Here is a 115,343-nt window from a genome sequence, read left to right as displayed (position 1 = left end):
AAGTGCACTGCACCTGCGTCTTCGGCATCCCACTCCAGTTCCGGCGGCACCGATTGTTCGGCAATGAATACCGAATCGCGTATGCGCCGGATATCGGCGTTGTTCTTCTGCCATTGGGCGACAGCTACAGTGACTTTATTCATCGGCAAATCCCAGGCTTCCTTGTTTTACGAGTTCGCAAAGCAAATTGCGCCCCTCGTCATCGGCCAACCATTGGCCAAGGTTTTCGCTGTGCAACGCATCGGCGGCACAGATCAGTTTGAGCAGGTCACGCAGGCTGCCCGGTAGCAGACGGCTCTGGCCACTGGCAAACAGTAGCAGATCGTCATCGACTTCAGACCAGGCCAGCCTTGCGCTCGGGTTACGAATCAGCACCGCGCCCTGCTCGAGGCTGTCGAGCAGGTCCTGTTCTTCCAGCTCAGGGCCGGTCACCAGTTCCGGGTAGCGCGGCTCGGTCATGAACTGGCCGAACCAGGTCAGCAGCAGGCGTTCGTCACTCATGTGCTCGGCCAGCAGCGTTTTCAGGCGATCGAGCGCGTCATGCTGGATCTGATGAGGGTCGCTGACCGGCTGGGCGTCAGCATCGGTATAGCGCTCTTCATCCGGGATGAACTGGCTGAGGAAGTCGGTGAAGTGAGTCAGGACTTCGGCAGCGCTTGGCGCCCGGAAACCGACCGAGTAGGTCAGGCAGTCGTCGACGGCGACGCCGCAGTGCGCTAGACGTGGCGGCAGATAAAGCATGTCGCCCGGTTCCAGCGTCCACTCTTCGGTCTTCTCGAATTCGGCAAGGATGCGCAGGTCGGCATGCTGCAGCAGCGGGCTTTCCGCATCGCACATCTGGCCGATCTGCCAGTGCCGTTTGCCATGTCCCTGCAGCAGGAACACATCATAGTTGTCGAAATGCGGGCCGACGCTGCCGCCAGGGGCTGCGTAGCTGATCATCACGTCGTCAATCCGCCAGCTGGGCAGAAAACGGAAGTTTTCCAGCAGCTCACTGACCTCCGGAACGAATTGGTCCACGGCCTGGACCAGCAGCGTCCAGTCGCGCTCGGGCAGCTTGCTGAACTCGTCTTCAGCGAACGGGCCACGACGCAGCTCCCATGGACGCTCGCCGTTTTCGATGACCAGGCGCGACTCCACTTCTTCTTCCAGGGCGAGGCCGGCAAGCTCGTCCGCGTCGATCGGGCTTTGAAAGTCCGGCAGAGCCTGGCGGATCAGCAGCGGTTTTTTCTGCCAGTAGTCACGCAGGAAAACGCGAGCACTGATGCCGCCCAGAAGTTGCAGAGGAATATCAGGATTCATGTGTAAGCCCTTGAAATGAAAACGCCCGGCACAGCCGGGCGTGTGCAATTTTTTTGCGTGTCAGATGCGCTTGGCCTGAGCGGCTGCGTTACCGATGTAATTGGCCGGCGTGAGCTTCTTGAGCTCGGCCTTGGCTTCGGCAGGCATGTCCAGGCCGTCGATGAAAGTCTGCAACGCTTCAGGACCGATGCCCTTGCCGCGTGTCAGTTCTTTCAGTTTTTCGTACGGGTTTTCGATGTTGTAACGACGCATGACAGTCTGAATCGGCTCTGCCAGAACTTCCCAGCATGCGTCCAGATCGGCGGCAATGCGCTGTTCGTTCAGTTCCAGCTTGCTGATGCCCTTGAGGCTGGCTTCGTAGGCAATGACGCTGTGGGCAAAGCCGACGCCCAGATTGCGCAGCACGGTGGAGTCGGTCAGGTCACGCTGCCAGCGAGACACAGGCAACTTGCTCGCCAGGTGCTGGAACAGTGCGTTGGCGATGCCCAGATTGCCTTCGGAGTTTTCGAAGTCAATCGGGTTGACCTTGTGCGGCATGGTCGAGGAGCCGATTTCGCCAGCGATGGTGCGCTGCTTGAAATAGCCCAGCGAGATGTAGCCCCAGATGTCGCGGTCGAAGTCGATCAGGATGGTGTTGAAGCGCGCAATAGCATCGAACAGCTCGGCAATGTAGTCGTGCGGTTCGATCTGCGTGGTGTAGGGGTTGAAGCCCAGGCCCAGCTCGTCTTCGATGAAGGCGCGCGCGTTGGCTTCCCAGTCGATGTCTGCGTAGGCAGAGAGGTGGGCGTTGTAGTTGCCGACTGCGCCGTTGATCTTGCCGAGCAACGGGACTGCCGCGATCTGGCTGATCTGACGCTCGAGGCGGTAGACGACGTTGGCCAGTTCCTTGCCCAGTGTGGTCGGGGAGGCGGGCTGGCCGTGGGTGCGGGACAGCATCGGCACGTCTGCGAAGCGAATCGCCAGCTCGCGTATAGCGTCGGCGATCTGACGCATCAGCGGCAGCACGACAGTGTCGCGGCCCTCGCGCAGCATCAATGCGTGAGACAGGTTGTTGATGTCTTCGCTGGTGCAGGCGAAGTGGATGAACTCGCTGACCTTTTCCAGCTCTGGCAATTTGGCAGCCTGCTCCTTGAGCAGATACTCCACAGCCTTCACGTCATGATTGGTGGTGCGCTCGATTTCCTTGACTCGCTCGGCATGCTCCACGGAGAAGTCTTCGGCCAGGGTATCCAGGATGGCGTTGGCTTGCGCGGAGAAGGCCGGGACCTCGGTGATCTGCGGGTGAGCCGCAAGACGCTGGAGCCAGCGAACTTCAACCATCACGCGGAAACGGATCAGGCCGTATTCGCTGAAAATAGGGCGCAAGGCCTGGGTTTTGCCGGCGTAGCGGCCATCAACAGGGGAAACCGCAGTGAGCGAAGAAAGCTGCATGGGATGCTCTCGGACAGTCGGGCGACGAAAAGGGCGCATATCATACATGAAAAGTCAGTCGGACCGGAGTCCGCCGACCAGCGTAGACAGCGTCGTGCCAGGGGTGGTGAAGGTCATTGGAGCGCGGCGGGTCAGCCGTGCAGCAATGGATAAAGTTCTTTCAACAACTTGCGGCGGCTGAACACCAGTTGCCAGCGATGACCGCCAACTTGCCGCCACAGGCGGGCAGAGCGAATACCGGCCAGCAGAATGCCGCGAATCTTCGAGGCATTATTCGGCTGCTGCAGATTACGCATGTCGCCTTGTACCTGAATGCGCTGGCGCAAGGTGCTCAGGGTGTCCTGATACAGCGCGCCGGTCGCGGCAATCACGTTCTCGTGGGCGATGCCAAAATGCTCGACCTGTGACTGAATCACCGGAATGCGTTTGCCGATCACTTCAAGCAGGTCATCGCGCTTGGCCAGCTGACGCTCGAGGCCGAGCATCGACAGGGCGTAGCGCAACGGCTCGCGTTGCAAGGTTGCCGGGTCGCGCTCCAGGGCGCTGGCCATGGCGCGATAGCCTTCGTGCAGGTTGAGATCGTCGCCGCCGTAGACGTCCAGCGTATCCTTGGGATCGACCACCAGCAGGCTGCCGAGCATGCAGCCCAGGGCCGCTTCGCTGATCTGACCGGTCTTGGCGATCCGGTCGACGAGCACGGCGGCCTGGAATACACCGCCCAGAGCGATCAGTTGTTCCTGAGTCGGGCTCATCAACGCTTGTCCTTGCTGGTCCAGGGTTCGGCAATTTCGATCACGCCGCCGCCCAGACAGATTTCGCCGTCGTAGAACACCACAGACTGGCCGGGAGTGACGGCGCGTTGCGGGTCATCGAATGTGGCGCGATAACCGTCGGCGGTTTTTTCCAGCGTGCATGGCTGGTCGCCCTGACGATAACGGACCTTCGCGGTGAGCCTGCGCGGGCTGCTCAGATCGATCGGGTTGACCCAATAGATTTCCGAAGAGACCAGCGCACGGGAAAACAGCCAGGGGTGATCGTTACCCTGACCGACAATCAGTTCGTTGTTGTCCAGGTCCTTGACCAGCACGTACCACGGATCATCGCTGGCATCCTTGAGACCGCCGATGCCCAGACCCTGGCGCTGGCCGATGGTGTGGTACATCAGGCCGCTGTGACGACCGATGACTTCACCTTCGGTGGTCTTGATTTCGCCGGGCTGGGCGGGCAGGTACTGGCGCAGAAAATCAGTGAAGCGGCGTTCGCCAATGAAGCAGATTCCGGTGGAATCCTTCTTCTTGGCAGTGGCCAGGCCGTGCTTTTCGGCAATGGCGCGCACTTCCGGTTTTTCCAGCTCGCCAACCGGGAACAGGGTGCGGGCAATCTGCTCGCCGCCAACGGCGTGCAGGAAGTAGCTCTGATCCTTGTTCGGGTCCAGGCCCTTGAGCAGCTCGGTACGTCCATCGATATCACGGCGGCGTACGTAATGGCCTGTAGCAATAAGGTCGGCGCCGAGCATCAGTGCGTAGTCGAGAAACGCCTTGAACTTGATTTCGCGGTTACACAGGATGTCCGGGTTCGGCGTGCGCCCGGCCTTGTACTCTTCAAGGAAGTGCTCGAAGACGTTGTCCCAGTACTCGGCCGCGAAGTTGGCCGTGTGCAGCTTGATGCCGATCTTGTCGCACACGGCCTGGGCATCTGCCAGGTCTTCGCGGGCGGTGCAGTATTCCGTTCCGTCGTCTTCTTCCCAGTTCTTCATGAACAAGCCTTCCACCTGATAACCCTGCTCCATGAGCAGTACGGCGGAAACGGAAGAGTCCACGCCGCCGGACATGCCGACTATGACGCGCTTCATTTCTGAGTTCGAGGGGGCTGGATCACGCATGGGGATTCAACGGCTGACCTGTAAAAGGACGCGATTCTATCAGGCTGAGGGCGTCGAGTCTCACGCCTTGTCGCGCAGCAGGTCGAGACTGAAATGTTCACCATCGAGGTAGTCGTCCAGGCAGCGCAATACCAGCTCGCTGCGCCAGCGCTCCTGCTGGGCTACCAGTTCATCGCGAGTCAGCCAGACTGCGCCGACGATGCCTTCATCGAGTTGATATTCCGGATGGTGGCGCAGGGCCTTGGCGGCAAAGCAGATTCGCTGGTAGGTCACGCCATTGCTCGGTGCGGTGTACAGGTAGATGCCCACCACGCTAGTCAATTCGACGTCCCAGCCGGTTTCTTCCAGGGTTTCACGCACTGCAGCGCGTTGCAGGCTCTCGTTCGGGTCGAGGTGCCCGGCGGGTTGGTTGAGTACGGCGCGTCCGCCTTTGATTTCTTCGACGAACAGAAAGCGGCCTTGATCTTCGACGATGGTGGCGACGGTAACGTGGGCTTGCCAAGTCATGATAATGGTCTCTTTGCTGGGGATTGAGTCAGCCGTAACAGCTTATTGTTGCTCGAACTGCAGATCATGCCTCAGGGCGCTGACGCAGAAGTCCACAAAGGCTCGCACTTTGGATGAGCGACGACGGCCCTCCAGGTAAACAACGTGAACCGGTTCCGGGATTATTTCGAACGTCTCCAGAACACACTTGAGCCTGCCTTCCTGCAGGTGCTCGCGTATCTGATAGTACGGCACCTGGGTCAGTCCCCAGCCCTGTAACGCTGCGCTGATCGCCGCCTGATAAGACGTCAGACTGAGTCTTGAGGCGACGTCTACTGAATAATTCTTGTCATCGATCCGGAAAAGCCAGTGGGGCGAGCGTTCGGCGGTGGTGGTTGAAACTGTGGAATGCTGTCGCAAATCGTCGGGATGCTGCGGGGCTCCATGCTTTTCGAGGTAGGCAGGGGAGGCGCAAACCATGCGCCGCACGCTACCTGTCGGGATTGCGGTAAGAGACGAATCGGGCAGGGTGCCGATCCTGACCGCCACGTCGACGCCCTCATCGAGCATGGACACTACCCTGTCGACCAGAATGGCACGGATGTCCACGGCCGGAAACCGCTCGAGAAAGCTCGTCATTACGGGCACGACATGCAGCGCGCCGAACATCTGAGGTGCGGTGACCGTCAGCAGGCCGCCTGGCAACGCATGCAAGCCGCCTGCCGCGCTTTCAGCCTCATCAAGGTCGGCAAGCAATCGACGGCAATCAGCGGCGAAGCGCTGGCCCGCCTCGGTGAGCCGCATATTGCGAGTGGTGCGCACCACCAGAAGGATGCCCAGGCGGCTCTCCAGGCTCGCGACAGCCCGGGTTACCGTAGCGGTCGACAGGCCAAAGTGGCGGGCCACCCCGGCAAAACTGGTTTGCTCGGCAAGTGCGGCAAAAAGCGTCATTTCCTGAATACGGTCCATAGGCTGCCTGCTTGCCACGAGAGATGCGAAATCGTATCAGCATTTCAGATTTTGAAATGGTGAATTGATTTTTGCGGTGATTCTGCATTTTAGGAGCAATGATTAGGATGGCTGCACATTCATCCAGCCCGGTCAGACTTCTATGAAAAATTTCGGTTCAGCCGACGCTGAAAATGCCGCATCCGGTGTCAGTCGGCGCAAGGTTTTACAGGTGTCAGCGTTAGGCGCTGCTTCTGCTCTCGGGGCGTCGTTGGTGAGCGCTGCTTCTGCAAGCAATAAACCTCTATCCAGGGAAAATGCAATGAACATTGATGACGCCTTCCGCGTGACGTTTCACACTCAGCAGGTAGGAGACGTCAATGTGTTCTATCGCGAAGTCGGAGCCAAGGACGCCCCGGTGCTTCTGTTGCTTCATGGTTTTCCGAGTTCCAGCCACATGTTTCGCGACCTGATGCCCTTGCTGGCGAGTCAGTACCGCCTGATCGCTCCCGACCTGCCTGGATTCGGTAATACCAAGGCTCCACCGCGCGGGCAGTTCGATTACACATTCGAAAACCTTTACAAGGTGATCGAGCGCTTCACCGAGGCGCTGGGCCTGAAGAAATACGCGTTATACCTATTCGACTATGGCGCACCGACAGGTTTGCGGCTCGCAGCGGCGAACCCGGAGAAGGTTACTGCAATCATCAGTCAGAACGGCAACGCCTACCTGGAAGGATTCAGCGATCAATGGGGCCCGTGGCAAGCCTATTGGCGCGAGCCTTCGGCAGCCAATCGCGAAGCCTGTCGCGCCTCGTTGTCACCGCAAGTCATCCGGGACTGGCAATACGGTACGGGAGCCAATCCTGAAAAACTTTCTCCCGATGGCTACAACCTCGACATTATGTATATGGCGCGGCCGGGCGCAGAGGAGATCCAGCTTGACCTGATTCTTGACTACCGCAGTAACGTAGCGGCTTACCCCTCGTTTCAGGAATACTTGCGCAAATATCAGCCTCCCTTGCTGGCGGTCTGGGGCAAGCACGATCCTGCGTTCATACCGCCTGGCGCGCATGCTTATCGCAAGGACGTCCCGGCTGCTGAAGTGCATCTGCTGGATGCAGGGCACTTTGCATTGGAAACACACGCGCCTGAGGTCGCCGAATACATTCGCGACTTTCTTTCGCGCACACTGAAAAGCTGAAGGGATAAATGGTGTGCTTGAGCGAGCATCTCCCTGGCGCCTGGGTTTACACAGGCGGCTGAAATTTTTCATGGATAAAAAAAATCCCCGACAACAGGCCGGGGATTTTTTTGTGAGGCGGTGCATTTTTTATGCACCGCCTCGGATTGCCTCTTACAGCGCGGCGATGGCCGCGTTGAGCGTGGCGCTCGGGCGCATGGCCTTGCTGGTGACTTCCGGGTTAGGGAAGTAGTAGCCGCCAATATCCACCGGCTTGCCCTGAACGGCGTTCAGCTCGGCAACGATTTTTTCTTCGTTGTCGGTCAGGGTTTTGGCCAGAGGTGCGAACTGCGCCTTGAGGTCTGCATCGTCGTTCTGAGCAGCCAGTGCCTGAGCCCAGAACAGGGTCAGGTAGAAGTGGCTGCCGCGGTTGTCGATACCGCCTACCTTGCGCGAAGGCGACTTGTTGCGGTCCAGGAACTCGCCAGTGGCCTGGTCTAGGGTCTTGGACAGAACCAACGCTTTCGGATTGTTGTAGGCATGGCCCAGATGCTCGAGGGACGCTGCCAGCGCGAGGAATTCGCCCAGCGAATCCCAGCGCAGGAAGTTTTCCTCGACGAACTGCTGCACGTGTTTCGGAGCCGAACCACCCGCGCCGGTTTCGAACAGACCGCCGCCGTTCATCAGCGGAACGATCGACAGCATCTTCGCGCTGGTGCCCAGTTCCATGATCGGGAACAGGTCAGTCAGGTAGTCGCGCAGAACGTTGCCGGTCACCGAAATGGTGTCCTTGCCTGCGCGCGTGCGTTCCAGGGTCAGCTTCATCGCGTCGACAGGTGACAGGATCTGGATATCCAGGCCCGACGTGTCATGGTCGCCCAGGTACTTGCGCACTTTCTCGATCATCACGCTGTCGTGGGCGCGGGACGAGTCCAGCCAGAAGATAGCCGGGGTGTTGCTGGCGCGGGCACGGTTGACGGCCAGTTTCACCCAATCCTGGATCGGTGCGTCCTTGGCCTGGCACATGCGCCAGATATCGCCGGCTTCGACGTTCTGTTCCATCAGCAGGTTGCCCTGGCTGTCGGTTACGCGAACCACGCCGTTGGTCTGAATGTGGAACGTCTTGTCGTGGGAGCCATACTCTTCGGCCTTCTGAGCCATCAGACCGACGTTCGGTACGCTGCCCATGGTGGTCGGGTCGAATGCGCCATTTTTCTTGCAGTCTTCGATGACTGCCTGATAGATGGTGGCGTAGCAGCGATCCGGAATGACCGCCTTGGCATCGTGCAACTGACCGTCTGTGCCCCACATCTTGCCGGAGTCACGAATCATTGCCGGCATCGAGGCGTCGACGATGACGTCGCTCGGCACGTGCAGGTTGGTGATGCCCTTGTCGGAATTGACCATCGCCAGCTGTGGACGAACGGCGTAGACCGCTTCGATGTCAGCCTTGATTTCTGCCTGCTTGTCAGCGGGCAGGGCAGTGATGCGTTCGTACAGGTCGCCGATGCCGTTGTTCAGGCTGAAGCCGATCTGCTTGAGCGTATCGGCGTGCTTGGTCAGCGCGTCCTTGTAGAACTCGTCGACGATCTGGCCAAACATGATCGGATCGGAGATCTTCATCATGGTGGCTTTCAAGTGCACCGAAAACAGAACGCCCTGCTTGCGAGCGTCTTCGATTTCGGCAGCAATGAAACTGCGCAGGGCCTTGGCGCTCATGACCGAGCAGTCGACGACTTCGCCCGCCTTGACGGAGGTTTTTTCCTTCAGGACGGTGGTGGTGCCGTCCTGGGCGACGAGTTCGATCTTGACGGTGTTATCGGCTGCGATCTCGGCAGCTTTTTCGCTGCCGTAGAAGTCGCCGTTGCTCATGTGTGCAACGTGAGCCTTGGAGTCAGCTGACCAGGCGCCCATCTTGTGCGGGTGCTTGCGCGCGTAGTTCTTGACCGACAGCGGGGCGCGGCGATCGGAGTTGCCTTCGCGCAGAACAGGGTTCACGGCGCTGCCCTTGGTCTTGTCGTAGCGTGCGCGGGTTTCTTTTTCCGCGTCAGTGGTAGGGTTTTCAGGGTAGTCAGGAATGTTGTAGCCCTGATTCTGAAGCTCCTTGATGGTCGCCTTCAATTGCGGGACCGAGGCGCTGATGTTAGGCAGCTTGATGATGTTGGCCTCTGGCGTAGTGGCCAGTTTGCCCAGCTCGGCGAGATGATCCGGCACTTTTTTGTCGGCAAGCAATTCTGGGAAGCTGGAAAGAACACGGCCCGCCAGAGAAATGTCGCGTGTTTCCACGTCGATATCGGAAGTTGCCGTGAACGCTTCGATAATAGGCAGCAGGGAGTAGGTGGCGAGGGCCGGAGCTTCGTCGGTGAAGGTGTAGATGATCTTCGAGCGGTTGGACATTCGTATTAACTCTCTTTTGCTGAGCATGCACAAAATCTCGATACGCGCATTCTAAGCGCGCTTGCCCACGGTTCGGCCATGAGCCAGGTCGAGGTTTATTCGCGGTGATGTTGGGTGCATCAGTCGAGCGTCAAGCTGTCGGGTCAGGTAGCAGCCCGACGCATAAGGAAGGCCGAGGGTCAGAATTCGGACGGGTCGGCCTTGATGACTCTGCGGTCACGGCGCGAGTATATCAAACCATTGGCACCAAGCATTAATGCTATGCGAGCTATCGAAAAATGAATATCCGCCGTTGGTCGAACGCGCAGTCCTCCAGGCAGCTTTCTGGAATGGTTGGCATGTGGGGCCTGGCGCGCCTTGATGCGGGGGAGGGGGCAGATGGTGAGGGCGGATTTTCGTTGTTCAGGACGGCTTGGGGTAGACGAACGGAACGTCCTGGATTGGAGTCTGGGTATCCGCGGTGCAATAACCGCTAATTCGACACCCTGTGGAGCGTGACGGATATAAAGCAGACCAATGTCCCTGTCTTTTTACGTGTCCGGCAAAGCTCATTGCATGTTTCTATTGATTCGGCTGGCTCTGATGGCTGCCGCTATAGATCTAATCACTTTTTCAACATGAGTATCAGGCGTCCGCGTGAGCGTGGTCCTGCTGGTGCAGCGGATGTGTTTCTTTTGCCGGATCCAGCTTTTTATCTTCCAAGCCTTTGATTTTTACCGCATGAAGCCCTTTTGGACCTTGCGCGACTTCAAATCTGACTTTCTGGCCAGCCTTTAGAGTTTTGTAACCGTCCATTTCGATGGCCGAGAAATGAGCGAACAGATCCTCGTCATTGCCTTCAGCGTTTATGAATCCAAACCCTTTTGCATTGTTGAACCACTTGACTTTTCCTTCAATCATTACCATCTCCCTCTGCAAAGGACTCCGTCAGGAGTATCATCCACTTCAATCCGCTGCTCACCCAAAAAATTTTGGTTGACTGCGCGGACCCTTTTTACCCAATGTGGGCTCTATTGTTTGTAACACCGTTTAGCTGATAGTCAAGGTCATGTGGCAGTGCATTTAAAAACCGCCCAGACTGCGACTAAATTGCTCAATCCGCCCTCAAACGAACATTTCTTTCCATGCATGCATTCAGCAAGATTCGACTAACATTCAATCAGGATGATCCGCAGTCGCACGAGGACGACTCGGCGGGCATTGCGGTGCAGGACGCCAAGCCGGCCCTGCAGGCGCCACCGATGTACAAGGTGGTTTTATTCAACGATGACTACACCCCGATGGATTTCGTCGTAGAAGTACTCGAGGTGTTTTTTAACCTGAATCGTGAGCTGGCCACCAAAGTCATGCTGGCCGTCCATACAGAGGGACGGGCAGTCTGCGGATTGTTTACCCGCGACATCGCCGAGACCAAGGCAATGCAGGTCAATCAATACGCCAGGGAGAGCCAGCATCCGCTACTCTGTGAGATCGAGAAGGACGGTTAAACGCCGACCACTTGGGTATGAGGTGAAGCTATGTTAAACCGTGAGCTCGAAGTCACCCTCAATCTTGCCTTCAAGGAGGCACGTTCGAAGCGTCATGAGTTCATGACGGTCGAGCATCTCCTGCTGGCTCTATTGGATAATGAGGCTGCAGCCACTGTCCTGCGTGCCTGCGGCGCAAACCTCGATAAACTCAAGCATGATCTGCAGGAGTTCATCGACTCCACCACTCCGCTGATCCCCGTTCATGACGAGGACCGCGAGACACAACCGACGCTCGGGTTCCAGCGCGTGCTGCAACGGGCAGTCTTCCACGTGCAGAGCTCAGGCAAGCGCGAAGTGACCGGCGCCAACGTGCTGGTCGCGATTTTCAGTGAGCAGGAAAGCCAGGCCGTATTTCTGCTCAAACAGCAGAGCGTGGCCCGGATCGATGTCGTCAACTACATCGCCCACGGTATCTCCAAGGTGCCAGGGCACGGCGAACACTCTTCTGAAGGTGAACAGGATATGCAGGACGACGAGGGCGGTGAAGCATCTTCCTCAGGCAATCCTCTGGATGCCTATGCCAGCAATCTGAACGAGTTGGCACGTCAGGGGCGCATCGATCCACTGGTCGGCCGCGAAAGCGAAGTCGAGCGGGTGGCACAGATTCTGGCTCGTCGTCGCAAGAACAACCCTTTGCTGGTCGGTGAAGCGGGTGTCGGTAAAACGGCCATCGCTGAAGGTCTGGCCAAGCGCATCGTCGACAATCAGGTACCTGACCTGCTTGCCAATAGCGTCGTCTACTCGCTCGACCTGGGTGCGTTGCTGGCCGGGACGAAATACCGCGGCGATTTCGAGAAGCGCTTCAAGGCGTTGCTCAACGAACTGCGCAAGCGTCCTCAGGCGATCCTGTTCATTGACGAAATCCACACGATCATCGGTGCTGGCGCAGCTTCCGGCGGGGTAATGGATGCTTCCAATCTGCTCAAGCCGTTGCTGTCTTCCGGCGAGATCCGTTGCATCGGTTCGACCACCTTTCAGGAGTTTCGCGGGATTTTCGAGAAGGATCGTGCCCTGGCGCGTCGCTTCCAGAAAGTCGATGTGTCTGAGCCTTCGGTCGAGGACACCATCGGTATCCTGCGTGGCCTGAAAAGCCGTTTCGAGCAGCATCACAGCATCGAATACAGCGACGAAGCCCTGCGCGCTGCCGCAGAGCTTGCATCGCGCTACATCAACGACCGTCATATGCCTGACAAGGCCATTGACGTGATTGATGCAGCGGGTGCCTACCAGCGTCTGCAGCCGGTCGAAAAGCGCGCTAAACGTATCGATGTGCCCGAGGTTGAAGACATCGTTGCCAAGATCGCGCGTATTCCGCCAAAACACGTCAATAGCTCCGACAAGGAACTGCTGCGTAACCTGGAGCGCGATCTCAAGCTCACGGTGTTCGGGCAGGATGCGGCCATTGACTCGTTGTCGACGGCGATCAAGCTGTCTCGTGCAGGCCTCAAGTCGCCTGACAAACCGGTCGGTTCGTTCCTGTTCGCCGGTCCTACGGGCGTCGGCAAGACCGAGGCGGCTCGTCAGCTGGCCAAGGCTTTGGGCGTCGAGTTGATCCGTTTCGACATGTCCGAGTACATGGAACGGCATACCGTTTCCCGTCTGATCGGTGCGCCTCCGGGCTACGTCGGTTTCGACCAGGGCGGTCTGCTGACCGAGGCCATTACCCGCCAGCCGCATTGCGTGCTGTTGCTCGATGAAATCGAAAAGGCACACCCGGAAGTCTTCAATCTGCTCCTGCAGGTGATGGACCACGGTACGCTGACCGACAACAACGGGCGCAAGGCGGATTTCCGCAATGTGATCGTGATCATGACTACCAACGCCGGGGCCGAGTCTGCTGCGCGCGCTTCGATCGGTTTCACGCATCAGGACCACTCGTCTGACGCGATGGAAGTGATCAAGAAGAGCTTCACGCCGGAGTTCCGCAACCGTCTGGATACCATCATTCAGTTTGGTCGCCTCAGCCACGAAGTCATCAAGAGCGTGGTCGACAAGTTCCTCACCGAACTTCAGGCCCAACTGGAAGACAAGCGCGTACTGCTCGAAGTGTCCGAGGCGGCGAGAAGCTGGCTGGCGCAGGGTGGTTACGATGCGGCGATGGGTGCCAGACCGATGGCTCGCCTGATTCAGGACAAGATCAAACGGCCTCTCGCCGAAGAGATCCTGTTCGGCGAACTGTCAGAGCATGGCGGCGTGGTGCACATCGATATCAAGGATGGCGAGATCACCTTCGATTTCGAAACCACGGCAGAAATGGCCTGATAGCCGAAGCCTCGCCCCGCATCATTGATGGATGCGGGGCAGGCCGAGGACATCGACTGTAAAAAACAGGCATACAAAAACGCCCGGCTTATGCCGGGCGTTTTCGTTAATGCCTGTTTAGCGAGCGCGGTAGGTGATGCGCCCTTTGCTCAGGTCATAGGGCGTCAGCTCTACGCGCACTTTGTCACCGGTCAGAATACGGATGTAATTCTTGCGCATCTTGCCGGAGATATGCGCGGTTACGACGTGCCCGTTTTCCAACTCCACGCGAAACATGGTGTTGGGCAGGGTGTCGACGACAGTGCCTTCCATTTCGAAGCTGTCTTCTTTCGACATGCAGTAAAGCCCTCGGTATACAAATGAGTGGCCCGGTGCAAGTGGCGCCAGGCAAAAGCGGCGTGCATTGTGCCCGAAAAAACCAGTTTAAGCCAAGGGGTTCAATACAGAGTGACCCATCTTTGATTGGTGAGCAGCTCGATGGGGCGATATTGGGTCTTGTAATTCATCTTTTTGCAGTTCTTGATCCAGTAGCCGAGGTACACCGCCTGCAGTTGCAGCCTGGCAGCTTCGGCGATCTGCCACAAAATCGCGTAACGGCCCAGACTGCGGCGTTCTTCATCGGGTTCGTAGAACGTATAGACCGCTGAAAGCCCGTTGGGCAGCAGGTCGGTGACGGCAACTGCCAACAGGCGTTGATCGACACGAAATTCGTAAAAGCGCGAAAAGGGCAGGTCGCGGACCAGAAAGGTCGAAAATTGCTCGCGACTTGGCGGGAACATGTCGCCGTCAGCGTGCCGTTGTTCAATATAACGCTGATAAAGATCGAAATATTCTTGAGTGAACACTGGTTTGGCGCTTTGCACCTGAATGTCGGCATTGCGTTTCAGAATGCGTTTTTGCTGGCGGTCGGGGACGAAGAGGCTCACCGGAATGCGTGCGGGCACACAGGCGCTGCAGTTCTTGCAGTGCGGGCGATAGAGGTGATCACCGCTGCGGCGAAAACCCATGTCCGACAGGTCGGCATAGACCTGTACATCCATCGGCTGGCTGGGGTCCAGAAACAGGGTCGTCGCCTGCTCTTCGGGCAGGTAACTGCACGTGTGCGGTTGAGTGGCATAAAACTTCAGCCTCGCCAGCTCTGTCATGGTCGTCGCCTAATGGTGAATCCTTACCCATGAGTGTATGCCAGCCTGTCAAACTCGCCTAGCTGACCAGTCGGCGTCGGTCGGCTGGTCCAGATGGCGGGACAGGTAATCGGCGAAAGTCTGCCGAGGAATGGCGCGCGCGCCGAAGCTGTGCAGATGTTGAGTGGGCATCTGGCAATCGATCAACACAAATCCCCAGTCAGTCAAATGCTCTACCAGCGTGGCAAAGCCGACTTTCGAGGCGTTGTCTGCCCGGCTGAACATCGACTCGCCGAAAAACAGCTGGCCCATTGCCAGGCCGTACAGCCCGCCGACCAGTTCATCCTGATCCCAGACCTCGACGCTGTGCACGTGGCCACGGCGGTGCAACTCAACGTAGGCCGCCTGCATCGAGCCGGTTATCCAGGTTTCGTTGGCGTAGCTGCGAGGCGCAGCGCAGGCCTTGATCACGCTGGCAAAATCCTGATCGAAGGTGACCCGATAGCGCGACTGGCGCAGAACCTTGCCGAGGCTTCGCGAGACATGGAGTTCTTCAGGAAACAGCACGGTGCGCGGATCGGGAGACCACCAGAGAATCGGCTGACCGTCCTGAAACCAGGGAAAGCAGCCATGTCGATAAGCGCTGATCAGGCGATCGGCCGACAAGTCTCCGCCTGCGGCAAGTAGACCGTTGGGTTCACGGAGGGCTTTTTCCAGTGGGGGAAAATCGAGGCTGTTGCGGGTCAACCAGGTCAGCATGGCATCACAACTTTGCGGAAGGGGAGGGCGCACCTGTCTGTGTGTGCAACTCTGTGCGACAGGCGTGGTCACAAGCGGTTGTCATTATGGCGCGTACCTTGTGCATGCGGTAGGGCGTGAGCCTCGCAACGGTCGCGTGGCCGCTCAAGTTGCAGACCGTTGACAGAAACACGCCATAAGCCTTTGTCACAAAACGCAATGCATGCTCAAATTGAACATCGTCAGTGAAGGTGAAAGCGTGTTCCGTCTTGCGGAACCGTCTGAAGTGGATCTGGTGTGTTTTCGTACAGACTCAAGTGGCTGTAAAACCGTACAATGCCTGTTTTGGGCGTTATCATTCAAGCGTCTGTCGACAGGCTTTCCCGCTGTCTGCACTCCCTGTCCATGCGGGAGCAGTCAGTGCCGTCCGACAGCCGTTTCTGGTCAATCAACGAGATGTTCGCGCTATTGCGCAGGAAATAAAGCGTTTTGAAGAAATCCACCCCAGCACCCAGCGCTGTCCCGCTTTGGCGACAGCAATTGCACTACCGGCTCAAGGAAGGGGCCCTGATCGCCTTTGGCGCACTGTGCCTGTATCTGATGATGGCCTTGCTGACCTACGATCAGAGCGATCCCGGCTGGAGCCACACCAGCAGCAATGCGGCACAGGTGCAGAATGCCGCAGGGCGTGCAGGTGCTTTCTGTGCCGATATTCTGTTCATGATTCTGGGCTATTTCGCCTACATCTTCCCGCTGTTGCTGGCGATCAAGGCCTGGCAGGTCTTTCGCCATCGCCATGAGCCATGGCAATGGAGCGGCTGGCTGTTTTCCTGGCGCCTGATCGGTCTGGTGTTCCTGATCCTGGCGGGCGCTGCGCTGGCGCATATCCATTTCCATTTCTCGGCCGGCTTCCCAGGCTCGGCAGGCGGTGTGCTGGGCGAAGTGCTCGGCGATCTGGCCAAGAAAGCGCTGAATATTCAAGGCAGCACGTTACTGTTCATTGCCCTTTTTCTGTTCGGACTGACCGTGTTCACCGACCTGTCCTGGTTCAAGGTGATGGATGTCACCGGCAAGATCACCCTCGACCTGTTCGAACTGTTTCAAGGCGCTGCGAACCGCTGGTGGACTGCCCGCGCCGAGCGCAAGCAGATGGTTGCGCAGTTGCGTGAGGTGGACATGCGCGTCAACGATGTAGTGGCGCCTGTGGCTCCCGATCGTCGCGAGCAGGCCAAGGCCAGAGAGCGCCTGGTTGAGCGTGAAGCGTCGTTGAGCAAACACATGACCGAGCGCGAAAAGCACGTGCCAGCGGTCATCGCGCCAGCGCCTTCAAAGCCTGTAGAGCCCAGCAAGCGCGTCATGAAGGAAAAGCAGGCCCCGCTGTTCGTGGACAGTGCAGTGGAAGGCACGCTTCCGCCGATTTCCATCCTCGACCCGGCAGAGAAGAAGCAGCTCAACTATTCCCCAGAGTCTCTGGCGGCCGTCGGTCATTTGCTGGAAATCAAGCTCAAGGAATTCGGTGTGGAGGTCTCGGTAGACTCCATCCACCCCGGTCCGGTCATTACCCGCTACGAGATCCAGCCCGCCGCCGGCGTCAAGGTTAGCCGCATTTCCAACCTCGCCAAGGACCTTGCGCGCTCGCTCGCCGTGACCAGCGTTCGTGTAGTCGAGGTGATTCCGGGCAAGACCACCGTCGGTATCGAGATCCCCAACGAAGATCGCCAGATTGTGCGCTTCTCCGAGGTGTTGTCGACTCCCGAATACGATAACGCCAAGTCGCCTGTCACCTTGGCCCTGGGCCACGACATCGGCGGCAAGCCGGTGATTACCGATCTGGCCAAGATGCCCCACCTGCTGGTGGCCGGTACGACCGGTTCCGGTAAATCGGTGGGTGTGAACGCCATGATCCTTTCGATCCTGTTCAAGTCCGGCCCGGAAGACGCCAAGCTGATCATGATCGACCCGAAGATGCTGGAACTGTCCATCTACGAAGGTATTCCGCACCTGTTGTGTCCGGTGGTCACCGACATGAAGGACGCCGCCAACGCCCTGCGCTGGAGCGTTGCCGAGATGGAGCGTCGCTACAAGCTGATGGCGAAGATGGGTGTACGTAACCTGTCCGGCTTCAACCAGAAGGTCAAGGATGCCCAGGACGCGGGCGAGCCGCTTGCCGATCCGCTGTACAAGCGCGAAAGCATTCATGACGAAGCGCCGCTGCTGAGCAAGCTGCCGACCATCGTGGTGGTGGTGGACGAGTTCGCCGACATGATGATGATCGTCGGCAAGAAGGTCGAAGAGCTGATCGCGCGTATCGCCCAGAAAGCGCGTGCTGCGGGTATCCACCTGATTCTCGCGACCCAGCGTCCGTCGGTGGATGTGATCACCGGTCTGATCAAGGCCAACATTCCGACGCGTATGGCATTCCAGGTATCGAGCAAGATCGATTCGCGGACCATCATCGACCAGGGTGGCGCCGAACAACTGTTGGGTCACGGCGACATGCTGTACATGCCGCCAGGCACCAGCCTGCCGATTCGTGTGCATGGCGCGTTCGTTTCCGACGAAGAAGTGCATCGTGTGGTAGAAGCCTGGAAGCTGCGAGGTTCCCCGGACTACAACGACGATATTCTCGCCGGTGTCGAAGAGCCCGGCAGCGGCTTTGATGGCGGTGGCGGCGAAGGCAGTGAAGACAGCGAAAGCGACGCGCTTTACGATGAGGCCGTCAAGTTCGTGCTGGAAAGCCGTCGCGCTTCGATTTCTGCCGTACAGCGCAAGTTGAAGATCGGCTATAACCGCGCAGCGCGCATGATCGAAGCGATGGAAATGGCAGGGGTCGTGACCTCCATGAATACCAACGGTTCGCGCGAAGTCCTGGCCCCCGGGCCGGTGCGCGACTGATTTTTATCACCCCGTATTGCGGCGACGGCGTGCACGCCACGCTGTCGCATCATCATCGACTTCAAAGAGGAATCCCATGCGCCTTATCCGCATGCTGTTGGCCACTGCACTGACCTTCTCCATGATCCCCGCCCATGCCGACAGCAAGGACGTGGCGCGCCTGACCCAGTTGCTGGAGAAATCCCAGACCCTGACCGCCCGCTTCTCGCAGCTGACGCTGGACGGTGGCGGTACCCAGTTGCAGGAAACCACCGGCGAAATGGCCCTGCAGCGCCCCGGCTTGTTCAACTGGCATACCGATGCGCCACAGGAGCAGTTGATGGTCTCGGACGGCAAGAAAGTCTCGCTGTGGGACCCTGATCTGGAGCAGGTCACGATCAAGAAGCTCGATCAGCGCCTGACTCAGACTCCAGCCTTGCTGCTGTCCGGTGATGTATCGAAGATCAGCGAAAGCTTCGACATCACCGCGAAAGAGGCGGGTGGCGTGATCGATTTCGTGCTCAAGCCCAAGACCAAGGACACGCTGTTCGACAGCCTGCGTCTGTCGTTCCGCAACGGCATCATCAACGACATGCAGTTGATCGACAGCGTAGGTCAGCGCACCAATATCCTGTTCACCGGGGTCAAGGCCAACGAGTCGATCGCAGCCAGCAAGTTTCAGTTCCAGATTCCCAAGGGTGCTGATGTCATTCAAGAGTAAAAGGGCCGATTTCTGACCATGGACTTGTTCAGCCGCGAACCGATAGCTCAGCCTCTGGCTGCACGTTTGCGTGCTACCAACCTGGATGAGTATGTCGGCCAGGAACACGTGCTTGCCCACGGCAAGCCTCTGCGTGAGGCGCTGGAGCAAGGCGCACTGCACTCGATGATTTTCTGGGGCCCGCCCGGGGTGGGCAAGACCACCCTGGCGAAGCTGCTGGCCAAAGTGTCGGACGCGCACTTCGAGACGGTTTCGGCGGTGCTCGCCGGGGTCAAGGAAATCCGTCAGGCCGTCGAAGTCGCCCGGCAGCAGGCCGGACAGTACGGCAAGCGCACCATCCTGTTCGTCGACGAAGTGCACCGCTTCAACAAGTCACAGCAGGATGCCTTCCTGCCTTATGTCGAGGACGGCACGCTGATCTTTATCGGCGCGACCACCGAAAACCCCTCGTTCGAACTCAACAACGCCTTGTTGTCCCGGGCGCGCGTCTACGTGCTCAAAAGCCTGGACGAGGCGGCGTTACGCAAGCTGGTCAACCGTGCCCTGACCGAAGAGCGCGGGCTGGGCAAGCGGCAACTGGCCTTGAGCGATGAGGGTTTTGCGATGCTGATGTCCGCCGCCGATGGCGACGGTCGGCGCATGCTCAACTTGCTGGAGAACGCCTCGGATCTGGCCGAAGACGGCAGCGAAATCGATGTCGGGCTGCTGCAGAGCCTGTTGGGTGACAGTCGACGCCGCTTCGACAAGGGCGGCGAGGCGTTCTACGACCAGATATCGGCACTGCACAAGTCGATTCGCGGTTCCAATCCCGACGCGGCCCTGTACTGGTTTGCGCGGATGATCGATGGCGGTTGTGATCCGCTATATCTGGCGCGCCGCGTGGTGCGCATGGCCAGTGAAGATATCGGCAATGCCGATCCTCGTGCGCTGCCGTTGTGCATGTCCGCTTGGGATGTGCAGGAGCGCCTTGGCAGTCCCGAGGGCGAGCTGGCGGTCGCGCAGGCTATTGTCTATCTCGCCTGTGCGCCAAAAAGCAACGCGGTCTACATGGCGTTCAAGGCGGCTATGCGCGAAGCAGGTGAGCACGGTTCGCTGGAGGTTCCGCTGCACTTGCGCAATGCGCCTACCAAGCTGATGAAGCAGCTAGGTTATGGCGAAGAATATCGCTATGCCCATGATGAGCCCGATGCTTATGCAGCTGGCGAAGACTACTTTCCGGACGAGCTGGAGCCACGGCAGTATTACCAGCCTGTGCCTCGCGGTCTGGAGCTCAAGATCGGTGAAAAGCTCAGGCATCTGAACGCATTGGACAATGCCAGCCCTCGCAAGCGGAGAAAGTGATGATTCAGACTATTCTTGCGGTGTCGATTGCCGGGATCGCTGGTACATTATTGCGCTTTGCGACAGGCACCTGGGTCAGCGCCAACTGGCCTCGTTATTTTTATGCGGCGACGCTGGCGGTCAACATCGTCGGGTGCCTGATCATCGGTGTACTGTACGGACTGTTCCTGCTGCGTCCGGAAGTGCCCATCGAAATTCGTGCCGGCTTGCTTGTCGGCTTTGTAGGCGGTCTGACGACCTTTTCATCCTTTTCACTGGATACGCTGCGCCTGCTGGAAAGCGGGCAGGTACCGCTGGCCCTCGGCTATGCCGGTATCAGTGTATTCGGCGGGCTGCTCGCAACCTGGGCTGGCCTGTCCCTGACCAGACTTTGATAGACGAGAGAACGATATGCTCGATTCCAAACTGTTACGTACTCAACTTCAGGACGTAGCGGATCGCCTGGCTTCCCGTGGTTTCACGCTGGATGTGGCGCGCATTGAATCGCTGGAATCCCAGCGCAAGGTAGTGCAGACCCGCACCGAACAGCTGCAGGCCGAGCGCAATGCACGTTCCAAATCCATTGGTCAGGCCAAGCAGCGCGGCGAAGATATTGCGCCGTTGATGGCTGATGTCGAGCGCATGGGCAATGAGCTGAGCGAAGGCAAGGTCGAGCTGGATGGCATTCAGGCCGAACTGGATGCGCTGGTGCTGAGCATTCCGAACCTGCCCCACGAGTCCGTGCCGGTCGGTGCCGACGAAGAAGGCAACGTCGAAGTACGTCGCTGGGGTACGCCGACGTCATTTGATTTCGAGGTCAAGGATCACGTTGCGCTGGGCGAGAAGTTCGGCTGGCTGGATTTCGAGACCGCAGCCAAGCTGTCCGGCGCGCGCTTTGCGCTGCTGCGTGGCCCGATCGCGCGCCTGCACCGTGCCCTGGCACAGTTCATGATCAATCTGCACATCAACGAGCACGGCTACGAAGAGACTTACACTCCGTATCTGGTGCAGGCACCAGCGTTGCAGGGCACAGGTCAGTTACCCAAGTTCGAGGAAGACCTGTTCAAGATCTCCCGCGAAGGCGAGGCCGATCTGTACCTGATCCCGACTGCCGAAGTGTCGCTGACCAATATCGTGTCGGGTGAAATTCTCGATGCCAAACAGCTGCCTCTCAAGTTTGTTGCCCATACCCCTTGCTTCCGCAGTGAAGCGGGCGCGTCCGGGCGTGATACCCGCGGCATGATTCGCCAGCACCAGTTCGACAAGGTCGAGATGGTCCAGATCGTTGCGCCTGATGACTCCATGGCCGCGCTCGAGTCGCTGACCGGCAACGCCGAACGTGTCCTGCAACTGCTTGAACTGCCTTATCGCACGCTGGCGCTGTGCACCGGCGATATGGGTTTCAGTGCGGTGAAGACTTACGACCTGGAAGTCTGGATTCCGAGTCAGGACAAATATCGCGAAATCTCTTCCTGCTCCAACTGCGGTGATTTCCAGGCGCGCCGCATGCAGGCGCGCTGGCGTAACCCTGAAACCGGCAAGCCGGAGCTGGTCCACACCCTCAACGGGTCGGGCCTGGCGGTAGGCCGCACACTGGTGGCAGTGCTGGAGAACTATCAGCAGGCGGACGGTTCGATTCGTGTGCCTGAGGTGCTCAAGCCGTACATGGGCGGCCTTGAGGTCATCGGTTAAATGGAATTTCTGCCGCTGTTCCATAACCTTCGTGGCAGCCGGGTGCTGGTGGTTGGCGGCGGTGAAATTGCCCTGCGCAAATCACGCCTGATTGCCGACGCCGGTGCAGTGCTGCGTGTGGTTGCGCCGGAAATCGAGGCGCAACTGAGCGAGCTGGTTGCCCAGAGCGGCGGTGAGAGGATCCTGCGCGGCTACAGCGAATGCGACCTCGATGGTTGCGTGCTGATCATCGCTGCGACGGATGATGAGCCGCTCAACGCGCAGGTGTCCCGCGATGCCCGCTTGCGTTGCGTTCCGGTCAACGTAGTCGACGCCCCGGCGTTGTGTACGGTGATCTTTCCGGCCATCGTCGACCGCTCGCCGCTGGTGATCGCCGTGTCCAGTGGCGGCGATGCTCCGGTGCTGGCACGTTTGATTCGCGCCAAGCTGGAAACCTGGATTCCCTCCAGCTACGGGCAGCTCGCCGGACTGGCTGCGCGCTTTCGCAATCAGGTCAAAGGCCTGTTTCCGAATGTGCAGCAGCGCCGAGCGTTCTGGGAAGATGTTTTTCAGGGCGCCATTGCCGACCGCCAGCTGGCCGGGCAGGGTGCTGAAGCCGAACGTATGCTGATCGCCAAGATTGCTGGCGAGCCGCCTTCTGAGACCGGTGAGGTCTATCTGGTCGGTGCGGGTCCAGGTGATCCGGATTTGCTGACTTTCCGGGCCTTGCGCCTGATGCAGCAAGCGGATGTGGTGCTGTATGACCGCCTGGTCGCGCCAACGATTCTTGACCTGTGCCGTCGTGATGCCGAGCGTGTCTACGTTGGCAAGCGCCGTGCGGAGCATGCCGTTCCGCAGGAACAGATCAACCAGCAACTGGTTGCACTGGCAAAGCAGGGCAAGCGAGTGGTGCGTCTGAAGGGCGGTGATCCGTTCATCTTCGGCCGTGGCGGCGAGGAAATCGAAGAACTGGCGGCGCATGGCATACCGTTCCAGGTAGTGCCCGGCATCACCGCTGCCAGCGGTTGCGCAGCATATGCGGGTATACCGTTGACGCACCGTGATCATGCGCAATCGGTGCGTTTCATCACCGGTCACTTGAAAAACGGTACGACAGATTTGCCCTGGTCAGATCTGGTAGCGCCTGCGCAAACACTGGTGTTTTACATGGGGCTGATCGGTTTGCCGGTTATCTGTGAGCAGTTGATCCGGCACGGTCGCTCTGCCGACACGCCTGCTGCACTGGTCGAGCAGGGCACCACCGTCAATCAGCGTGTGTTCACGGGTACCTTGGCAAACCTGCCGCAACTGGTCGCCGAGCATGATGTGCATGCGCCGACGCTGGTGATCATCGGTGAGGTGGTCAAGTTGCGTGAAAAGCTGGCGTGGTTCGAGGGCGCTCAGGCGACTCTCTGATGTCAATGGTGGGTAGCCCGTCCGGGCTATCCACCACTTCTTCCCATACGTCAGTTGTTCCAGACACCTTCACCGGACAGTCGCTCACGGTCGTGATCTGCCTGCAGATCGAGTGCGGGCCCCTTCGGTATGATGCCGGTCGGGTTGATGGTGCGATGGCTCCCGTAGTAATGCCCTTTGATGTGTTCGAAACTTACCGTCTCTGCGATACCCGGCCACTGATACAGCTCGCGTAGCCAGTTGCTGAGATTGGGGTAATCCGCGATGCGCCGCAGGTTGCATTTGAAGTGGCTGTAATACACCGCATCGAAGCGCACGATGGTAGTGAACAGGCGTATGTCGGCTTCGGTGAGGTGTTTGCCTGTCAGGTAACGCTTTTCGCCGAGCAGATTTTCCAGCACATCCAGTTCAGCGAACACATCGTCGAACGCCTCCTCATACGCGCCCTGCGAGGTGGCGAAACCAGCCCGGTACACGCCGTTGTTGACCTTCGGGTAGATCTGCTCGTTGAGCTCGTCAATGCTCGCGCGTAGCGCTTGCGGGTAGAAATCCAGCGTATTGCCGGTCAGCTCGTCGAATGCAGAATTGAACATGCGGATGATTTCCGCAGATTCGTTGCTGACGATGCATTGCTGCTGCTTGTCCCACAGCACCGGCACGGTGACACGGCCGGTGTATCGAGGATCGTCGGCGGTATAGCGCTGGTGAAGGAACTGCAGGTCATCCAGGGCATCGCCGCTGGAGCCTTTCTGCTGATCGAAGGTCCAGCCGTCTTCCAGCATCAGCCAGCTGACTACCGATACATCGATCAGGCCTTCCAGGCCCTTGAGCTTGCGCAAAATAAGCGTGCGGTGTGCCCACGGGCAAGCCAGAGACACGTACAGGTGATAGCGGCCCGCCTGCGCAGCAAACCCGCCTGCACCCGACGGTCCAGGCTGTCCATCGGGCGTGACCCAATTGCGTCGCTGCGCATTTTCGCGCTGAAATGCGCCATCTTTGCTGCTTTCGTACCACTGGTCTTGCCAGTGTCCTTCGACCAGAAGGCCCATGTCTGACTCCCATTTCCAGGTGATAGAGCTTGGAGGTCAGCGCGGGTGCATCGGTTCGACTGGATTACGGCCTTTCATTGTCGAAAGGCCGAAGCGTCACAGATTGATGTCGCGGCGATCCCAGAATACCTGCGCCTGGGCGAAGGCCTCGTCACGATCGACGCCCAGGCCGCGCAGGGCGAGCGCCATGGTCGATATCAATGCCAGTTGCGGGTAACTGTCTTCGATTTCTCCTCGCCACAAGGCCAGCAGTTGCTGCGGGTCGAGTGTCGCCGGTTTTACATGGCGACGCGGTGAGAGCGCTGGCCATTCTTCATCCCACGGCTGACCGCCGGTGGTGCCGTACAGGTGGCTGATGGTGTCGGGGTTGATCTCGATTTCGCCGCCATCACCCTTGACGACGATGGCGTTGTCGCCGAGCAGGCTGCTGGCATCGCGATGCACGCTTTGATAGCCCGGGTGAAAAATGCTTTGCAGACCGCAACGCGCCTGCAGCGGATTGAGAATGCGTGCCAGCGAATGAATGGGCGAGCGTAGTCCAAGCGTGTTGCGCAGGTCGATCATGCGTTGCAACTGCGGTGCCCAGTCGGCGAGCGGAATGAATGCCAGCCGGTCTTGCTCGAGCGAAGTCTTGACCGCTGACCAGTTGCGGCACAGAGGGATTTTCAGCAGATCGAGCAACTGCTCGGTGTACAGACGCCCTGCGGTATGCGCGCCGCCGCCGTGCAGGAGGATCCTGACGCCGTTTTGCGCCAGGCATTTGGCTGCCAGCAGGTACCACGGCAGGTGACGCTTTTTTCCGGCGTAGGTCGGCCAGTCGATGTCGATCTGCATGTCGGGAGCGTGCAGACGTTCACGCACCGCTTCGGTAAACCCCGCCAGCTCCTCGGGGCTTTCTTCCTTGTGACGCAGCAGCATCAGAAAAGCGCCAAGTTGAGTGTCCTCGACTTTTTCATCGAGCAGCATGCCCATGGCTTCCCGTGCTTCCTCGCGAGTCAGGTTGCGCGCGCCACGTTTGCCTTTGCCCAGAATGCGAACGAACGTCGCAAAGGGATGTTCTTCAGGTGTTTCAGTGATAAGCGCAGCGTAATCATTCATATGCAATTGGTCGGTTTGGGCAGGCCCGCCAGCTTGGCGGCGAGTTTGGCGGGAGTGCCGTTGAACAGGCGATTGAGGTGCATGCTGTTGCCTTTTTCTGCACCCAGCTTCAGCGCGGTGTATTTGATCAGCGGCCGTGTTGCGGGCGAAAGCTGGAACTCGGCGTAAAAACCTCGCAGCAGCTCAAGGATTTCAAGGTGCTCGGCACTCAACTCGATACCTTCCTCGGCGGACAAGGCGTGGGCGACGTCCAGCGACCAGTCGCTGAGGTCTTGCAGAAAACCATCCTTGTCCAGTTCGATGCTGCGCCCGTCAATGTTCAACTGTTTCATAACCAGGTATTGACCTTGTCGAAGCGCAGCGACAGTTCCACGAACGCCGGGTAGTCGATGCTGCTGACTCCGGCAGGGAGGGGCAGATTGCGTGCGCTGAGGTCTTCGTCGAGGGCGAACAGTTGCGATGAGTCGACCGACGACTGAAGGGCTTTGAGCTGCGCACTGGATGGCATCAGCGCATAGGTGGCATCGCCACAGAGCAGTACGCCATCATCGTTGCCCAGCAAGCGCAGGCAACTGTCCAGCCGGGTGTCGGCAAACGGCGAGTGAGAGAGAACGTGCAAAGTAGCCATCAGATCGTGATTACCTCGTCATACCGGTCAAAAAGTGCTGACAATTCTGCGCGCGTAGTCAATTGGCTCAGCTCTTCGCTCAATGCTCCGGGGGAGATGCCGCGCTCGGCCAGGCTTTGTCCGCAGACGTAAAGGTCTTCGACACCGAACATCGGCAGGGCTTTCAGGTTTGCGGTCAGGTCTTTCTGTTGCAGGGCGTCGGGCGACTGCTGTGGCAACAACTGAAAAACCCCGTCGTCCAGAAACAGCAGGCCTACCAACAGATCGAATGCTCCGCCCGCCAGTACGATATCCAGCGCTTCGCGGGCACCGGGACCGGACCACGGCGACTGACGGCTGACAACCAATAGTGATCTGGGCATCTCATGGCCCTCCGAAGCAGATCAGGCGATCAGCCGATTGCACAGCATCGTGCAGCTGGCCCAGCCCGGACAATTCCCACGGCTCGCGCAGGTTTGCCGCCGGCCGCTGATAACGCTCGGCCTCTTGCGTGTCGAGCACACCGCGACGCAACGCCGCGGCAATGCACACCACGCCGTCCAGCTTGTGCTCGACGATGAAGTCACGCCACTGCAGTGCCATATCCTGCTCGTCCTGCGGCGTCACGACGTTGGCCGACGCGCTATGTACGCCTTCCTGATAGAAGAACAACCGGACAATTTCGTGCCCGCCTGCCAGCACCGCCCTGGCGAACTGCAAGGCTCGCCGAGAGGAGGGCGCATGCGCGGCGGAAAAAAGGGAGATGGCGAATTTCATGATCGGCTCTGCCAACAAAACATGCGCAATGATAAAGAATTCAAGGGCAGGCGTGTGAGTTTGGCGCGTGTTGACCTGCAAGCGCTGGGCCGGGATGCAATAGTTCGCGCCCTAATTGATGTCCATAAGGCATCAATCGATGAAAACATAGCACTTATCGTTTCAAAGTGTGTCCGGCAGACTCCCCCATCACAAGCGCTTACAACACTCTAATAAGATCGCTGGAGAACACTGATGCACGGCTCATCCCCATTACGAAAAGAATCCTCCCGGTCGAAGGCAGGCGCGGTATTTCGGGTCACCTCCGGTAATTTCCTCGAGCAATTCGACTTCTTCCTGTTCGGCTTTTACGCCACCCAGATCGCCTCCGCCTTTTTCCCGGCCAGCAGTGAGTTCGCTTCGCTGATGATGACCTTCGCGGTCTTCGGTGCTGGCTTCCTGATGCGTCCGTTGGGTGCCGTGATTCTGGGCGCTTACATTGATGACGTGGGCCGCCGTAAAGGCTTGATTGTGACCCTGTCGATCATGGCCAGTGGCACGTTGCTGATTGTTCTGGTGCCCGGTTACGCAAGCATCGGCTTGTGGGCACCGGCCCTGGTATTGGTCGGCCGCTTGCTGCAAGGCTTTTCTGCCGGCGCGGAACTGGGCGGGGTGTCCGTGTATCTGGCAGAGATGGCGACACCCGGCCGCAAGGGCTTCTATACCAGTTGGCAGTCGGGCAGTCAGCAGGTGGCAATCGTTGTCGCCGCTGCACTGGGCTACGGCTTGAACCAATGGATGGCACCTGCTGCTGTCGCCGATTGGGGCTGGAGAATTCCGTTCGCCATCGGCTGCCTGATCATCCCGTTCATTTTCCTGCTGCGCCGCAGCCTGCAGGAAACAGAGGAGTTCGCCACTCGCTCTCATCGTCCGACCATGCGACAGGTGTTCGCGACGCTGCTGCAAAACTGGCGTGTGGTGATTGCCGGAATGCTGATGGTGGCGATGACCACTACCACCTTTTATCTGATCACCATCTACGCACCGACATTCGGCAAAACCGTACTCAACCTGAGTACCTCCGATGCGCTTCTGGTGACCTTGCTGGTCGGTGTCTCCAACTTTATCTGGCTGCCTGTCGGCGGCATGTTGAGCGACCGTTTCGGGCGCAAGCCGCTGTTGGTTGCGATGACGCTACTGACCATCGTCAGTGCGTACCCGGCGCTGTCTTTCCTCGCTCTGGCGCCCAGCTTCGGCCATATGCTGGAAGTGCTGTTGTGGTTCTCGTTTCTCTACGGCTTGTATAACGGCGCGATGATCCCGGCGCTGACCGAAATCATGCCAGTAGAGGTGCGTGTTGCCGGTTTTTCGCTGGCCTACAGCCTGGCGACGGCGGTTTTTGGTGGTTTCACTCCAGCGATTTCGACCTGGTTGATCCACCTCACCGGCGACAAGGCTGCACCTGCTTACTGGATGACATTTGCTGCAGCCTGTGCGCTGGGTGCCACATTGGTGCTCTACCGGCACATCTCGACCCGCCCGCAACTGGCTGTTTAATCAAGGAAAATCATTATGAAATCGTTATACAAACATCAATTGGCCGCGCTTTTTCTCGGCTGTATCGCGGTCAGTGCGGCGGCGCAGGCTGAACAGCTCAAGGTTATGACCTCCGGCGGCTTTACGGCTGCGTACAAACTGCTCGGACCGCAATACGCGGCGTCTTCCGGGGACTCGCTGGACACCATTCTCGGCCCATCGATGGGCAAGGCGCCCGAGGCCATCCCGAATCGTCTGGCCCGTGGCGAGCACGCCGATGTGGTGATCATGGTCGGCTATGCGCTGGATGATCTGATCAAGCAAGGTAAGGTAGACCCGGCATCGCGGGTCGAACTGGCTGACTCGCGGATCGGGATGGTGGTGAAGGAGGGTGCGGCCAAGCCGGCGATCGGCACCGACAGTGAGCTCAAGGCCACCTTGCTCAAGGCCAGGTCGGTGGCTTACTCCGACAGCGCCAGTGGCGTGTACATCGAAAAAGAGCTTTTCAAAAAGCTCGGTATCGAGAAGGAGCTCGCGCCGAAGGGCAAGATGATCGAGCGCATCCCGGTCGCTTCGGTGGTTGCCAAGGGTGACTACGAGGTGGGCTTTCAACAGGTTGCCGAGTTGCTGCCGATTCCCGGCGTGACGTTCGTGGCGAAGATCCCGGAAGACGTTCAGTCGGTTACCCGTTATGCCGCGGGCATCCCGGTCAATGCCGAGCATCCGAAAGAGGCGAAGGCCTTGCTGGATTACCTGGCCTCCCCGAAAGCCCAGGCTACAGTGCAGTCTACCGGTCTGGATTCAGTTCCCCGCTGAGCGTGAAGGCATTTTCCTGACCAGTTGTTCCAACTCGAGGGCTGCCGGTGTCAAGGTCCTGCCACGACGCTTGAGCAGCCCTACATTGCGAATCACCTCGGGCGCAACCAATGGCACGCTCACCAGAAACGGGTGAGCGGTCATCGGCATGGCGATCGACGGCACCGCAGCCACGCCAAGCCCGGCTTCCACCAGTCCGATCATGGTCGTGACATGGCGGGTTTCGCAGATGCTTTCCTTGTGCGGGCGCGACGGTGCCAGCGCCTGATCCAGCACCAGACGATTACCCGAGGTGATGTCCAGGCCGATGTAGTCGTGGCGGTACATCTCTTCCCAACTGACGCTGTCGCACGTTGCCAGCGGGTGATCCCGCCTGCAGGCCATCACGTAGCGTTCCTGCAGCAGCAGCTCGAAATCCACCTCCGGCGCCAGATTGCCGCTGAAACTCACCCCGAAATCGGCTTCGCCCAGGGCAACCGCGCTGTTGACCTCATTGGCGCTGGCGTCCATGACCCGAATTCTGATTTTCGGAAACAGCCGGTGAAAGGCGCTGATGACCTGCGGCATGAAGTAATAGGCGGCTGAAGGCACGCAGGCAATCGTCACGCTGCCCATTCGCGTGGAGCCGACGCCTTCGATGGTCATCAACGCGCTGTCCAGATCATCCAGAATACGCTCGACCTGAGGCAGAAATGCGCGGCCGACCGTGGTCAGGCTGACCCTGCGGGTGGTCCGCTCGAACAGCTTCACATTCAGCGCAGACTCGAGCTTTTCTATCCTCCGGCTGAGCGCAGGCTGGGTGATCTGCACGGTTTCAGCGGCTTTGCGGAAGCTGCCATTCTCGACCACGGCACGAAATGCCTGGAGGTCGTTGAGGTCGAAATTGATGGGCATTTGAAGGTCGATCTATTAATACGGGATGCGCATCAATATATCAGACGGCGCGGGCCGAGCCGCCAGGCCTGCCGTCAGATCGTCAATGTCTTCGCAAGCGCAATCGCGTTGGGTATATCCAGCTGGCTGGAGGCAAATGATTTGATCAACAGCGATTTTGGCAGAGCCCAGTCCCACTTTTCGCGGATCAGATTTTTCACATCTTTCAACAGGGGTTCCACATCGGTCGCATCCAGCTCTGCAATTCTGGCCAGTGCTGCCAGCACACTTTCCTGAGAAGCGCTGATTTCCAGTACCAACCCCGAAGCTGTGCACATGACCCCAGCCTGGTTGAGCAGCAGGCACAGCGCATCATTGGTGTAGTCGCCCGCCCAGGTCAGCAGGTAGCTGCTTGAGGTCGAACCCGTCAGGCGCTGGTCAGCCAGCCCCAGCCGGTGAAAGGTCTGGCGCGCTTCCGCCAGCAGGGCTTGTGCATTGGCATCAAGGAACGGGCAGGGTGTGACCTCCGTCAGTACCGCGCGCATTTCTTCACGCACCCGGTCATGGATCTTGGCGCCCAGCCCGTCGAATACCGGAGGTTCGCCGCCACGTGCGCGTATGACCGCAATGACTTTCTTTTCCAGGTCTACATCCATGACCTGCCAGCGTTTGCCTGCGAAGATGATGCGTTGCCCCAGGGTCAGCGGGCGACTGACAGGAATGGAACCCAACGGCTTGCCATCGCGAAGCAGTCTGAATTCCTCATCGCTGCTGAATGCACTGTAAAACTCATAGTGGTTGACCAGTTTTTCACCGATCTCGCCAGGCAATAGCAGGCCAGAGCTGTCCTGGACGATCAGTTTCTTTTCACCCAGCGCCTTGAGAAGGGCCATGAAGTCGGTTTTATCAACGGCTGCAAATGTTCCGCTCGCGAGCAGCTCATTCCACAGCTGCGAGGCATGTGCACCACCTTGCTGTGCAATCGTCGACAGGCATTGCTGAACCAGCGTCGAGGCGTGCAGGCCGTTGGCTCTCGGAGGTTCGAACCACTTCTCGATCAACAATCGAATCATGGCGATCGTCTGCACCAGGTTTTGCCGGAGCTGATCCGAGAGGTCCGAATCAGGTGTCAGGGTGTCTTCCTGGCAATAGGCGCGAAGTGTGGCAGGCTCACCTGCGCGACGTCCGGAGCGACCCAGTCGCTGGCGTAGGCTGGCCACTGATGGCGGAGGGCCGATCTGCGCAACTGCTTTGATGTTGCCGATATCGATGCCAAGTTCGAGGGTCGTGGTGCAGACGGCCGAGGCGGGCGGGCTACCCGCTTTCAGTGCTCGCTCCGTATCTTCACGCAAGTCTCGGGACAAGCTTCCGTGGTGAGGCAGGAACTCGTTCGGCAAACCGTCGTTTTCGCACAAGTGCCGCAGCCGGTCGGCGTACCATTCAACCTTGTCGCGGCTGTTGGGAAAGATCAGGTTGTTACTGCCACGCAACACCTTGTACATATGCGCGGCTATGGCGTGCCTGGTCCCGGAGACATCCTCTTCCTGCTCTTCGTCCTGATCATCGTTGCCATCGTCTTTTGTCACGACCATCTGCAGGTTTGCTGTCAGTTTCTTCATCGGCAGCATGGTGTAACCGCGTACCTGAACCTGAAGGTCCTGGCCCGAGGCTTGAGAAATGATTTCGTCCATGCGTCGGCCTTGCCCCGGACGCAGGAACTCGCGGGCGAGTGCCATCTCGCCCAGGGTCGCAGACAGGCCTACGCGTGGCAGTTTTTTGCCGACAACCGTTTCTACGCGGTGCATCAGGGACTGCAATTGTTTACCGCGCTCGCTGCCGATGAACGCGTGTAATTCGTCGATGACGATATAGCGAAGGGGCTGAAAGAGCCCCGCAAGCGCTGAGCCCCGGTTCACGAACAGGGCTTCCAGCGATTCTGGGGTTATGAGCAGGATCCCTCTGGGCGATTTCAGAAAGCGGTGCTTCCTGCTTGCCGAAACGTCCCCGTGCCAGCCGACCACCGGGATTTCCAGGCGCTCGCAAAGACGTGTCAGCCTGTCCCACTGATCATTGATCAAGGCCTTGAGCGGGCTGATATAGAGCACAGCGCCTGGCGCATCGGTATCGTTGAGCAAATGGGTCAGAATGGGCAGAAACGCCGCCTCGGTCTTGCCCGCTGCGGTGGAGGCCGCAATGATGACGTCGCGATCAGCGTCGATCAGCGCAGGTATGGCCCATTCCTGAGCATCCCTGAGCGATGTCCAGCCTTGCGACCACACCCATTGTTGTACATCGGGGTGAAGCCGTTCGAACGCGGATGAGTCAGAGCTTGAAGCTTGTGAGTTCATCATCGGTCTCTACAGTGAAATCACTTTTGCCGCCGTCATCCCTGGCAATGTCAATGGCGCCCAAAAGGTCTCTCCAGTCGGCCTCAGGGTTTTGCTCAAGAACCGCCAGCAGGTTGATGAACGCGGTGATGGTGGTGCGTGGCGTTCGAAAGTAAGCTTCGCCCAGACGCTGGCCGCAGTGCTCGATGAAGGCCGGGATGGCCTCTTCCGGAAGCAGGTAATGTTCCGCATCGCCGTAGGCATAAACATTACGCAGGTTCAGCAGCAGGACATAGAAGTCCTCCGGGGTCAGGCTGGTCAGCCGAATGACAGGGCCGGAAAGGTCGACGTAGCCGGCCTTGGCAAAGGTGTTTTCTGCCAAGCGCGACTGTAAAGCCGGGTAGCTGTAGAGGCCGCGGCGAGTGTCCATCAGGAATTCCGGCGTGCCGCCCAGAACGAAGCCCAGTCCGTCAGTCGACCCTTGCAGTGAGTCATTGAGGATGCGCAGGATCTGTTCGTAGTTCGCATTGCGAGCCTGCGTGTTGGCAAGCTTGTAGAGGTTGACCAGTTCGTCCAGGCACACCATAAGCCCGCCGAAGCCTGCCAGACGCACAAATCGGGAAAGCAGTTTGAGCTGATCGTAAACGGACGCGTCGTCAACGATGCTTCTGACCCCAAGGGCCGCTCGTGCATCCGTCCTGGTGGTGAACTCCCCGCGAAGCCAGCGTATTGCATCGGCTTTCAGCTGTTCGTTGCCTTCGTTAAAGCCACGGCAGTAAGCGGCTATGACTTCGGCAAAGTCATAGCCGTTGACCATTTCGGTAAGTTCGGCGAGGTTCTGGCGTATGACGGTCTCGCTGTCTACGCCTTTGCTGCTCGCGTGGGTTCTGGCCTGGGAAATAAACTTTTCGACGATACCCTGAAGCGCGCCGCCGTCCGGCTTGGTGCGTGTAGACATGTTCTTGGCAAGCTCGGCGTACAGGGAGCGCGCCTGACCGCCTGAGGCGTGCAGGCGTCGATCGGGGTTCAGATCAGCGTGCATCGTCACCAGCTTGCGTTCCATCGCAATGCCTCTGACCAGATTGAGGAAGAAGGTCTTGCCCGCGCCATACTCGCCGACCACGATACGAAAGGCAGAACCGCCTTCGGCCAGCCGGTCGACATCCTTGATAAGAGCTGCCAGCTCACCCGCCCGTCCGACCTGGATCAAGTGCTGCCCGACACGAGGAACGACACCTGCGCGCAGTGATTGAATGACCGCATCGCGATCCTTGGCTCGTATCTTGTTCATAGGGCAAGCTCGCTTAAAATATCCGGGTTGATTTCGATAGGGTCATCGCCCTCGGAAACCGGCATGTCGAACAATTCGAATGCCATATCGTTGATTTGCTCCAGTGCACCGTCGAGCATCAACGCCATACCTGCCGTCGCGATTTCCAGCTCTCGTCGACTCCATTGGTTGCGCGAGACCAGCAGGCGCAGAAACGCAGAGTGCCCCGCATCCAGTTCATGGAGATGGGCGCCAGTGTCTGGGGTGTCTTGTGAAGCATCGTCTTCGGCTATCTGCGTGTGGTCCTGCTGTTCGTCTTCCTGATCGTTGCGAAAAACATCAGCCAGCAGCGCCGACACCTCTGCCGTTTCGCGTCGCAACTGGGCAACCCTGCCCATGTCCAGCACGATTCCGGAGCCTGGCTTCTTGTCGGGGCCTGTTGCTGTAGTGGCTGACAGCGCTGTCGAGGCTTGTCCTGTCTGCAAACCGGTCGCAGCACCATGGAGGTTGCTGTAAAGGGCGTGTGGGTCGAGTTGAAGTGCCCTGTAGATCCGCTCAAGCAACCTGACTTTCTCAGGCGTAACCGCTCCGTCAGCGTGGGCAAGGTGAGTCAGGCAACCGACGATGGTCTGCTTTTCCTCCTGATTCAGCGAACCCAGCTTCTTTTTCAGGCTTGCCAGGTTGGGCGGCTGCTGCAGTTGCATCAACAGATACGCCTTGAGACGTGTTCGATGCGCGACACGCAGATGCCCCCATGAGTCGATATGCTGTTCGAGCAGTGCAACGGCATGCTGGCTCGTGCCGCCATCAACCGTTGCCACGCTGCTGGCGAGATCCAGAGTGACGACAGCCACGTTGTAGTCCACTGTCACCCGCGACATGCCTGGGTCGGGCTCGGTCGCGAACAGAACGATGCTGTCCTCAGGCTTGGGCGCACGATTGCCCGCCATTACATCCGGTTCCATTCCTACGTGCATGTCTTCAAGCACTTTTATCAGCGCGATGATCTGGTTGCGTGCCTGGGCGCCGTCAGACTTGAAACGTATGGCCAGTTGATCAAGCGTCATCAGCTTCGTACCCGTCCTGACTTCCGATTGAAGCTGTCGCAGTTCATGCCTGGCGTATTCAGGCCATAGCGACACCGGCAGCAATAGCAGCGCCTCCAATGACTCATGCTTATCGAGATCATCGGCATTGCGGCCCATGTACCGACTGAATGGTGCGAGCACTGAAGCACAGCCCTGCACGAGGACCTGGATTTTCTTGCGGGTGGCGGACGTAATGCTGACGTCTGGCAGATCACCCACCGGTATTTCCGGTACATCGAGGTAGGCGGACGATGGGCGATAGGCGACCCATAGTCGGGTCTTGTTCCTCAGCAGCTTCAGGCCGTCGGGAAACTGCTCTTCATATTCGGCTCTGAACAGGCGCTGAAAGAGATCTGCGCATCTGCCAACAGGTTTGCCACGCGAGATATTCGGATCCGTCAGCGCCCAGGATAAGGCCCAGGATGCGTTCAACGGGTATTTGTCGATGGCCATCTGGCCCAGCGCCACTCGCAGCACGATGGGCATTTCATAGCGGTCGGCCGACTCCATTGGTGGCTCGCGCAAATACATCTGCCCTGAAATGACAGGCATGTTCAGGTATTCGAGAAGCCGCGAAGCCTGGTTATAAAACGAAAGATCCCGATGATAAACAGTCCGCAAACGCTCGATTTCCTCTTTTATCGGGGGAATCTCTTTTCGTGCATCGGGATCAGAAAGGCTGTCGATCAGTAAACGCCGTTCAAGGCCGTGGAAAAACATGAACAGGTAACCACTGCTCGCCTCAGGATCACAACGTCCCCCCGCCAGCCACTGCAGATAGCCCCTGCGCGCGGCAGGTTCAAGATCTTTGTAGGTCGACCAATAGTAGGCCACCCCCGCAACGGGAGGCGTGTCGGAACCGGCCACCGGCAAGGCTGCGTCTATGAAAGAAGGTTCGGATAGTCTGAATTCGGGGTTTTGCGTGCCTGTGTAGATCATGCCGCCGGGCAAGGTGATATCGGCCACGGTGAGCGGCTCCCCTGGACGCAGCCATTTGGCTTTCGCCGGGCGATCAGGTGCCTTGGGGATGCTGAACGAGTTGGCGCCGGGTGAGTCCTGCCGGATGGTAAAGAACTCGGATTCACGCTCTGGATGGCGCATCTGCGGGGTGAAGGGCGAGGGTGCCTGTTCCGACGGCGTATCCGCCCGGGGTTGCGTACCTCCAACCAGGTTGGGAGACGGTCTGCTGAAGCGCGCATAGCGCCCTATGGCCAGGTCGGCGTGGTGCCCATCGGAAACCGTGGTATGGATAGGGTCGGCTAACGGCTGAGTGCCGCCCGTGAGATTGTCTGACGCTCTACTGAAGCGGGCATATCGGCCGATCGCGAGGCGTTCGAGCCCTTCATAGATACGGTCTATTCCCAAGGTGGCTGGCGCTGAATCGTGACCATCAGCCTTGATAGCGCGCCGAATCTCATCCGCATGGGGTTGTGTGCCTCCAACAGGATGGACAAACGTTCTGCTGGGGGGCATTGGGGTCTTCCGTGGTTCATCGGCTGGCAAACTGGCAGTATCCACATTTTGTCAGCGTGGGCCAAGTATGGGCTGATGAGCTTGCGGAGGCATTGGCCAAACCCCAGAAACGACAAAGCCCTGAATAATCAGGGCTTTGCGCTGCCAAATATGGCGGAGGCATAGAGATTCGAACTCTAGGACCTGTTACAGTCGGCAGTTTTCAAGACTGCTGCCTTAAACCACTCGGCCATACCTCCACTTCGTTGCGGGCGCCATAATACCGGAATGAAACAAGCTGTCAAACTCTGTGACTAGCCAGTTGCAGCGCCTCTGTTATGATCTTTGCAACTCAACATTTCAACAGCAAGGAGTTTCGCCATGCGCGAACAGGATTACAGCCTTAAAACCGGCATGCAGGCCGACCAGCTCGAGGTTAGTCGTGTCCTGCGCAATACTTACGGTCTTCTCGCCCTGACACTGGCTTTCAGTGGTGTCATGGCCTTCGTCGCTCAGCAGATGCGCGTCGGCTACCCGAACATTTTCGTGGTGCTGATCGGCTTCTACGGTCTGTTCTTCCTGACCAACAAGCTGCGTGATTCGGTCTGGGGTCTGGTGTCGACCTTCGCCCTGACAGGCTTCATGGGCTTCCTGCTGGGTCCGATCCTAAACCGTTACCTGGGCATGGCCGGTGGTGCTGAAGTGGTCAGCTCCGCCTTCGCTATGACGGCTCTGGTATTCGGTGGCCTGTCAGCCTACGTACTGATTACCCGCAAGGACATGAGCTTCCTCGGCGGTTTCATCACCGCAGGTTTCTTCGTTCTGCTGGGTGCGGTAGTGGCCGGTATGTTCTTCCAGATCAGCGGTCTGCAACTGGCTATCAGCGCGGGCTTCGTGCTGTTCTCGTCGGTGTGCATTCTGTTCCAGACCAGCGCGATCATTCAGGGTGGTGAGCGTAACTACATCATGGCGACGGTCAGCCTGTACGTATCGATCTACAACCTGTTTATCAGCCTGCTGCAGATCTTCGGCATCATGAGCCGCGACGACTGATTTACCAGGCCTGAATATTCAGGCCGCTGCACTTCAAGAAAAGCCCCGACTCGTCGGGGCTTTTTGCGTTTCTGCGGCGAGGAAAAATGTCAGCATTGGCCCATCGCACTGCTGGCGGAGTGCCGTTCCTGGCGGCTGAGTGAGCCGGAGCATTACTCAGAGCATTTGCGGCCAGTCGACCCCGTAAAATTCCTGACCTATCAGTCATATTTATCAAGCTTGTTACAGTCTGTTCAAGCGTTTATCGACTATCTCATCATCACAAAAAATAATATCAGGTGATTCTCCAACGCCTGTAGGCGCTTGCCCATTTAAGGCCACTTGACATCATCGAACAGTGCTGGACACAAGATTTCAGGATGTGTCAGTTTTGTTACGCAATACGATTTTTATGCTTCACAAGGCGAGTGACCGGACTCTCTCGCTACAGGGGAGAGTCCTGTCGTACCTAACCTGTCAAACAGCAAACAAGGAAGTGTCATGACGAAAGTCAAAGAAAATGCTGCAATTCAACTTTCCGCTGCTACCAGCACCTCTTTCGACCAGATCAATGCGTTCGCGCACCAGTATGACCGTGGCGGCAACCTCACGATCAATGGCAAGCCCTCGTATTCGGTCGATCAGGCCGCTGATTATATTCTTCGCGACGACGCCGCCTGGACGGATCGCGATGGCAACGGCACCATCAACCTCACCTACACGTTCCTGACGGCCAAGCCTGCCGGGTTCGACAATTCGCTGGGGACTTTCAGTGCGTTCAACGCGCAGCAGAAAGCACAGGCGGTATTGTCGATGCAATCCTGGGCAGACGTTGCCAAGGTCAGCTTTACCCAGGCGGCTTCCGGGGGCGACGGGCATATGACCTTCGGCAACTACAGCAACGGCAGTGCGGGCGGGGCAGCTTTTGCCTACCTGCCCAGCGGCAACAGCCGTACCGACGGTCAGTCCTGGTACCTTGTCGATAACAGCTACAAGGTCAACACCACCCCGGACAATGGCAATTACGGTCGTCAGACCCTGACCCATGAAATCGGCCATACCCTGGGCCTGTCTCACCCTGGTGACTACAACGCGGGCGAGGGCAATCCGAGCTACAAGGACGCCACCTACGCAGAAGACACCCGTGGCTATAGCGTCATGAGTTACTGGAGTGAGTCCAACACTGACCAGAACTTCGTCAAGGGCGGCGCTCCGTCGTACTCTTCGGCACCGTTGCTGGATGACATCACCGCCGTTCAGCAGCTCTATGGCGCGAACATGAGCACCCGTGCCGGTGATACGGTCTATGGGTTCAACTCTACTGCCGGGCGCGATTTCTACAGCGCCACGTCCGCCTCTTCCAAGGTGGTGTTCTCGGTGTGGGATGGCGGGGGCAAGGATACCCTCGACTTCTCCGGCTTCACCCAGAACCAGAAGATCAACCTCAATGCCGCCTCGTTCTCGGATGTCGGTGGCATGGTGGGCAACGTTTCGATCGCCAAGGGTGTGGTGGTTGAAAACGCGGTGGGCGGTTCGGGCAATGACCTGTTGATCGGCAATGCTGCCGCCAACGACCTCAAGGGTGGTGCCGGCAACGACATCATCTACGGTGGTGGCGGCGCCGACAGCCTGACCGGTGGTGCAGGTGCCGACATCTTCGTGTTTGGCGCCAGCTCCGACTCCAACCGTGCGGGCCAGGATACGATTCGTGATTTCGTCAGCGGTCAGGACAAGATCGACGTATCGGCCATTTCCACGCTGAGCGCGCTGCAGTTCGTCAACGCGTTCAGCGGCCATGCTGGCGAGGCGATCCTCAACTATAACCAGAGCAGCAATCTGGGCAGTCTGGCGATCGACTTCACGGGGCAGGGTTTGGGGGACTTCCTCGTGGGGACCGTTGGTCAAGCGTTGGCTACTGATATCGTGGTTTAATCTGTAACAATTATGGACGACCCTGCGGTCGTCCATAATCTGGAAAGTACCCCCGTTATGAAGATCAATCACGTTGTTCGAATCGTGCCAGCGACCTTTGCGTTGCTGGTGGGTATTTCTGGAGCAAGCATGGCCATGAGTTTGAAACTGCCCGATCCTGCTGAACTCAGTGGCAAGTGGCGACTTTCTGTTCAGGGAAAGACGAACGAAGCCTGTGAACTGCACCTCAATACCGATGTACCGCAACTGACGGGCGACCTCGCCTGCGCAGTAAAGTGGTTGCACGAAGCACCCACTGGCTGGTTCCCAACTCCGGATGGCCTGGCGTTCACCGACAAGGAAGGCAATCGCCTGATTCACCTCAATAATATGGGGGAGCATGTCTATCAGGCGCGTCTGCCCGGCGGTGAAGTGCTGGTCCTTGGACGACTCGCCGATTAAGCGTTTCACGGACCTGCGCGAGTTGTTTGTCAAAACCCAGGGATGTCACTTCGTCATAAGCAAGACCATCAAGGAACAACCATGAGTGCGTTGCCCCAAAGCGCCCGGCTGCCGCTTTATAAAGCGCTGGCTGACTACAAGAGCGCGTTGATTGGTGTCGGTTGCTTTACTGCGCTGATCAACGTGCTGATGCTCGCCCCATCGATTTACATGCTGCAAGTCTATGACCGCGTACTGACCTCACAGAACCAGACCACTCTGGCCATGCTGACGCTGATGGTGGTCGGGTTTTTTGCGTTTATCGGCTTGCTGGAGATGATCCGCAGCTTTGTGGTGATCCGCATCGGCAGCGAGCTGGAGAAGCGTTTCAATCTGCGCGTCTATCAGGCCGCGTTCGAGAGCAACCTGCACGCCGGACAGCGTCAGGCTGGACAGGCGCTGGGTGACCTGACCTTCATCCGCCAGTTTCTCACCGGGCCGGCGCTGTTCGCGTTCTTCGACGCCCCGTGGTTTCCCATCTACCTGGCGGTGATCTTCCTTTTCGACCCCTGGCTAGGCGTGCTGGCCAGTGTGGGGACGGTGTTGCTGGTCGGACTGGCCTGCCTCAACGAATGGCTGACCCGCAAACCGCTGGCCGAAGCCAGCGGCTACTCGCAGCAGTCTGCGCAATTGGCGACCCGACACCTGCAACAGGCCGAGGCGATCCAGGCGATGGGCATGCTCGAGGTGCTGCGGCGTCGCTGGTTTCATGTGCACGGGCGCTTTCTGGCCTTGCAAAACCGTGCCAGTGATACGGGAGCGGTGATCAGTTCGATCAGCAAGGCCCTGCGCCTGTGCCTGCAGTCGCTGGTGCTTGGCCTGGGCGCACTGCTGGTGATAAATGGAGACATGACCGCAGGCATGATGATCGCCGGCTCGATCCTTATGGGGCGGGTCCTCAGCCCCATCGACCAACTGATCGCAGTCTGGAAGCAATGGAGCTCTGCACGCCTGGCTTACGGGCGCCTGGACCAGCTACTCAAGACCTACGCCGAGCCCGCGCCGCGCATGCCGCTGCCGGCACCGCGCGGTCAGATCAGCGCGGAACAGGTCAGCGCTGCCCCTCCGGGTAAAACGTCGCCGACGATTCAGCAAGTGAGCTTCCAGTTGCAAGCCGGTGAAGTGCTCGGCGTGCTGGGCGCATCCGGCTCCGGAAAATCGACCCTGGCACGCGTGCTGGTTGGTGTCTGGCCAGCGCTGGGCGGCACGGTACGTCTGGACGGGGCCGATATGCATCGCTGGGACCGAGAGGCGCTGGGTCCCTATATTGGCTATCTGCCGCAGGACATCGAGCTGTTCGGCGGCAGCGTGGCAGAAAACATCGCGCGCTTTCGCGAGGGCGACGCGAGCGCGGTGGTTGCTGCCGCGCAACTGGCGGGCGTGCACGAACTGATTCTGCGCCTGCCTCAAGGCTACGACACGCGGCTGGGCGATGATGGCGCCGGCTTGTCCGGCGGTCAGAAACAGCGCGTCGCGTTGGCCCGTGCGCTGTACGGCGACCCGCGACTGGTGGTGCTCGATGAGCCCAACTCCAATCTGGATGCTGCGGGTGAGGCGGCCCTGACTCAGGCGATTGCCGAACTCAAGAGCCGCGGCTGCACCGTTGTGCTCGTCACCCATCGTACGCAGTCGCTGAACCAGACCGATCGCCTGCTGGTGCTGAGCGAAGGTCGCATGCAGGCATTCGGTGCCACGGCTCAGGTGTTGCAGGCCTTGTCCGGGCAGCCATCGTCAGCGCAAGCAGCGCAAGCGCATCCTCAATCGCAATCTCGCCCTGCACCTGCCGGGCTTTCCATGAGCCGTCAGTACGGCACGCAGAACAGGCAGTCCGACGTATGAACAGCCCTATCGACACTCATTACGCCGTGCCGGGCAAGGAGCGCGGCGTGCAGTTCTTCGTTCGCGCCGGCTGGATTCTCATGCTGGCGGGGGCGGGCAGTTTCTTTCTGTGGGCCAGTCTTGCGCCTCTGGATCAGGGCATTGCCGTGCAGGGGACGGTGGTGGTGTCTGGCAAACGCAAGGCCGTGCAGTCGCTGGATGGCGGCGTGGTCAGCAAAATTCTGGTCAGTGAAGGCCAATTGGTGAAAGAGGGCGAACCGCTGTTTCGCCTTGATCAGACTCAGGTCGAAGCTGACGTGCAATCGTTGCGAGCCCAGTATCGAATGGCCTGGGCCAGCCTGGCGCGTTGGCAAAGCGAGCGCGACAACCTTGACGAGGTGCGTTTTCCCGCAGAACTCATTGCCGCCGGGCAGGGGCAAGACCCCGACCCACGGCTGGCGCTGGTGCTTGAAGGGCAGCGGCAGTTGTTCAGCAGCCGACGCCAGGCCCTGGCGCGCGAGCAGTCCGGCCTGCAGGCGAGCATCGAGGGTGCCGGATTGCAGCTCGCCGGCATGCGCCGTGCACGCTCGGATCTGATGGCTCAGGCTGATTCGCTACGCAAGCAACTGAGTAACCTGGAGCCGCTGGCGCAGAACGGGTTCATTCCCGGCAATCGCCTGCTGGAGTTCCAGCGTCAGCTTTCTCAGGTGCAACAGAGCCTGGCGCAAAACGCAGGCGAAACCGGACGTATAGAGCAAAGTATCGTCGAGTCGCGCTTGCGCCTTCAGCAGCAGCGTGAGGAGTACCAGAAAGAGGTGCGCAGCCAATGGGCCGATGCCCAGGTCAAGGCGCTTACCCTTGAGCAGCAACTGACCTCGGCCGGTTTCAGTCTGCAACACAGCGCCATCCTGGCGCCGGCGGATGGCATCGCCGTCAATCTGGGCGTGCACACCGAAGGTGCGGTGGTGCGTGCCGGCGAAACCCTGCTGGAAATCGTCCCACAAGGCACACGGCTTGAAGTTGAAGGGCGGCTGCCAGTGCAACTGATCGACAAGGTCGCTAGCCATTTGCCGGTCGACATTCTGTTTACCGCGTTCAATCAAAGCCGTACGCCGCGGGTTTCCGGCGAGGTGAGCCTGATTTCTGCCGACCAGATGCAGGATGAAAAAACCGGCCAACCGTATTACGTCCTGCGCACCTCGGTGGGCGACGCGGCGCTGGAAAAACTCAACGGGCTGGTGATCAAACCCGGCATGCCCGCTGAAATGTTCGTGCGCACGGGTGAACGCTCGCTGCTCAATTATCTGTTCAAACCTTTGCTGGACCGTGCCGGCTCCGCGTTGACGGAGGAATAGGATGTTTCGCCATCCCCTTAAAGCCGCTTTGCTGACGGCCATTCTGCTGAGCACTGCACCCTTGAGCCAGGCCATGGGCCCGTTTCAGGTCTATGAACTGGCGCTTCGCAATGACCCGGTTTATCTGGGCGCGCTGAAGGAGCGCGACGCGGGTCTGGAAAACCGGGTGATCGGTCGTGCCGGCTTGTTGCCCCGCGTGTCATACAGCTACAACAAGGGGCGCAACGATTCCAAGGCGACCCTCAAAGGCAGCACTCAAGACACCACTGATCATCGCAACTACAACAGCTTTGGTTCGAGCCTGACGGTTCAGCAGCCATTGATCGATTACGAGGCGTACGCCAATTACCGCAAGGGACTGGCCCAGGCGCTGTTTGCCGACGAGACCTTTCGCAGCAAGAGCCAGGAGTTACTGGTGCGGGTGTTGACCCTGTACACCCAGGCACTCTTCGCCCAGGACCAGATCAATATCGCGCGTGCCAAGCAGCAGGCGTTCGAACGCCAGTTCGCGCAGAACCGGCAGATGTTCGAGCAGGGAGAGGGCACGCGCACCGATATTCTCGAAGCGGAGTCGCGCAACGAACTGGCGATTGCCGAGCAGATCGAAGCCAGCGATGAGCAGGACGCGGCCTTGCGCGAGCTGGCGGCGTTGCTGGGCGAGCCGAGTATCGATGTTGCGCAGCTGGAGCCCTTGAGGGACAGCTTTCAGGCGTTGGTCCTGGCGCCGTCCAGCTTTACCGAGTGGCATGCGCTGGCGATGGCCAACAGCCCGATCCTGGCTTCGCAGCGTCAGTCCCTGGAAGTGGCGCGATACGAGGTGGAGCGCAATCGCGCGGGGCATCTGCCGACGGTGAATGCCTACGCAAGTATCCGTCAGAACGAATCGGACAGCGGCAACACCTACAATCAGCGTTACGACACCAACACGATAGGCATCGAGCTCAGTCTTCCGCTGTACGCCGGAGGGGGCACCAGCGCCTCGGTGCGCCAGGCCAACAGCAAGCGCGAGCAGGCTGAATACGAGCTGGAGGGCAAGACCCGCGAAACCCTGATCGAGCTGCGTCGCCAGTTCAACGCCTGTGCGTCAGGGGTGGGCAAGTTACGCGCCTACCAGAAGGCGCTGATCTCGGCGCAGGCATTGGTCGAATCGACCCGCCAGAGCATTCTGGGTGGCGAGCGCATCAGCCTGGATGCCCTCAACGCCGAGCAGCAGCTTTACAGTACTCGTCGCGATCTGGCGAAAGCCCGTTACGACTATTTGATGGCCTGGATCAAGCTGCATTACTACGCCGGCACCTTGCGCGACACCGATCTGGCGCGCATCGACGAGGCTTTCGTGGTGGCGCGCTGATCAGCACTGCCTGGCGAAACGCTGCAGTGAAAAGGCCGAGAGATCCACATCGCTCTCGCCTTCGATACAGCGTTGCGCCAGCGCCAGTCCGAGCCCGGCCGAATGTTTGAAACCGTGGCCGGAACAGGCTGAGACCACCGTCACATTTTTCAGGTGCGGGTGTTCATCGATGATGAAGTGGCAGTCCGGCGTGACCGTGTAAGCGCACACCGAAGACTTGACCACCTTTGGCGTCAGTCCCGCAATCCTGCCCTGCACCTGAGTGCGGAACATTTCCTGTTCTTCCCGCGCGGTAATGGTGCGGTCCAACCGGTCAGCCGCTGACGTCTCGAGGTATTGCTCAGTGGCGACCTTCATGCTGTTTTCACCGGGCAGCGGCGGGAAGCCGTAATTGACATCGGCGTCGCCCGGCCCGTGAATCAGGATGAAGCTTGGCGACGGCGCAGCAAAGGCAGCCTCATGCTGCAACTCGAACCAGAACAGCTTTTGCCGGCACACCCGCAGCAGGTCGCTGAACGGTGCGCCGAGTAAACCGGCCGACCACATGCCCGCGCTGACCACGACCTTGTCGGCGATGATCGAGCCCTTGTCGGTGGTGATTTGTACCTGATCGCCATGCGCCTGCAATTGCGTGACCGTCTCGTGGGTCAGCAAACGTGCGCCGTGTTGTCTTGCCAGCTTGAGCTGTACGGCGATGCAGCGCTCGGGCCGAACGAATCCGCCCTCTGGTTCGAAATAGCCGATGGCGCTATCCAGCACAGGAGCGAACTGAGGGAAGCGCTCGCGAATCGCTGCGGCCGCCAATACCTCGTGCCTCACCCCATAAGCGCGGGCCAGCGCGATGGTCTGATGGGTGAAGTCGTTGACGTCCTCTGGATCGTAAGCGGGGCTTGAAGTCATCACCAGCACTCCGCACTGCTCGAACAGCGACTCGCCGCTCAATGCTTCAAGTTCGCGCCAGATGCGCTGCGAGCTGCGTACCAGTGGCAGGTATTGCGGACCTTCACCGGCCGACAGCCGCGTGATGCGGGTATCGCCGTGACTGGAGCCTTGTGTGTGCGGAGGGTCGTAGCGGTCGATGCCAATCACATCGACTCCAGCCTTTGCCAGTTGATAGGCAGTGGCTGCACCCATGGCACCCAGGCCGAGTACGGCCACTTTACAACGCTGTTGCATAGGGGAGCCTCGATAAATCGTCTATCTCACTATGGACAGCCTGTCGAATCAACCGCCAAACGTGCATAAGGTTATGTCAGGCGACCTCGTGGGCCATTACGGATGCCATCACACCGGGATTGCAGGCGCCCGTCAAAAATTTACGCTTGCACTGCTCAGGGTTTTTAAGGTCCGAAATCGATGAAAAGTTGTCCACGGAAATCGTGGGTATGTCTGTGGGTAACTTTTTGAAACCCTTGTTACACGTGGCTTACAGCTGTGTGGTTAATTTATGAACAGCCCCTGTTTTGCACTTCTATGGTGCTGCCGTCAGGGTACAAAACCGGTCCGCTATAAGCGACTTCGGGCACAAAAAAGAAATATTTCCAAAAAAAAGCGCGACCCTCATCAGGTCGCGCTGCTGTGTTGTGGATGCTGTGTTGCGGATTTAGCCGATGGCGATTACGCGACAGGCTGATCACTCCATTCGCCATTGACCAGACGACGCAGGCCCAACGGGTTGGCGTTCTGCAATGCAGGTGGCAACTGGCTGTCCGCCAGGTTCTGATAGCACACGGGGCGCAGGAAACGGTCGATGGCCAGGGTGCCCACCGAAGTACCGCGTGCGTCCGAGGTGGCCGGGTACGGGCCGCCGTGAACCATGGCCTCGCAGACCTCGACACCGGTCGGGTAGCCGTTGAACAGAATGCGCCCGACTTTCTCTTCGAGAATCGGTTGCAGCCAGTTGTACTGGCTCAAGTCCGCAGGCTCGCCGATCACCGTCGCAGTCAGCTGACCACGCAAGGCTTGCAGCGCGTCTTTCAACTGCGCATCGTCAGCGACTTCGATCAGCAGCGTGGTCGGGCCGAAGACTTCCTCTTGCAGCAATTGATCACCGTTCAGCAGCAGGCTCACGTCAGCCTTGAACAACTGCGCTTGCGCCTGCTTGCCTTCCTGAGGCTTGCCGGCCAGATGCGTCACGCCAGGATGCGACAGCAGATGTTCCACGCCCTTGCTATAACTGCGCAGGCCACCCGCGTTGAGCATGGTCTGCGGAGCCTGACTGCCCATCTGTTCGGTCAGTTGCTCGATGAATGTCGAGAACGCCGGGGAGCGCAGGCCGATGACCACGCCGGGGTTGGTACAGAACTGACCGGCACCCATGACCACCGAGCCGGCAAGCTCCTTGGCCACGGTTTCACCACGTGCCTGCAAGGCGCCTGGCAGCAGCACGACCGGATTGATACTGGACATCTCGGCAAACACCGGAATGGGTTGTGGACGCTCGGCAGCCATTTTGCACAGCGCGTTGCCACCGTTCAGCGAGCCGGTGAAACCAACCGCCTGGATGGCCGGGTGCTTGACCAGGCCTTCACCGACGCCGTTGCCGAAGATCATGTTGAACACGCCTTTGGGCATCTGCGTACGCTCGGCAGCGCGAATGATTGCGCTGGCCACCAGATCGGCAGTCGCCATGTGACCGCTGTGCGCCTTGAATACTACCGGGCAACCGGCGGCCAGTGCTGCTGCGGTATCACCGCCCGCAGTGGAAAACGCCAGCGGGAAGTTGCTTGCCCCGAACACAGCAACCGGGCCCACGCCGATGCGGTACTGGCGCAGGTCGACGCGTGGCAACGGCTTGCGATCTGGCAACGCCAGGTCGATACGTGCACCGACGAAATCACCGCGGCGCAGGACCTTGGAAAACAGACGCATCTGGCCGCTGGTGCGCCCGCGCTCACCCTGAATACGCGCCTGGGGCAGAGCGGTTTCCTGGCAGACGATAGCGACGAAGTCATCGCCAAGCCCGTCGAGTTCATCAGCAATGGCGTCGAGGAAATCCGCGCGACGGGCCGGGCTCAGCTGACGAAATTCCGGGAATGCAGCCTTGGCAGCCAGTGCCGCGGCGTCGATTTCGCCGTCGGTGGCCTGATGAAAGCTGTAAGGCAGCTCTTCACCCGTGGTGGCATCCAGGCTTTTTTGCAGGCTCTGGCCCAAAGCGCTGCGGCCGCCAGCGATGAAGTTCTGGCCGAGAATGTTAGGCATCGGTATCTCCTGTTGTTTTGAGGTTGGAGGTCGGCAGGGAAGGTATCCGGACCGGCGCTCCTTATGGGTTGCCGAGTTGCTTTACAGATTGTCAGTGATGGGGCGTCTAAAAGCAGGCCAGCCATCATTTTTTCAGTTACCAGTGGGCAGTCATCGTACAACCTGATTCGCCGCCTGTGCAACTGTCGACCTTATTTGCCAGGCCGAGTGCCTTTGCTCTTTATAGTGCATGGGCGCAATCAAGCCTCTATCGTGGCGCGCCTTCATGACCTTTTGAGGTCTTGCAGCGCATCCAGTACCTGACGCAGGGCTTTGCTGACCGGTTTGTCCTGGCGTAAGGCAATTCCCAGCGTGCGAGTCAGCGCTGTTGCCAAGGGCAGCACTTGCAGGCCGCGGCGATGGTGCAGCGCAGCAACGGCCATCCGCGGCACGATGCTGTAGCCCAGGCCTGCAGCGACCATTTCCTTGATCGCTTCAATGCTGCCCAGTTCCATGACCGGTTTTACCCGGATCCCGGCATGCAGGAACCATTCATCGATCAACTGACGCGTGCTGCTGCCGGCTTCGAATACGACCAACGGCTGTGCGCTGAGGCGCTCCTGGGTCATGTGTGCCGGCATCGGTCGCTGGCTGCTGGCGAAAATCGCGACGAACTCATCTTCAAGCAGCGGCGTGATGTGCAGACTGCGGCCAGAGGCGGGCAGGGTGACCAGCGCCAGATCCACGAGGTTTTCTTCGACCGCCTTGAGGATGCCTTCGGTGTTGCCGGTGCTGACGCGCACATCCAGTTCGGGGAAACGCCGACGCAGCGCCTGCAACATGGGCGGCAGCAGATGAATACACGCTGTTGCGCCGGTGCCGATGGCGATTTTTCCTGCAATGCCGCTGGCATGGCTGGACAGCGCCTGCAGGGCGTCTTCGACCACCGCATCGATGCGCGCGATATGCTCCAGCAGTACATTGCCTGCGGAGGTAGGTTTGAGGCGTTTGCCGACCCGTTCGATCAGTTGCAGCTTCAGTTGATCTTCCAGCTGTCGCACCTGCAGGCTGACCGCGGGTTGGGTCAGGTGTAAACACTCCGCCGCCGCAGAAAAACTGCCATGGGCAACGACCAGCGAAAATGTGTGCAGGTGATTGAGGTTCAGCCGACGCATGACAAAGTATTTCTTATGCTGTGGATGACAAATCATAGCTTTTTTAATGTCGTGGTGAGCGGCATCATTGCGGCCATTCACAGACATTCGTACAGAGCCTGGACATGACTTCAACCTTTGACCTGCGTGACGCCCGCGACGATGACATGCCTGCTGTACAGGCGATCTACGCTGACCACGTGCTGCACGGGATTTCCAGCTTCGAGCTGGAGCCGCCTGACCTGGCCGAATTGCTGCAGCGTCGTCGTATGGTCCTTGCGAAAGGCTTGCCGTATCTGGTCGCTGAGCGCGGCGGAGAAATTGTCGGCTATGGCTACGTTACGCCGTATCGGCCACGTCCAGGCTACCGCTTTACCGTCGAGGATTCTGTGTACGTGCGCGATGGACTCGGCGGTCAGGGGATCGGCCAGGCGCTGTTGAGTGCTCTGGTGCAGCACTGTGAAGCGGGCGGCTGGCGGCAGATGATTGCGGTTATCGGCAACAGCCAGAATATCGCGTCGTTGCGCCTGCATGAGCGTCTTGGCTTTCGCCGGGTCGGGGTGTTCGAATCGGTCGGTTTCAAGCATGGCCGCTGGGTAGACACGGTGCTGATGCAGCGCATGCTGGGCGAAGGTTGGGGAAGTGTTCCGGTGGAGCGCACCTGACCTTGCCATGGCTCTGCTGTACAAGATGAAATTGTCGAACAATCCGGCTCAATAGCGTTGCCAGCGCTTGCCTGAATCGTTAGGGTACGCGGCTGTTCAAGAAGGAGCCTGATATGACTCGGCATGACCCCACGGAAACGGGCACGGCAGTCACCCGACAGCGACGCGCGCCAAAGGGCGAAAAGCGCCGCGAAGAACTGCTCGATGCGGCACTGCAAGTGTTTTCCCTTGAAGGCTATACCGGCGCTTCAGTGGCCAAGGTAGCAGCCATCGTCGGTATTTCCGTTGCCGGATTGCTGCACCATTTTCCGAGCAAGATCTCGCTGCTGATGGGCGTGCTGGAGCGACGCGACGAGGTCAACGGCCGAATTGCTGCCGAAGTCCGCACCGATAACACCTTGACCGGTCTGCTCGGCGGCTTGCGCGCGATCAACCGCTCCAACGCCACGGCACCCGGCGTGGTACGAGCGTTTTCGATCCTCAATGCGGAAAGTCTGCTGGAAAACCAGCCTGCCTATGAATGGTTCCAGACGCGCTACGAGCGTATTCACGCGCACTTGCTGGGACAGTTTTCGGCCTTGGTGGAGCGCGGGGAGGTACGTGCGGATGTGGATCTGGACAAGATTATCCGGCAGCTTCTGGCGATGATGGATGGCTTGCAGATTCAGTGGTTACGCTTTCCCGATCAGGTGGATCTGGTCGAGTGTTTCGATACCTACATTGCGCAGGTCGATGCAGCGGTAAGGGCTCGTCCTTGAGCCTTTATTTGTCCGTTTACCTTTCAGTCGGCTAACGCTTACTCAACGGTCTGCTTGAATACACCGCCGGTCTTGACCGGTGGTTTCTCGACCAGAACCGAGTTCAGAGCGGAGCGTGGCAGCGGGTTGCTGGTGGTGGTCGACAGTTCCTGACGGAACGAGTTGACCAGCTTGGCGTTCAGGCGGATGTCCTGCGACGACGAACCGAGCGAGATGTTGAAGGTGTCGGCATCGACCACCCACTGCTTGCTCTTCTCATCGAAGTAGGCCAGCGAGCGGTCATTCAGCTCGATGGTCACACGCTTGCTTTCACCCGGCTTGAGGAACACCTTCTTGTAGCCTTTGAGTTCCTTGATCGGACGCTCGACTTTCGGGTTCTGCTGGCCCACGTACAGCTGGGCGACTTCCGAACCACCGACCTTGCCGGTGTTGCTCAGGTCGAAGGACACCTTGATCGGCGTGTTGCCGACCGCGACGCCTGGCGTCACCTTAATGTTGCTGTAGCCGAACGTGGTGTACGACATACCGTAACCGAACGGGTAGAGCGGCTTGATGCCTTTCTTCTCGTATCCGCGATAACCCAGCAGCAGGTCATCCTTGTAATCCATGTCGGTCAGAGTGTTCTGATTGTCGAATTTCGGGAAGGAAGCGTAAGCCGGGTTGTCTTCGATGTTGCGTTCGATACTGATCGGCAGTTTGCCCGACGGGTTGACCTTGCCGAACAGGATCTCGGCCAGGGCCTGACCACCGTTCTGACCTGGGTAGAAGGCGTGCAGCGCTGCTGGAACCTGTTCGATCCAGTCGCTCATCTTCAGACCCGTACCGCCATACATGGTCACCACGGTATTGGGGTTGACCTTGGCGATGTTCTGGATCAGCTCGTTCTGGAACTCAGGCAGATCGAAGCTGTGGTCGAAACCTTCGCCTTCGTATTCGTTGCTGTTACCTACGGCAACCACGACGGCGTCATAGCCGGACAGGTCCTGAGGAGCGTTCAGCGAGGCGGAGCTCAACTGCACACCTACCAGGCCGCCCATGGTCGACAGGTAGCCGGCACGACGCGAGTACTCGAGCTTCACGTCGTAAGACTGGCCCGCTTCCAGGTTGATCTTGGCGAACTCTGGAATGGTAGGCGGAATGCTGTTGCCCGGAAGCGGCTTGCCGTCACCGTTGTCGATGATTTTCTTGCCGTTGACCCACAGACGCACGGCGCCGTCGGCACGCACCTTGAACACTTGCTCGCCGCTCTGGGTCGGGGTGACCTTGCCGGTGTAGCGAATCGAAGTGGACGATGTATCGCCATTCAACTGGCCAGCGGTCGAGCCTTTGGTGGTGTACGGATCGGACGTCGAAGTGTTGCTTTCGAACGGCAGGTTCTTGTCGTTGGCCCAGTCCAAGTCAACGTGCTTCTCGGTGCGGGTGACAGCGGCATCGCCAGACCAGTTGGTGTTGCTGAAGTACTCGGCCTTCATGCCTTGGACTTCATTGCCAGTTGCGTCGGTGGTGGTCCAGGCACTGGTGCTTGGGTCCAGCGACAGGCCTTCGATGAAGTCGACCTTGGCGTTAGGCGCGATTTGCTGCAGACCGCTCAATTCGCTGACGTAATGGCTGGCCATGACGTTGGCGCTGCCGAAACCGGTCGGTGGCGAGTACTTGGCCAGGGTGCCGACAACGGCGATTTTCTTGACTTTCTGCTTGTCCAGCGGCAGCAGGTTGTCCTGGTTTTTCAGCAATACGATACCTTCACGCGCAGCGTTCAGAGCAACCTTGTTGCTGGTCGAGCTGTTCATGTTGTGCGTGGTCAGCGGCGTCTTGCTGTCGAACTTGTACAGGTAGATCTGCTTGAGAATACGACGGACCTTGTCGTCGATGGTCGCAGCGCTCAGGTCGCCGGCGTCCAGATGCGGCTTCAGCACGGAGCTGTTCATCTGGTAGCCCATCATGTCCAGATCGGTACCGGCGCGGGCAGCGTTGAAACCGTGAACGACAGCGTTGTAGTCGCTCTGTACGAAGCCTTTGAAGCCCCATTCCTTCTTCAGGATCTGGGCGATCAGGTGCTCGCTTTCGCAGGCGAACTCACCGTTCACTTTCTGGAAAGCGCACATCATCATCGCCACGTTGCCGTTTTTCGACGACGATTCGAACGCAGGCAGCGACATTTCGCGCAGCACGCGCTCTGGCATTGTCTGGTTCAGATTGAAGCGGTTGCTTTCCTGATCGTTAGCCGCGTAGTGCTTGGCGTTGGCCCATACACCACGAGACTGGATACCGTTGATGACACCTGGTGCCAGGCTGGCGCCGAGGAACGGGTCTTCACCGGAGAGGTATTCGAACGCACGGCCGCCGAACGGCATGCGGTACAGGTTGACGCCGGGGCCAGTGATGAACTGGTAGCCGCCGACGGCAGTGTCATAGCCCAGCGCACGGCCGAGGTCGATGGCACGACGCGGGTTGAAGGTGGCGGCCAGGTTAGGGCCGGACGGGTAGACAACACCCTGATCGTTGCCTTCGCTGGTGTAGCGCACGCCCACACCGCCGTCAGCGCCATGGATCTGCGGGACGCCGTAGTTGGTCAGTGGCTTGACGTCCCAGCCGCCGGTGCCGCCAATGTAGGCCAGCTTTTCTTCCATGGTCATCTTGGCCAGGGTTTTCTGTGCGGCTTTTTCGGCGCGATCTTCACGCCCTTGTTGTACGGTCGGGTCAGCGGCGTGCACCTGGGATACTGCCAATGCCAGCAAGGCCAGCGCCGAATGCGCGCCTATCATCTTTCGCTTGTTCATATTGCTCTCCAACTGCGTTTCAAATAACTGTCTGCCTGCGCACGTGCGCAGGATAAATGCGTTCTTATTTACTGCTTTCGGCCAACTTTTCTGTGGGCAACAGTTTCCCGTCGTCGCGTTTATTCCCTGTTTCAAGGGCGCGAGGTAGGACTCCTTAGTTACCGTATTAGTTTTGTTTGGCGTTTCTTTTTTTACTTGCCGAGCGCTATCAAATTGATATCACGTGATGGCGTTTTGAATCTGCAAAACGATACAATTAAGTATAAAACAAGGCATAAATGTCAAATAAAAGCGTATTTTTCTTTGATTTGGTAATTTTTCTTTACATCTGAGGAACTCTTGTTAAACCTACTGGTCGATGGGTTTAAGATTTTTCAGGATGAAGAAAGACAGCTCGCAAGTTGCGACATGTGCTGTGCGCTAGTTCTTGGCCGTTTTCTACAACTGCTCCGTTTTTTTGCGGGGCTCTTTTTGTTTTTTTGAGGAGTTAATACGATGAAGTTTTCCATGATGAGTGCCGGTGTGGTGTTGGGTCTTGCCCTGAGTGGTGCAGCCTTTGCCGACGACGCGACGGATACAGATGCAACTTCCGGCGCCAGCGACGAGACCGTGATGACCCAGACTCAGGACGCCAAGGCGGCTCAGAAAGCGCAAAACCAGAAGACCGAAACTACAAAAGGCGGTCGCCCGCAGAACGCAACCCCTCAAAAGCAGTCAAACTGATCGTTTGAAGCCTTTGAGCGCAGCACTCTCCGGTCGGAGAGTGCTGTAATATGTCCCTCCGAAGTAGCAAAATGCCCTCATTCATGCCGTCAGCTCCCGTCGAAGTTTCCCGTCTGCTCATTCCGGATGCCCAGCAGGTTTGCGCCTGGCTGATCGAAAATGCCGGTCTGAAAACGGCCGATCTGGAGCGCGCGCAGCGCTTGCAGCAGGAGTCGGAAGGCACTGAGTTGCTCGGGCTGCTGACGCGTCTGGGCCTGGTTTCCGAATTCGAACTGGCCCGCGCATGGGCGGCATTGCTGCAGGCACCGTTGTTGCTCGCCGATGCTGTACCACCGCTGCTGGACCCTTTGCCGCCGCTGACCGAACGCTTCATGCGCCACTATCAAGTCGTACCGGTAGGCTGGAGCGATCAGGGCCTGCAAGTGCTCAGCGCCAACCCTGGCACGCTGTACCCGTTTCAGGCCATCGCCTACGCCTGCGAGGTGCCGGTGCGACTGTCCATTGGCCCGCGCAACGAGGTTGAAACCCTTATCGAGCGCTACTACGGGCAGGGCCGCTCGGCGATGGGCACCCTGATCGAGAACCTGGATGAGGAGGGTGGCTCGCTGGAAGACATCGAGCACCTCAAGGACCTGGCCTCCGAAGCGCCGGTCATTCGTCTGGTCAACCTGATCCTGCAGCGCGCGGTCGAACAGCGTGCGTCAGACATTCATATCGAGCCCTTCGAGAGCCAGTTGAAGGTGCGCTATCGCATCGACGGTGTCTTGCACGAAGCCGAAGCACCGCCGTCCAGCTCTTCGGCGGCGGTGATTTCCAGGGTGAAGATCATGGCGCGGCTGGACATCGCCGAGCGTCGTCTGCCGCAGGATGGCCGGATCATGCTGCGTATCCAGGGCAAGGAGCTGGACCTGCGGGTATCGACAGTGCCCACCAGCTTTGGCGAATCGGTGGTCATGCGTCTGCTGGACCGGCAGACCATCAACTTCGATTTCCCGAGCCTGGGTTTCGATGGCGAACGGCTGGACGAATTTCTCGACGTGCTGGAGCGTCCGCACGGCATTCTGCTGGTTACCGGCCCGACCGGTTCCGGCAAGACCACCACGCTGTACACAGCGCTGTCACGGCTCAATACGGCCGAGCGCAAGATCATCACCGTTGAAGACCCGGTCGAGTATCAGCTCGAAGGTATCAACCAGATTCAGGTCAAGCCATCCATCGGCCTGGATTTCGCCGGAGCGCTGCGCTCCATCGTGCGTCAGGACCCGGATGTCATCATGATCGGTGAGATGCGCGACCTGGAAACCTGCCGTATTGCCATCCAGTCCTCGTTGACCGGTCACCTGGTGCTCTCGACCCTGCACACCAACAGCGCGGCGGCGAGTATTACCCGCTTGCTGGACATGGGCGTCGAAAGCTATCTGATCGCGTCGACGGTCAACGGAATTCTGGCTCAGCGTCTGGTGCGCCGCCTCGATCCGGCAACCCGTGAAGCCTTCGATGCGCCACCGGAGCTGATCGCCGAACACGGGCTGGAGCGTTTCACTGACGAGCGGCCGATCCGCCTGTATCGTCCACGTGCCGATGCGCCCGGCGGCGGCTATCGCGGCCGTAGTGCAATCACCGAACTGCTGGTGATGAACGAAGAGCTGCGCAGTCTTTTGATGCGCCACGCCGACGCCTCGACGCTGGAAGAGGCTGCCCGACGTGGTGGCTTGCGCACACTGCATGAAGAAGGCCTGCGTCAGGCCGTTGCAGGGGTGACTTCGCTGGAAGAGGTGCTGCGCGTCACCCGTGGTGAAGGCACATGAGCCTGTTCAAGTACCGCGCGCTGGATGCTCAGGGTGCGCCGCAGAATGGCACGCTGGAGGCCCGCGATCAGGACGCCGCCATTGCCGCGTTGCAGAAGCGTGGCCTGATGGTTTTGCAGGTCGATGCTGCCGGTCTGGGCGGTTTGCGTCGTGCGCTGGGCAGCGGTTTGCTCAATGGCGCGGCGCTGGTCAGCTTCACCCAGCAGCTCGCAACGTTGCTCGGCGCAGGCCAACCGTTGGAACGATCGCTTGGGATTCTGCTCAAACAGCCTGGACAACCGCAGACCAAAGCGTTGATCGAGCGCATCCGCGAACAGGTCAAGGCTGGCAAGCCGTTGTCCGTGGCACTTGAAGAAGAGGGCAGCCAGTTTTCGCCCCTCTATATAAGCATGGTCCGCGCCGGTGAAGCCGGTGGCGCACTGGAAAGTACGCTGCGCCAGCTGAGCGATTACCTGGAGCGCAGCCAGTTGCTGCGTGGCGAGGTGATCAACGCGCTGATCTATCCGGCCTTCCTGGTGGTAGGCGTGTTGGGTTCCCTGGCGCTGTTGCTGGCCTACGTGGTGCCGCAATTCGTACCGATCTTCAAGGATCTCGGCGTGCCGATTCCGTTGATCACCGAGGTTATTCTCAACCTCGGAGAGTTTTTGAGCGACTACGGGCTGGCGGTGCTGGCGGGCCTGATCGCGTTGATCTGGGGCATGGCCATTCGCATGCGCGACCCGCAGCGTCGCGAGCGCCGCGATCGCCGTTTGCTGGGCATTCGGGTGATCGGTCCTTTATTGCAGCGCATTGAGGCAGCACGTCTGACTCGAACCCTCGGGACGCTTTTGACCAATGGAGTGGCGTTGTTGCAGGCGCTGGTGATCGCTCGCCAGGTCTGTACCAATCGTGCCCTGCAGGCGCAGGTCGAGCAGGCGGCCGAGTCGGTCAAGGGTGGCGGTACGCTGGCCAGCGCATTTGGCGCGCAACCGCTGTTGCCGGATCTGGCGCTGCAAATGATCGAGGTCGGCGAACAGGCTGGCGAACTGGACACCATGCTGATGAAGGTCGCCGATGTGTTCGACGTCGAGGCCAAGCGCGGTATCGACCGCATGCTGGCCGCACTCGTACCGGCGCTGACGGTAGTGATGGCAGGCATGGTCGCGGTGATCATGCTGGCCATCATGCTGCCGCTGATGAGCCTGACCAGCAATATCTGAATTCATGAAATAGGAAACCATTCCGATGACTTTTAGCCGTACACGTTTCAAACCCGCACGTCGACAGGGCGGCTTCACATTGCTGGAAATGCTCGCCGTTATCGTATTGCTGGGCATCGTTGCGACCATCGTCGTGCGTCAGGTGGGCGGCAACGTCGACAAGGGCAAGTACGGGGCAGGCAAGGCTCAACTGGCCAGCCTGGGCATGAAGATTGAAAGCTACGCGCTGGACGTCGGTTCGCCACCCAAGACCTTGCAGCAATTGACCGAGAAGCCGGGTAATGCATCGAACTGGAACGGCCCTTACGCCAAGCCTTCGGACCTCAAGGATCCGTTCGGCCACGCATTCGGCTACCGCTTTCCTGGTCAGCACGGCAGCTTCGACCTGATCTTCTACGGCCAGGACGGTCAGCCGGGCGGCGAAGGGTACAGCGCCGACCTGGGCAACTGGGAGTAACGTTCGGCATGAGAACGCCTGTCGCAAGCCGGGGTTTTACCCTCATGGAAATGCTGGTGGTGCTGGTGTTGATGAGCATCGCCGTCGGTCTGGTGGGTTTCGGTCTGCAACAGGGTTTGAGCACCGCCAGTGAACGGCGCGCGGTCGGCGACATGGTCGAAGCGTTGCGGGCCACCAGAGTGCGCGCGATTGTCACCGGTCAGCCGGCGCGCACCGAATTCAATCTGCGCAAGGCGACCTTCAAGGCGCCCGGCAAGCGCGAGATGCACTGGCCGGAAAGTCTGCGCGTGACCATGCAGACCGCGTCCGATCTTGGTTCCGCTGTGGAGTTCTATCCGGACGGCGGCTCCAGCGGTGGCAACGTGGTGGTCGCTGACGGCGACCGGCGCTGGCGTATTGATATTGGCTGGCTGACCGGCAGCGTCCAGGTCCGGACGCTTTAATGAAAACATCGCAGTCGGGGTTCACCCTGCTGGAAATGCTTGCTGCACTGACCGTCATGGCGGTGTGCAGCGGTGTTCTGCTGGTGGCGTTCGGGCAAAGCGCGCGCTCCTTGCAGCAGGTGTCGCGCAGTGACCGGCTGAGCCATGCGGCACGCACGATAATGGATCAGGAAAGCGCCGGTCCGCTGGAAAACGGTACGCGAAAGGGAGAGCTCGCAGGCATCGACTGGACACTGGATATCCGTCAGCTGCCGGGTGCCAATGGTCAGGCGAGGATGTTTCGCCTCGACCTGATGCTCAGTGAGCATCAGCGCAAGGCCCAGTTCAGTACGTTTAAATTGCGTGGCGCTGTCAGCGGGGCGGGGTCATGAGGGGCACTCAGCGTGGCTTCACGCTGCTGGAAGTGTTGCTGGTGATCAGCCTGCTTGGTGTGCTGCTGGTGCTGGTTGCCGGGGCGTTACTGGGTGCCAATCGTGCGGTGCTCAAGGCTGAGCGCTACACCGTGAACCTGGACGAGGTCCGCGCCGCGCAAGCGTTTCTGCGCAGCTCGATCGCTCAGGCGCTGCCGCTGGACACGTCTGGCGAAGATGACGTCAACAGCGGTTTTTTTGAAGGCTCGGCGCAGCAGTTGCGGTTTGTCGCAACGCTGCCCGGCGAGTTGGGCGGCGGTATCCAGGTTCACAGCCTGGAGCTCAAGGGGCCGCAAGAGCATCGGTCTTTGCAGGTGTCGTTCGCTCAGGTTCTGTCCAGTGCGAATGGCATCGCCCTCAAACCCTGGGGTGAGCCTCAGGTATTGCTGCAAAACGTCGAGTCGTTGACGTTCAGTTATCGCGGGCTGACGCCCAAGGGCAAGCCGACCGGCTGGATGGCCGAATGGCCCTGGCCGAATCGCTTGCCGGGCGCGGTGCGCATCGACATGCAGACCCATGGCGCGGTGAAATGGGTCTCGGAAGTGGTGGCCTTGCGTCTGGACCTGTCCGGCGGGGCGGGCGGCGAATGAACGTGACGGGCCGATCGCAGCGCGGTGTTGCGCTGCTGGTGGTGCTCTGGGTGCTGGCACTGCTGAGCCTGTTGCTCGGCGGGCTGGCCGGGTGGGTGCAACTGGAAAGTCGGCAGTCGCTCTGGTTACGGCAAAATACCCAGGCGCTGATGGCCGCCGAAGCTGGCATGAATATGGCTGTACAGGGCTTGCTCGATCCTGAACAGCGCAAACGCTGGATTGCCGACGGGCGTGTGGTCTCGTTACGGATGGATGACACGCAACTGTTGGTGAGCATCAGAAGCGAGCGCGGCAAGCTGGACCTCAACAGCGCACCGGTTGCTGATATATCGCGTCTGCTGCAGGCCTGCGGCGCGGCTAAAAATCAGGCCAGCGGTATCGCCCAGGTATTGGAGTCGCAGCGCAATGGCGGTCAGTCACCGCTGCGGGTGGTAGAGGAAGTTCGCCAGCTGCCGGGTATGAACCAGGCGCTGTATACCCGGCTGTTGCCGGAAATAACATTATGGAGCGGTCTGGATCGGCCCGACCCGGCGCTCGCTTCGGCGTTGCTGCGTCGGGCCTTGAACCTGCCGAACCAGAGCGCGGTCGGGGCCGACCCCGGTGAGGTACTGGCCATCGACACGCGCGCAGAACGACCGGGCGGTGTGACCGCCCTGTTACAGACCACTGTTTTATTGAGCCCATCGGAGGGAGGCGCACAGCCCTACAGGGTGTTGCGTTGGCAAGAATGAATTCATCAGTTTCTGCACGTCTGGCGCCTGTTTACGCGTTACGCGAACAGGTCGCCCGGCAGTGGCGTGGCAGTCCGGCGCAACACGCCTGGCAATGGTGGGTAGCGGAGCTTCGCGCCTGCCTTCCTCCGCGTGTGCGTCGATGGCTGGGCCGCGAGACCGTGGAGCAGGCGCTTGTCTGGCCATTGGTCGAGCCGCTGCCCGATGCATCGCCTCAGGTACGGCGGGTCCTGCTGCTGCCGCCCTCGGCTGTGCTGTTGCAGACCTTGCAGCTTCCTGCGGCTGCGGCACGCAATCTGTCGACCGTGGTCGGCTACGAGCTGGATCGTTTCACGCCATTTGACGCGGGCCAGTTGTACTTCGTGGCCCGTCAGGACAGCCGCAGCGCCAGCTTTGTGCAGGTCACGCTGGTGGCAATCCTGCGCGAGCGGCTGGACGCGATACTCCGTGAGTGCGCCGAGCGTGGCTTGCGTCCCGATGCTGTCGATGTGGGCACGGACGTGGGCGCTGACAACCTGACTACAGGGCAGCGCATGGGTGTCGATCTGCTGCCGATGCCGTTGCGCCCGCAACAGTCGCGCTCCGGCCATCGCTTGCAGCGCGGGCTGATCTGGCTGTGTGCCGGCCTGCTGCTGAGCGCCATGTTGCTGTGGCTGAACGACCGCCAGAGCCTGCTCGATGACATGCAGGCCAGCGTCAAGGCGCAGAAGGCTCAGGTTGGCGAGGTCCAACAACTGCGCCAGCAATTGACTAACACTCTGGGCGCTGCCAACTACCTGTTGCGCCGCAAGGCTGCGCAGCCGCCGCTCTCGGCGCTGCTCAGTGAGCTGACCGCCTGCCTGCCTTCGGACACCTGGATCGAGCATATGGAAATCAGCGACAGTGCCGAGGTGGCGTTTTCCGGGCAGAGCGCCAAGGCCAGTGCGCTGATCGGCCGCGTCAAGGACTGCCGAAGTCTGGATAATGCGCAGTTTCAGGGGGTGATCCAGCCCGACACCAAAACCGGCAAGGATCAATATTCCCTGCGCGCGCATTTGCACCAGAACCAGCAGCAGGAGAACGCCGATGCGCCGTCCACTGACAAGCCGTGAGCGGCGGGGCGCTGCCCTGATGATTCTGGCCCTGGTGTTGTGCCTGGCTTACTGGTTGTTGATCGACAGCTGGTTCGCCGGACCCTTGCGCGACATCAACGAACAGACCGACCAGTTGCGCGAACAGCAGCAGCGCTACGCGGGCCTTCTGCAGCAGGGTGATTCGTTGCGCGAGCAACTGGAGCAGGCCCGCCGTGATCCGGCCAGCAGCACCAGCTTGCTGCCGGGCGAAGATCCCAGTGCCGTGGCCGCTGATCTGATGCAGCGCATTGCCGACCTGATCAGCAGCCAGGCCAGCACTGGCGGCGGCTGCGAGTTGACTCAGCGCATGCCGATCACCCCTGAGCAGGACAGTGCCGAGCCGTATCGGCAGGTCAAGGTCAGCCTGACCCTGAACTGCGCCATCGAACCACTGACCGCCATCCTGCATGCGCTGGAGTATCAGCGCCCGTTTTTGTTTATTGATGAGATGAGTATGCGTCGCGACGCCAACGCTCCGGCCAGCGGTGCTGCCGGCAAACTGGTGGTGCACCTGCTGGTGCGCGGCTACCTGCAACCGGCCAGTGCCGGGGAGGGCGAGCAATGATCGGTTCACTGCGTCCGCTGGAGTGGGCACTGCTGGCTTTCGCCGCAGTGTTGGCAGCTTTGATCGCACTGGTCTTCAGCGGCGCTGCGCACTCACCGGACTGGCTGCCCGAGCAGGCGCCGCGCAACCCGGTCGATCAGCGGGCGCAGGTCCACAGTGCGCCGTCGGCGACCCTCGACAGCCTCGCCAATACCTGGAAAACCCCGCTGTTCAGTCCTGATCGCAGCCCTGACGTGGCCGTTCGCAAAGCCGATGCGCAAGCCACCAATCTGGCTGGCCTGACCCTGACCGGGGTGATCATGGACGGCTCGCTGCGTGTGGCATTGCTCAAGCAGGCCAGCGGCCCGGCATTGAAAGTCCGTCAGGGCGATCGCTTGCCCAACGGCTGGACGCTGGACCGTCTGGAGCCCACCCAGGCCACGTTCAAACTCGATGACCGCACGCAAGTCCTGCGCCTGCCCGCGCTGCGTCTGCCGCCGCCGTCGAATACACCGCCGATTACCTTAACCAACGATTCCACCCTGTGATGGGTACCTTTTCTGGAGTTCCTGCCATCGCTACCTTGCGCACACCCTTGCTTTGCCTGGCCACCGCCGTCGCCCTTGGCGGCTGCGCGTCACAGTCAGACACACTCGATCCCGACAATGGCATGCTGCAGGAAGCGCTCCAGGGAACCGGTTCACAACGCCCGCCGGTAGACCCGCGCAGCGAAAGACCGCCCGTCGAGCCACCTTCCCAGCAGACGACCAGCTCGCCGCAGCGGCAGATCATCAAAGGCAACCAGCGTTTCATCCGTCAGCCTGCCGCCGCTCCCGCAGCGCGTCAGGCCGAGACGGGTGACATCGTCTTCAACTTCACCAATCAGCCGATTCAGGCGGTGATCAACAGCATCATGGGCGATCTGCTGCACGAGAATTACAGCATTGCCCAGGGTGTGAAGGGCGATGTGAGCTTCTCGACGTCCAAGCCGGTCAACAAGCAGCAGGCGCTATCGATTCTCGAGACGCTGCTGTCCTGGACCGACAACGCCATGATCAAACAGGGCAACCGCTACGTGATCCTGCCATCGAACCAGGCGGTGGCGGGCAAGCTGGTCCCCGAAATGCGCGTGGCGCAACCTTCGGCCGGCATGTCGGCGCGGCTGTTTCCGCTGCGCTACATCTCGGCGACCGAGATGCAGAAGCTGCTCAAGCCGTTCGCTCGCGAAAACGCTTTCCTGCTGGTAGACCCGGCGCGCAATGTGCTCAGCCTGGCGGGTACGCCCGAAGAGCTGGCCAACTATCAGGACACCATCGACACCTTCGATGTGGACTGGCTCAAAGGCATGTCTGTCGGCGTCTTCGGCCTGCAACGCGCCTCGGTTGGCGAACTGATGCCAGAACTGCAGAAAATGTTCGGCCCGGAAAGCGGCATGCCGCTGGCGGGCATGGTGCGTTTCCTGCCAATCGAACGGACCAATTCGGTGGTGGCGATTTCCTCGCAGCCCGAGTACCTGCACGAAGTCGGCGAATGGATTCACACCATCGACGAAGGCGGTGGCAACGAACCGCAGATGTACGTGTATGACGTGCGCAACATGAAGGCCACCGATCTGGCCAAATACCTGCGGCAGATTTACGGCACCGGCGCCATCAAGGAAGACGCTGCGGCCAAAGTTGCACCAGGCTTGCGCACCACCACCTTGTCGTCGCTCAACTCCAGTGGCGGCAACGGTGTCGGCGGCATGAGCAGCTCCAACGGGCTGGGCGGTACCGGCAGCGGCCTGAGCAATGGCGGGGGGTTTGGCAACAGTCAGGGCATGAACAACAGCCAGAACAATGGCGACAGCGAATCCGAAGGCGACGATCAGAGTGGCGGTGATTCGGATTCGGCCAGCCAGGAAGGCAGCGAGTCTGGCGGCAATAACAAGTCTCTGGACGCCAGCACACGCATCACGGCGCAGAAGAGCAGCAACCAGTTGCTGGTTCGCACCCGTCCGGCGCAGTGGAAGGAGATCGAGTCGGCCATCAAGCGCCTCGATAATCCGCCGCTGCAAGTGCAGATCGAGACGCGCATTCTGGAAGTCCAGCTCACCGGCGAGCTGGACATGGGCGTGCAGTGGTACCTCGGGCGTCTGGCGGGCAACTCGGGTACCACCGGCAACGTGACCAATACTGCGGGCAGCCAGGGTGCGATTGGTACTGGCGGTGCTGCGCTGGCCTCTACTGACGCGTTCTTCTACTCCTTTGTCAGCAACAACCTGCAAGTCGCCTTGCGGGCGCTGGAAACCAATGGCCGCACGCAGGTCCTGTCGGCGCCTTCGCTGGTGGTCATGAACAACCAGCAGGCGCAGATTCAGGTCGGCGACAACATCCCGATCAGCCAGACCTCGATCAACACCAACACCAATGCCGGCACCACATTGAGCAGCGTCGAATATGTGCAGACCGGTGTGATTCTCGATGTCGTGCCACGCATCAATCCGGGCGGCCTGGTGTACATGGACATTCAGCAGCAGGTCAGCAGTGCCGACACCAATGCCAACAACAGCGATGCCAACGGCAATCCGCGTATTTCCACCCGTTCGGTGGCCACGCAAGTGGCCGCACAGAGCGGTCAGACCGTGCTGCTGGGCGGTTTGATCAAGCAGGACAATGCCGAGACGGTCAGCGCCGTACCTTACCTGGGACGCATTCCGGGCCTGAGATGGCTGTTCGGCAATACCAGCAAATCCAAGGGCCGTACCGAACTGATCGTGCTGATCACGCCGCGGGTCATTACCAGCAGCAGCCAGGCGCGTCAGGTGACGGATGATTACCGTCAGCAGATGCAGTTGATCAAGCCGGAAGTTTCGCGGACCAGCATGCAGAACTGAGGCTGTGTTAGTTTCTGCCACCACGCCCACTCACGACGCTGCCCGCTGGCAGCGTCAAACAGAGGTCATGAACATGCTGAAATTCTTCGCTGCCTTGCTGTTTGCCTTTGTCGGAATGGCACAGGCGCAGGACACCTTGCATACGGACCTGCCACTCGATTACCTGGCGCAGACCAATGTCGACAAGCCTGACCAGCCACTGGTGATTTTCATCCACGGCTACGGCAGCAATGCCGCCGACCTGTTCGGGCTCAAGGAAGAGCTTCCGGCCGACTACAACTACGTGTCGGTACAGGCGCCGATGGAGTTGCGCGCTGACAGCTACAAATGGTTCACCCAGAAGCCCGGCGTCGCGGATTACGACGGTGTGACTGAAGACCTGAAAAGCAGCGGTACCCAGTTAGCCGCGTTCATCGGCAAAGCCACTGAGAAGTTTCATACCCAGCCAGGCAAGGTCTTCCTGATCGGTTTCAGCCAGGGCGCCATGATGAGTTATGAAGTCGCCCTGCGACAGCCCAAACTGGTCGGCGGTTTTGCAGCATTGAGCGGGCGGCTGCTGCCGGTCGTGAAGTCCGAGGTCAAAGCCTCCGACGACCTCAAGGCTCTGAGCGTATTCATCGGCCACGGCACGCAGGATCGCCAGGTGGCCTATGCCAGCGCACCGCAAGCCGAAGCGACGTTGAAATCGCTCGGCCTGACGCCGCAGTTGCATGCCTATGAAGGCATGGGGCACAGCATCAATGAGGCTGAAGTGATGGATCTGGCGGCTTGGTTGAAGCAGTCAAACCGCCAGTGAATACGTGCGTCGTCCTAGGGGCGACGCTCATTCTTCGTTCAACTAGTTGACCTTGACCTCGTTGAACTTGAGCACGTTGTCCTTGTTCTCGCGATCGCGGAAGGTCAGCTTCAAGGCAGGTGACTGCTTCACACGGCCCTTGGTCGCTTCAAAGATCAGTGTCACGCGGGTAGGCACGTTGCGGATCAACTGGAAGCTGTCCCAGCGATCGAACTTTGCATCGCCGACACGCAGTTGCGAAAGCCCCAGCGCGCCGCCGGTTTCTTCGAACAGGCTGATCGGGTTGAGAAACCTGAAGTCGCGATCGGCGCTTTTATTGATCAGCTCAAGCGTGCAGGTAGGCGACTGACCATTCTGATCACAGTCGAGCAGCTCAATACTCAGATTGTCTACCGTCTCGGAACGCTTGCCGAACATGTTGGCGTTGTCATTCTCGGTAAACAGTTTCTGACTGCGGGCGAACTCCACCGAAGGCTTTGCGTATTCGCCGCCCAGCTTGAAGAACACCGCGCAGAGAAACAGTGACAGCGCCATCCACACGCCAAGCTTCAGTAACGAGGGGAGCTTTCTGGCGAGGATGGCGATACCCAGCCCGCTGAACAGCATGACTGTGCTGACAATGATGATCAGTGTCTTCCAGTTGATGAAGTCGACACTGAGGCCAAGAATGGTCGGGTCCGGAAACAGGTAGGTGAAGATGCTCCAGATGACCCCGATCATCCAGACTATGCCTGCCGATATTTTGACCAGAATCGCGGAAATCTTGCTTGTTCGTGGTGCTGCGTCCATTGCTGTTTTTGCCTTGTTCGGGTTGCGGGAATGCATACCGATACGCTTGAGCAGCGGTATCGACGGGTGGGGGCCTTGGGATGAGGCGTGTGTACAATCCGTGTTCAATCGCGCAGATCCAGAGGTGCCGGATACGCGAGCCTTTAGGTGCGAGAGAGAGCCAGAAGGGCGATGGGGTATGACATCGCCGCGGCATTATCCTGCAATTCAGTTACAAAGTGCAGGGTTTACGCATTCTGCCTGGATCGGTCCCTGAGCAGCGCCAGCAATGCAATCAGTGGCAGTGCCGTGCCAGCGATCAGCACCCAGGTCCAGCCACCGTGATCAAACAGCGGGCTGGCGACTGCCGAGCCAATGGCACCACCGATAAAAATACTGGTCATGTACAGCGCGTTGAGCCGGCTGCGGCTGGCGGCATCCAGCGCGTAGACCGTGCGCTGGCCCAGGACCATACTGGTCTGCACACAGAAATCCAGCACTACGCCGGTTATGGCCAGGCCAATCACGCTGTAGGCTGGATGAACCAGGCCTGGAAGAAAGCTGAGTGCGCCGAACAGCAGTGCGCCCAGTGAGGCGATGCGGGTGTAGCCAGCGTCTGCCAGGCGGCCGCTGATCGGTGCCGCAATGGCACCGATCGCGCCGATCAGGGCAAAGAGCGCGATCTGGGTTTGCGACAGCCCGTGATTGCGCGACAGCTCCAGCGGCACGGCGGTCCAGAACAGGCTGAAAGTCGCGAACATGCAGGCCTGATAAAAGGCACGCTGGCGCAGCACCGGCTGGGTACGAAGAAGAGTCCATAGAGAGAACAGCAACTGGCCGTAGGACGCACGATGATCCGGGAGGCGTTTTGGCATGGTGGTCGCCAGTACCACGCTGATGCCGATCATGACCACAGCCGCCGAGCCGAACACCGCCCGCCAGCCGAAATGGTCGGCCACCAGACTGGCAATCGGCCGCGCCAGCAGAATCCCCAGCAGCAGTCCGCCCATGATCCCGCCAACGACCCTCCCGCGCGACTCCTCCGGAGCCAGATGCGCCGCCAACGGAATGAGCATCTGCACCGACACCGAACTGAAGCCCACCAGCAGCGAAACCAGCAAAAACACATTCGGCTGCTCGGCGAAAGCGGCACCCAGCAGGCTGAGAATCGCGACGACAGTCGTCACCAGCATCAGCCTGCGGTTCTCCAGCAAATCGCCCAGCGGCACCAAAAAGAACAGCCCCAGCGCATAACCGATCTGCGTCAATGAAACGATCAGACTGGCTGCCGTGCTCGACAGCCCGATGTCCGGGGCAATCAGCTCGATGATCGGCTGGGCGTAGTAGATGTTGGCGACGATCGCGCCACAGCAGAAGGCAAACAGCATGACCATGGCCGGGGTCATGGTCATAGCGTTATGCGCGGATTGGGACGAGTGGGGCATGAAAGTCTCGCTTGAGCATGGACTGTCAGACGCTGGAAGCGTGTCTGTCAGACGGTTTTTGATCGATGCAGCGCAGGCTAACGGTTTTGTCGGCCATTAAGTAGGTGCGGCGAGTTGATACAGGATATTTCCGGGAATGATGATCAGCGAAGCGCAGCGATGTGTCGGTATAGTCACTCACGCTCGCGAACTATTGACCTTCGCTTGCCACGGATGAATACTCTTTTCAGAAATTCATATAGATGACTGGATGAATAAAACAATGTACAAGCTTTCCAGCGACGAACGTCTACCGCTTTATCAACGCCTGCGCGACAGCCTGGCTGAGCAGATTGCCAATAATCGCTGGCGTCCGGGTGAGGCGATTCCTACCGAAGCGGCGTTGTCTGCAGAGTATGGTCTGTCCACCGGTACGGTGCGCAAGGCCATTGATCTGCTGGTCAGCGACAACATTCTGGAGCGCCAGCAGGGGCGTGGCACGTTCATTCGTCGCGCGCAGTTTCAGTCCTCGCTGTTTCGTTTTTTCCGTTTTCAAACCGAAGCGGGTGAACGCCGGGTGCCGGAAAGCCGGATCTTGTCCGTCGAGCCTGTGGATGCGCCTTCGTCGGTCGCTCAAGCGCTGGGGATGGGCGCAGGTGCGCCGGTGATTCGTATGGTCCGCTTGCGGTTGCTGGATGGCCAGCCGGTGCTGGCCGAAGAGATCTGGCTGCCACGTGCGCGGTTTCAGGCATTGCTGGAGCTTGACCTCGATACGCAGGGGCCATTGCTTTATCCGATCTACGAAGATGTCTGCGGTCAGGTGGTCGCCTGTGCGCAAGAGAGCCTGACGGCCGAGACGGTTAACGACGTATACGGCCGGTTGCTGCAGATTCCGGTCGGCAGTGCGGTGGTGGTCATCGAACGCTTGGCGCGCAACTACGCCGGTGAGCCTCTGGAGTGGCGCCGTTCGCGAGGGCACGCCAGCCATTTCCGCTACAGCGTGGACATTCGCTGACAGCGCTGCAGCCTGCCCGAGCCGTGCAACGCCCATAAGGATAAGCGCCATGTTCAATTGGTATCGCGACGTCACTCCCAAAGAACGCAAGACCTTCTGGGCCTGTTTTGGCGGCTGGTCGCTGGACGCTCTGGAAGTGCAGATGTTCGGTCTGGCCATTCCGGCCCTGATTGCTGCGTTTGCCCTGACCAAGGGCGATGCCGGGCTGATCAGCGCGGTGACGCTGGTAACGTCGGCGTTGGGTGGCTGGGTGGGCGGGACGCTGTCCGACCGCTATGGCCGGGTGCGTACGCTGCAGTGGATGATTCTGTGGTTTTCCTTCTTTACCTTTTTGTCTGCGTTCGTGACCGGTTTCAACCAGTTGCTGATCGTCAAGGCGCTGCAGGGCTTTGGCATCGGTGGTGAGTGGGCGGCAGGCGCGGTGCTGATGGCCGAGACGATCCAGTCCCGCTACCGCGGCAAGGTCATGGCCACCGTGCAAAGTGCGTGGGCCGTCGGCTGGGGCCTGGCAGTGGTGCTGTTTACTCTGATTTATTCGTTTGTACCGGAGGATATTGCCTGGCGGGTCATGTTCTTTGTCGGCCTGCTGCCGGCCCTGATGATCATCTGGGTGCGACGCAATGTCGAAGAACCGGAGAGCTTCCTGCGCATGCAGAAAAGCGCCGCGCCGAAGGTCAACTTCTTCAAGTCGATGGCCGGGATTTTTCGCCCCGAGCTGTTGCGCGTTACCTTGCTCGGTGGCTTGCTGGGGCTCGGTGCGCACGGCGGTTATCACGCGGTCATGACCTGGTTGCCGACCTTTCTCAAAACCGAGCGCAACCTGTCCGTGCTCAGTTCAGGCGGCTATCTGGCGGTCATTATCGTTGCGTTCTGGTGCGGTTGTGTGTGCAGCGGTCTGTTGATCGACCGCATAGGTCGACGCAAGAACATTATGCTGTTCGCCTTGTGCTGCGTGGTCACCGTTCAGTGTTACCTGGTGCTGCCGTTGAGCAACACACAGATGCTGTTTCTCGGCTTTCCGCTGGGCTTCTTCGCCGCAGGCATTCCGGCCAGCCTCGGCTCGTTTTTCAACGAGCTGTACCCGGCAGAGGTGCGGGGTGCCGGGGTGGGCTTCTGCTACAACTTCGGGCGCGTGCTGTCGGCGGTGTTCCCGTTTCTGGTGGGGCATATGAGCCAGTCAATGTCGCTCGGCAGCGCCATCGGAATCGACGCCGGCATTGCCTACGGCGTGGCAATGATTGCCGCTTTCTGCCTGCCGGAAACCCGTGGACGCAACCTCGAGGCTACGCTGCCCGTTGCCGAACCACTGGACAAGGGCGCCGCGCAGCGGGCTTGAAAACCTTTCATTCGCGGTGTTGCGGCGCCGCGCTGACTCTTTATAGACGAACCCATGACTGATTCTTGTACCACGCCAATACTGGGCATCGATGCCCACGCACATGTCTTCAGCAAGGATTTGAGCCTGGCGTCAGGACGGCGTTACAGCCCGGACTACGACGCAACGGTGCACGCCTATCTGGCCAACCTCAGCGAACATGGTCTGAGCCACGGTGTTTTGATCCAGCCCAGTTTTCTGGGCACCGATAACCGGTTTCTGCTCGATGCCCTGGCGCAGGCTCCGGACCGCTTGCGCGGTGTGGCGGTGGTCGACACGGACATCAGTCGCGGTGCGTTGCAGCATATGGCCCGGCTGGGCATCGTCGGCATCCGCCTGAACCTGATCGGCAGGCCGCTGCCAGACTTTGCCGCGCCGGAATGGAAGACGCTGTTCAAACACATCTGGACGCTAGGCTGGCATGTCGAACTGCACCGCGAGGTCGCTGACCTTCCGGGGCTGATTCGGCAGTTGTTGCCGTTCGGTTGCAAGCTGGTGATTGACCATTTCGGGCGGCCCGATGCGCGCCTTGGTGTTGATGATCCGGCGTTCCAGGCCTTGCTGGAGTTGGGCCTTAGCGGGCAGATGTGGATGAAGATTTCGGCGATCTATCGTCTGGGCGGCAGTGTCGAGCAGAACGCGACGTTTGCTCGCGCCGCATGGCCGTTGCTGCTGCAAAGCTTTGGCCCGCGCCGACTGGTATGGGGCAGCGACTGGCCGCACACCCAGCATGAGCACGTGGTCAGCTACACCGGTGTGGTCGAGCAGTTTCGCGCGCTTGAATGCCCGGACCCGCTCAAGCGCATTATGTTGGTCGAGGCCCCACAGGCGCTGTTCGATTTCCTGCCGGTGGAAATCTGACCTGCTAAACAGCTGGTGGCCTGATCCGATAGCTGACCATATACAGCGCCGGCAGGAAAAACAGGGTCAGCAGGGTCGCGATGGCGATGCCGCCGATCATAGCGATGGCCATCGGCCCCCAGAACACCTCGCGGGCAATCGGGATCATGCCCAGGCTCGCGGCCGCTGCGGTCAGCATAATCGGTCGGCAGCGATGTTCGGTGGCCTTGACCACTGATGTCCAGGCGCTTTCCCCAGCGGCAATGAATTCATCGATCTGCGTGACCAGAATCACCGAGTTGCGGATGATGATGCCGATCAGCGCCAGCACGCCCAGAATCGCCACGAACCCCAGCGGATAGCCGGAAATCAACAAGGCCGCGACCACGCCGATCAGGCCCAGCGGCACTACGCTGACCACCAGCAGCAGTTTTTTCACGCTGTGCAACTGGATCATCAAAAAGCTGACCACCAACAGCAGCATCAACGGCACGACCTTCAGGATCGGCCCCTGTGAGCGAGCGCTGGCCTCGACTGCGCCGCCAGTGGCGACCGAGTAACGTAACGGCAGGTCGGCGCTGAACGCATCGACGTCGGGCTTCAATTGCCTGACCAGCGCTGCCGGCTGCAAAGTGCCGAGCACGTTGGCTTTCAGGGTGATGGTCGGCAGTCTGTCACGCCGCCACACCAGCGGCTGTTCCTGCTCGTAACTGAGCGTGGCGAACGCCAGCAGCGGCACACTCGCACCGCCGGGTGTGGGAATCTGCAGGTTGGCAAGGGTCTGCACCGAGCTGCGTTCGTCGCTGTCCGCACGTCCGACCAGGTCGATCAGATAGGTGCTGTCACGCACCTGAGTGATGGTGGTGCCGCTGACGAGGCTGTTGAGGATTTGCGCCACGTCCTCGGAGGACAGACCGAACTGGCGCACCTTGTCCTGCGCGATGTCGATCTTCAGCACCTTGCCCGGTTCGTTCCAGTCATAGATGACCTGGCCGATATTGGGGTTGGCATCGAGAATCGCCGCCAGCGCCATGGCCTGGCTGCGCACCTGTTCGATGTCCGGCCCGCTGACCCGGTATTGCACCGGCCAGCCCACTGGCGGCCCCATGTTCAGCGGCTGAACGTAGCCACCCACGCCGACGTAATCGTCGCGAAAGCGCTGACGCAAGCGTTCTATCAGCCGGTCACGCGCTTCGCCACCCTGGCTGACGATCACCAGTTGTCCGTAGAACGGGTTGCTCAATTGCTGATCCAGCGGCAGGTAAAAACGCACCGCGCCCTTGCCCACGTAAGAGCTCCAGCGCAGCACGTCGGCATCCCCTTTGAGCGCTGCTTCAAAGCGGTCCATGGTTTGGCGGGTACCTTCGATGGAGCCGTTTTGCGGCATGTAGATATCCACCAGAATTTCCGGCCGGTCGGAGTCCGGGAAGAACTGGTTCTGCAGCAACCTGCCTGCAAACAGCGACGCGATGAACATCAGCAGAGTGATGCCGATGACCCACCCCCGGTGTTCGAGCGCCTTGACCAGCAGTCGGCTGAAACCACGCATCCAGCGCCCCGGCGCTGCGTGTTGCGCGGACGCCTTGAGGATGTGCACGCCAATCAGTGGCGCGAACAGTACCGCCACCAGCCAGGACAGCAGCAACGCTACGGCAATGACGGCGAACATGGTGAACACGTATTCGCCTGCGGAGCTGGAGTTCAGGCCGATGGGCACGAAACCGGCGACCGTGACCAATGTGCCGGTCAGCATCGGGAACGCGGTCGAGGTGTAAGCGAAGGTAGCGGCCTGCGGTAACGAATCGCCGCTTTCAAGGCGAGTGACCATCATCTCGACGGTGATCATCGCGTCATCCACCAACAGCCCCAGGGCGATGATCAGCGCGCCCAGCGAGATACGTTGCATGGTGATGCCGCTGTACTCCATGAACACGAAGACCAGCGCCAGCACCAGCGGAATCGAACAGGCCACCACCAGACCGGCACGGATGCCGAGGCTGATGAAGCTGACGACCAGCACAATCAGGATCGCTTCAAAGAGTGCATGGGTGAAGCCGTCGATGGCTTTTTCGACCACATCGGCCTGGCTTGAGACCAGGTGCACGTCGATGCCCAGCGGTAATTCGGTAGTCAGATCGTCGATGCGCTGCTGCAACTGGGTGCCGAATGCCTGGATGTTGCCGCCTTGCTTCATGGCCACCGCAAGGCCGATGGCTGGCTGGCCATTGAAGCGGAACAGTGAGGAGGGCGGATCGGCATAACGGCGCTCGATGGTCGCCAGATCGCTGAGGCGAAAGAACCGGTCGCCGAAGCGCAGATTGACGGCCTTGAGGTCTTGTTCATTGCTGAACTGCCCACTGGCCCGCACCGCAATGCGTTCGGGACCGGCCTCCATCACCCCGGCAGGCGTGACCGAGTTTTGCGCTTGCAGGCTTTGCAGCACCTGGCGTTGATCGATGCCCAGAGCCGCGAGCTTGCGGATCGAGAAATTCAGATAAATGACTTCGCGCTGGGCGCCGAGCAACTCGATCTTGCCCAGGTTGGGCACGCTGCGGATGTCGGCGCGCACTTGCTCGACATAGTCGCGCAGTTGGCGGAAAGACAGGCCATCGGCGGTGAACGCATAGATGCTGCCGAACACATCGCCAAACTCGTCATTGAACGCAGGGCCCTGAATACCGCTGGGGAGTTCGCTGCGCACATCGCTGATCTTCTTGCGCACCTGATACCAGGCCGCAGGGATGTCGGCGCTTCGGGTTTCACTTTTGAGGAAGACAAAAAGCGTCGATTCGCCCGCCAGCGTGTAGCTTTTCACGTAATCCAGCGCGTCGATTTCTTCGAGCTTCTTTTCCAGCCGATCAGTTACCTGTTGCAGGGTGTCGGGCAGCGTCGCACCCGGCCAGCGCGCCTGAATGACCATGGTCTTGATGGCGAATGAAGGGTCTTCCTCACGCCCCAGATTCAGGAATGACCAGCTGCCCATCAGCAGTGAAACGAACATCATGTACCAGACCAGCGTGCGATGCCTGAGCCCCCAGGCCGATAGATTGAAGCGCTCCTTCACAAACCGACCTCTCGCTGCACACGGATCTTCTGACCGGACTGCATGCCGTTGACGCCGGCAGTCACTACTTTTTCGCCCTTGTGCAGCGCGCCACTGACCCTTACCGTCGAGCCCGAACGCGCCAGTACCTGCACCGCGCGCGGGACCAGTGTCGATGTCGTTGGGTCGATCACCCATACCTGAGAGGTGCCGTCACGCTGCAGCACTGCGCTGCCAGGCAGCTCATGAAACGCCGGCGCGTCGCCACTGATTTCTACCGTGACGGTCGAGCCCAGGCGAAAGCTGTCCGCAGGGTTCTGCAAGGCCAGGCGGACGCGCTGAGTGCGGGTCTCGGCATTGATTTGCGGCGCAAGCTGGCGGACGTTCGCGGCCACTGAGAGCTGTTCGTTCAGTTGCGAAATCACTCTGATGCGGTGGCGGTCATTCAGCGAACCGAGTGGCAAGTCGACGAGCGCTTCACGGCTGTCCGGGCGCGCAAGGCTGACCACTGCCTGACCGGTCGCCATGACCTGGCCGACTTCGGCTTGCCATCCTGTGATCAGGCCATCGAACTCGGCTGACAAGCGTGTGTAGGACACATGATCACTCGCTTGTTGCACCGCGACGCGGGCCTGATTGCGCAGCGCGTCCTGAGTGCGCAGGTCGCTGTCCAGTTGATCCATTCGCGCCCGCGAGCCGATACCGCGCTCATCGAGTTGCTGGTAGCGCGTCAACTCACCGCGTGCCTGTTGCCAGGCGGATTGGGCTTTGCCGAGTTCAGCCTGGCGGGCACGCAAACGGTGTTGCTGGTCGCCGGGTTCCAGGGTGGCGAGCAGATCGCCCTTGCGCACTTGATCGCCGATCTCCGCGTGCCGGGTTGCCAGTCGGCCAGCGACGCGAAACCCCAATGCCGCTTCATACTGCGGCTGGATGACGCCGGCGAAGCGGCCATAAGAGGCGCTGTGCTGATCGACTATTTCGGTGAACAGCACCGGGCGTTCGACAACCTCGCGAAGCGGTTTGTCGCGGCATCCCGGCAGTGCCACGATCAGAATGCAGATCAGCCAGCAGCGGGATCTCGTTCGTGGTTCTACGCACGAGGTGCTCATCGCGCTGCTCCCGACGACGCCAGCGAGACGCTTTGTTCGGCTGGTGCTTGCTCTGCGACCTCTACCCGTTGTCCCGGGTAGAGAAACTGCAGCCCCCGGGAAACTACTCGATCACCTTCGGACAAGCCCTCTGAAACGATGACCTGACCCTGTTCGTAACGCTGCACTTTCACAGGCGTCAGCCTGACCCTGGCCTGAGCGTCCACCCGCCAGACTGCCGGTTGTCCTTGTGTACGGCTCAAGGCGGACCAGGGCAGGGCGAACGCCGATTGCGACTGCGTCTGCAAGCGAGCGCTGACCACGGAGCCCAGTGCGAGCGACGCAGCGGCGCCCTGCAGTGCAACGCGCACCCGCAACGTGCCGTTCGCGGCGGAGACGATAGGGGTGATTTCCCTGATGATGCCGCTCAGCTGAATCTCCGGCTGGCCCAAGGGGCTGACAGTCACTGCAGCACCGGTCTGATCGGCTCGCAGCAGCGATTCGTACGCGGAAAACACCGCTTCGCGCTCGCCATCATGAGCGACGCTGAAAATCGCAGTGGCGGCCTGAACCACCTGACCTTCTTCGGCATAGCGCGCCGTCACGACGCCATTGGCTACCGCGAACAGTTCGGTGTAACCGACCTGATCACGCGCGTTGGCCTGCTGCGCCTGCAGCGCGGCCAGATCCCCCCGCGCGCTGTCGAGCCCGGAGCGGGCCCTCTGGTATTCGCTGAGGTTGGTATAACCCTTGGGCAGCAGCACTTGCTGACGCTGGTAGTTTTGTTCGGCGAGGTGCAGCCGCGACTGTCGTACGGCGACTTCGGCACTGGCTGACGCCAGCTCGGTCTTTTGCTCGCGCGCGTCGAGTCTGGCCAGAACTTGCCCGACCCGCACTCGATCCCCGACATCCACATAGCGCTTGATCAGCTTGCCGGAGACACGAAACGATTGCTCGGTCACCTTGCGTGCCTGGATGTCGCCCGTCAGCGTCACACTGCTGGCGACGTTCAGTAAGGCAACCGGTTGCGCGGTGACTCGCACCAGCGCCTTTTCTGCGGGTTTTCCTGCAGAACAGGCGCTGAGCGAGAGTAGCGAGATGAAACCCAGTACCACGCCGGGCTGAGTGTACAGAGAGTGCAACGGCCGGATATTTCCGGAAACACGGCAGCACGAACGCCGGAGCGTTGCAAAGGGAAAAGTCATCAACGAATAGCACTGCCCGATCAAAGAAGCCAACATCATCCATGAGTCACAGCGTCAGACCGGAAAAGCGCAAGGGCTTCCCGGGCCAGGCGAGCGAGCTTCAGGCCATCGCGGTGACGCTGGGCCAAACCTCCTGGTTAGCTTCAGTGCCCAAAAATGTCAGTACGTTTCTTTGCGAGTGGTGCCACGCCGCCTTGCTTTCCAGGTCCAGAAAGTGCCCGGTGTCCGGAACTACGTTGAAACTGCTTTTGGCAATGTAGTTGGAAAACATGCGGGCATCTGCAACGGTGGTGTATTCATCTTTTTCACCGTTGATGAACAGCACCGGAATGTTGATCGAGGAAAAACGCTCGACGTAATTACTGGCGCTTAGTTGGCGAATCTGGCTGATGTGAAAGTCGATCTGGCGATATTCGTGCTCGGCAAGACTGATCAGGTGCTTGTAGTTATAGAGTTTGAACAGGCGCGGCAGGTACTTGCCCACGGTGTCGTTGAGCAGTGAGCCGATCTTGCGTTTTTCTCGCGCGGCGAGGTAGACCTGGGCGTTGTCGATATAGTCGAGCATGGCCTCGTTGAGCACCGGCGAGAACGAGCTGATGATGGCTTTTTCTACGGATGGAGGGCATGCAGAGAGGGCCAGCAGGGCCGATACACCGCCCCAGGAGACCGACAGCAGGTGGTTTACCTGATAGAGATCAATCAGTTGGAGGAGAATGTTTACTTCATCTTCCTTGCTGACAATCATGTCGTCCGGGTTATGCGCTCGGGATTGTCCCGAAAACGGCAGATCGAACAGCACCAGGTTGTAGTGCGGTTGCAAGTACTTGACCGTCTGCCCGAAAGAGCCAGTGGTCGACAGTGCACCGTTGACCAGCAGAATGGTCTTGGCGTCGCTGCCTTTCCAGTAAGTCTCGGCGTAAACCTTGTACTTACCGATCGTTAGAATCTTCGATTGTGCGCCCATAACAGCCTCCCAGCTAAAATGTTATCCAGCAATTAATGCAGCGTTCTCTGCTTCGGCAGCCATGCCAAAGCCTCGCCTGGTAAGTGGCGAAATCCGGTGAGTTATTATTCTGGGTGCAGCGGAAACGTTACCGCAGGAACTGTGTCTGCCCGGACATAGATAACGCAGTGCCAGCATTGCGACAAGTCACTGACGTCATAAAAATGTCTAGTCGCTCACGTTTCACCTTGGCGTTTGGCCATCATGTTTTGCGAAAGAGAAGGATTTAATCGGGGAAAAACGCCGTATCCAGCCTTAAAAGCGTATTTATTGAGAGGAACTTGCGCAGGCTGAAACGGTGAAGCAGGGTATGATTTTGTAACACCTAGTTACAATTTTATGCTTGGCAGAACGCGCCAGATTAATATCTAAGTCGCTGAAACCCTTGGGCCAGACGCGTTAATCTCGTCAAAAAGCAGGCGCGATCGTGCAATCGTGGGCTTGAAAAGTGCCTGAATATCAGGCCAGCGTATTCACTGTGCTGCATTCCAGCAGCAAACTTGCGCCGCCGTAATCGCTGGTGCCTATCTGCAGCGTAAAACCGTGCAGATTGACGATGGCGGCCACTACCGAGAGACCGAGGCCGAAGCCGCTTTGCTCGGTTCCGGCCTCACTGCGATAAAAGCGCTGGAAGACAGCGGCGCGCTCGGCGACGGGGATGCCAGGGCCGGAATCCTCTACCTCGATGCACGGTGTGGTACCGCCTGGGGCAGGGTAGGCGCTGACTTTGACGACTCCACCGGCAGGGGTGAACTTGATTGCGTTGCCCAGCAGGTTGGTCAGTGCCTCGAACAGCAGGGCGCGGTCGCCCACCAGGGTGGGTAACGTTTCATGCAGGTCAAGTATCAGGGTGATCTGGTCTTCTTCAGCCAGCGGCAGGTGGAAGTCGTGCAGCTCCTGCAGTAATGGGCGCAGTTCCAGTTCAACGAATGCCGAGCGCCGCTGGCGGTCTTCCAGCTCGGAGATGCGCAGCAGTCCACGAAAGCGTGCCATCAGCGTGTCAGCTTCGCTGATGACCTGGGCAATCTGCGTGGCATGGGTCGAATCGTGGGCTGACTGCTGTTGAATACGGTAAAGCTGCGCACGTAAGCGCGTCAGCGGTGTGCGCAGGTCATGGGCGATGTTGTCGCAGACGCCCTTGACCTCGTTCATGAGCTTTTCGATGCGGTCCAGCATGGCGTTGACGATCACCGCCAGCATGTCTAGCTCATCGCGCCTGTTGGAGACCGGCAGACGGCCGGCCATGTCGCCGGCGATGATCGATTCGGCGCTGGCCTGGATCGCACGGATACGCCGCAACGGTCGCCGGCGCAGCAAGTGCCAGCCGGCAACACCGGGAATGATGGTCAGCGAGATGCCCCACAGCAAGGCATGCAGGATTAGCGTGCTCACCGCAAACAGCGAGCCGTTCTCGCGAACCAGCACCAGCCAGCGGCCGTCCGAGGTGCGATTGACGATCGCATCGCAACTGCCTTGCGGCATGCCTGGATCGTCCGACTCGATGCAATCGTTCAGCACATGAATCTGGCCGTCTATCGGCAGGTTTTTCGGGACGCTGTTGATAGGCCCGGCAACCGGCCGGAAGTTCTCGTCGAACAGACCGTAGGCATCCACGGACCGGGTATCGAAGGTCATGCTGGTGGCCAGAGCGTCCACCAGTCCTTGCCCCTCGAAGCGCGAAAACAGTTGCTGGCGATGGGTAAGTGACTGGCGGGCGAGAGTGTCCAGATAGGACGTCACCTCCCAGTACAGGACGCCAAGCAGAATCACGCTCCAGGCTACGAACAGCGAGCTGTACAGCGCCAGTAATCGACTCGTTGATGATCGCCAGCCGTCAGACGGGTTCGGCAATGACATAGCCGGATCCTCGCACGGTCTGAATGAGCTGTGCGGTGCCGGGTTGGTCGATCTTTTTGCGCAGACGGCCGATGTGAACGTCGATCAGGTTGGTGCCCGGATCGAAGTGGTAGCCCCAGACTTCCTGAAAAATCATCATTCGCGTGATGATCTGTCCGCTGTTGCGCATCAGAAACTCAAGCAGCTTGAATTCGGTGGGCAGCAGGATCAGCGGCTCGCCGCCGCGACACGCTTCCCGGGTAATCAGGTTCAGTTCCAGGTCGGCAACCTGCAATACCGTCTTGGCGGCACTGACCGGGTTGCTGCGCCGCAACAGCACCTCGACGCGCGCAGCCATCTCATCCGACGCGAAGGGCTTTGGCAGATAGTCGTCCCCTCCGGCACGCAGGCCGCGAACGCGCTCGTCCACGTCGGAGAGGGCGCTGATCATCAGGATCGGCGTGGAAATGCCCTGGGCGCGCAAGTGGGTGACGATGGTCAGACCATCCATCTCCGGCAACATGCGGTCCAGGGTAATAAGGTCATAATCACCACTCACTGCACGCGCCAGGCCGTCACGGCCATTGTCGACCCAGTCCACTTCCAGCCCGTGGCTGCTGAGTTCGGTCACGATTTCCTTTGCAGTGATGGCATCATCTTCGATTGCCAGAATTCGGGTCATGGTCCCTGCCTGAATAGATGCGTTCAAAGAGTCATTCTGCCTTTAAAATCCGCCGCGTTTCCTGAAAGAAAGTTTAATGATAGGGATCATATTTCTCGCTTTGCCGTGAAATCCGCTTCCTTGAGCTTCTGCGCCTTCTCCAGGCGAAGTTTTTCTTCCTTGTTTTTGCGATCGCGCTCCATTTTCTCTGTGGTGTCTTTTTCACTGCGGATCTGCGCATGGCTGATCAAAGCGAAAATAAAACTGCCACCGATGATGTTGCCTGCCAGCGTGGGGCCTGCGAAGGCAAACCAGAAATCCTTCCAGCCCAGCTCACCCGCGAATACAAGATAGGATACTTCGGCCGAACCCACCACGATGTGCGTGAAGTCGCCGAGCGCCATCAGGTAAGTGATAAGCACAATGATCGCTATCTTGGCGTTTTCCATCGACGCGATCATCCAGACCATGGTCGCAATCATCCAGCCCGAGACGATGCCCTTGGAAAACATCTGGGCCATGTCGTTTTCCATGACCTTGTGGCCAATTTCCAGAAACGCCTTGTCTGTGCTGGTATCGAAAATCGGCAGATTGAGCATGACATAGGCCACCGTCAGCGTACCGACCAGGTTGCCGGTCAGAACCACACCCCACAAACGCAGCAGCCGCCCGATGTTGGCCAGGTTCAGCTTGCTCATGACGGGTAGCACAGCCGTGATGGTGTTTTCCGTGAACAGTTGCTGGCGCGCCAGGATGACCGCCAGAAACCCTGCAGAATAGCCGAGGCTGCTGATCACATGACTGCCGGGGATGCCTTCCAGGCGCGAGTTCAACAACCCCATGGCCATCAGCGACAGGCCCATGGTCAGCCCTGCAGCCAGTGCCGACCACCACAGCGCGGCTACGCTGCGCTCCAGTTCGTGGTCGCCCTGCATGCGAATGGTTTCGTGCAACACCGCCGCGCGGGGCGGCTGATTCTCATCAATCTCGCGCTCTTCCTCGGCGGAAAGGCCGGGGGTTTTGCCATCTACTTCGTGATCCATACAACGTCCTCAGCGCCAGTGATGAAATGGACCGACCGGGGCAATGTCGGGCCGATGGTTCAGACAGGCGCCGCGCGCTGTCGTTCGCCAGCGGCGGGGCGTATCGAGAAATGTTTGAGTCAGTTGGCAGAATGTGTCGGTCTAGCCCAGCAGATCAGCGCTCTGCACGCGTTCGATACCCATGCCCAGCATGGTCCTCCAAGCGTGCTCCAGCGAGCCGTTCATGTCGATGGCGCGACAGGCGTCTTCGACCACAAAAGTGTTGAAACCCGCACTGCGTGCATCCTGCGCCGACCAGGCGACACAGAAGTCCAGCGCCAGACCGACCACGAACAGCGTGTCGATGCCGCGCTCTGTCAGATACCCGGCCAGCCCTGTGCGGGTCGTGCGGTCTGCTTCCAGAAATGCCGAGTAACTGTCGATGTGCGCATTGCAGCCCTTGCGCAGGACCAGTTGCGCGTGCGGCAGGTCGAGGTCTGCATGTAACCGCGCACCGTGACTGCCTTGTACGCAATGATCCGGCCACAGCGTCTGCGGACCGTAGGGCAGGGTAATGCTCTCGAACGGCAGGCGCTGCGCATGGCTGGAAGCAAAGGAAATGTGCCCGGCAGGGTGCCAGTCCTGAGTGATGACCACATGGGAAAAGCGCGCACCCAGGCGATTGATCAACGGCAGCAGCGCATCACCTCCAGCCACCGCCAGTTGCCCGCCGGGCATGAAGTCGTACTGCATGTCGATCACCAGCAAGGCGCATCGAGGATCGGCAGGCTTGTGGGAAAGGGGCATCGTGGGTTCTCTGGTAAGGAGCAATGAGCGCAGTTTGCCTGTTTATCGCCACATTGGCTAAGCGTCATACCGTGACCGAGCAAGAGTATTTTTGGGAATTTGTATCAGGCGTTAATACGAATCTGTACTATTCGCAAAAAATCCTGCCAGGTCCCAAGAGGTCTGGTTTCTTGCCAAGGGCTGCATGTCGATGCGTCGTACTCTCGTTTCACTTTGCGTTATCCAGGCTATCTCTCAAGCGGCCTGGGCTGATCAGGTGGCTGGCATCCAGCCTGCCATGGAGTTGCAGAATATCGATATCCAGGGCGCCGCCAATGCCGAAACGGCACAAGGGCCGGTCGATGGTTATCGGGCCACACGGTCCGCCAGCGCCACGCGTACCGATACCTCGTTGCACGAGACCCCGCAATCGGTCAGCGTCGTGACCCGCGAGGCGGTCGAGGACATCGGTTCCACACGTTTGCAGGATGCTCTCGACTACGCGGGTGGCGTCGGGCGAGCCAACAACTTCGGCGGCCAGGGGCTGACCACGTTTACGGTGCGCGGCTTCACCACCGGCGAGTTCTATCGCAACGGCTTCCCGATCAATCGTGGTTATCCGAACATGCCGGACGCCAACACCATCGAGCGCCTTGAGGTGCTGCGTGGTCCGGCCACCACGCTCTACGGTCGCGGCGATCCGGGCGGCACCTTCAATGTAGTTTCCAAACAGCCGTTGGCCGAGCCTTCCGTTACCTTGGGCAGTCAGCTCAATGATCAGGGCATGAAGCGCGGGACGCTGGATGCCTCCGGGCCACTGGATGATGAAGGCCGTTTTGCCTATCGCCTGAATGTCGTGGGTGAGGGCGGCGATACGTTCCGTGACCACGTCGAAACCGAGCGCTATGGTGTGGCGCCGGTATTGAGCTGGCAGGTCAACGACGCCACGCGCATCACCTTCGAAGGTGACTTCATGCGCAATAACGCGCCGCTGGATCGTGGCTTGACGCGTTATGCCAACCAGACGGGCACCGCTTCCCGCGACACGTTCTTCGGCGAGAAGAGTGTGGGCAAGCTGCATAACGATAACAACATGGCACAGCTGCGCTTCGAGCATGACCTCAATCCGGACTGGACGCTGGGCGGTGGCGTGCAGATCCTTGATGGTTCCCTGCAAGGCGATGCCATCGAGGCCAACGGGCTGGCGGCGGACGGTCGCACCCTCGGGCGCAACTTCAACTATCGCAAGCTGGAATGGACCGATCGCGATGTGCAGCTGAATCTGACCGGGCATTTTTCCGCGGGCGGTTTCGAGCACACGCTGCTGACCGGTGTCGAGTACGAAGATTATGACTACAAGTCGATCATTCAACGCTCCAGCGGTGCAGTCAGTGCCTACCCGATCGACCTCTTCAATCCGGTCTACGGCCAGGCTCGTCCGGCACTGACCCGGACGACAACCCACGACAAGGAGAACCTCAAGACCTGGGCTGCCTTCGTGCAGGATCAGGTGGCCCTGACCGAGCGTCTGAAGCTGCTGGGCGGTGTGCGTCTGGAGCGTTTCGAACACGATTACGATTCTTTCCTGCCCGGCACCAGCAGCTGGACTGCCAGCGATAACGCGGTCACACCGCGCCTCGGCCTGAGCTACGACCTGACCGACGACCTTGCCGTCTACGCCACCACCGCTCGCTCGTTCAAGCCCAACAGCGGTGCCAGCCGACTGGGTGGCGGGTTCAAGCCGGAGGAGGGCAAGTCCTATGAAGTCGGAACCAAGTGGGAAGCGCTGGACGGGCAGCTGAGTGTCGACACGGCGATCTATCAGATCGAAAAGCGTAACGTGCTGACCACCGATCCGCTCGATTCAACGTTCAGTGTGGCGGCGGGCGAGGTGCGCAGTCGCGGCCTGGACCTGAACGTGGTCGGCAACCTGACGCCGCAATGGCGTGTAATGGGCAGCTACGCCTACGTGGACGCCGAGGTCACCAAGGACAACACGCTACGCTCCGGTACACGGTTGATGAACATTCCCGAGCAAACGTTCAGCCTGCTCAACGTCTACGAGTTTCAGGACGGCGCCCTGCGTGGTCTGGGCCTGGGCGGCGGCGGTCGCTATGTCGACCAGCGCGCCGGGCGGACAGCCAACACCTCTTTCTCGATGGACAGCTATACGGTGTTTGACCTGCTGGCCTATTACAAGGTCAACCCGCACGTGAAGCTCAATCTGGACCTGAAGAATGTGTTCGACACAGACTATGAGGAAGGCTCTTTCGGCAATGTCTATGCCTATCCGGGGGCTCCACGGACAGTGCAGGTGGGGATTGCCTATACGTTGTGATGCCGTGTGCCGGTATCGGGTTCTGATGGAGAAAGCCTGACCCTTTCAAGGGCAGGTTCAGCAGCGTGTGTCATGGGCACCGGCCCTTGCGCACACGCGGCCATGCATCATCAGTACTGATCGGCCGTTGAAAAACCGGCACGATGGCGAAGTTTGCCCCCTTGGAACTGTTCCTTGCCGGGCAAAATATCCGCTCCGGCTGCTTTGAGAGCACTCATATTATCCCGCAAGGCGTTGGTGGCGGCGTCCTTTTGCTGGAAGGTATTGTTTGCTGTCAGGTTGGCATTACCCACTTCGCCAATCTGGAATTTATAGCCAGCCTCTTTCAATGCCTTGATCTGGCTGGCGAGTCGCGAAGAGGCTTCGCTTTCTCTGGCATACACATGGAAGCTTCCAATCAGGGCTGGGTTGTCGTCGCCATTGGCAGCCTTTAATTGAACGGCAAACTTGACCAGGCCGCTTTGCGGACCTGCGGTCAGGCCACCCCCCCAATTGCTGTCTTCGACAACAATACTTCCCCTATAACCGGCATCGCGCGCGGATTTAATTAATGTGGTCTGCATGTCAGCCCATTCCTGACTTGCGCTTTTACCGCCCTGATGGAAGGTATCCAGTACAAAGCCTGTACGACTGCCAAACCTTTTGACAATGGTACTGATGTCGGCCGCGGCCTCCTTCAATTTGTCCCCCGTCAGCACGTTTCCGCTACCCTGGTTCGCATCGTCGCGGAACGTGAACTGAACTTTTACACCCTGTTTGCCCCCTTCACTGAGCAATGCTCTGAGCTTATCCAACTGCCTGCTGTCCTTGATCTGATCGTGCGTCATCTGAAAGCGCAAGGTTCCGCCTCCAATCGCTTTCAGGTCCTGAATCATCTTCGTGGCAGCGGCAGGTGTGGCGATATCATCAGGATTGACGTTGGCTCCCCCGCGCAAGACGGGCTCGGGGGTTTTGACGGGGTCTGAAGCGGAAACCTTGTCTTTGTCTTTGATTTTTGTATCTGGCTCGGCAGAGGTCGTGTTGTCTTTGACAGGGGCCGCGTCATTAAGCATGGCCTTGGTATAGACCGGCGACGTTTCCGCTGCTTCAGCGGAGCGCCTGTCGGAGGGGGTGTAGGTATCAAATTTCGTCTGCGTATCCGAAGTTGCAGCCGTCGTGCCAGCGCTCGCCGGCTGTGGGGTCCTGTCTGCCATGACAGGTTTTTCGTTAGCTGCCATGAGGCTGTCATGTGGCCCGACTGAGCGGATATTCATCGGATGTCTCTGTGGTCTATGCGAAAAGTGACTGCGCCTGGTGAAGCAGCAGAATGAAGCTCGAGGCAGGCGATAACTTCTAAAATGACAGTGTCCATATAAACACGTAGGAAACTTGATTGAACGATTGTGCGACTGTTTCCATGTTTCTGTTGGTTATTGATGCTCGGGCTCAGGGTGCGACTGTATCCCGCACATTGTCCACTGGACGAGCAGGTTCGTATAGAACTCATTTTCCGTGCAGCAAAAGTCTGGCCGGTTAATTCGGTTATGGCCTTTTTCTGTCCAAAGCGCTGGTCGTTTACTGGCCTGAAAGCGAGGGCCGACATCGCGGCCCGTGATCAGGCTTTAAAGCGGCTGATACGCAACGCCCAGGAGCAGCGTGGCATCCATAGGTTACAGCCTGATGTTGCAGGGCTCGTCAGCCAAACACCCGAATGGGCGACCCCGCATGCCACGCCTGGATGTCTTCGATCATCTGCCCGTAGAAAGTCCGGTAGTTGTTCTCGGTGACGTACCCGATGTGCGGGGTCGCCAGCACGTTGTCCAGGGTACGGAACGGGTGGTCGGCCGGCAGCGGTTCGATGTCGAAGACGTCCAGCGCTGCGCCGGCGATTCTGCGCTGCTGCAGTGTTTCGATCAGCGCGGCCTGATCGATGATCGGGCCGCGTGACGAATTGATCAGATAAGCGCCGGGCTTCATCCAGTTCAGTGCTTCTGCGTCCACCAGGCCACGGCTGCGATCGCTGAGCACCAGGTGTACCGACAGCACATCGGCCTGTTCGAACAGTTGCTGTTTGCTGACATAGGTGACGCCGGACTCGGCAGCAGCCTCTGGCGTCAGGTTCTGGCTCCAGGCAATGACCTTCATGCCGAATGCCTGCCCGTAGCGGGCGATCCACTTACCGATACTGCCCAGGCCGAGAATGCCCAGGGTTTTGCCATTAAGGTCGCTGCCCAGTCCTGCCTGCCAGTTGCCGGCACGCAACGAGTTGGCCTCGGCCACCAGGTTGCGGGTGATGCCCATGATCAGCGCCCAGGTCAGCTCCGGTGCCGCATGCTTATAGCTTTCAGTTCCACACACGACAATGCCCTGACGCTTGGCCGCAGCGGTATCAATCGCCGCATTGCGCATACCGCCGGTGACCAGCAGTTTCAGCGCCGGCAGCTGGCTGAGCAATGTCGCATCGAACAGGGTTCGCTCGCGCATCACGCAAATGATGTCGAAGTCTCGCAGGCGCCGCGCCATGGTCGATGTATCGGCAGGGTAGTCATGCAGAAAACTGACCTTGCCCACTGAATCAAGCACGGACCAGTCCACTACAGTGCTGGCTACGTTTTGCCAGTCATCGAGTACCGCTATTTTCAATGGGGTCATTGTCTGAAGGCCTCTTGACGGGATTGTTTTCCAAGGCCAACGCTAATTGAACAGGCTGGCGGCGATGTTGATCGAAAAACCCAGAATCGCGGTGTTGAACACAAAACAGATCAACGACTGGCCGAGCACGACCTTGCGCATTTCACGCGTCGCAACGCCAACGTCGGAGGTTTGCACCGCGACGCTGAGGGTGAACGAAAAGTACAGAAAATCCCAGTAATCGGGGTTCTTTTCACCGCCCACAAATGCCAGCGCGGGCTCTTTGCCTTTCCAGGTGTAGAACATGCGTGCGTAATGCAGGCTGAAGATCACGCCGATCATCAGCCAGGATCCTATGACCGTCAGGCCGGTGAAGGCGTGGTGAAGCATCTTGGCGTCGTTGGAAAGGCCTTTGCTGTTGGCGATTTCAAAAATGATTGCGGCCAGGCTGGCCAGCGCCGCAACGCAGACCGTCACCAGAATGACCCCCGCGTTTTCGTCTTCTCTCATCGCGACCCGCCGCACATCGTCAGCGTCGCTGCGCAGCGTGCGGATGAAAATCATGATCAGATAAAGCCAAACCCCTGTGTCCCAGCCAGTCAGCAGGCTCTGGGTCAGTGTCGAGTGAGGGATGAGCCAGGACCAGGCGATGCCTGCGGTCAGGCCGACCAGAGCGGCAAGGGTGAGGCGAGGGCGGGTGCGGGCGAGATGGCGCATGCGGTCTAATCGTTACTGGACATTACCAGACAGTAGCATGCCGCTTCGGCAAGCCAAATTCGATTAAAAAAAACGGCGCGCAAGGGGGTTGCGCGCCGTGTGCCAGCCAGAGGTTGAACAGGCGGCGAGTCAACGGCGAATGTCAGACCGATTCAACGCACCAGACAAGGCTGCTTGTTGTTGAATTTCCAGTCCGGGATCAGAAACTGCATGGCCACGGCGTCGTTACGCGCGCCCAGGCCCATGCCTTTATAGAGTTCGTGAGCCTTGGCCAACTGGTCCATGTCCAGCTCGACACCGAGCCCCGGTTTCTTCGGAACCTCGACCTTGCCACCGAGGATTTGCAGCGGCGCCTTGGTGAGACGCTGACCGTCCTGCCAGATCCAGTGTGTATCGATCGCGGTGATAGTGCCCGGCGCTGCAGCGGCCACGTGGGTGAACATCGCCAGGGAAATATCAAAATGGTTGTTAGAGTGCGAGCCCCAGGTCAGGCCCCACTCGTTGCACATCTGCGCCACCCGTACCGAGCCCTGCATGGTCCAGAAGTGCGGGTCGGCCAGCGGAATGTCCACTGACTGCAACTGTATGGCGTGACCCATTTCCCGCCAGTCGGTGGCGATCATGTTGGTGGCTGTCTTGAGTCCGGTAGCGCGGCGGAATTCGGCCATCACTTCGCGACCGGAATAACCGTTTTCTGCGCCGCACGGATCTTCGGCGTAGGCCAGCACATGATGCTGATCGCGGCACAGGCGGATCGCTTCCTTGAGCGACCAGGCACCATTGGGGTCCAGCGTAATGCGCGCGTCGGGGAAGCGTTCGGCGAGCGCCGTCACTGCTTCGATTTCCTGGTCGCCGCTCAACACGCCGCCCTTGAGCTTGAAGTCCTGAAAGCCGTAACGCTGATGCGCGGCTTCGGCCAGGCGCACCACGGCCTCTGGAGTCAGTGCTTCTTCATGGCGGATACGGAACCAGTCGTTGTCGGCCTCCGGTTCGCTGCGGTAGGCCAGATCGGTCTTGCGCTGGTCGCCAACATAAAACAGGTAACCGAGCATTTCGACCTGATCGCGCTGCTGACCTTCGCCCAGCAGCGCCGCAACCGGTACTTCCAGATGCTGGCCAAGCAGGTCGAGGAGCGCCGCCTCCAGCGCGGTGACCGCATGAATGGCAATGCGCAGGTCGAACGTCTGCAAGCCACGGCCACCGGAGTCCCGATCGGCAAACGCCTTGCGTGCCTCGTTGAGAATCTTCTGGTAAGTGCCAATGCTGCTGCCGACGACCAGCGATCGCGCGTCTTCCAGCGTCTGGCGAATCAGCTCGCCGCCAGGCACTTCGCCCACACCGACATGTCCTGCATTGTCCTTGAGAATGATCACGTTGCGGGTGAAGTAGGGGCCATGTGCGCCGCTCAGGTTGAGCAGCATGTCGTCATGGCCCGCTACGGGCACAACCTGCATCTCGGTAATGACGGGGGCCTTGCTGGTGATATTGGATTGCTGAATGTTCATGACGGGTCCTTTAAACGTAAGGCCTTGAAAATATGACCGATGAAAAAGCGGCTGCGCACGTGCATCAGTGGGTTGCCGGCGTCTGAATGGCGGCGACCGGCGTCGCGCCAGGCTTGGGGTTATTGCGCGCGGCTAAAACAATGATCGCGGCGATGATCGAAGTGGCGGTCAGGCCATACAGTCCGCCCTGGATCGAGCCGGTGTGTTCTTCCAGCAGGCCGAATGTGGTCGGTGCCACGAAGCCGCCGAGGTTGCCCACCGAATTGATCAGCGCGATGACCGCAGCGGCGATCCGTGCGTCCAGATAGGCCTGTGGGATCGGCCAGAACAACGAAGAAGCCGACTTGAAACCCAGCGCTGCAAAGCAGATGGCAACGAAGGCGAAGATCGGGCTGCCGGTGGTCGACATGAACATCCCGGCAGCGGCAATCAGTAGCGCAATGGCTACCCAGGCCTGCTGACGTTTCCACTTGGCGGACAGCGTGGCGAACACGTACATGCCGATGATCGACAGCAGCCACGGAATCGAGTTGAACATGCCGACTTCGAAGTCAGTCAGACTGCCCATTTTGCGGATAATGCTCGGCAGCCAGAACGTCGCTGCGTAAATCGTCAGCTGGATGAAGAAGTAGATCAGGCAGAACAGAATGATCTGACCGTCCTTGAGCAGCTTGCCGATGGAGGCCTTGACCGGCGTCGCCGCTTCACGGGCAGCCTGTTCGGCATCGATGGCGTTGACCAGCGCATCCTGTTCTTCGCGGGTCAGCCACTTGGCATCGTGTGGCTTGGAGTCCAGCCAGAACCAGACGAAGAAGCACAGGCCGACCGAGAACATGCCTTCGATGAAGTACATCCACTGCCAGCCTTTCAGGCCGAAACCGGTGATTTGCAACAGCAGGCCGGACAACGGGCCCGAGATCAGCGAGGCGATGGCCGAGCCGCTGAGAAAGATGGCAATCGCCTTGCCACGCTCGACGCCAGGCAGCCAGCGGGTGAAGTAGTAGATCACACCTGGAAAGAAACCGGCCTCGGCCACGCCGAGCAGAAAGCGCAGGATGTAGAAGTGGGTTTCGGTCTGGATGAAGGCCATGCAGGCGGCGACGATACCCCAGGTGAGCATGATTCGCGTCAGCCAGATACGCGCGCCGACTTTCTGCAGCAGGATGTTGGAAGGGACTTCGAAGAGGGCGTAGCCGATGAAGAACAGTCCGGCACCCAGGCCATAGGCTGCAGCGCCGATACCCAAGTCATGCTCCATGTGCGAACGCACGAAGCCGATGTTGACCCGGTCGATGTAGTTGACGATGAACATGATGACGAAAAGCGGCAGGACGTGACGTTTGACCTTGGATACGGCTGAATTCAGAACCGAACCTGTGCCGTCGGCCATCCTGGAATTGGATGTGCTCACAGTTGAATCTCCCACTCGTTGTTTTTATGCGGGTATGTGCGAAGTGTGTCCTTCGCATTGTCGGTCATCATACAAGTAAAAAGCCGTTGTGCAATCCCTTGGCAGTGATGATCTGCGCGATTATTAAACCGGAGGCATTCGCCGTTGTGCAGGTGTGCCCGGCATATATGACTGTGTTGAATTGAAGTTTAGACCAATAAATACAGGGGTTTTGCTTGTGTGCATTAGCTGGGCTTGGTGGGTGCCATTGAGCGCAATGGCTGACGGAAGGCAAGATGCGCGGAAACAGGCGCTTTGACATGCGGGGAATGCTTGTAATACAAGTAAGACAACTGCGCAGGGCTGTTAAACCCGGCTTCTGGCCGCTCCCAGCCCAGTATTCGCGCTGCCACGGCCGTGATACGGCAGCTTAAACAGACAAGTCAGGATTCATTCATTATGCAAGAGCCTGCCAGCACAGCGCCCAAACGCCGTCAGCACAGCCTGGCCACTGATCTGGTCACCGAACTGAGCCAGCGAATTCTGCTCGGCAAGATCGCACCCGGACAGAAGCTGCCGTCCGAGAACCAGATCGTTCGCGAGCATGGCGTCAGTCGAACTGTGGTGCGTGAAGCGATCTCCAAATTGCAGGCGTCCGGGCTGGTGGTGACCCATCACGGCATCGGCACATTCGTGCTCGAGCGCAGTGACCAGACGGGGCTGCGGCTCAAGGTCGAGACCGTTTCCAGAGTGCGCGATATCATCGAACTGCGTATCGGCCTGGAAACCCAGGCGGTGGCGCTGGCAGCTGTGCGCCGTACCGATGAGCAACTGGCGGCTATGCGTCAGGCGCTGGATGATTATCAGGACCTCCTGGCCAACGACGACAGCTGTGTCGAGGCTGACAAACGCTTTCACATGTTGATCGCCGAAGCCACCGGCAACCCGTATTTTCTGGAGATCATGCAACACCTGGGCAGCGCGGTCATTCCGCGCAGCCGCATTGCATCGAGCGAGCGGGCAGGCAACAACCTCGCGCATCAGGGCTATCTGGCCAACCTCGAACACGAAGCACTGCTCAGCGCCATTCGCCGCAAAGACCCGGATGCCGCGCGCGCGGCGATGTGGACGCACCTGAGCAACAGCCGAGAGCGGCTGGTCCCGCTGGAGTAGTCGCGAACGTGTTTGCTCGCACAAGAGCCTCTCATGCTTGAGCGTATGGCAAAAATGTAGGAGCTAACGTGTTCGCGAAAGTACCCTTACAGCCGCAGAAGATTTGGCGTTCAAAACACCGCCTTCGCGAACAAGTTCGCTCCTACAAAAGCACCCCATGCTCAAGCGTACGGCAAAAATGCAGGAGCGAACTTGTTCGCGAAAGTACCCTTACAGCCGCAGAAGATTTGGCGTTCAAAGCACCGCCTTCGCGAACAAGTTCGCTCCTACAAAAGCCCCCATGCTTGAGCGTACGGCAAAATGCAGGAGCGAACTTGTTCGCGAAAGGGCCCGTACAGCCGCAGAAGATTCGGCGCTCAAACAACGCCTTCGCGAACAAGTTCGCTTGTATGGTAAGACTTGAAGGGAGGAGGAGGGACTTAGTTCGCTTCTGACTGTTCGCGCAGTACAGACCCGTAGGAGATTTCACCCCTCCTCCTTTCACCCAAGCGCCGATAAAGAATGCTTAAGGCTCACAACCTACGATAGAAACAAGCCTGCGCCTCTGGGTGGCCCCTTCAAGTCTGTAAACCTTATCCCCGAGGAGGCGTTATGGCAATGCGGGTTACTCTGGAAAAACCGATCATCGGTGTAGATGTCGCCAAGAATGAGCTGGTGATCTACCACGATCAATATGATCGACTTGAGGCAATCCCCAATACCAAAGTCGCCATCACCCAATGGCTGAAGGCCTTGGCGAGCAGCTGCGCCATCGCCATCGAAGCCACTAACGTCTATCACGTCCTGTTCGCGGATGCGGCCCACGAAGCAGGCTGTGACGTTTATATGGTGGATGGCTATCAGCTCAGTCATTACCGTAAAGGCGTCAACATACGCGCCAAAACCGATGCCCAAGATGCTCGTTTGTTGGCCCGATACCTGAAAAACGAGCTTGATGAGTTGCGGCCCTGGATACCTGCGAGCCCGCTTTATCGGCAGCTTCTGAGCCTGTTCCGACGTCGTGCAGCCTTGGTTCAGGCTCGTACTGGCCTGGTACAAAGCTGGACCAACGAGCCTTTTCTGAGAACAGCGTTCGCCAATCAGGTCAACTCGATGAAACGATTTGAGGCGCTCGTTGAAAAGAAGATTCGCGATGTACTGCAGGAAGCCGGGCTGATGAGGCAGGTCAACCGCTGTATGAAAGTAGAAGGGATCGGCTTTCTGACTGCAGCTCGCTTGGTCACTTCTTTTCAGCGAGGCGAGTTCAGCGGAGCGAACGCCTTTATCGCGTTTCTTGGGCTGGACCTGAGAGTATCCAAATCAGGGCAAAGTGATGGACCTCGTCGATTGACCAAACGCGGCGATCCAGAAGCCCGACGGTTGCTGCACAACGCGGCTATGTCCGGGAGCCGTACGCCGGCCTGGAAGCCTTTTTATGAAGAGCAGAGAAAGCGTGGCTTTAGTACAACTCGCGGCTATGTCCGGGAGCCGTACGCCGGCCTGGAAGCCTTTTTATGAAGAGCAGAGAAAGCGTGGCTTTAGTACAACTCAAGCGCTGGTCATGCTCTCCCGAAAGTTGGCTCGAGTAGTCTTCGCTCTGTTAAAGAACCAGAGCGAATATCAAACAAAAGTGGCTTGAGGGCTTTCCCAAAACCATAGAATCTCCTACAAAAGCCCCCATGCTTGAGCGTACGGCAAAATGCAGGAGCGAACGTGTTCGCGAAAGGGCCGTACAGCCGCAGAAGATTTGGTGTTCAAAACACCGCCTTCGCGAACAAGTTCGCTCCTACAAAAGCACCCCATGCTCAAGCGTATGGCAGAAATGCAGGAGCGAACGTGTTCGCGAAAGGGCCCGTACAGCCGCAGAAGATTTGGCGTTCAAAGCAACGCCTTCGCGAACAAGTTCGCTCCTACAAAAGCACCCCATGCTCAAGCGTATGGCAGAAATGCAGGAGCGAACGTGTTCGCGAAAGGGCCCGTACAGCCGCAGAAGATTTGGCGTTCAAAGCAACGCCTTCGCGAACAAGTTCGCTCCTACAAAAATCCCCATGCTTGAGCGTACGGCAAAAATGTAGGAGCGAACTTGTTCGCGAAAGGGGCCGTACAGCCGCAAAAGATTCGGCGCTCAAAACAACGCCTTCGCGAACAAGTTCGCTCCTAAATAGGCGTGGCCCCCGGTATCAACAATACAAGGGCGGCGGTTGCGTACTACGGCGTTGCGTTCAGCACGCCGAGCATCACGTGTGTCTGCCACTCGAAATACGGGTTGAAGGTCAGCCGCGCATGGATCTTGCCCGGCTCGGTGTAGCCCCAGTCCGAATACCACACCGGCTCGCCCGCCATGCATTTGGCGGTGTCCGGTGTGCTCTGGCCGTTCCAGCAGATACGCTGGCTGCCCGATAGGCCGTAAAGCGGATTGTCCGCTGAAAAAAGCAGGCCCATGTGTGAGAAGCGGCTGATGCGGTATTCCGGCAGGTAGTCCTTGCGCGCCTCGACGCGTGGCGTATTGGCAGCCCGGGCGGGCAGGTCGCCGTACCAGATCAGCCGACTGGCGGGATTACTGAAGCGCTGGCTGAAATTATCCAGCACGTAATCAGTGTCGAGTACCGAGTCGTGCTCGGCGATGGCGATGAACACCGGCTTGTCATAGCGCCGCTGATGCAAACGGTCCTGGGCCAGCGCGCTGCTGCGATAGAACTGGGCAAAACCATTGGTGGGCATGTTCATGTAACGAACCGGCGTCTGCATTGGGCGCAGGCCTTCGTTCGGCGCGGCAAGCCAGGGTCGTGCCCAGCCGATCCACGGGGTCAGCCAGGCATAGCCGCTGTTGGAGCGAAATGCCGGCGAGAACAAGAGCAGACCGGCGATTTCGTCATGACCATAGGCGTAATCGAGGACCAGATTGGCGCCGGTCGAAAAACCGCCCAGATAAACCTTCGGCACTTCGCGACCGAGCAACTGCGCCTGTTCGCGCACCACTTGCTGCCACTGTTCGAGGCGCACGTCGAGCATGTCTTCGGGCTTGGTGCCATGCCCCGGCAACAGCACGGTTCGGACCAGATAGCCCTGAGCGGCGAGCGTCTGTGCCACGTCATGAAACGACCACGCCGAATCCCCCAGGCCGTGCACCAGCAGCACGCCGCCCTTGGGTGTCCCGCTCGGGGTCCACTGGCGCGGCGCGTTCCAGTCCAGTTCGGCCTGGTGGTCGGCGGTCTGGAAGTTGCGCTGGTTGCGGATCAGCTCGAGGGTCTGCTGACGGTAGTCTTCAAAGCGTTGCTTTGGCTCTTCGCTTTCTGCCATTGACGTGCAGGCTTGCAGGGTCAGCAGCGACAGCAGGCTGGCGAGTCGGAATTTGATCAAAAGGGGGCCTGTGCACACATATTCGAGGGTTCAAAAGGTCGACGCGGGCACTCTGCCATGTACGTCGCGCCCGTGCCTACTTTCAGGCACACTCGGGCGTTCTATAACTTCAACAAAATGTATCCATATGCCCAACCATTGCAAGCCTCGCCACGCGTCAGGAGTCGTTCATGTTCGCCCTTGATCGAGCGCTGGCTCAGGACATCGTCGACCGGGCCATGGCCATCCTGCCGTACAACGTCAATGTCATGGACTACCTGGGCATCATCATCGGCAGCGGTGATGCCGAGCGATTGTGTACCCGTCATGAAGGCGCGCAGCGAGTGCTGGCCAACCGGCAGGTGGTGGAAATCGATTCCCTGGCGGCGTCGCAACTCGGGGGTGTCAAGCCCGGCGTCAACCTGCCGCTGATGCTCGACCATCAACTGGTGGGCGTGCTCGGTATCACTGGCGAGCCGGATGAGGTGCGGGTGTATGGCGAATTGGTGAAGATGACTGCCGAGATGCTCATGGAACAGCGTCGTCAGCAGGCTGATCTTCAATGGCGGGCGCAGCGCAGCGAAGACCTGCTGGCTCGCCTGCTGTTGCCGGAGTGTCCCGACAGCCTGGTGGATGAAGCGCGCCAGCTGGGTTTGCAGCCGCACCTGGCGCGTCAGGTGGTGCTGCTGCAGTTTGGCGAGGAGGGGCTGGCTGCCAGCCAGGCTGCCAAATGGCTTGGCACGCGCTACGCCGACAGCTGGTGCGTGCTGCGCGAGCCCACCTTGCTGTACTGGTGCCGCGCGACGGGCAAGGAGCGTGACGATGCGCTGCTGCTCAAGCAGTTCGATGAACACCACTGGCCAGTGCAGCGTATGGCCACCGTGGCGCAATCGGCAGACCTGCCCACCCTGCGCCAGGCCTGCGCCGCAGCGCGGGATCTGCTCGACTACGCCAGCCAGGCAAGGCCGGCGCAGCGTCTGCTGCGTCTTGAAGCGTATCGGTTGCCGGTGCTCTTCTGGCGCTACCGGCATGACTGGCTGGCGGAACACGTCGCCGAGCCGTTGGAGCGTCTGCACACGCATACTCAACTGCTCGACACCTTGTGCAAATGGTTCGAGTACAGCGGCGAAAGTCAGGCCTGCGCCGAAGCGCTGGGTATCCATCGCAACAGCCTGCGCTACCGGCTGGAGAAGATTGGCGAGTTGACGGGCTGCGATCCCTACAAGACCGACGACCTGCTGCGGCTGTACCTGGGGGCGCAGATGATCACTCGCCAGACCTGAAGCCGGGTTTTGTTCAAACGCCCGAGAATGGCGACGGATCATTGTGCGATCGACAGGCGGAAAGCACGGTTTTGAATGAGAGCATTCGAGTACCGGATCTGGAGAACAACAATGAAAATAGTCATCGCCCCCGACTCGTTCAAAGACAGCCTCAGCGCCCAGGCAGTTGCCGACGCGATCGCCAGTGGTGTGGCAGAAGTCTGGCCGCATGCCGAGCTGATCAAATGCCCGATGGCAGACGGCGGGGAGGGCACCATCGAGGCGCTGCTGGCTGCCTGCAATGGCGAGCTGATGAGCGCCAGCGTCAGCGGCCCGCTAGGCGCCCCGGTCACTGCCCACTGGGGCTGGCTGGCGGAGAGCAGGACCGCAATCATCGAAATGGCCATGGCCAGTGGCTTGCAACTGCTGACCCTCGCACAACGCGACGCCTGTGTGACCAGCACGGAAGGCACCGGCCAATTGATCTCGGCGGCACTGGATGCAGGAGCCCGTCGGGTGATTCTGGCCATCGGCGGCAGCGCAACCAACGATGGCGGCAGCGGCATGCTTACAGCCTTGGGGGCGCGCTTTCTGGATGCCGACGATCAGCCTCTGGCGCCCGGTGGGCTCGCGCTTGCCGAGCTGGCGCGTATCGATCTGAGCGGTTTTGATCCACGCTTGTCTGACGTGTGCATCGAGATCGCCGCCGACGTCGATAATCCACTCTGCGGACCGAATGGCGCCTCATCTATCTTCGGCCCGCAAAAAGGCGCATCGCCCGAGCAGGTCATGGCGCTGGACGCCGCGCTCGGCTGTTTTGCCGACCAAACGGCTCAGGTTCTCGGCGAGGACTTGCGCAACAGTCCTGGCAGCGGTGCGGCTGGGGGCATGGGCTTTGCCGCCAAGGCCTACCTGAAGGCCTCGTTTCGTGCCGGCGTGGAAGTGGTGGCCGACCTGACCGGGCTGGAGCAGGCGTTGATCGGTGCCGATCTGGTCATCACCGGCGAAGGCCGTTTCGACGCGCAAACCCTGCGTGGCAAGACCCCGCTTGGCGTTGCGCGGGTCGCCCAGCGTCGGCAAGTGCCGGTGATTGTGCTGGCGGGAACTCTGGGCGAAGGCTACGAGCAGCTGTACGCGCATGGCATCGGCGCAGCCTTTGCTCTGGTCAGCGGACCAATGAGTCTCGAGCAGGCCTGCCGCGATACCCGCCGCCTGTTGCACGAGCGCGCGCGCGATGTGGCGCGGCTCTGGCAGATGGCTTCGGGCGGCTGATGACAGCACTGTGATCAGCGAACACCGGCCCAGCTATTGGCCGTTACTTTAAGCAACCCTGCAAATGATCGCAGGCCGTCCTAAAGAATTGCCTGACCAGGGCGATACGCTGTCGGTTGTCTGACAACTTCGCGTCGGATACTGCCCTCCAAAAAATATAAAGAGCCCTGGTCATGAATTTACGCAAACTCACTATCGCTCGTCGTGCCGGTCTGGGTTTTACCCTCATTTCCCTGTTGGTGGCTTTGCTGGGGTGGTTTGCGCTGGCGCAGATGTCGACCATTCGCCAGAGTGAAGTGGCGGTGGAGACCAACTGGCTGCCCAGCATGCGAGTGGTCAACGATATCCGCGAAATCATGCTGCGCATTCGGACCATTTCCTTGCGCATGGCGCTGGACACCGATCCTGCGAGCATTCCGACCTACCGTGGCCAGCTGGACGTACGCCTGGGCGATCTGGACAAGAAGCTGTCTGTCCTCAAGACCTTTGTCGACACTCCGGAAGAGAAGTCGCTGACCGACCAGTTCATGGTGACCATGGGCCAATACCGCAGTGCGCTGGACCGCTCCTTTGTACTCGCTGGCCAGAGCGACAGCGTCGGGCTGAACAAGCTGCTGCTGGTCGACATGAAGCAGATCGTCGACGGCTCCGGCAAGCAACTCGGTGACCTGGCGGACTTTTATGTCACCAAGGTCGATGCGGAAGGCAAGTCGGCCGAGGCCCAGTACGACAAGTCGCGCGACATCGTCATTATCTTCGTGGTGATTGCTGCGCTGTGCACCATCGGCCTGGCGCTCTGGCTGACCCGCAGCATCGTCGGTCCGCTGCAGCGTGCGGTAACCGCTGCCGAGCAGGTTGCCAACGGCGACCTGACCCATACCATCGAAGTCGATGGCGAAGACGAAGTCACCCGACTGTTACGTGCGCTGGCGATGATGCAGGTCAATCTGCGTGAAGCCATGCGCCACATCGGCAGTTCGGCCACCCAACTGGCATCGGCCGCTACCGAGCTCAACTCGGTCACCGAAGACAGCTACCGCGGCTTGAACCAGCAGAATGCAGAGATCGATCAGGCCGCTACAGCGATCAACGAAATGACCTCGGCAGTAGAAGAAGTTGCGCGTAATGCCGTGTCCACGTCGGACGCCTCAAACCAGTCCAGTACCTCGGCATTGGCGGGCCAGACGCGGGTGATCGAGACGGTGCAGTCGATCCAGACGCTGACCGACAACGTACAAACCACTTCGACGCTGGTGCAAAACCTTGCCAATCAGTCGCAGGACATCGGTAAAGTGCTGGACGTGATCCGCTCGATTGCCGAGCAGACCAACCTGTTGGCACTCAACGCCGCCATCGAAGCGGCACGTGCAGGCGAGTCGGGCCGTGGTTTCGCGGTGGTGGCGGACGAAGTCCGGGCATTGGCGCATCGCACCCAGCAGTCGACCCTGGAAATCGATTCGATGGTCAGTGCCATGCGCAGCGGTTCGGCGCAGGCACTCGATTCGATGAACACCAGCCGCGATCGGGCCGACTCGACGTTGGCGCTGGCCAAGGGCGCGGGCGAGTCCTTGAGCGAAATCACCTCGTCGATCAATCAGATTTCCGAGCGCAATCTGGTGATTGCCAGCGCGGCGGAAGAGCAGGCGCAAGTCTCGCGTGAGGTCGATCGCAATATCGTCAACATTCGCGATCTGTCCATGCAGTCGACTCAGGGTGCCAACCAGATCAGTGCGTCGAGCCACGAATTGTCGCGTCTGGCGGCCGACCTGAGCCAGGTGGTCTCACGCTTCAAGGTGTAAAACCCTACATTGATACAGGTTGTGTCCGCTTGCCGACGATCGACCGGACGCGCATTATGCCCTCGGTCGAAATGACCTCCGGTACAGTCTGGGCACAACCTTATCGAAGGGGGCGGCATCGCTTCATGAATAACAATAATCAAACCTTCAGCAGTTGGCTGCGCTCGCCAGCCCATCACCAGTGGCTGGCACTGGAAGGCAATCGTTTGTTGACCTTCGCCAAGGCTTCGAGGCTGGACAACGGCTTTGGCAGTCTTGATGACTACGGTCGGCTGATGGTCGGTGCCACAGCAGGAACCATGAACACGGCGCGCATGACCCACTGTTTTGCCATGGCGCATGCGCAGGGCATCCCTGGCTGTGCTGCGCTGGTCGATCACGGTATCGCCGCACTGCGCGGACCGTTGCACGATGCCGAACACGGCGGCTGGTTCAGTGCCGCGCTCGAAGACGGCGGCAAGACCGACAAACAGGCTTATCTGCATGCGTTCGTCGCACTGGCGGCCAGTTCTGCCGTGGTGGCGGGGCGGCCTGGCGCGCAGGCATTGCTGTCCGACGCCATCCAGGTGATCCAGACGCATTTCTGGAGCGATCAGGAAGGCGCCATGCGTGAGTCGTTCGCGCGGGACTGGAGCAATGAGGAATCGTATCGCGGCGCCAACAGCAACATGCACAGCACCGAAGCCTTCCTTGCACTCGCCGATGTGACGGGTGACGCGCAGTGGCTCGACCGGGCGCTGAGCATTGTCGAGCGGGTTATCCATGAGCATGCCGGTGCCAACAACTTTCAGGTCATCGAGCATTTCACCCAGGACTGGCAGCCGCTTGCCGATTACAACCGGGAAAACCCGGCTGACGGTTTCCGGCCCTTCGGCACTACGCCGGGGCATGCCTTCGAGTGGGCGCGGCTGGTGTTGCATCTGGAGGCTGCGCGCCGTCAGGCCGGACGCGCCAACCCCGAATGGTTGCTGGACGATGCCCGCCAACTGTTTGCCAATGCCTGCCAGTACGGTTGGGATGTCGATGGAGCACCGGGTATTGTCTACACCCTCGACTGGCAGAACCAGCCGGTGGTCCGTCATCGCCTGCACTGGACTCACTGCGAGGCGGCCGCTGCTGCTGCCGCATTGCTGCAACGTACCGGCGAGCAGCAGTATGAAGACTGGTATCGCTGTTTCTGGGAGTTCAACGAGACTCTGTTCATCGATCATGAACATGGCAGCTGGCGCCATGAGCTGAACGAGCGCAACGAGCCCAGCGCAGACATATGGCCCGGCAAGCCGGACCTTTATCACGCCTATCAGGCCACGTTATTGCCGGTGTTGCCGCTGGCGCCAAGCCTGGCCAGCGCTCTGGCGGGGTTGGAATAAACCACTGGGTCAAGCCTGGTCTGTCGCCTCAAGCCTGAAATCTGAAGTCAAAGCGCAGGGATGCGTTTGTCGGTCAGGCGGATGATCTGCCGGGCCAGGAAGCTACCGGTCAGGATCACGCCGAACAGGCGCAAGGTCTGCATCGCCAGTACGAAACCGACGTCGGCATGTGTATCGATGGCAATAATGGCCATGGTGTCCAGGCCGCCCGGGCTGGTCGCCAGGTACACAGAGAGATAATCCTTGCCCAGCATCACGGCAATCAGCCAGGCCGACACGGCGCAGAGCACGATCAACAGCAATGAGGCCAGAATCATCATCGGCAGCCGTCTCCAGACGTACTGCACCGTCGGCCGGTCGAAACGCAGGCCGACGTAGCAGCCTATGGCACCGTAAGCGATGGGTAGCAACCAGGCCGGAACGGTGATCTGCATCACGCCACTCAGTTGCAGCGCGCCGCCCAGCATCAGTGGCACCAGCAGGGCACCTGCCGGGAGGCGCGAGCCGAGGGTCACGCCTGCGGCAATCACTGCCAGGCTCAGCGCAAGGTCGACAAGGTTCAGGCTGGGCAGTACCGCTGCACTGGTGTGCAGGGCCGCAGCGGAATCCGGGGCGCCGATGAAATGGCTGACCAGCGCGCCGATAGTGACCACGCAGACGACGCGCACATATTGCATGGTGGCGACGATGCGCGAATCGGCACCGTAATCCTCGGACATCGCGACCATTGCCGAAGCCGCGCCCGGTGACGTGCCCCAGGCTGCGGTGTTGCTCGGGATACCGGCAAAGCGCACCAGCACCAGCCCAACCGCCGCGCTAAGCACCACCGTGAGGATGGTCGCCAGAAGCATGACATGCCATGAATGAAGGGCGGTGAGCAGCACGCTGACTGACATGGCATGCGCGATCAGCACGCCAACCGTGCCCTGACCGAGTTGAAAGGCCCGCTTGGGCATGCGGATGCTGGCACCTGATACGCCAAAGCCGATGGCGACCAGCATGGGCCCGAGGAACATTGCAGCAGGCATATCGAACAGTTTGAGCAGTTGCCCGGCAATGCCGGCTATCAGGATCAGACCCGCCCATTGAGCCAGCGGGGAAAGGGAGGAAAGCGAAAAGCGTGAAGCGTTTGACAAGGACGTTCTCCTTGATTGGGGTAAATCACATACACACAGTATCGACTTCGCAACCCATCAAGTCTATTTTCTAATAATCATGAATTGATAACTTTGGTTGATAGATATGGACTTGCGCGATCTCACCTATTTCGAAACCATTGCCGAGCTGGGGCACCTCGGACGCGCTGCGGAGAAGCTCAATCGCAGTCAGCCAGCGCTGACCAAAAGCATTCAGCGCCTCGAGGAATCATTCGGCACGCGACTGTTTCAACGTGACGGCCGACGCATCAAGCTGACCCCCGTAGGCGAGCTGCTCCAGGCGCGTGGCAAGGAATTGCAGCAAAGCATTGCCCAGACCCAGCGCGAGATCCGGGATTTCGCCATTGGTATGGTGGGTAACATTCGTGTCGGCTGCGCCGCGACCATGGCGGAATATTTGATGCCGAAACTGACTTCGGCCTTGTTGCAGCGTACCCCGGACGTCACCTTGAAACTGGTGATAGGCCAGGATGACCTGCTGCGTGAGTCGTTGCGCTCGGGGCAGCTGGATATGATCATCTGCGCGCTGGCGCCCGACAGTGAAGACGTCACCAGCTTTGCCATACTCAGGGACGAAGCCGTGGTGGTGGCCAGCAAGAATCATCCGATCTTCAAACCGTCGTTGAAAATGAGTGACCTGTGCGCGTATCGCTGGGTACTGCCGCCGGTGAGTGTTTCATCGCGCAAATGGCTCGACGCGACTTTCGCCGCTCACGGCCTGCCACTGCCCACGGTGCAGATCGAAGCGAACTCGATCTCGCTGCTGCCGGGGCTGATTGCGCGCAGCAATCTGTTGAGCTTCATTGCCCGCGAGTCGCTGGAGTTCGGCAAGACCATGCAGCACCTGCGCGAGGTGCCGCTGGAGCAAACCACCCTTAAACGCACCATCGGCGTGACACTGCGCAAAGGCGGTTACCTGTCACCCGCGGCAGAAGGTATGTTGCAGATGCTGCGCGATAATGGCGGAGACTTTCTCGGTTGGGGGTGACAGCCTGCGTTCAGCCGCTCGCCGGCAGGGCCTGAAAGCCACTCAGGTACTTTGCCAGCGCCTCTGCGCCCAGCTCCACGGTCGAGCTGGTGCCCGCCCAACTGCAGGCGAGCATCAGGTTGCGCGGCAAGTCGAAGTCTTCAACCGCAAACCCATTGGCGTCGAGACCGTTTTCATCGTGGGGAACCAGCTCGCGCAGCGACGCCACTGGTTCAAAGTACGCCCACACCGGTTTGTTCAGTGCGACCGCCATCCCGACTTCGAATGCGGTGCCTGAATCCGGCTCCAGACCACGGAACACGTTGAGGTTGACCAGCATGGCAGTGCAGCGGTGGATCATCGCGACATTCATCGAGTAAATCTGCTGCGCGGTCTCATGTGCTGTCCGTCCGTGTGTGACCTCATTGTCGAACGGGTACAAACCCTCAAGCCCGTGTGCCGCGCACAATGCCTTGAGATAGCGTCCATGTTCCACGGCGTCGGTCCTGAACACGTCGAAGCCTGCGAGATAAACCAGTGGCGCGTGCATATTCGTCTCTCGGCTGCAGATATTATCCCGCCGATTCTAAGGCTGACCGCATGCCGGCGATACATGCCATTGATCGGCCGAAACACGATCAGCAGGCGTTTACGCTGGAATCTGTACGGATAACCAGTATCCTTGTTCAGTCTGCTCATTTGTCATGTGAACGCTGGCCTTGAATACTTCGCCCCTCGACAACCCGTTTTATTACCTGGAAAACTTCCGTCAGGTCCTTGACTGGATTGCCCGGCGCTATGATGACCTGCTCGATGCGAGCGAGCGCCGCTTCATCAGCGAGTTTGCCGAGCTGCCGGTGCCCTCCCAGGGTTTGCTGGTGCGCATGGTGATGCGCAAAGGCGTGTTGTTTCGGGCCAGCAAACTCGGTTATGTCGAGATTGGCGACCCTCATGACGCGGTATTGCCGCTGCTGGCGCGGGAGTGGGTCGACAGCGCTCCGCCGCTGGGCCTGAGCGAGCTGTTCCAGCTGCTGCGTCGGGATGAGTTGAGCCAGTGCTTCAAAGACCATGCGGTCAAGGGCCCTGAGCGCAAGCAGGAATGGTTCGAGCGCTTGCAGCCGATGTACCCGTCGCCGCAGTCCCTCGAACAATGGCACCCGACCTTGCCCGACGCCGTATTCGGCCTGAAGATCATGCCGCTGTGCGATCGCCTGCGCTTGCTGTACTTCGGCAATCTGTACCAGGAATGGTCTGAATTCGTGCTGGCTGACCTGGGTATCTACCGCTACGAGAAAGTCGAGTTTTCGCTGGAGTCGCGCGGCATTAACCAGCGTGCCGACATCGATGTGTGCCTGCAATTGCATGCCTGCCGGGAAGCGCTGGAAACCTGCCTGGAACTGCGTGCGCTGGCCGAGCGTGTCATTGCCATCGAGTGCGGTAACCCGTGGTTGCTCATGCGGCGCGGCAAACTGCTGTTTCGTATCGGGCAACAGGCCGAACGCATGCAGGACTGGCCTTTGGCGATGGCGGTGTATCGTCAGTCGGGTTACCCCGGCGCGCGCTCAAGGCAAATCCGCGTACTGGAGCGCAACGCCGAGTACGCAGCGGCGCTGGCGCTGGCGGAACAGGCCCGTCTTGCACCGGAAAGTGATGCGGAGGTCCAGCACCTGTCACGCGTATTGCCACGCCTGCAACGCAAGCTCGGCCTGACGGCAGCGCGCAAGCGCACGGTGCGCGCCATTGCGCGGCTGGACGTACAGGTCTCGCCAGTATCGGGAATGAGTGTCGAGCGTCTGATACGCCTGCACCTTGAAGAAGAGCAGGGTGGGGAGGTGCATTACGTCGAAAATGCGCTGATCAATTCACTGTTCGGGCTGCTGTGCTGGCGAGCCATTTTCGCCCCGTTGCCGGGTGCATTCTTTCATCCGTTTCACAGTGCGCCGAGTGACCTGTACAGCCCTGACTTCTATCAGCGCAGAGCATCGTTGTTCGATGCCTGTCTGCTGCAACTTGAATCGGGTGAATACCTGGCGACCATTCGTGAGCATTTTGAAAGCAAACACGGCCTGCAATCACCGTTTGTTTTCTGGGGTGCACTGACGCCGGAGCTTCTTGAACAGGCGCTTTACTGTTTGCCGGCAGAACACTTGCTTCGCTGGTTTCGTCGGCTGTTGCAGGACATAAAAGCCAACCGGACAGGGATGCCCGATCTGATCCAGTTTTTTCCGGAACAGCGTCGTTATCGAATGATCGAGGTCAAGGGGCCGGGTGACCGCCTCCAGGACAACCAACTGCGCTGGCTGGACTTCTGTGCCGAGCATGGCATGCCGGTGGAGGTGTGTTACGTGCAGTGGGCGACTGACGACAGTGTCTGCGTCAGTAGCGACCTGTCAGATCATCAAGGGGCCTTGTGCCCGTCCTGACTGTCCTGGTGATCCGCATCGTGGGGTTGTTTCGAGTCGTGAGGCTTGTCATCCGCACTGCCGTTCTTTCCAGGCAACGGATCCATGCCTTTGGTGCCGGGGCTTGTGCCTGGCGCGCCGGGGCTGGTGCCGTCGACGTTCTTTTCCGTACCGGTGCCGGGCACTTTTGAGCTGTCGCTGACCGGGTTGGTCGGGCCGGTCGAACCGGCAAACGCGCTGGTGCCCGACAGGGCCAAAAATGCCGCGAGGCTTATCGCCCCCAATCTACTCCTGATCATTATGCAAACTCCGTGAATACTTTGATTGAAACAGTACTTGATTGAAACGGTGACGCGAGAAGGGTAGACCCGCGGGCAGGGCATGGTCCTGCCCGCGTAAGACGCCTGATTATTGAGTCTTGGTCTTTTCAGTGACGGTGCTCTTGTCGTGCGTGCCGTGTGTAGCCTTGTCGTGCTTCATCGAACGCTCGGCTGCCGCTTCTTTGCTTTCAGTCTGCACGCCTGGAGTCTCGGACGAGGTGCGGTCCATCGGCTGGGTATTGGTGCCCGGCAGTTTGGTCGCATTCTTGTTAATCGGGGTTTCAGGGGTAGTGGTCGATTCGGCAAAGGTAGCGCCTGAAGCTACAGCCATCAGGCCAGCAAGAGTCAGGGCAGTCAGTTTGGTCTTGATCATGGTGCTTACTCCGTTGTTTTAAAGTACTCACGTTGGTCATTGGCCAGTGGCCATAGGTGCCGTCGAACCCGACGAACGGTAGATATGTTCGATACATGACGGCTTACGTCGTTGCTATCAGCCGTGAGAGTGATCGCGCGCTCTTTTCGGTCCTCATACACCGCCTTAGCGCCGTCGAAAGCGGATTTTTAAGTTGATTTAGCTATAACGTGACCGCTTGGTCATTTACAACGATTCTTAAAATCACACTTTCTTACATTTTTATAACGCAGCTGGCATTCCGCTATCTGATGAGTGGTGGCAGAACGCTATTTGGCTTGGCGCCACGCAAATAGCCCGTAAACATTGGCTTTCAAAGGGTTTTTCACCACCAGCGACGTAAGAAATTACTTACAAAAACGTTCCGCGCCCGACACGATTCGTTGGATTGTCATTAAACAGCAACATTTGAGGTTTTAAATCCGCCTCGGGCCTCCTTAAGTGGACCACCACACAATCTCCTGGACTGAGGTATTACCGTGATTCTGCTGACTAAAAAACGCTTGTCGCTTCTGATCGCATCGCTGTGCCTTAGCGGTGTGGCTCACGCGACTGATGTAACAGGCGCTGGTTCGAGTTTCGTCTACCCGGTTATTTCGGCGTGGTCCCAGGACTACAGCAAGAGCAAGGATAACCGTATCAACTATCAGTCCATCGGTTCGGGTGGTGGTATTGCCCAGATCAAGGCTGCGACCGTTGACTTCGGCGCATCCGACGCCCCGATGTCCGCAGAAGATCTGCAGGCTGGCGGTCTGGGTCAGTTCCCGAGCGTGATCGGCGGTATCGTGCCGATCGTCAACGTCGAAGGCGTCGAAAGTGGCGCACTGAAGCTGGACGGCCCAACCATCGCCAAGATCTTCATGGGCGACATCAAGAAGTGGAACGACCCTGCAATCGTTGCCCTGAACCCTGATTTGAAAGATCACCTGAAAGATGTGGCGATCACCGTCGTTCACCGTTCGGACGGTTCGGGCACCACGTACAACTTCACCAACTACCTGAGCAAAGTCAGCCCGGAGTGGAACGAGAAGCTGAAGTTCGGTTCGACCGTACAGTGGCCAGCAGGCGTGGGCGGCAAGGGTAACGAAGGTGTTTCGGCCTACGTGAAGCAGATCAAGGGTTCGATCGGCTACGTCGAGTACTCCTACGCGACCGCCAACAAGCTGTCCTACACTCAGCTGAAAAACGCTGCCGGCAAATTCATCAAGCCTGATGCCAAGGCATTTGCTGCCGCCGCTGACACTGCCGACTGGGCAAGCGCCAAAGACTTCAACCTGATCATGACCAACGCGCCTGGTGAGGCTGCATGGCCGATCACCGCGACCACCTGGATCATCATGTACAAGAAAGCCAAGAACGAAGAGAAAAGCACGGCTGCTTTCGACTTCTTCAAGTGGTCCCTGGAAAACGGCCAGAAGCAGGCCGAGAAACTGGAATATGTAGCATTGCCAAAATCGCTGGTTGATCGCGTGGAAAGCTACTGGAAAACGGAATTCACCAAGTAAGTGATTCAACCCGTACCACCCCTGTCATCAGCCGCGATATCGGCTCGGTGACAGGGGCTTTTCCTTGCGAGTGGCCTCAACATGACTGAAAACACCCAATACCTGTCCGCTAACGTCTCCGCTGGTGAGTCCGAGGGCGAGAAGCGCGCCAAACGGGATCATCGTCATGACCTGTGGTTCAAGCGTTCATTGCAGGCTGCAGCGATGCTGGTGCTTGCTTTGCTGGGTTGTATTGCCTTGTCGACCCTGTGGGGCGGCAGTCTGGCATTCCAGACTTTCGGGTTTAGCTTTCTGACCAGCACCGAGTGGGACGTGAACGCCGGCAAGTTCGGCGCCCTGGTTCCAATCTACGGGACCCTGGTTACCTCTTTTCTGGCTTTGCTGATCGCCGTACCGGTGAGTTTCGGCATTGCAATCTTTCTTACCGAAGTAGCGCCGCCTTGGTTGCGCATGCCGATCGCCTCGGCCATCGAGCTGTTGGCCGGTATCCCTTCGATCATCTACGGCATGTGGGGGCTGTTTGTCTTCGGCCCATTCATGGCTGAACACCTGTCGCCGTGGATCACCGAAAACCTTGGCGCACTGCCGCTGATCGGTCCGATGTTCCAGGGGCCACCGTTGGGTATCGGCATGCTGACCGCCGGTATCGTGCTGGCGATCATGATCACGCCGTTCATTACCTCGGTGATGCAGGAAGTCTTCCGCACCGTGCCCGTAGCCCTTAAAGAATCGGCCTATGCACTGGGCGGTACAACCTGGGAAGTGGTCTGGGACATCGTGCTGCCTTACACCCGTTCGGCCGTTGTCGGCGGTGTGTTCCTCGGGCTGGGACGCGCGCTCGGCGAAACCATGGCGGTAACCTTCGTACTGGGCAACGCGCATCAGTTCTCGGCTTCGCTGATGATGCCGAGCAGTTCGATCGCTTCGGTGATCGCCAACGAGTTCAACGAGGCCTATACCGACTTGCACCGTTCCGCACTGATCGCCCTCGGCTTCCTGTTGTTCGTCGTCACCTTCATCGTGCTGGCCCTTGCACGCCTGATGCTGTCGCGCCTTTCGCGTAAGGAGGGGTTATGAGTAAGGATGTGACCGGCAGCGAGCACCTGTATCGGGTTCGCAGTTTCAAGAACAAGATTGCGATGGTGCTCAGCTGTGGTGCTACTGCCTTCGGCCTGCTATGGCTGGTGTGGATTCTGCTGACCACCATCATCAAGGGCATCGACGCGCTCAACCTGCAACTGTTTACCGGCATGACTCCGCCGCCTGGTACCGAGGGTGGCCTGGCCAACGCGTTCTACGGCAGCGTGCTGATGTCCGGCATCGGCCTGCTGATCGGTACGCCGATCGGCCTGATGGCCGGCATCTGGCTGGCCGAATTTGCCCGCTACACCAAACTGGGCAACACGGTTCGCTTCATCAACGACATCCTGCTGTCGGCACCTTCCATCGTGCTCGGTCTGTTCGTCTACACCGTCGTGGTACTGCCACTCAACGCGGTGACAGGCCATCAGGTGGGCTTTTCGGCGATTGCCGGTGCGCTCGCACTGGCATTGCTGGTGATACCGGTGGTGGTGCGTACCACTGACGAAATGATGCAACTGCAACCCTCGACCATGCGTGAAGCTGCGCTGGCGCTGGGTGTACCGCAATGGAAGCTGACCCTGCAAATCGTCCTTCGCGCGGCCAAGGCGGGTGTGGTAACCGGCGTATTGCTCGCATTGGCACGCATCACCGGCGAAACCGCGCCGCTGCTGTTCACCGCTTTCGGCAACCAGTTCTGGAGCAGCGATCTGCTCAAACCCATCGCCAGCGTTCCGGTGGTGGTTTTCCAGTACGCCATGAGCCCGTTCGATGACTGGCACTCCCTGGCATGGGCCGGTGCGCTGGTCATGACCTTGTTCGTACTGATACTGAGTCTGCTGTCTCGCTTAATTCTTCTGCGCAATAGGGCGTCCTGATGAACAACCTTTCCCTGGCCAACGAAAAAACCAAGATCCAAGTACGCGGTCTGGAGTTTTTCTACAACAACCAGAAGTCGTTGAAGTCCATCGACATGACTATCCCCGAGAAGCGCATCACTGCGATCATCGGCCCGTCGGGTTGCGGTAAATCGACCCTGCTGCGCGTCTTCAACCGCATCTACGCGATGTACCCGAAGCAGGAAGCACGCGGTGAAGTGCTGCTCAATGGCGAGAACATCCTGGCGCCAGGCTATTCGATGAACCGCCTGCGCAGTCATGTGGGCATGGTGTTTCAGAAGCCTGTGCCGTTCCCGATGTCGATTTACGACAATATTTCCTACGCCATCAAGCACCACGAAAAACTGTCGCGTCGGGAAATGGAAGATCGCGTCGAGCAGGCCCTGCGTGGCGCGGCCTTGTGGGACGAGGTCAAGGACAAGCTCAAGCAGAGCGCGACCGGCCTGTCCGGTGGTCAGCAGCAGCGTCTGTGCATCGCCCGCACCATCGCACTGCGTCCTCAGGTATTGCTGCTCGACGAGCCAACCTCGGCACTTGACCCTATTTCCACAGGACGTATCGAACAACTGATCACCGAGCTTAAAGAGCAGTTCACCGTAATCATCGTGACTCACAACATGCAGCAGGCGGCGCGTTGCTCCGACTACACGGCCTTCATGTTCATGGGGGAACTGATCGAGCACGGCGACACCGATACCATCTTCACCAAGCCCTCCAAGACCCAGACCGAAGATTACATCACCGGTCGTTTCGGCTGATCATCCGGCCAGGGCGGGCGCTTCCTGGCGCTCGCCCATGAACTCCTCGATCCTGCTGCGCAGCCAACGCTCGGCAGGGTCGCTGTCCATCACACTCAGCCACGTCATTGACAGGTCCAGCCCCGGCGTGGGGAAGGGCAGTGGCTCGTCATACAGCAAACCCAAGGCGCTCATGGCCTTTGCCGCGTAGTCGGACAGCCCCGAAATCATGTCGGTGCCGGCCATCAAGGCGGGCAGGGTGGCGAACTGCGGCACCGACAACACCACCTGCCGCTTGCGCCCCAGCGCGGTCAGCCACTCATCGGAGAAACTATTGACGCTCGCAACGTGCGACACCACCACGTGCGGGCGTGAGCAGTATTCGTCCAGGCTCATGGGGCTGGCAGGCTTGTCGGCGCGCACCAGCCTCGGCTGCACGTTACGCAGGGTCTTGCGCTTGGCGTTGGCCGGTAGTTCACGGGTCAGGCAGACGCCAACGGTGATATCGCCGGACATCAGCACTTCGGAGATATTCAGGTAGTCGACATGCTTGACCACGATCACCACGCCGGGCGCTTCCAGGCGGATGGCCTTGAGCATCGCCGGCAGCAGGCCGAATTCGACGTCATCGGTCAGGCCGATGCGAAAGGTCATTTTGCTGACTGATGGATCGAAGTCGGTGGTCAGGCTGAGCGCCGTGGACATGGCGTCCAGCGCGGGCGTCAGGTGCTTGAGAATCTCGTGGGCGCGTGCAGTGGGTTCCATGCGGTGGCCGACGCGGATGAACAGCGGGTCGTTGAGCAGACTGCGCAGGCGATTCAAGGCAGCGCTTATCGTGGGCTGGCCGAGAAACAATTTTTCGGCTGCACGGGTGACGTTACGCTCCTGCATCAATGTTTCGAATACCACCATCAGGTTGATGTCGGCCTTGCGCAGTTCATTTCGATTCATTGCTGTTCCTTGGCATCAGACCCGGATGGCCAAAACGGCCGATAACGGGTGGCTAAGTCTAGGCAGTCCGCACAGAAGGCGTCCAGCATTTTGCCCCAACATGATGAAACGTCTGCTTACGCTTCTTCAGGCAGGAAAAGGGCGAATCTGTAGGGGGAAACAGGGTCTACTGGCGGGCCTGCGGTTTAACGTAAAAACCGCCGTGGATTCCCGATCCCTAGCTACAGGAGGTGCCCCTTATGCGGGCTGCAAAGATTGCCGGCATGTTGATGTCGTTGACGCTGTCAGGCGTAGCACTGGCTGAGACGCCCGGTTATGGCCAGCAACTGGAAGGTTTCACGTACCCCCATGCGCTGCACAAATTCAGTTTCCAGTCCCAGGGCCAGACGCTGGAAATGGGTTACATGGACGTCGCGCCCGGCGGCAAGGCGAATGGCCGCACCGCAGTGCTGCTGCATGGCAAGAATTTTTGCGCTGCGACCTGGGAAGACACCATCAAGGGACTGAGTGCCGCGGCTATCGCGTTGTCGCACCGGATCAGATCGGTTTCTGCACCTCGACCAAGCCGGAGCACTATCAGTACAGCTTCCAGCAGTTGTCGATGAATACCCATGCGCTGCTGGAAAAGCTGGGTATCGACAAGGCCTCTGTGATCGGTCACTCCACGGGCGGCATGCTCGCTACGCGTTACGCGTTGATGTACCCGAAACAGACCGAGAAGCTGGTGATGGTCAACCCTATCGGCCTCGAGGACTGGAAAGCACTCGGCGTGCCGTACCGCAGCGTCGATCAGTGGTATGAACGAGAGCTGAAGACCACCGCCGAAGGCATTCGCGCCTACGAGCAGAAGACCTACTACGATGGTCGCTGGAAGCCTGAGTATGACAAGTGGGTCGACATGCTGGCCGGTCTGAACAAAGGGCCGGGGCACAAGATCGTGGCCTGGAACTCGGCGTTGATCTACGACATGATTTTCACCCAGCCGGTGTTCTACGAGTTTCCCAAATTGCAGGTGCCGACGGTGCTGATGATTGGCGATGCCGATACCACTGCCATCGGCAGCGACATCGCGCCGCCTGAGGTCAAGGCGAAGATCGGCAATTACAAGGTATTAGGCAAGCAGGTGGCGCAGATGATCCCGGGCGCCAGGCTGGTGGAGTTCAAGGGCAAGGGCCATGCCCCGCAGATGGAAGACCCGCAGGGCTTCAACAAGGCGTTGGTCTCCGAGCTTCAATAAGCTGCAAGAAATGCCCCGCAGCAACCTGGTTCGACAGCGACCAGGTTGTCTGCGATCGGCATTGTCGATTAAACGGCAATCTCTACCTGATCACCCTTGAGCCTTACCGGCCAGACGTCGAGCCGCTGTTCCGGGTATTCGATGCAACTGCCGTCGTGCAGACGAAAGTGCTGCTTGTACAGCGGCGAAGCGATGACCAGCTCGCCCGCGATCTGCCCGATCAGACCACGCCCGATCACGTTCGCCCCGGATTTGGGATCGCGGTTGTCGATAGCAAAGAGCTGCTCGCCCTGTGCGGTTTCGGGCAGGTAGAACAGCGCGACCTGCGCGCCGTCCAGCCATGCCACGACGCCTGAATTGGCGACCAGATCCGCGCGCCCACACAGCGTCTGCCAGTGCGGCTGCGCTGCCGTGGGCGCATTGTCGCCGGCAAGTATTGTCTGAGACGCGTTCATCACACTACCTCCTTGAACAACGGAATAAGGGCCAGCTCTTCGGGTTTTGCCGGACGGCGCTGGGCGCGTTCCTTGACGAACTGCACGTCGGGGTCAGCACGCCCGTCGTTGACGAAAGTGCGGAAACGCTTGAGCTTTTCCGGGTCCTTGAGGGCGTTGGCCCATTCGCATTCGTAGCGGTCGACCACCAGTTGCATCTGCGACTCCAGCTCTGCGGCCAGGCCCAGGCTGTCGTCGATGATGACCGCCTTGAGATACTCGAGGCCGCCTTCCAGCGTTTCACGCCAGACCGAGGTACGTTGCAGCTTGTCGGCGGTGCGGATGTAGAGCATCAGAAAGCGGTCGATGTAACGAATCAGGGTTTCGTCATCCAGGTCGGTGGCGAACAACTCGGCGTGACGCGGACGCATGCCGCCGTTACCGCACAGGTACAGGTTCCAGCCGTTCTCGGTGGCAATTACGCCGACGTCCTTGCTCTGCGCTTCGGCGCATTCGCGTGTGCAGCCGGACACGGCGAACTTGAGTTTGTGCGGCGAGCGCAGGCCCTTGTAACGGTCCTCAATGCGCAGCGCCATGGCGACGCTGTCCTGCACGCCGTAGCGACACCAGGTGCTGCCAACACAGGATTTAACCGTACGGGTCGACTTGCCGTAGGCATGGCCGGTCTCGAAGCCTGCCTCGATCAGCTCGCTCCAGATATCCGGCAACTCGTGCAGCTGCGCGCCGAACAGGTCGATGCGCTGGCCGCCGGTGATCTTGGTGTACAAGTCGTATTTTTTCGCCACGGCGCCAATCGCAATCAGGCCGTCTGGGGTAATTTCACCACCCGGAATACGTGGCACCACCGAGTAGGTGCCGTTTTTCTGCATGTTGGCCATGAAGGTGTCGTTGGTGTCCTGCAGTGGCACCAGCGAAGGCTCGGTGATGGGGCGGTTCCAGCACGACGCCAGGATCGAGCCGACTGCGGGCTTGCAGATGTCGCAGCCATGCGCGCCTTTGCCATGGCGAGTCAGCAGCTCGTCAAAGGTCTCGATGCCTTCGACGCGCACCATCGAGTACAACTCCTGGCGGGTATAAGCGAAGTGTTCGCCAGAGGCTTTTGTCGACCGCCACACCGCGGGCCATCAGTTCATGCTCGAAAACCTGTTTGAGCAGTGCGGTGCAACCGCCGCAACGGTGGCCGCCTTGGTGCAGGACTTGATTGCGGCCAGATCGGTGCAGCCATTGTCGATGGCCGAGCACACGGCGCCTTTGCTGACGTTATGGCAGGAGCAGATGGTCGCTGTGGCGGGCAGGGCATCGGCGCCCAGCGTCGGTGCGCCTTCGCCACGCGGCAGAATCAGGCTCGATGGATCGGCGGCAGCGGGATGCCGTTCTGCGCATATTGCAGCAGCGTGTCGTAGTAGCTGTTATCGCCGACCAGCACCGCGCCGAGTACCTGCTTGCCATCGGCCGACACCACCAGGCGACGGTAGCTGGCGGTGGCTTCGTCAATGAAGCGATAACTGACGGCCCCGGCCAGCGCACCGTGCGCATCGCCGATGGAGCCGACGTCCACGCCCAGCAGTTTGAGCTTGGTGGACATGTCGGCGCCGAAGAACGCGTCAGTATCCTGTTCGCACAACTGCGCTGCCACGCCACGGGCCATTTGATAACCGGCGCAACCAGGCGAACACACTGCCGTTCCAGGCTGCGCATTCGCCGATGGCATAGATATCGGCGTCGCTGGTGCGGCAATGCTCGTCGATTGCGATGCCGCCGCGTGGGCCGAGCGCCAGTTCACACTGACGGGCCAGGGCGTCTTGCGGGCGAATACCTGCGGAGAACACGATCAGGTCGGTTTCGAGAAACTCGTCATTGGCAAAGTTCATGCGATAGCGGTACTGCTTGCCGTCGCTGATCGACTGCGTGGCGCGGGACAAATGCACGCCGACGCCCAGCGCTTCGATACGCGCTTTCAACGCAGCGCCACCGAGGTCGTCCAATTGCACCGGCATGAGACGCGGCGCGAACTCGACGACATGGGCTTCCAGCCCCAGCGATTTAAGCGCATTGGCTGCTTCCAGCCCCAGCAGTCCGCCGCCGACCACGACGCCACGGCGGGCTTTCGACGCGGCATAGCGAATGCTGTCCAGGTCCTCCAGTGTGCGATAGACCAGCCGGAGTTGCCTCGGGCGCCTTCGATAGGCGGTACGAACGGGTAGGAGCCGGTGGCCAGAATCAGCTTGTCGTACCCGAAGCAGCCTTCGGCGGTGATGATTTCGTGACGATCACGATCGATCTCCAGCACCGGTACGCCGAGGTGCAGCGTCAGGCCGGGTTGTTCGTAAACGGACATCTCGCTCATGGCCAGCGATTCGGCGTCGCGGCCAGTGAAGTATTCGGACAGGTGCACGCGGTCGTAGGCGCGCTGTGTTTCTTCGCCAAAGACGTGGATGCGATAGCGTTCGAGTGCGCCGCCTGCTATCAACTGCTCGACGCAATGATGTCCGACCATGCCATTACCGACGACGATCAGGGTTTTTACATCGTTGGGGGGGAAGACTGTGGTGTTCATAGCGAGTCCCGGCCGAGGCCAATCAGGTTTTTCAAAGCAAAAAAAAAGCGCCCGGAACCGTTCGGTTCCAGGCGCCTTTGCCTGTTGTCTTATTGGGTATTCGGGGGTGCCATCGAGCCACGTTGCCGGAAGCAACCCGAGTAGCCCTCTGGTCTTTGCGAGACTGGCGATCCACGTCGATCAACCGGGGCGGCCCGACCACCTTCATGGTGGGGTTGTTGAGGATTATGCAGAGGTTGTGCCAGCTTGCGCCGGCAGCGCTTCAAGCCCGAATGGGCAATGCCCGCAAGGCCGCGCAGCGTTTACAGCCGCATCTGGCGCAGGATTTTTCCTGCCTTGCATTGGTGCGCATCAAGGGGGCTGCGCTGTAAAGCTGTGCGCTGTACGCGGAGCGTGGGCACGATAACGGCGTGCCTGCGGTCTGTCCCGCGGTCGCTCCCACGGCCTTCGGCCAGAATCAAAAGCGGACTTGCGTATAACGCTGAGCGTTCCGCGTGGGAATGCCTGCCGTGACGCTCCGCGTCGCAATTCTGCGCCGCGCCGCCTGCTCTATAGTTAAGCCGTGCGTTCAGAAGCCCAAGGCTGGCGTAACATGTGTATCACCCTGCAATTCCCCAATAAGTCCGTGCTCATGAACATCACTATCACTGAAGTACACCCCTCCGAGATTCCGCACACCGTCGATTTCGTCATGCGCGCGCGTGCCGCGATCTTTCCCTTGCTCGACACCGTCACCGTTCCGCCCGATCTGGCCGGTTTCGAGCAGGTGTATCTGAACGGTGAGGACGGCAAGTTCCTGATCGCCCGCTGTGAAGGGCAGATCATCGCGGCTGTGGGCTACCTGCCTTACGATCATCGTTTCCCGCAGTTCGATTACCGCGGGCGCAGAACTGTCGAGATCGTACGTCTGTTCGTCACGCCGGAGTTTCGCGGCGACGGGCTGGCCAGCCGCTTATGTCAGGCGCTCTGGGCTCATGCCGAGGTAGGCGGCATAGAGGTTTTGTACCTGCATACCCATCCGTTTCTGCCAGGCGCGATTCGTTTCTGGGAGAAAACAGGGCTTTGCTGTAACCGATGTGGAGAGCGATCGGTGTGGAACACCACTCATATGGAGGCGCGTTCTTTAAGAGGCCTTTATCAGAAGACAGAAAGGGGCTGGCAGGGCGCCAACCCCTTGTAACCGATCAGTGCGGAGAACGATGGCGCGCAGTCTTGAGCAGGTCTTCCGGCGTGATGTGGCGACCACCGATTTGGCCGCCGCGCTGCCAGGTAGCGGCAAGTCGAGAATGTGACCTTTCATCTTGCCGATCACGTGCATTTCGCAAGGCTTGCAATCGAACTTGAGGGTCAGCACTTCATCACCGTGCACCAGTTGCATAGGCGCGACCTTGGTGCGCACGCCTGTCACACCTTTGGCCTGTTTCGGGCACAGGTTGAACGAGAAACGCAGGCAATGCTTGGTGATCATCACCGGCACTTCGCTGGTCTCTTCGTG

The 115,343-nt window shown here is 59.4% G+C and carries 99 protein-coding genes, 1 tRNA gene and 5 pseudogenes (1 of these 105 running past the window's edge); 52 read left to right on the top strand and 53 right to left on the bottom strand.

What is annotated here, in order from left to right; all coding sequences use genetic code 11:
- The 8 genes from V476_RS01010 to V476_RS27850 form a co-directional block, all read right to left on the bottom strand.
- Positions 1 to 143 carry the 5' portion of a GNAT family N-acetyltransferase gene (locus V476_RS01010; protein ID WP_003317965.1) on the bottom strand. 280 nt of this gene lie to the left of the window's left edge, so the window shows 143 of its 423 coding nt (coding positions 1-143); it begins with the start codon at positions 141 to 143; the stop codon falls past the left edge of the window.
- Positions 136 to 1,302, bottom strand: a complete 1,167-nt coding sequence (locus tag V476_RS01005; protein WP_003395693.1) for a ribosomal protein uL16 3-hydroxylase — start codon at positions 1,300 to 1,302, stop codon at positions 136 to 138. Before V476_RS01005 ends, V476_RS01010 begins: the two co-directional genes overlap by 8 nt.
- Positions 1,303 to 1,362: 60 nt before the next feature.
- The gene (gene purB, locus V476_RS01000; RefSeq protein ID WP_003395694.1) at positions 1,363 to 2,733 is read right to left on the bottom strand and encodes an adenylosuccinate lyase; all 1,371 of its coding nucleotides are present in this window, start codon (positions 2,731 to 2,733) and stop codon (positions 1,363 to 1,365) included.
- A 131-nt stretch (positions 2,734 to 2,864) separates the two neighbouring features.
- A complete protein-coding gene (gene hflD, locus V476_RS00995) occupies positions 2,865 to 3,485 on the bottom strand; it encodes a high frequency lysogenization protein HflD (protein WP_003395695.1) in 621 nt (206 codons plus the stop codon).
- On the bottom strand, positions 3,485 to 4,615 hold the full coding sequence (gene mnmA, locus V476_RS00990; protein ID WP_024649772.1) for a tRNA 2-thiouridine(34) synthase MnmA: 1,131 nt from the start codon (positions 4,613 to 4,615) through the stop codon (positions 3,485 to 3,487). The genes hflD and mnmA overlap by 1 nt, the downstream gene beginning before the upstream one ends.
- A 60-nt stretch (positions 4,616 to 4,675) precedes the next feature.
- Positions 4,676 to 5,122, bottom strand: coding sequence for an NUDIX hydrolase (locus V476_RS00985; protein WP_003317959.1), 447 nt, complete (start codon positions 5,120 to 5,122; stop codon positions 4,676 to 4,678).
- Between the two features lie 42 nt (positions 5,123 to 5,164).
- Positions 5,165 to 6,070, bottom strand: a complete 906-nt coding sequence (locus V476_RS00980; RefSeq protein WP_017278765.1) for a LysR family transcriptional regulator — start codon at positions 6,068 to 6,070, stop codon at positions 5,165 to 5,167.
- Between the two features lie 132 nt (positions 6,071 to 6,202).
- Positions 6,203 to 6,379, bottom strand: coding sequence for a hypothetical protein (locus tag V476_RS27850; protein ID WP_154232070.1), 177 nt, complete (start codon positions 6,377 to 6,379; stop codon positions 6,203 to 6,205).
- On the opposite strand from V476_RS27850, the gene V476_RS00975 reads away from it, so the two are divergent.
- Positions 6,372 to 7,253: an alpha/beta fold hydrolase gene (locus tag V476_RS00975; protein ID WP_024961186.1), complete on the top strand. Its 882-nt coding sequence runs from the start codon at positions 6,372 to 6,374 to the stop codon at positions 7,251 to 7,253. The two genes, V476_RS27850 and V476_RS00975, sit on opposite strands and share 8 nt — an antisense overlap.
- Before the next feature lie 153 nt (positions 7,254 to 7,406).
- Here V476_RS00975 and V476_RS00970 read toward each other — a convergent pair whose 3' ends face one another.
- Positions 7,407 to 9,629 (bottom strand): NADP-dependent isocitrate dehydrogenase, encoded by a 2,223-nt coding sequence (locus tag V476_RS00970; protein WP_024961187.1) that lies wholly within the window; start codon positions 9,627 to 9,629, stop codon positions 7,407 to 7,409.
- A gap of 624 nt (positions 9,630 to 10,253) precedes the next feature.
- Positions 10,254 to 10,529: a cold shock domain-containing protein CspD gene (cspD, locus tag V476_RS00965; RefSeq protein WP_003317956.1), complete on the bottom strand. Its 276-nt coding sequence runs from the start codon at positions 10,527 to 10,529 to the stop codon at positions 10,254 to 10,256.
- Positions 10,530 to 10,753: 224 nt separating this feature from the next.
- Between cspD and clpS the strand changes: the two genes are divergently transcribed.
- Both clpS and clpA read left to right on the top strand, forming a co-directional pair.
- On the top strand, positions 10,754 to 11,116 hold the full coding sequence (gene clpS, locus V476_RS00960) for an ATP-dependent Clp protease adapter ClpS (RefSeq protein ID WP_003317955.1): 363 nt from the start codon (positions 10,754 to 10,756) through the stop codon (positions 11,114 to 11,116).
- A 30-nt stretch (positions 11,117 to 11,146) separates the two neighbouring features.
- A complete protein-coding gene (clpA, locus tag V476_RS00955; protein ID WP_024961188.1) occupies positions 11,147 to 13,420 on the top strand; it encodes an ATP-dependent Clp protease ATP-binding subunit ClpA in 2,274 nt (757 codons plus the stop codon).
- Positions 13,421 to 13,537: 117 nt separating this feature from the next.
- On the opposite strand, the gene infA is transcribed toward clpA, so the two are convergent.
- The 3 genes from infA to aat form a co-directional block, all read right to left on the bottom strand.
- Positions 13,538 to 13,756, bottom strand: a complete 219-nt coding sequence (gene infA, locus V476_RS00950) for a translation initiation factor IF-1 (protein WP_002553999.1) — start codon at positions 13,754 to 13,756, stop codon at positions 13,538 to 13,540.
- A gap of 101 nt (positions 13,757 to 13,857) precedes the next feature.
- Positions 13,858 to 14,565, bottom strand: a complete 708-nt coding sequence (locus tag V476_RS00945; RefSeq protein ID WP_024961189.1) for an arginyltransferase — start codon at positions 14,563 to 14,565, stop codon at positions 13,858 to 13,860.
- A 48-nt stretch (positions 14,566 to 14,613) separates the two neighbouring features.
- Entirely contained in the window at positions 14,614 to 15,303 is a 690-nt protein-coding gene (gene aat, locus V476_RS00940) for a leucyl/phenylalanyl-tRNA--protein transferase (RefSeq protein ID WP_024961190.1), read from the bottom strand.
- A gap of 468 nt (positions 15,304 to 15,771) precedes the next feature.
- Between aat and ftsK the strand changes: the two genes are divergently transcribed.
- The 6 genes from ftsK to cysG all read left to right on the top strand — a co-directional run bounded on the left by ftsK (position 15,772) and on the right by cysG (position 23,284).
- Complete coding sequence (gene ftsK, locus V476_RS00935) at positions 15,772 to 18,177, top strand: DNA translocase FtsK (RefSeq protein ID WP_003426138.1); 2,406 nt, start codon at positions 15,772 to 15,774, stop codon at positions 18,175 to 18,177.
- Positions 18,178 to 18,253: 76 nt separating this feature from the next.
- Positions 18,254 to 18,877, top strand: coding sequence for an outer membrane lipoprotein periplasmic chaperone LolA (gene lolA / locus V476_RS00930; RefSeq protein WP_003371767.1), 624 nt, complete (start codon positions 18,254 to 18,256; stop codon positions 18,875 to 18,877).
- Positions 18,878 to 18,895: 18 nt separating this feature from the next.
- Positions 18,896 to 20,218, top strand: a complete 1,323-nt coding sequence (locus V476_RS00925; RefSeq protein ID WP_016568444.1) for a replication-associated recombination protein A — start codon at positions 18,896 to 18,898, stop codon at positions 20,216 to 20,218.
- Positions 20,218 to 20,592, top strand: a complete 375-nt coding sequence (gene crcB / locus V476_RS00920) for a fluoride efflux transporter CrcB (RefSeq protein ID WP_003317947.1) — start codon at positions 20,218 to 20,220, stop codon at positions 20,590 to 20,592. Before V476_RS00925 ends, crcB begins: the two co-directional genes overlap by 1 nt.
- Before the next feature lie 16 nt (positions 20,593 to 20,608).
- Complete coding sequence (gene serS / locus V476_RS00915; protein WP_003426141.1) at positions 20,609 to 21,889, top strand: serine--tRNA ligase; 1,281 nt, start codon at positions 20,609 to 20,611, stop codon at positions 21,887 to 21,889.
- The gene (cysG, locus tag V476_RS00910) at positions 21,890 to 23,284 is read left to right on the top strand and encodes a siroheme synthase CysG (protein ID WP_004417276.1); all 1,395 of its coding nucleotides are present in this window, start codon (positions 21,890 to 21,892) and stop codon (positions 23,282 to 23,284) included. It begins immediately after the preceding gene.
- A gap of 50 nt (positions 23,285 to 23,334) precedes the next feature.
- Here the strand turns inward: cysG and V476_RS00905 are convergent, their stop codons facing one another.
- The 6 genes from V476_RS00905 to tusD form a co-directional block, all read right to left on the bottom strand.
- Positions 23,335 to 24,333 carry a glutathione S-transferase family protein gene (locus V476_RS00905; RefSeq protein WP_003395708.1) on the bottom strand — a complete coding sequence of 333 codons (999 nt, stop codon included), beginning with the start codon at positions 24,331 to 24,333 and terminating at the stop codon, positions 23,335 to 23,337.
- 96 nt (positions 24,334 to 24,429) lie between these two features.
- On the bottom strand, positions 24,430 to 25,431 hold the full coding sequence (locus tag V476_RS00900) for a glycosyl transferase family protein (RefSeq protein WP_024961191.1): 1,002 nt from the start codon (positions 25,429 to 25,431) through the stop codon (positions 24,430 to 24,432).
- Complete coding sequence (locus tag V476_RS00895; protein WP_003317943.1) at positions 25,428 to 25,763, bottom strand: TusE/DsrC/DsvC family sulfur relay protein; 336 nt, start codon at positions 25,761 to 25,763, stop codon at positions 25,428 to 25,430. The genes V476_RS00900 and V476_RS00895 overlap by 4 nt, the downstream gene beginning before the upstream one ends.
- Positions 25,760 to 26,059 (bottom strand): sulfurtransferase complex subunit TusB, encoded by a 300-nt coding sequence (gene tusB, locus V476_RS00890; RefSeq protein ID WP_003395712.1) that lies wholly within the window; start codon positions 26,057 to 26,059, stop codon positions 25,760 to 25,762. Before tusB ends, V476_RS00895 begins: the two co-directional genes overlap by 4 nt.
- Positions 26,059 to 26,421: a sulfurtransferase complex subunit TusC gene (gene tusC, locus V476_RS00885; RefSeq protein ID WP_024961192.1), complete on the bottom strand. Its 363-nt coding sequence runs from the start codon at positions 26,419 to 26,421 to the stop codon at positions 26,059 to 26,061. The genes tusB and tusC overlap by 1 nt, the downstream gene beginning before the upstream one ends.
- Before the next feature lies 1 nt (position 26,422).
- Complete coding sequence (tusD, locus tag V476_RS00880) at positions 26,423 to 26,815, bottom strand: sulfurtransferase complex subunit TusD (RefSeq protein WP_003317940.1); 393 nt, start codon at positions 26,813 to 26,815, stop codon at positions 26,423 to 26,425.
- Positions 26,816 to 27,049: 234 nt separating this feature from the next.
- On the opposite strand from tusD, the gene tcuC reads away from it, so the two are divergent.
- Entirely contained in the window at positions 27,050 to 28,351 is a 1,302-nt protein-coding gene (tcuC, locus tag V476_RS00875) for an MFS transporter (protein ID WP_004417288.1), read from the top strand.
- 15 nt (positions 28,352 to 28,366) lie between these two features.
- Positions 28,367 to 29,146: a substrate-binding domain-containing protein gene (locus V476_RS00870; protein WP_011268261.1), complete on the top strand. Its 780-nt coding sequence runs from the start codon at positions 28,367 to 28,369 to the stop codon at positions 29,144 to 29,146.
- On the opposite strand, the gene V476_RS00865 is transcribed toward V476_RS00870, so the two are convergent.
- The 5 genes from V476_RS00865 to V476_RS00845 all read right to left on the bottom strand — a co-directional run bounded on the left by V476_RS00865 (position 29,132) and on the right by V476_RS00845 (position 36,416).
- Positions 29,132 to 30,040, bottom strand: a complete 909-nt coding sequence (locus V476_RS00865) for a LysR family transcriptional regulator (RefSeq protein ID WP_004417291.1) — start codon at positions 30,038 to 30,040, stop codon at positions 29,132 to 29,134. The genes V476_RS00870 and V476_RS00865 overlap by 15 nt on opposite strands.
- A 74-nt stretch (positions 30,041 to 30,114) precedes the next feature.
- Entirely contained in the window at positions 30,115 to 32,298 is a 2,184-nt protein-coding gene (locus V476_RS00860) for a DEAD/DEAH box helicase (RefSeq protein WP_024961193.1), read from the bottom strand.
- Positions 32,299 to 32,341: 43 nt separating this feature from the next.
- Positions 32,342 to 33,637, bottom strand: coding sequence for an ATP-binding protein (locus V476_RS00855; RefSeq protein ID WP_016568440.1), 1,296 nt, complete (start codon positions 33,635 to 33,637; stop codon positions 32,342 to 32,344).
- Complete coding sequence (locus tag V476_RS00850; RefSeq protein ID WP_024961194.1) at positions 33,634 to 36,177, bottom strand: tellurite resistance TerB family protein; 2,544 nt, start codon at positions 36,175 to 36,177, stop codon at positions 33,634 to 33,636. Before V476_RS00850 ends, V476_RS00855 begins: the two co-directional genes overlap by 4 nt.
- 151 nt (positions 36,178 to 36,328) lie before the next feature.
- Positions 36,329 to 36,416 (bottom strand) — tRNA-Ser (locus V476_RS00845).
- Between the two features lie 121 nt (positions 36,417 to 36,537).
- On the opposite strand from V476_RS00845, the gene V476_RS00840 reads away from it, so the two are divergent.
- The 6 genes from V476_RS00840 (at position 36,538) to V476_RS00815 (ending at position 44,124) form a co-directional block, all read left to right on the top strand.
- Positions 36,538 to 37,209 carry a Bax inhibitor-1/YccA family protein gene (locus V476_RS00840; RefSeq protein WP_003317937.1) on the top strand — a complete coding sequence of 224 codons (672 nt, stop codon included), beginning with the start codon at positions 36,538 to 36,540 and terminating at the stop codon, positions 37,207 to 37,209.
- 480 nt (positions 37,210 to 37,689) lie between these two features.
- Positions 37,690 to 39,120 (top strand): serralysin family metalloprotease, encoded by a 1,431-nt coding sequence (locus tag V476_RS00835; RefSeq protein ID WP_024961195.1) that lies wholly within the window; start codon positions 37,690 to 37,692, stop codon positions 39,118 to 39,120.
- A gap of 57 nt (positions 39,121 to 39,177) precedes the next feature.
- Positions 39,178 to 39,561 (top strand): protease inhibitor Inh/omp19 family protein, encoded by a 384-nt coding sequence (locus V476_RS00830; RefSeq protein WP_003426172.1) that lies wholly within the window; start codon positions 39,178 to 39,180, stop codon positions 39,559 to 39,561.
- Between the two features lie 81 nt (positions 39,562 to 39,642).
- On the top strand, positions 39,643 to 41,439 hold the full coding sequence (locus V476_RS00825; protein WP_024961197.1) for a type I secretion system permease/ATPase: 1,797 nt from the start codon (positions 39,643 to 39,645) through the stop codon (positions 41,437 to 41,439).
- A complete protein-coding gene (locus V476_RS00820) occupies positions 41,436 to 42,773 on the top strand; it encodes an HlyD family type I secretion periplasmic adaptor subunit (protein WP_024961198.1) in 1,338 nt (445 codons plus the stop codon). Before V476_RS00825 ends, V476_RS00820 begins: the two co-directional genes overlap by 4 nt.
- Position 42,774: 1 nt before the next feature.
- Entirely contained in the window at positions 42,775 to 44,124 is a 1,350-nt protein-coding gene (locus tag V476_RS00815; RefSeq protein ID WP_024961199.1) for a TolC family outer membrane protein, read from the top strand.
- On the opposite strand, the gene solA is transcribed toward V476_RS00815, so the two are convergent.
- From solA to V476_RS00800, 3 genes are all read right to left on the bottom strand, one after another.
- Entirely contained in the window at positions 44,125 to 45,300 is a 1,176-nt protein-coding gene (gene solA, locus V476_RS00810) for an N-methyl-L-tryptophan oxidase (protein WP_024961200.1), read from the bottom strand. It lies immediately after the preceding gene.
- A 441-nt stretch (positions 45,301 to 45,741) separates the two neighbouring features.
- The gene (locus V476_RS00805) at positions 45,742 to 47,325 is read right to left on the bottom strand and encodes an aldehyde dehydrogenase (NADP(+)) (RefSeq protein WP_004417305.1); all 1,584 of its coding nucleotides are present in this window, start codon (positions 47,323 to 47,325) and stop codon (positions 45,742 to 45,744) included.
- A gap of 263 nt (positions 47,326 to 47,588) precedes the next feature.
- Positions 47,589 to 48,479, bottom strand: coding sequence for a LysR family transcriptional regulator (locus V476_RS00800; protein WP_024961201.1), 891 nt, complete (start codon positions 48,477 to 48,479; stop codon positions 47,589 to 47,591).
- A gap of 104 nt (positions 48,480 to 48,583) precedes the next feature.
- On the opposite strand from V476_RS00800, the gene V476_RS00795 reads away from it, so the two are divergent.
- Positions 48,584 to 49,123, top strand: a complete 540-nt coding sequence (locus V476_RS00795) for a GNAT family N-acetyltransferase (RefSeq protein WP_003395744.1) — start codon at positions 48,584 to 48,586, stop codon at positions 49,121 to 49,123.
- Positions 49,124 to 49,236: 113 nt separating this feature from the next.
- Positions 49,237 to 49,881: a TetR/AcrR family transcriptional regulator gene (locus V476_RS00790; RefSeq protein ID WP_003343422.1), complete on the top strand. Its 645-nt coding sequence runs from the start codon at positions 49,237 to 49,239 to the stop codon at positions 49,879 to 49,881.
- Between the two features lie 38 nt (positions 49,882 to 49,919).
- On the opposite strand, the gene V476_RS00785 is transcribed toward V476_RS00790, so the two are convergent.
- Positions 49,920 to 52,661: a beta-glucosidase gene (locus V476_RS00785; RefSeq protein ID WP_024648643.1), complete on the bottom strand. Its 2,742-nt coding sequence runs from the start codon at positions 52,659 to 52,661 to the stop codon at positions 49,920 to 49,922.
- 495 nt (positions 52,662 to 53,156) lie between these two features.
- Here V476_RS00785 and V476_RS00780 point away from each other — a divergent pair, with 495 nt between their 5' ends.
- The 13 genes from V476_RS00780 (at position 53,157) to V476_RS00720 (ending at position 64,349) form a co-directional block, all read left to right on the top strand.
- Positions 53,157 to 53,384 (top strand): hypothetical protein, encoded by a 228-nt coding sequence (locus V476_RS00780; protein WP_003317922.1) that lies wholly within the window; start codon positions 53,157 to 53,159, stop codon positions 53,382 to 53,384.
- A gap of 83 nt (positions 53,385 to 53,467) precedes the next feature.
- Entirely contained in the window at positions 53,468 to 55,192 is a 1,725-nt protein-coding gene (gene gspE / locus V476_RS00775; protein ID WP_003411582.1) for a type II secretion system ATPase GspE, read from the top strand.
- Positions 55,189 to 56,391: a type II secretion system inner membrane protein GspF gene (gspF, locus tag V476_RS00770; protein ID WP_003417566.1), complete on the top strand. Its 1,203-nt coding sequence runs from the start codon at positions 55,189 to 55,191 to the stop codon at positions 56,389 to 56,391. Before gspE ends, gspF begins: the two co-directional genes overlap by 4 nt.
- A gap of 25 nt (positions 56,392 to 56,416) precedes the next feature.
- A complete protein-coding gene (gene gspG / locus V476_RS00765; protein ID WP_003317918.1) occupies positions 56,417 to 56,848 on the top strand; it encodes a type II secretion system major pseudopilin GspG in 432 nt (143 codons plus the stop codon).
- Between the two features lie 8 nt (positions 56,849 to 56,856).
- Positions 56,857 to 57,291, top strand: coding sequence for a prepilin-type N-terminal cleavage/methylation domain-containing protein (locus tag V476_RS00760; protein ID WP_003411575.1), 435 nt, complete (start codon positions 56,857 to 56,859; stop codon positions 57,289 to 57,291).
- On the top strand, positions 57,291 to 57,662 hold the full coding sequence (locus V476_RS00755) for a type II secretion system protein (protein WP_003343408.1): 372 nt from the start codon (positions 57,291 to 57,293) through the stop codon (positions 57,660 to 57,662). Before V476_RS00760 ends, V476_RS00755 begins: the two co-directional genes overlap by 1 nt.
- Positions 57,659 to 58,291: a prepilin-type N-terminal cleavage/methylation domain-containing protein gene (locus V476_RS00750; protein WP_017278750.1), complete on the top strand. Its 633-nt coding sequence runs from the start codon at positions 57,659 to 57,661 to the stop codon at positions 58,289 to 58,291. The genes V476_RS00755 and V476_RS00750 overlap by 4 nt, the downstream gene beginning before the upstream one ends.
- Positions 58,288 to 59,022 carry a general secretion pathway protein GspK gene (locus V476_RS00745; RefSeq protein WP_024961202.1) on the top strand — a complete coding sequence of 245 codons (735 nt, stop codon included), beginning with the start codon at positions 58,288 to 58,290 and terminating at the stop codon, positions 59,020 to 59,022. Before V476_RS00750 ends, V476_RS00745 begins: the two co-directional genes overlap by 4 nt.
- On the top strand, positions 59,019 to 60,113 hold the full coding sequence (locus tag V476_RS00740; RefSeq protein WP_024961203.1) for a type II secretion system protein GspL: 1,095 nt from the start codon (positions 59,019 to 59,021) through the stop codon (positions 60,111 to 60,113). The genes V476_RS00745 and V476_RS00740 overlap by 4 nt, the downstream gene beginning before the upstream one ends.
- Positions 60,088 to 60,699, top strand: a complete 612-nt coding sequence (gspM, locus tag V476_RS00735) for a type II secretion system protein GspM (RefSeq protein ID WP_003343405.1) — start codon at positions 60,088 to 60,090, stop codon at positions 60,697 to 60,699. The genes V476_RS00740 and gspM overlap by 26 nt, the downstream gene beginning before the upstream one ends.
- Entirely contained in the window at positions 60,696 to 61,226 is a 531-nt protein-coding gene (locus tag V476_RS00730) for a general secretion pathway protein GspN (protein WP_003417561.1), read from the top strand. The genes gspM and V476_RS00730 overlap by 4 nt, the downstream gene beginning before the upstream one ends.
- The gene (gene gspD / locus V476_RS00725) at positions 61,226 to 63,553 is read left to right on the top strand and encodes a type II secretion system secretin GspD (protein ID WP_003426187.1); all 2,328 of its coding nucleotides are present in this window, start codon (positions 61,226 to 61,228) and stop codon (positions 63,551 to 63,553) included. The genes V476_RS00730 and gspD overlap by 1 nt, the downstream gene beginning before the upstream one ends.
- A gap of 73 nt (positions 63,554 to 63,626) precedes the next feature.
- Complete coding sequence (locus tag V476_RS00720) at positions 63,627 to 64,349, top strand: alpha/beta hydrolase (RefSeq protein WP_004417313.1); 723 nt, start codon at positions 63,627 to 63,629, stop codon at positions 64,347 to 64,349.
- Positions 64,350 to 64,391: 42 nt separating this feature from the next.
- Here V476_RS00720 and V476_RS00715 read toward each other — a convergent pair whose 3' ends face one another.
- Positions 64,392 to 65,138: a hypothetical protein gene (locus V476_RS00715; RefSeq protein ID WP_004417314.1), complete on the bottom strand. Its 747-nt coding sequence runs from the start codon at positions 65,136 to 65,138 to the stop codon at positions 64,392 to 64,394.
- Positions 65,139 to 65,365: 227 nt separating this feature from the next.
- Entirely contained in the window at positions 65,366 to 66,562 is a 1,197-nt protein-coding gene (locus tag V476_RS00710; protein WP_024648635.1) for an MFS transporter, read from the bottom strand.
- A gap of 262 nt (positions 66,563 to 66,824) precedes the next feature.
- Between V476_RS00710 and V476_RS00705 the strand changes: the two genes are divergently transcribed.
- The 3 genes from V476_RS00705 to V476_RS00695 are packed head-to-tail and all read left to right on the top strand — an operon-like array spanning position 66,825 to position 69,792.
- Positions 66,825 to 67,556 carry a GntR family transcriptional regulator gene (locus tag V476_RS00705; RefSeq protein WP_024961204.1) on the top strand — a complete coding sequence of 244 codons (732 nt, stop codon included), beginning with the start codon at positions 66,825 to 66,827 and terminating at the stop codon, positions 67,554 to 67,556.
- Between the two features lie 49 nt (positions 67,557 to 67,605).
- The gene (locus V476_RS00700; protein WP_024961205.1) at positions 67,606 to 68,892 is read left to right on the top strand and encodes an MFS transporter; all 1,287 of its coding nucleotides are present in this window, start codon (positions 67,606 to 67,608) and stop codon (positions 68,890 to 68,892) included.
- A 54-nt stretch (positions 68,893 to 68,946) separates the two neighbouring features.
- A complete protein-coding gene (locus tag V476_RS00695) occupies positions 68,947 to 69,792 on the top strand; it encodes an amidohydrolase family protein (protein WP_004417319.1) in 846 nt (281 codons plus the stop codon).
- 4 nt (positions 69,793 to 69,796) lie between these two features.
- Here V476_RS00695 and V476_RS00690 read toward each other — a convergent pair whose 3' ends face one another.
- The 8 genes from V476_RS00690 to pncA all read right to left on the bottom strand — a co-directional run bounded on the left by V476_RS00690 (position 69,797) and on the right by pncA (position 80,436).
- Complete coding sequence (locus tag V476_RS00690; RefSeq protein WP_024961206.1) at positions 69,797 to 72,835, bottom strand: efflux RND transporter permease subunit; 3,039 nt, start codon at positions 72,833 to 72,835, stop codon at positions 69,797 to 69,799.
- Complete coding sequence (locus tag V476_RS00685) at positions 72,832 to 73,923, bottom strand: efflux RND transporter periplasmic adaptor subunit (RefSeq protein ID WP_024961207.1); 1,092 nt, start codon at positions 73,921 to 73,923, stop codon at positions 72,832 to 72,834. The genes V476_RS00690 and V476_RS00685 overlap by 4 nt, the downstream gene beginning before the upstream one ends.
- Positions 73,920 to 75,107 carry an efflux RND transporter periplasmic adaptor subunit gene (locus tag V476_RS00680; protein ID WP_032629677.1) on the bottom strand — a complete coding sequence of 396 codons (1,188 nt, stop codon included), beginning with the start codon at positions 75,105 to 75,107 and terminating at the stop codon, positions 73,920 to 73,922. The genes V476_RS00685 and V476_RS00680 overlap by 4 nt, the downstream gene beginning before the upstream one ends.
- 100 nt (positions 75,108 to 75,207) lie before the next feature.
- Positions 75,208 to 76,071 carry an alpha/beta fold hydrolase gene (locus V476_RS00675; protein WP_024663404.1) on the bottom strand — a complete coding sequence of 288 codons (864 nt, stop codon included), beginning with the start codon at positions 76,069 to 76,071 and terminating at the stop codon, positions 75,208 to 75,210.
- A 498-nt stretch (positions 76,072 to 76,569) separates the two neighbouring features.
- Complete coding sequence (locus tag V476_RS00670; protein ID WP_024961209.1) at positions 76,570 to 77,967, bottom strand: sensor histidine kinase; 1,398 nt, start codon at positions 77,965 to 77,967, stop codon at positions 76,570 to 76,572.
- A complete protein-coding gene (locus V476_RS00665; protein WP_003343378.1) occupies positions 77,945 to 78,628 on the bottom strand; it encodes a response regulator transcription factor in 684 nt (227 codons plus the stop codon). The genes V476_RS00670 and V476_RS00665 overlap by 23 nt, the downstream gene beginning before the upstream one ends.
- Positions 78,629 to 78,714: 86 nt before the next feature.
- Positions 78,715 to 79,650, bottom strand: coding sequence for a formate/nitrite transporter family protein (locus V476_RS00660; protein WP_003396430.1), 936 nt, complete (start codon positions 79,648 to 79,650; stop codon positions 78,715 to 78,717).
- Positions 79,651 to 79,791: 141 nt separating this feature from the next.
- On the bottom strand, positions 79,792 to 80,436 hold the full coding sequence (gene pncA, locus V476_RS00655; protein ID WP_024961210.1) for a bifunctional nicotinamidase/pyrazinamidase: 645 nt from the start codon (positions 80,434 to 80,436) through the stop codon (positions 79,792 to 79,794).
- Positions 80,437 to 80,626: 190 nt separating this feature from the next.
- Here pncA and V476_RS00650 point away from each other — a divergent pair, with 190 nt between their 5' ends.
- The gene (locus V476_RS00650) at positions 80,627 to 82,753 is read left to right on the top strand and encodes a TonB-dependent siderophore receptor (RefSeq protein ID WP_024961211.1); all 2,127 of its coding nucleotides are present in this window, start codon (positions 80,627 to 80,629) and stop codon (positions 82,751 to 82,753) included.
- Positions 82,754 to 82,863: 110 nt separating this feature from the next.
- Here the strand turns inward: V476_RS00650 and V476_RS00645 are convergent, their stop codons facing one another.
- The 5 genes from V476_RS00645 to V476_RS00625 form a co-directional block, all read right to left on the bottom strand.
- On the bottom strand, positions 82,864 to 84,006 hold the full coding sequence (locus V476_RS00645) for a cellulase family glycosylhydrolase (RefSeq protein ID WP_024665346.1): 1,143 nt from the start codon (positions 84,004 to 84,006) through the stop codon (positions 82,864 to 82,866).
- A 421-nt stretch (positions 84,007 to 84,427) separates the two neighbouring features.
- On the bottom strand, positions 84,428 to 85,384 hold the full coding sequence (locus V476_RS00640; RefSeq protein ID WP_024961212.1) for a D-2-hydroxyacid dehydrogenase family protein: 957 nt from the start codon (positions 85,382 to 85,384) through the stop codon (positions 84,428 to 84,430).
- A gap of 42 nt (positions 85,385 to 85,426) precedes the next feature.
- On the bottom strand, positions 85,427 to 86,080 hold the full coding sequence (locus V476_RS00635) for a DUF1345 domain-containing protein (RefSeq protein ID WP_003396441.1): 654 nt from the start codon (positions 86,078 to 86,080) through the stop codon (positions 85,427 to 85,429).
- A gap of 152 nt (positions 86,081 to 86,232) precedes the next feature.
- On the bottom strand, positions 86,233 to 87,585 hold the full coding sequence (gene gudD / locus V476_RS00630; RefSeq protein ID WP_024961213.1) for a glucarate dehydratase: 1,353 nt from the start codon (positions 87,583 to 87,585) through the stop codon (positions 86,233 to 86,235).
- Between the two features lie 64 nt (positions 87,586 to 87,649).
- The gene (locus tag V476_RS00625; RefSeq protein WP_024961214.1) at positions 87,650 to 88,975 is read right to left on the bottom strand and encodes an MFS transporter; all 1,326 of its coding nucleotides are present in this window, start codon (positions 88,973 to 88,975) and stop codon (positions 87,650 to 87,652) included.
- Positions 88,976 to 89,434: 459 nt separating this feature from the next.
- Between V476_RS00625 and V476_RS00620 the strand changes: the two genes are divergently transcribed.
- Together V476_RS00620 and V476_RS00615 are read left to right on the top strand one after the other, a co-directional pair.
- Positions 89,435 to 90,148, top strand: coding sequence for a FadR/GntR family transcriptional regulator (locus tag V476_RS00620; RefSeq protein WP_003411521.1), 714 nt, complete (start codon positions 89,435 to 89,437; stop codon positions 90,146 to 90,148).
- A gap of 591 nt (positions 90,149 to 90,739) precedes the next feature.
- Positions 90,740 to 91,766, top strand: a pseudogene (locus V476_RS00615) (IS110 family transposase).
- Between the two features lie 569 nt (positions 91,767 to 92,335).
- Here V476_RS00615 and V476_RS00610 read toward each other — a convergent pair.
- Complete coding sequence (locus V476_RS00610) at positions 92,336 to 93,427, bottom strand: alpha/beta hydrolase (RefSeq protein ID WP_024961177.1); 1,092 nt, start codon at positions 93,425 to 93,427, stop codon at positions 92,336 to 92,338.
- A gap of 230 nt (positions 93,428 to 93,657) precedes the next feature.
- Here V476_RS00610 and V476_RS00605 point away from each other — a divergent pair, with 230 nt between their 5' ends.
- The 5 genes and pseudogenes from V476_RS00605 (at position 93,658) to V476_RS00590 (ending at position 99,169) form a co-directional block, all read left to right on the top strand.
- A complete protein-coding gene (locus tag V476_RS00605) occupies positions 93,658 to 94,749 on the top strand; it encodes a sugar diacid recognition domain-containing protein (protein WP_024961176.1) in 1,092 nt (363 codons plus the stop codon).
- A 111-nt stretch (positions 94,750 to 94,860) separates the two neighbouring features.
- Positions 94,861 to 96,000, top strand: a complete 1,140-nt coding sequence (locus tag V476_RS00600) for a glycerate kinase (protein ID WP_024692846.1) — start codon at positions 94,861 to 94,863, stop codon at positions 95,998 to 96,000.
- A gap of 173 nt (positions 96,001 to 96,173) precedes the next feature.
- Positions 96,174 to 96,944, top strand: a pseudogene (locus tag V476_RS29225) (HAMP domain-containing protein); the annotation flags it as partial.
- Entirely contained in the window at positions 96,933 to 97,799 is an 867-nt protein-coding gene (locus V476_RS29220; RefSeq protein ID WP_412779295.1) for a methyl-accepting chemotaxis protein, read from the top strand. The pseudogene V476_RS29225 and the gene V476_RS29220, both read left to right, overlap by 12 nt.
- A gap of 125 nt (positions 97,800 to 97,924) precedes the next feature.
- Positions 97,925 to 99,169: a D-mannose isomerase gene (locus V476_RS00590; protein WP_024961174.1), complete on the top strand. Its 1,245-nt coding sequence runs from the start codon at positions 97,925 to 97,927 to the stop codon at positions 99,167 to 99,169.
- Positions 99,170 to 99,216: 47 nt separating this feature from the next.
- Here the strand turns inward: V476_RS00590 and V476_RS00585 are convergent, their stop codons facing one another.
- Positions 99,217 to 100,305 carry an AbrB family transcriptional regulator gene (locus V476_RS00585; protein WP_024961173.1) on the bottom strand — a complete coding sequence of 363 codons (1,089 nt, stop codon included), beginning with the start codon at positions 100,303 to 100,305 and terminating at the stop codon, positions 99,217 to 99,219.
- A 106-nt stretch (positions 100,306 to 100,411) separates the two neighbouring features.
- Between V476_RS00585 and V476_RS00580 the strand changes: the two genes are divergently transcribed.
- Entirely contained in the window at positions 100,412 to 101,314 is a 903-nt protein-coding gene (locus V476_RS00580; RefSeq protein ID WP_024961172.1) for a LysR family transcriptional regulator, read from the top strand.
- A gap of 10 nt (positions 101,315 to 101,324) precedes the next feature.
- Here V476_RS00580 and V476_RS00575 read toward each other — a convergent pair whose 3' ends face one another.
- Positions 101,325 to 101,843, bottom strand: a complete 519-nt coding sequence (locus V476_RS00575) for a nucleoside 2-deoxyribosyltransferase (protein WP_024961171.1) — start codon at positions 101,841 to 101,843, stop codon at positions 101,325 to 101,327.
- A 169-nt stretch (positions 101,844 to 102,012) separates the two neighbouring features.
- On the opposite strand from V476_RS00575, the gene V476_RS00570 reads away from it, so the two are divergent.
- Positions 102,013 to 103,716 carry a VRR-NUC domain-containing protein gene (locus V476_RS00570; RefSeq protein ID WP_024961170.1) on the top strand — a complete coding sequence of 568 codons (1,704 nt, stop codon included), beginning with the start codon at positions 102,013 to 102,015 and terminating at the stop codon, positions 103,714 to 103,716.
- Here the strand turns inward: V476_RS00570 and V476_RS00565 are convergent.
- Both V476_RS00565 and V476_RS00560 read right to left on the bottom strand, forming a co-directional pair.
- Entirely contained in the window at positions 103,692 to 103,994 is a 303-nt protein-coding gene (locus V476_RS00565; protein WP_024961169.1) for a hypothetical protein, read from the bottom strand. The genes V476_RS00570 and V476_RS00565 overlap by 25 nt on opposite strands.
- Before the next feature lie 109 nt (positions 103,995 to 104,103).
- On the bottom strand, positions 104,104 to 104,388 hold the full coding sequence (locus V476_RS00560; RefSeq protein ID WP_024961168.1) for a hypothetical protein: 285 nt from the start codon (positions 104,386 to 104,388) through the stop codon (positions 104,104 to 104,106).
- A gap of 518 nt (positions 104,389 to 104,906) precedes the next feature.
- Between V476_RS00560 and pstS the strand changes: the two genes are divergently transcribed.
- The 4 genes from pstS to pstB all read left to right on the top strand — a co-directional run bounded on the left by pstS (position 104,907) and on the right by pstB (position 108,669).
- Positions 104,907 to 105,932, top strand: a complete 1,026-nt coding sequence (pstS, locus tag V476_RS00555; protein WP_024961167.1) for a phosphate ABC transporter substrate-binding protein PstS — start codon at positions 104,907 to 104,909, stop codon at positions 105,930 to 105,932.
- An 81-nt stretch (positions 105,933 to 106,013) separates the two neighbouring features.
- Positions 106,014 to 107,009, top strand: coding sequence for a phosphate ABC transporter permease subunit PstC (pstC, locus tag V476_RS00550; RefSeq protein ID WP_003315456.1), 996 nt, complete (start codon positions 106,014 to 106,016; stop codon positions 107,007 to 107,009).
- Positions 107,006 to 107,890 carry a phosphate ABC transporter permease PstA gene (pstA, locus tag V476_RS00545; protein ID WP_003396464.1) on the top strand — a complete coding sequence of 295 codons (885 nt, stop codon included), beginning with the start codon at positions 107,006 to 107,008 and terminating at the stop codon, positions 107,888 to 107,890. The genes pstC and pstA overlap by 4 nt, the downstream gene beginning before the upstream one ends.
- Complete coding sequence (gene pstB / locus V476_RS00540) at positions 107,890 to 108,669, top strand: phosphate ABC transporter ATP-binding protein PstB (protein ID WP_002553918.1); 780 nt, start codon at positions 107,890 to 107,892, stop codon at positions 108,667 to 108,669. The genes pstA and pstB overlap by 1 nt, the downstream gene beginning before the upstream one ends.
- Here pstB and V476_RS00535 read toward each other — a convergent pair whose 3' ends face one another.
- Positions 108,670 to 109,599: a LysR family transcriptional regulator gene (locus V476_RS00535; RefSeq protein ID WP_003426270.1), complete on the bottom strand. Its 930-nt coding sequence runs from the start codon at positions 109,597 to 109,599 to the stop codon at positions 108,670 to 108,672.
- Between the two features lie 284 nt (positions 109,600 to 109,883).
- Positions 109,884 to 110,057, bottom strand: coding sequence for a hypothetical protein (locus tag V476_RS28770; protein ID WP_248833013.1), 174 nt, complete (start codon positions 110,055 to 110,057; stop codon positions 109,884 to 109,886).
- Between the two features lie 11 nt (positions 110,058 to 110,068).
- Between V476_RS28770 and V476_RS00530 the strand changes: the two genes are divergently transcribed.
- A complete protein-coding gene (locus tag V476_RS00530) occupies positions 110,069 to 110,836 on the top strand; it encodes an alpha/beta fold hydrolase (RefSeq protein WP_248833012.1) in 768 nt (255 codons plus the stop codon).
- 68 nt (positions 110,837 to 110,904) lie between these two features.
- Here V476_RS00530 and nirD read toward each other — a convergent pair whose 3' ends face one another.
- Positions 110,905 to 111,291: a nitrite reductase small subunit NirD gene (nirD, locus tag V476_RS00525; RefSeq protein WP_003315451.1), complete on the bottom strand. Its 387-nt coding sequence runs from the start codon at positions 111,289 to 111,291 to the stop codon at positions 110,905 to 110,907.
- A pseudogene (gene nirB / locus V476_RS00520) lies at positions 111,291 to 113,848 on the bottom strand (nitrite reductase large subunit NirB). Before nirB ends, nirD begins: the two are co-directional and overlap by 1 nt.
- A 122-nt stretch (positions 113,849 to 113,970) precedes the next feature.
- On the opposite strand from nirB, the gene V476_RS28520 reads away from it, so the two are divergent.
- Complete coding sequence (locus V476_RS28520; protein WP_154390288.1) at positions 113,971 to 114,219, top strand: hypothetical protein; 249 nt, start codon at positions 113,971 to 113,973, stop codon at positions 114,217 to 114,219.
- A gap of 260 nt (positions 114,220 to 114,479) precedes the next feature.
- A pseudogene (locus V476_RS26390) lies at positions 114,480 to 115,028 on the top strand (GNAT family N-acetyltransferase).
- A gap of 4 nt (positions 115,029 to 115,032) precedes the next feature.
- Here the strand turns inward: V476_RS26390 and V476_RS00510 are convergent.
- Positions 115,033 to 115,343, bottom strand: a pseudogene (locus V476_RS00510) (collagenase-like protease); the annotation flags it as partial.

The organism is Pseudomonas syringae KCTC 12500 (assembly GCF_000507185.2).
Taxonomy (GTDB): domain Bacteria; phylum Pseudomonadota; class Gammaproteobacteria; order Pseudomonadales; family Pseudomonadaceae; genus Aquipseudomonas; species Aquipseudomonas syringae.
The sequence above is the reverse complement of the archived record's forward strand: the minus strand, read 5'-3'. Positions and strand labels throughout refer to the sequence as shown.

Bases quoted from the DNA above. Each gene is read 5' to 3' on its own strand.
- V476_RS01005 (WP_003395693.1), bottom strand. From the start codon at position 1,302: ATGAATCCTGATATTCCTCTGCAACTTCTGGGCGGCATCAGTGCTCGC.
- purB (WP_003395694.1), bottom strand. From the start codon at position 2,733: ATGCAGCTTTCTTCGCTCACTGCGGTTTCCCCTGTTGATGGCCGCTAC.
- hflD (WP_003395695.1), bottom strand. From the start codon at position 3,485: ATGAGCCCGACTCAGGAACAACTGATCGCTCTGGGCGGTGTATTCCAG.
- mnmA (WP_024649772.1), bottom strand. From the start codon at position 4,615: ATGCGTGATCCAGCCCCCTCGAACTCAGAAATGAAGCGCGTCATAGTC.
- V476_RS00985 (WP_003317959.1), bottom strand. From the start codon at position 5,122: ATGACTTGGCAAGCCCACGTTACCGTCGCCACCATCGTCGAAGATCAA.
- V476_RS00980 (WP_017278765.1), bottom strand. From the start codon at position 6,070: ATGGACCGTATTCAGGAAATGACGCTTTTTGCCGCACTTGCCGAGCAA.
- V476_RS00975 (WP_024961186.1), top strand. From the start codon at position 6,372: ATGAACATTGATGACGCCTTCCGCGTGACGTTTCACACTCAGCAGGTA.
- V476_RS27850 (WP_154232070.1), bottom strand. From the start codon at position 6,379: ATGTTCATTGCATTTTCCCTGGATAGAGGTTTATTGCTTGCAGAAGCA.
- V476_RS00970 (WP_024961187.1), bottom strand. From the start codon at position 9,629: ATGTCCAACCGCTCGAAGATCATCTACACCTTCACCGACGAAGCTCCG.
- cspD (WP_003317956.1), bottom strand. From the start codon at position 10,529: ATGATTGAAGGAAAAGTCAAGTGGTTCAACAATGCAAAAGGGTTTGGA.
- clpS (WP_003317955.1), top strand. From the start codon at position 10,754: ATGCATGCATTCAGCAAGATTCGACTAACATTCAATCAGGATGATCCG.
- clpA (WP_024961188.1), top strand. From the start codon at position 11,147: ATGTTAAACCGTGAGCTCGAAGTCACCCTCAATCTTGCCTTCAAGGAG.
- infA (WP_002553999.1), bottom strand. From the start codon at position 13,756: ATGTCGAAAGAAGACAGCTTCGAAATGGAAGGCACTGTCGTCGACACC.
- V476_RS00945 (WP_024961189.1), bottom strand. From the start codon at position 14,565: ATGACAGAGCTGGCGAGGCTGAAGTTTTATGCCACTCAACCGCACACG.
- aat (WP_024961190.1), bottom strand. From the start codon at position 15,303: ATGCTGACCTGGTTGACCCGCAACAGCCTCGATTTTCCCCCACTGGAA.
- lolA (WP_003371767.1), top strand. From the start codon at position 18,254: ATGCGCCTTATCCGCATGCTGTTGGCCACTGCACTGACCTTCTCCATG.
- V476_RS00925 (WP_016568444.1), top strand. From the start codon at position 18,896: ATGGACTTGTTCAGCCGCGAACCGATAGCTCAGCCTCTGGCTGCACGT.
- crcB (WP_003317947.1), top strand. From the start codon at position 20,218: ATGATTCAGACTATTCTTGCGGTGTCGATTGCCGGGATCGCTGGTACA.
- serS (WP_003426141.1), top strand. From the start codon at position 20,609: ATGCTCGATTCCAAACTGTTACGTACTCAACTTCAGGACGTAGCGGAT.
- cysG (WP_004417276.1), top strand. From the start codon at position 21,890: ATGGAATTTCTGCCGCTGTTCCATAACCTTCGTGGCAGCCGGGTGCTG.
- V476_RS00905 (WP_003395708.1), bottom strand. From the start codon at position 24,333: ATGGGCCTTCTGGTCGAAGGACACTGGCAAGACCAGTGGTACGAAAGC.
- V476_RS00900 (WP_024961191.1), bottom strand. From the start codon at position 25,431: ATGAATGATTACGCTGCGCTTATCACTGAAACACCTGAAGAACATCCC.
- V476_RS00895 (WP_003317943.1), bottom strand. From the start codon at position 25,763: ATGAAACAGTTGAACATTGACGGGCGCAGCATCGAACTGGACAAGGAT.
- tusB (WP_003395712.1), bottom strand. From the start codon at position 26,059: ATGGCTACTTTGCACGTTCTCTCTCACTCGCCGTTTGCCGACACCCGG.
- tusC (WP_024961192.1), bottom strand. From the start codon at position 26,421: ATGCCCAGATCACTATTGGTTGTCAGCCGTCAGTCGCCGTGGTCCGGT.
- tusD (WP_003317940.1), bottom strand. From the start codon at position 26,815: ATGAAATTCGCCATCTCCCTTTTTTCCGCCGCGCATGCGCCCTCCTCT.
- tcuC (WP_004417288.1), top strand. From the start codon at position 27,050: ATGCACGGCTCATCCCCATTACGAAAAGAATCCTCCCGGTCGAAGGCA.
- V476_RS00870 (WP_011268261.1), top strand. From the start codon at position 28,367: ATGAAATCGTTATACAAACATCAATTGGCCGCGCTTTTTCTCGGCTGT.
- V476_RS00865 (WP_004417291.1), bottom strand. From the start codon at position 30,040: ATGCCCATCAATTTCGACCTCAACGACCTCCAGGCATTTCGTGCCGTG.
- V476_RS00855 (WP_016568440.1), bottom strand. From the start codon at position 33,637: ATGAACAAGATACGAGCCAAGGATCGCGATGCGGTCATTCAATCACTG.
- V476_RS00850 (WP_024961194.1), bottom strand. From the start codon at position 36,177: ATGCCCCCCAGCAGAACGTTTGTCCATCCTGTTGGAGGCACACAACCC.
- V476_RS00840 (WP_003317937.1), top strand. From the start codon at position 36,538: ATGCGCGAACAGGATTACAGCCTTAAAACCGGCATGCAGGCCGACCAG.
- V476_RS00835 (WP_024961195.1), top strand. From the start codon at position 37,690: ATGACGAAAGTCAAAGAAAATGCTGCAATTCAACTTTCCGCTGCTACC.
- V476_RS00830 (WP_003426172.1), top strand. From the start codon at position 39,178: ATGAAGATCAATCACGTTGTTCGAATCGTGCCAGCGACCTTTGCGTTG.
- V476_RS00825 (WP_024961197.1), top strand. From the start codon at position 39,643: ATGAGTGCGTTGCCCCAAAGCGCCCGGCTGCCGCTTTATAAAGCGCTG.
- V476_RS00820 (WP_024961198.1), top strand. From the start codon at position 41,436: ATGAACAGCCCTATCGACACTCATTACGCCGTGCCGGGCAAGGAGCGC.
- V476_RS00815 (WP_024961199.1), top strand. From the start codon at position 42,775: ATGTTTCGCCATCCCCTTAAAGCCGCTTTGCTGACGGCCATTCTGCTG.
- solA (WP_024961200.1), bottom strand. From the start codon at position 45,300: ATGCAACAGCGTTGTAAAGTGGCCGTACTCGGCCTGGGTGCCATGGGT.
- V476_RS00805 (WP_004417305.1), bottom strand. From the start codon at position 47,325: ATGCCTAACATTCTCGGCCAGAACTTCATCGCTGGCGGCCGCAGCGCT.
- V476_RS00800 (WP_024961201.1), bottom strand. From the start codon at position 48,479: ATGCGTCGGCTGAACCTCAATCACCTGCACACATTTTCGCTGGTCGTT.
- V476_RS00795 (WP_003395744.1), top strand. From the start codon at position 48,584: ATGACTTCAACCTTTGACCTGCGTGACGCCCGCGACGATGACATGCCT.
- V476_RS00790 (WP_003343422.1), top strand. From the start codon at position 49,237: ATGACTCGGCATGACCCCACGGAAACGGGCACGGCAGTCACCCGACAG.
- V476_RS00785 (WP_024648643.1), bottom strand. From the start codon at position 52,661: ATGAACAAGCGAAAGATGATAGGCGCGCATTCGGCGCTGGCCTTGCTG.
- V476_RS00780 (WP_003317922.1), top strand. From the start codon at position 53,157: ATGAAGTTTTCCATGATGAGTGCCGGTGTGGTGTTGGGTCTTGCCCTG.
- gspE (WP_003411582.1), top strand. From the start codon at position 53,468: ATGCCGTCAGCTCCCGTCGAAGTTTCCCGTCTGCTCATTCCGGATGCC.
- gspF (WP_003417566.1), top strand. From the start codon at position 55,189: ATGAGCCTGTTCAAGTACCGCGCGCTGGATGCTCAGGGTGCGCCGCAG.
- gspG (WP_003317918.1), top strand. From the start codon at position 56,417: ATGACTTTTAGCCGTACACGTTTCAAACCCGCACGTCGACAGGGCGGC.
- V476_RS00760 (WP_003411575.1), top strand. From the start codon at position 56,857: ATGAGAACGCCTGTCGCAAGCCGGGGTTTTACCCTCATGGAAATGCTG.
- V476_RS00755 (WP_003343408.1), top strand. From the start codon at position 57,291: ATGAAAACATCGCAGTCGGGGTTCACCCTGCTGGAAATGCTTGCTGCA.
- V476_RS00750 (WP_017278750.1), top strand. From the start codon at position 57,659: ATGAGGGGCACTCAGCGTGGCTTCACGCTGCTGGAAGTGTTGCTGGTG.
- V476_RS00745 (WP_024961202.1), top strand. From the start codon at position 58,288: ATGAACGTGACGGGCCGATCGCAGCGCGGTGTTGCGCTGCTGGTGGTG.
- V476_RS00740 (WP_024961203.1), top strand. From the start codon at position 59,019: ATGAATTCATCAGTTTCTGCACGTCTGGCGCCTGTTTACGCGTTACGC.
- gspM (WP_003343405.1), top strand. From the start codon at position 60,088: ATGCGCCGTCCACTGACAAGCCGTGAGCGGCGGGGCGCTGCCCTGATG.
- V476_RS00730 (WP_003417561.1), top strand. From the start codon at position 60,696: ATGATCGGTTCACTGCGTCCGCTGGAGTGGGCACTGCTGGCTTTCGCC.
- gspD (WP_003426187.1), top strand. From the start codon at position 61,226: ATGGGTACCTTTTCTGGAGTTCCTGCCATCGCTACCTTGCGCACACCC.
- V476_RS00720 (WP_004417313.1), top strand. From the start codon at position 63,627: ATGCTGAAATTCTTCGCTGCCTTGCTGTTTGCCTTTGTCGGAATGGCA.
- V476_RS00715 (WP_004417314.1), bottom strand. From the start codon at position 65,138: ATGGACGCAGCACCACGAACAAGCAAGATTTCCGCGATTCTGGTCAAA.
- V476_RS00710 (WP_024648635.1), bottom strand. From the start codon at position 66,562: ATGCCCCACTCGTCCCAATCCGCGCATAACGCTATGACCATGACCCCG.
- V476_RS00705 (WP_024961204.1), top strand. From the start codon at position 66,825: ATGTACAAGCTTTCCAGCGACGAACGTCTACCGCTTTATCAACGCCTG.
- V476_RS00700 (WP_024961205.1), top strand. From the start codon at position 67,606: ATGTTCAATTGGTATCGCGACGTCACTCCCAAAGAACGCAAGACCTTC.
- V476_RS00695 (WP_004417319.1), top strand. From the start codon at position 68,947: ATGACTGATTCTTGTACCACGCCAATACTGGGCATCGATGCCCACGCA.
- V476_RS00685 (WP_024961207.1), bottom strand. From the start codon at position 73,923: ATGAGCACCTCGTGCGTAGAACCACGAACGAGATCCCGCTGCTGGCTG.
- V476_RS00680 (WP_032629677.1), bottom strand. From the start codon at position 75,107: ATGACTTTTCCCTTTGCAACGCTCCGGCGTTCGTGCTGCCGTGTTTCC.
- V476_RS00675 (WP_024663404.1), bottom strand. From the start codon at position 76,071: ATGGGCGCACAATCGAAGATTCTAACGATCGGTAAGTACAAGGTTTAC.
- V476_RS00670 (WP_024961209.1), bottom strand. From the start codon at position 77,967: ATGTCATTGCCGAACCCGTCTGACGGCTGGCGATCATCAACGAGTCGA.
- V476_RS00665 (WP_003343378.1), bottom strand. From the start codon at position 78,628: ATGACCCGAATTCTGGCAATCGAAGATGATGCCATCACTGCAAAGGAA.
- V476_RS00660 (WP_003396430.1), bottom strand. From the start codon at position 79,650: ATGGATCACGAAGTAGATGGCAAAACCCCCGGCCTTTCCGCCGAGGAA.
- pncA (WP_024961210.1), bottom strand. From the start codon at position 80,436: ATGCCCCTTTCCCACAAGCCTGCCGATCCTCGATGCGCCTTGCTGGTG.
- V476_RS00650 (WP_024961211.1), top strand. From the start codon at position 80,627: ATGCGTCGTACTCTCGTTTCACTTTGCGTTATCCAGGCTATCTCTCAA.
- V476_RS00645 (WP_024665346.1), bottom strand. From the start codon at position 84,006: ATGAATATCCGCTCAGTCGGGCCACATGACAGCCTCATGGCAGCTAAC.
- V476_RS00640 (WP_024961212.1), bottom strand. From the start codon at position 85,384: ATGACCCCATTGAAAATAGCGGTACTCGATGACTGGCAAAACGTAGCC.
- V476_RS00635 (WP_003396441.1), bottom strand. From the start codon at position 86,080: ATGCGCCATCTCGCCCGCACCCGCCCTCGCCTCACCCTTGCCGCTCTG.
- gudD (WP_024961213.1), bottom strand. From the start codon at position 87,585: ATGAACATTCAGCAATCCAATATCACCAGCAAGGCCCCCGTCATTACC.
- V476_RS00625 (WP_024961214.1), bottom strand. From the start codon at position 88,975: ATGGCCGACGGCACAGGTTCGGTTCTGAATTCAGCCGTATCCAAGGTC.
- V476_RS00620 (WP_003411521.1), top strand. From the start codon at position 89,435: ATGCAAGAGCCTGCCAGCACAGCGCCCAAACGCCGTCAGCACAGCCTG.
- V476_RS00610 (WP_024961177.1), bottom strand. From the start codon at position 93,427: ATGGCAGAAAGCGAAGAGCCAAAGCAACGCTTTGAAGACTACCGTCAG.
- V476_RS00605 (WP_024961176.1), top strand. From the start codon at position 93,658: ATGTTCGCCCTTGATCGAGCGCTGGCTCAGGACATCGTCGACCGGGCC.
- V476_RS00600 (WP_024692846.1), top strand. From the start codon at position 94,861: ATGAAAATAGTCATCGCCCCCGACTCGTTCAAAGACAGCCTCAGCGCC.
- V476_RS29220 (WP_412779295.1), top strand. From the start codon at position 96,933: ATGATGCAGGTCAATCTGCGTGAAGCCATGCGCCACATCGGCAGTTCG.
- V476_RS00590 (WP_024961174.1), top strand. From the start codon at position 97,925: ATGAATAACAATAATCAAACCTTCAGCAGTTGGCTGCGCTCGCCAGCC.
- V476_RS00580 (WP_024961172.1), top strand. From the start codon at position 100,412: ATGGACTTGCGCGATCTCACCTATTTCGAAACCATTGCCGAGCTGGGG.
- V476_RS00575 (WP_024961171.1), bottom strand. From the start codon at position 101,843: ATGCACGCGCCACTGGTTTATCTCGCAGGCTTCGACGTGTTCAGGACC.
- V476_RS00565 (WP_024961169.1), bottom strand. From the start codon at position 103,994: ATGATCAGGAGTAGATTGGGGGCGATAAGCCTCGCGGCATTTTTGGCC.
- V476_RS00560 (WP_024961168.1), bottom strand. From the start codon at position 104,388: ATGATCAAGACCAAACTGACTGCCCTGACTCTTGCTGGCCTGATGGCT.
- pstC (WP_003315456.1), top strand. From the start codon at position 106,014: ATGACTGAAAACACCCAATACCTGTCCGCTAACGTCTCCGCTGGTGAG.
- pstA (WP_003396464.1), top strand. From the start codon at position 107,006: ATGAGTAAGGATGTGACCGGCAGCGAGCACCTGTATCGGGTTCGCAGT.
- pstB (WP_002553918.1), top strand. From the start codon at position 107,890: ATGAACAACCTTTCCCTGGCCAACGAAAAAACCAAGATCCAAGTACGC.
- V476_RS00535 (WP_003426270.1), bottom strand. From the start codon at position 109,599: ATGAATCGAAATGAACTGCGCAAGGCCGACATCAACCTGATGGTGGTA.
- V476_RS28770 (WP_248833013.1), bottom strand. From the start codon at position 110,057: ATGCAGCAGCACTGCGGTGCGGCCATTCGCCTTGCCGCCGGGCGCGAC.
- nirD (WP_003315451.1), bottom strand. From the start codon at position 111,291: ATGAACGCGTCTCAGACAATACTTGCCGGCGACAATGCGCCCACGGCA.